Genomic DNA, 93,388 nt, shown 5'->3' with positions numbered 1-93,388 from the left:
TAAAAACGAAGAAAAAGGCCGCCACGAAATTCCACGGCGGCTGGGACGTCGCCTGGGAGAGGTCTGGACCCCACTTACCGTTGACAGCTACGTTGGGGCGCGGGCTATTGACAGCCGCCGCGGGACCGTGGTAGTATCCTTCGTAAATCTGTGACAAGTGCATATCGCCCATCCCACCGGACGGGGGCGTCCGGCGGGCTCTTATCCAGAGAGGTGGAGGGAACTGGCCCGATGAAACCCGGCAACCCAGGGTGCGGAAGCGCCTGAAGGTGCCAATTCCACCGGCGGCGTGCCGCCGGAAGATAAGAGAGCGGGCCGTTTCCGAAGGCCGGTGTGCCGGTGCGATTTCAGGCCGCTCCCTTATCGGGAGCGGCCTTCTTGAATAGACGCAGAAGCAGATGCAGTCGGGAGGGAGACGCGGATGCCCTATGCACTGGGAGGCACCGGTTTTGTCGGTTTCGTGGCCCTGATCAGGTGGGGGCTGCATCAGAACTGGCCGCTGGCGATCATCACCGGGCTGCTCTGGGCGGTCGCCCTGGGGTCGCTGATGCAGGCCGCCCGCGACCGGCGGTTCGCCGGCGTCAGAATGAGCGGCTATTTCGTGGCTTCCGTGGCCCTGACCACCGCCGCGGCGCAGCTCGGGGTGAGCGCCCTGGATCTGCCCGCGGCGGAAGAGCGGCTTGCCGCAGGCTTGATGGTTCTGGGGGTGGGGTTTGCCGGGGTTACCCTGGGTATGCTGGGCGCGGTGATTCCGGGAAGACGGCAGGACTAAGGAGGTGTGGGGTTGGCCGCGATACCGGTTTCCACGCTGCTTACGTGCCGGCTGTACGCACAGGTTGCGACGCCTTCGGATCCGCTGGTGCTGGAGAGCGGCCGGGTCCTGAAGTCGGTGACCCTCTGTTATGAGGTGTTCGGCCGCCTCAGCCCGGAGCGGGACAACGCCATCCTCGTCTGCCACGCCCTGACGGGCGACAGTCACGTGGCCGGGCGGTACCGGGCAGATGATCCGAAACCTGGCTGGTGGGACGACGCCGTGGGGCCGGGCAAGGCGCTTGACACCGACCGCTACTGCGTGATCTGCAGCAACGTGATCGGCGGCTGTCAGGGCTCCACGGGCCCCAGTTCGGCCAACCCCGATACGGGACGCCCCTACGGGCTGGACTTTCCCATCGTCACCCCGCGGGACATGGTGCGGGCCCAGGCCCGCCTGCTGGACCAGCTCGGCATTCGCCGGCTCGTGGCGGTGATCGGCGGTTCGCTCGGGGCGATGCAGGCTCTGGAATGGGCGGCGACTTACCCCAACCGGATGCAGGGCGTCATCTCCATCGGCGGGGCGGGCCGGCTCCACCCGCAGGCCATCGCCTTCAACGAGGTGCAGCGCCAGGCCATCCTGAACGACCCTGACTTCCGGGGCGGGCAGTACTACGGCACGCCCGGGCCGGTGCGGGGCCTGGCCATTGCCCGCATGCTGGGGATGATCACCTACCGATCCGACGAGTCGATGTGGGCCCAGTTCGGACGCGACGTGCGCGGCCCGGGGAACGCCCTGCAGCGCGGCTTCGACGTCACCTTCCAGGTGGAGTCGTACCTCCACTACCAGGGGCAGAAGCTGGTGGAGCGGTTTGACGCCAACTCTTACCTTTACCTTACAAGGGCCATGGACCTGATGGACCTGGGCCGCGGGCGAGGCTCCTACGAGGCCGCCCATGGGCTGATCAAGGCGAGGGTGTTGGCCGTGGGCATCCGGTCCGACCTGCTCTTCCCGTCCTACCTGCAACAGGAGACGGTGCGGCTCGTGCGGGCGGCCGGCGGGCACGCCGAGTACCTGGAGATGGACTCTCCCTGGGGGCACGACGCCTTCCTCGTGGATTTCCCGCTCATCGCCGAGCCCATCCGCCGGTTCCTGGACTCGCTGGAGAGGACGGACGGCGCATAGACGAGGTTGCCCCAGAGGTGTATAATTGTGCACGTTATTCCTCCAACTAGTGCAGAGGAGGTGGGCCAATGGACGATTCGGGGAAAACCGACAAACGGGTTCGGATGATCGGGACCGCAGCGCGCGCAGCCCACCTCTGGGGTAAGCGACCCCGCGTACGCACTACTGTATGGAGGAGGAGAGGGCGCTCTTGGGTATTGTGGTGCAGAAGTACGGCGGTTCGTCGGTGGCTACCGCCGAGAAGTACCGTCGCGTAGCCAGGCGCATCGCATGGAAGAAGCAGCAGGGTTACGACGTCGTGGTTGTGGTGAGCGCCCCGGGTGACATGACCGATGAGCTGATCGAGCGGGCGAGCCTGATCACGCAGCGCCCCTCGCCGCGGGAGATGGACGTGCTGCTCTCCACGGGCGAGCAGATCTCCATCGCACTGCTCACCATGGCGCTGCACGAACTGGGTGTGCCGGCCATCTCGCTCACCGGGCCCCAGGCCGGCTTCCAGACCGACGATCACCACCGGGCCGCGCGGATCCTGAAGATCGACACGTCTCGGGTGCGGAAGGAGCTGACGGAGGGCAAGGTGGTCATCGTGGCCGGCTTCCAGGGCCTTGACGAGCACGGCGACATCACCACGCTGGGGCGCGGCGGCTCCGACGCCTCGGCCATCGCCCTGGCGGCCTACCTGGAGGCGGAGGCCTGTCAGATCTTCACCGACGTCGACGGCATCTACTCCGCCGACCCGCGGCTGGTCCCGACGGCCGGCCGCCTCGACGAGATTACCTACGACGAGATCCTGGAGTTGGCCGCGGCCGGCGCACAGGTGATGCAGCTCCGGTCGGTGGAACTGGCCAAGCAGTACGGGGTGGAGTTCGAAGTACTCAGCTCGCTCGCCCCGCTGCCCGACGAGGGCGGTGAGGAGCGGGGGACGAAGGTGGTGGCACAGTTGAGCCCGAACAGCGCGCGGATCGTCTCGGGCGTTGCCGTGGACACGAAGGTCGCACACATCACGCTGCTGGGCCTGCCCGACCGGCCGGGCGTGGCCTACCGGGCTTTCAAGGCGCTGGGCGACGCCCGCATCAACCTCGACATGATCGTCCAGTCGGCGGGGACCGGCTGCGGCAACGGCCCTACCGCAGACATCTCCTTCACCTGTGCCCGCGACGACCTGGACGCGGCGCTGGAGGTGTGCAACAGCCTGCTGCCGGAGTTCCCGGGCGCCCGGGTGATCTACGACACCGACGTGGCCAAGGTCTCGATCGTCGGCTCCGGGGTCGCCTCCAACTACGGCGTGGCCGCGAAGATGTTCGAGGCCCTGGCCGAAAAGGGCATCAACATCGAGCTGATCACCGGCTCCGAGATCAAGATCTCGTGTCTGGTGCGCGCCGATCGGGCCATGGAGGCCGTGCAGGCTGTGCACGACAAGTTCCAGCTGGGCAAGCTCGCGCCGGTCGTGAAGTAGGAACGGGCCATAAACAGGAGCACATCGAACCGCGGCGGACCTCCGACCAGGGGGTCCGCCGCTTTGCGCGCAGGGGGAGGACCTGGTCGCTCCCTGGGCGGGACACGTCCAGATCCCGATATGTTGATCGCACCCGGGAGAGGACATGGCGCTTGCGCGCCGAAGAAACATAATTGCGCCACGTTGGTCCCCTGAACCGGTGGCCTCATGCTGGCGAGTGAGGAGGAGATCGGTATGGCTGAGTTGCTCACGCCCCAGAGCCTCTTGGAGATGATGGAGGGGAACCGGCGCCTCACGCTGCGCGTGGTGGAGGCGTTCCCGGAGGAGAAGCTGTTCCACTTCAAGCCGGCCGAACCCCTGCGGCCCTTCAGCGAGATGGTGGTTGAGCTGCTGGAGATCGAGGAGGGCTACGTGCGGGGCATCGCCACCGGCGAGTGGGTGCTCGAGCCGGAGAAGTATAAGGGCATCACCACGAAGCAGGCGCTGCTCGAGGCCTGCCAGGCTGTGCGGCAGCGCACCCGGGAGCTGTGGCCGAAGATCACGACCGAGCGCCTGCTGGCGGAGGAGGTCGACGGCTTCTTCGGTAACCAGCCGCAGACCAACCTGAGCCGGCTCATCTACGCCCTGGAGAACGAGATCCACCACCGGGGGCAGGGGTACATTTACCTGCGTATCCTGGGCATCGAGCCGCCGCCCTTCTACGTGCGGTAACATGTGCGGGCCGACCGGATCACCGGTCGGCCCGTCTTGTCACCCTACCGGAACGCCCGGACCGCCTCGGCCAGAACCTCGGCCCCGAGGGCGATCTCCTCCAGTGCCGTGAACTCCGCCGGGTTGTGGCTGAGGCCGTCCTTGCTGGGCACGAAGAGCATGGCGGCGGGGGCCACGCGGGCGACGTACATCGCGTCGTGGCCGGCCCTGCTGGGCATGGCCAGGAAGGGGATTCCCTTGCGCTCGCATGCCTGGGAGAGGTACTCCACCATGTGGGGGTCGAGGGTGACCGGCTCCTCCTCGGAAAGGGTCTCGACCTCGATGGGGAGGGCGCGGCGGGCCGACACCTCGGCCACGAGCTTCCGGAAGCCGCCCGTGACCCGGCCGATGCTCTCCTTGTCGATGCCGCGGATGTCGATGCCGAGTTCCACCTCACCCGGGATCACGTTGATGGAGACCGGCTTCACGCTGAAGACCGTGGCGGTGGCCACCACCGCGTCGCCCACCTCTTTGGCGATCCGTTCCAGGCCCAGCACGAGCTCGGCCGCGGCAACCAGGCCGTCTTTCCGCCGGCCCATCAGGGTGGAGCCGGAATGGGAGGCGAGGCCGCGGACGAACACCTTGTACCGGGACGGCGCGGCAATGTGGGTGACGACCCCCACCGGCTTGCTGGCGAGGAGCAGCTCGGGCCCCTGCTCGATGTGCATCTCGAAGAATCCGGCGATGGGGCCGAAGTCGCACGGGCCGCCCACCAGGTCGTACCCCGCATTCTCCTGAAGCGCCTGGCCGAAGGTGATGCCGTCCCGGTCCGTATACGCCATCAGCTCGTCCGCGGGGATGACGCCGGCCAGCCCCTTCGAGCCCAGGGTCGCGCGGCCCCAGCGGGAGGACTCCTCCGCGGTGAAGTTGACCACACCCACCGGAACGGGGGGCAGATGGCCGTCCTCCTTCAGGGCGCGCACCACCTCCAGGGCGGCGACCACGCCCACCACGCCGTCGAACCGGCCGCCGTTCGGGACGCTGTCGAGATGCGAGCCCAGGAGCAGGGCGGGCCGATCCCAATCCCCCAGGATGGCGGCGATGTTCCCAAAGCGGTCAATGCGCACCTGCATTCCTTCGGCGCGGCAGAGGTCGATCAGGTGGGCACGCGCCGCCCGGTCCGCCGGTGTCAGGGCCAGACGGGTGACGGCTGTAAGACCGGAGCGGCCAAACTGGGCGAAAGCGTTCAAGTCCCGCTCAATGCGGGCGGGCTTAATGGGCACGGGAGACCCCTCCTCACGGGTGGGATAGAGAGGCGGGGCCCTGCGGATCGCCCGCAGGACCCCGTCGCATCTGGCGGTTCGGTTTCGGTGCCCTGCAACTAGATGCCCTGCAACAGGAAAGCGACGATGCTGGCGAGGATCATGCCCGGGGCGTTCCGCTTGGCAACCTCGATCGGGTTGACCTTTGCGATACCGGCCACGATGATCGCAGCGCCGGCCACGGGGCTCATGGACCGGCCGAGGGAGCCGGCCAGCGAAGCCAGCATGCCCAGCTTGGGAATGGTGAGGCCGAAGTTGGCCGCAAACGGGGTCACGGCCTGGTTGAAGGCCAGCGTGGCGGCGTCGCCGGAGCCGCTCAGGATGGCGACGAGCATCGGACCCCACGTGCCGGCGGCGCCGATGGCGCCCTTGGCACCGGTGGCGGCGTTCAGGAGCAGATCGATCAGCCCGACCTGGCTGAGGCCGGCGGCGAAGACGCCGGCGGCGATGATGATGCCGATGATGTCGCCGTACGCCTTGCCCATGCCGTCGAAGAAGCTCTTGGAGACTTCCGCCGGGTTAGTGCGGGTTACCAGCAGGGCGAGGATCGTACCGATGACCATGCAGGCGGGGACCGTCAGGCCCCAGTCCTTCATCGCCGGGACCGTGGCGCCCAGGACGAGCAGAACCAGCGGCACGATCGGGACCAGCGCGTAGAGCGGGTTGACCTGGAAATTGGAGGCGTTGTCATCGACCTCGGCCTGGTAGCCCCGGTCTTCCTTCCGGATGATCGCCAGGACAGCCAGCATGACCGCGCCGATCAGGCCGCAGATCACGGTAGTCACCGTGACGGACTGAATCGCCTCGACCACCGAGATCCCCGCCATGTCGGCGACCATGACGGCGTGGGAGCTGCCGGGGCTCAGCACGGAGCCGAACGTGCCGGCGAGAACGGCGGCGGCGGCCACGGCCGGATGGATGCCGGCCGCCATGAGAACGGGGATCAGGACGGCGCCGACGGCAGCGCTACAACCGGCAGCGCTGGGGAGGGCGATGTTGATCAGGAAGGTGGCCATGGTCGTCGCGGGGATCAGGATCGGGCGGAGCTTGGCCACACCCTTGGCGACCAGGTGCACCAGGTGCAGGTCGCACTTGGTGAGCTTCATGACGTAGGCAAAGCCCATCACGGAGCAGATCGCACTGATCAGGCCTGCGTTGGTCATGGAGCTCTGGAACTGGGCGAACGCCTTCATCGGCTGCAGAGAGATGATAGCCATCAAGAGGCCCGCGGTGAAGAGAACCAGCCGTGTCTCGTAGCGCTTCAGGATCGCATAGATGGTCAGAGCAACGATCAGGACACCAATCCATGGCAACATGCGCGACCACGCTCCTTGCGGGGAGTGTATAGGGAATCAGCGGGCCGTCACCGAACCGCCGCGATCACCCATCCTTTCAAGCTGACGCGTACTCCTGGATCAGCGCGAACACCACGTCCACAGCGCGCTCCAGTTCCGCAACCTCGATGCTCTCGTTCAGGCTGTGGGCGCCGCGGTAGCCGGTGCCCAGATTGCAGGCGGGAATGCCCTTCGTATTGAAGATGTTGGCGTCGCTGCCGCCGCCGGTGGCCCGCAGGGACGGGCTCAGGCCCGCACGGCGGATGGCGGCGGAGGCACGCTGCAGCACCACGTGGTCGGGCTTCAGGTTCACGGGCCCGTAGGCGAACTGGATGTCTGCCTCCACCCGGGCGCCGAACTCGGCCGCGGTGCGCTCGAAGACCTCGGTCATGTGCCGGATCTGGGCCTCCATCTTCTCGGTCACCAGCGAGCGCACGTCGCCCTTCATCTCGAAGGTCTCCATGACAACGTTGGTGGCCTTGCCGCCCTGGGCCAGTCCGAGGTTGGCCGTGGTCTCCTCGTCGATGCGGCCCAGCTTCATGCGGGTGAGGGCGTGGGCGGCCACCACCAGGGCGTTGATGCCCTTTTCGGGTTCCACGCCACCGTGCGCCGCCTTGCCGATGACCCGGTAGGTCACCTTCGTCTGGGCCGGCGCCTGGTTGATGATCGAACCCACCGGCGTGGAGGAGTCGATGATGTACGCCTCGCGGGCGGTCAGCAGGGAGAAGTCCAGGTTCTTGGAGCCGTTCAGGCCGCCCTCCTCCGCGATGGTGAAAACCACCTCGATGTCGGGCATGGGCACGCCCTCATCGATCGCGCGCTGGATGCCTTCCAGGATGGCGGTGAGGCCCGCGGCGTCGTCGGCCCCCAGGATGGTGGTCCCGTCGCTGGTGATCACGCCGTCCTTGATCTGGGGCTTGATGCCGGTGCCCGGGGACACCCGGTCCATGTGGGCGCAGAGGAGAAGCGGTGCGGAACCGCTGGTGCCCTTCCGCCTGGCGATGAGATTGCCCGTCTCACCGCCGATGCGCTCTCCGGCGTCGTCCCGCTGCACGCTGAAGCCCATCGCCTCCAGCCTGCTCTGGAGCAGGTCGGCCATGCGCCCCTCGCGCTTGGTCTGCGTATCGGTGGTGACGAGGGTCAGGAACGTGTCGAGAATGCGCGAACGCTCGGTCACTGCAGATCACCTCTTGCGGGTTGCCCGCCCGGAGTCAGGAGTCGGCGGGCCGCCCGAAGTATGCTGGTAAGTGTACCAGCGGGTCTTATGGACCCGAAATCGTGCATCGGGAATTGGTATGCTGGGCCAGTATACCCGATTTCAGATATTGCATACCTGGTGCATTACAAGAGTGCGCACCACTGCTTCCCGTCGCGGAACATAGTCCTTGTTGAGGGTGAGGAACTAGCCAAGTTCCCGAAGCAAATGGGCGCACATGGGGGAGGCATGGCGGTGAGGAGGGGGCATAGCCCCCTTCCTCACACAGCCGTGAACCGGACTTCGCTACGCTGGTGGTCCTAGCCCCGTGCGAGGCGCAGGACCGTGCGCACCATGACCTCGACGCCGATGGGCAGGGCCCGCTCGTCGAAATCGAAGCGGGAGTCGTGGTGCGGGGCCGCGATCTCTGTGCCGATCATCATGTAAGCAGCCTTGCCGCCCCGCCGCTGCACCCGGTCCATCATCCAGGCGAAGTCCTCACTGCCGCCCAGGTCACCCGTGGGCAGGATCTTCGTCACTCCCGGGGTCTCCCCGGCCGCCTCGCCGATGATTTCGGCGAGCTCGGGGTCGCTGGTGCCGCCGGCGGCGCTGCCCATCGGCTTCAGCTCTACCTTCACGTCGTACATGGCGGCTGCGGCCCGGATGATCCGCTCGGCCTGCTCCTTCATGTAGGCGTCTATCTCGGTAGTTTCGCCGCGGGTCTCCAGTTTCATGAGCGCAGTGGCTGGGATGATGTTCCGGCCCGAACCGGCCTGCAGGAAGCCCACGTTGATGCGAGAGGCGCCGCCGGCGTGCCGGGAGATGGCATGCAGGTTCAGGGCCGCGGTGGCGGCGGCCAGCAGGGCGTTCCGGCCCTTCTCGGGTGCGGCGCCCGCGTGCGAGGGCACGCCGGTGAAGAGCGCATCGAACTTCGAGGTGGCCAGGAAGCCCGAGCCCCCCGTGATGATCGTGCCCACCTCCCGGGCCTGGAAACCCAGGTGGGCCCCGAGGAGGAAGTCCACGTCGTCGCAGACGCCGGCCTCCACCATGGCCCGGGCGCCCCGCACGCCCTCCTCGGCGGGCTGGAAGATCAGCTTGATGGTGCCCCGCAGCTGGGGCTTCAGTTCGGCGAGGAGCGCAGCCACCCCGAGGCCCATGGAGACGTGGCCGTCGTGACCGCAGCCGTGCATCGCCCCGGCGTTCTGGGAGGCGAAGCCCTCACGGTTCGGCCGGTGATCAGGATCAGCGGATTCGGTGCTGTCGAGCGCGTCCATGTCGAAGCGGAGTGCGACGGTGGGACCCTCGCCGCAGCGCAGGATGCCCACAACGCCGGTATATCCGCCCGCCATCTTGCGGGCGATCCCGGGATTCGCACCCTGGGCGATGGCCCGCTCCAGGTGTCGGTCGAGTTCGGCCTGCGAGGGCAGGCCCGCCATGTGGGCGGGGTCGTGCACTTCAGGTCCGTAGTTCACTTCGTAGCCCAGGGAGGTCAGCCGTTCCACTACCAGGCTGGCCGTTCGGAACTCTGTCCAGCCGCTCTCGGCGTGGGCGTGGAGGTCCCGGCGGGTCTGAACCAGTTCGGGCGTGAGCTGCCTGACGCGAGTCGAGAGATCCAAGTGCGACACCTCCTGAAGTCCAGTGTCCTACAAATGGCGCTGATCCGGTACTGTCCATGAGGAGAATGTGCGGGTGACGAAATTGGTCATGGTACTTCTGGTCAATGGTTGCGCGAAATCAAGCCGAACTATCCAGTGCGGATCAGTCCGACCGCACACCCCACCTGGCGCGCACACCACCAATTGGACCAGGCGCCGCCTGAGGCCGGCCTTGCGTCAGGGTGGTAACTTATGCGACAATATAGTGGAATTAGGGGGTGGGATGTATGAAGGAACAGATCACCCGTACTGAGGTACACAGCCCATCGGGACGCCCGTACTTCATCGAGGTGTCCGATGCGGGTTATGTCGCCGTGTACGACGGCCAGGGGCGCCGGATGCTCCGCGTGAACCTCAAGGGCATCAGCGCCAAGGCGATGGTCCGCCGCATCCGGGAGAACATCGAGACTGGCGCGCCGGCGTACCTCGCCGGCTGGCCGCCCAAAGACGTGGACCGGATTCTGACGGAGTACGCCATCGCGTGCGAGCGATGAGCGATCGGCATATACGGGGAGTTAAGCAGTACGGGGCGTCGCCGCAGGCGGCACCCCGTACGCCGCTCCTTGCCAAGGATTCCCCATTCCGGTACAATCACTACGGTAAGTTCTGGGACTGCCTACGTACCAAAAGGGGAGGAATACATCGTCCATGGAGCGCAGCTTTGTCATGGTCAAACCGGATGGTGTCCAGCGGGGTCTGGTGGGCGAGGTGATCAGCCGGCTCGAGCGCCGCGGGCTGAAGCTGGTGGCGGCGAAGCTGATGCGGGTCTCCCGGGAACTGGCCGAAGAGCACTACGCCGCCCTGCGTGACAAGCCGTTCTTCCCGAGCCTGATCGAGTTCATCACCTCGGGGCCCGTGATGGCCATGGTCTGGGAAGGGCCGAACGCCATCGCCACCATCCGCAAGACCATGGGTGCCACCAACCCGGCGAACGCCGAGCCGGGCACCATCCGTGCCGATTTTGCCTGCGATGTCTCCTACAACGTCGTTCACGGTTCGGACGGCCCCGAGAGCGCCGAACGGGAGATCAAACTCTGGTTCGGCGACGTGGAGCCCTCCTGGGAGCGGGACATCGACCGCTGGGTCTTCCCGCAGCGCTGACGGACGCGCACAAGGGCGCTGGTGTTGGCCCGGGCAACCACCAGCGCCGCATGGTATGTCCTGCTCCCTGGGGGCCTACTTTGTGGTTTTGGGGCCCCGCCGGCCGGGGATGATCAGCACCTGGCCCGGCGTGAGCTGGTACGGCTCCTGCAGCTTGTTGGCCCTGGCGATGGCCCCCGGCGAGGTGCCGAACTTGCGGGCCAGCCGCCAGAGGCTGTCGCCCCGCCTGACCGTGTAGATGGTCTGGCTCTCCCGGGGGAGGAGGGAGCAGGGGACGTAGACGTCCACGAAACCGTCTTTGGTTGCGGTGACCACCTCGCCCTGCGAGGTCGGTCGGGCCGCCACCAGGCCGCCCACGTAGAGGCGGCCCAGCTCTTCCAGCCGACTCTCCCGCCCCACGGCCATCACCTGGTAGAGGTACATCGTCTGCGCCCCCGAGGCGCCGGCGACCACCTCCGCCTGGCCGTCGTCGTTCACGTCGTCCAGGCTGATGGAGCGGAAGTAGGCGTTGGGGTAGAGCAGGGTCTGGCAGACGGCCGTGAGCCCGTCGGGAGTCAGGGCGTAGAGGAGGACGTTGTCGCGCGTGCCTACGGCCACCGTGCCGGGTCCGTCGGGATCGATCTGGCCCGCCGCAAGCGAGAGGGCGTCCTTGGGCAGGCTTACCTCCGCCAGGAGCGCATAGGTATCGCCGGTCCAGTGGTAGACCTTGAGCTCCCGGCCGGCACAGGCGACGATCTCGGGGACGCCGTCCAGGTCCAGGTCACCCGTGGTCACCAGGAGAAGGCGCCCCAGGCCGCCGCCGCGCCACCGTCGGTGGTACTGGTTCTCCATTCCTCCCTTGTCCTGTGGTCCTTGCTCCGCCATCCGAGCCCCACCTCGCGTACAGCAATAGGGGCTCCTGGATGCTTCAGCCCCTGTAACACCAGCTTATGTCACCAGTAAGGGAGGCGTGCGTCGCATGACCGAGAAGAAGGTTCGCCTCGCCATCATCGGCGGCACGGGGGTGTACGACCCCCGCATCCTGGAGGACATCAGGGAGGAGGTCGTCACCACCCCTTACGGGCAGGCCATGGTGCGGATCGGCACCTACCAGGGTGAGCCGGTGGCCTTCATGGCGCGCCACGGCGTGAATCATTCGGTGCCGCCCCATCTCATCAACTACCGGGCCAACATCTACGCGCTGAAGATGCTCGGGGTGGAGCGGGTGATCGCCACCACGGCCGTGGGTTCCTGCAACCGGAACATGAAGCCCGGCGACTTCGTGGTGGTCGACCAGTTCCTTGACTTCACCAAGAGCCGGGTCTGCACGTTCTTCGAGGGCGGCGATTCCGGGGTGGTCCACACCGACGTCACCGAACCGTACTGCCCCGAACTGCGGCAGGTGCTGATCGATGCTGCCCGTGAGGTAGGCATCTCCGCCCATCCGACCGGCACCTACGTGTGCACCGAGGGCCCCCGCTTCGAGACGGCGGCCGAGATCCGCATGTTTGCGCAGCTCGGGGGCGACGTGGTGGGCATGACCAACGTGCCCGAGTGCGTGCTGGCCCGGGAGGCGGGCCTCTGCTACGCGACCGTCTCGATGGTGACCAACTTCGGCGCCGGCATCTCGCCCACGCCCCTCACCCACGAGGAGGTGCTCGAGGTGATGGCCGCCAACAGTGAGAACCTGAAGAAGCTGCTCTTTACCACCCTGAAGCAGATTCCGGTGGCGCGGGGCTGCGCCTGCGGCCACAATACGGCCCTGAAAGTGTAGGGGGTGACGGCGTGCAGAGCAAGGTCTCCGTATCGACCCTGCGCGACCCCGGCCTGGCGCCTGGCGGCCACCAGAAGATCGACTGGGTCCGGGCGCACATGCCGATCCTGAACCAGCTCGAGAAGGAGCTGGGCGCGACCCGACCGTTCGCCGGCCAGCGGGTGGCCATGTCGATCCACCTGGAGGCGAAGACCGCCTACATGGCGCTGGTTTTCGCCGCGGCCGGGGCGGAGGTCTTCCTCACCGGCTCTAACCCGCTTTCCACGCAGGACGACGTGGCCGCGGCCGCAGCCGAGCGGGGCGTGGTTGTGCACGCCTGGCGGGGGGCGACGAACGCGGAATACCGGGAGCACTTGATCAAGACGCTGGAGGCCGCCCGTCCCACGCTGCTGCTGGACGACGGCGGCGACCTGACGTACCTCCTGCACACCGACTGCGCCCACCTGGGCGAGCAGCTCATCGGCGGCTCGGAGGAGACCTCGACGGGGGTGCAGCGGCTCCGGGCGATGGAGGCCGACGGGGTGCTGCGCTTCCCGATGGTGGCCGTGAACAACGCCCGCATGAAGCACCTCTTCGACAACCGCTACGGTACCGGCCAGTCCACGTTGGAGTCGATCATGCGCAACACGAACCTCTCCATCGCCGGCAAGCGGGTGGTGGTGGCCGGGTATGGCTGGTGCGGCAAGGGCGTCGCCATGCGGGCCAAGGGGCTCGGGGCGCGCGTGATCGTCTGCGAGGTCGACCCGGTGCTGGCCAACGAGGCCCTGATGGACGGGTTCGATGTCATGCCGATGGCCCGGGCCGCCGCCCTGGGCGACATCTTCATCACGGTCACCGGCTGTGAGAAGGTGATTCGGCGTGAGCACTTCGAGGTGATGCGCGACGGCGCCATCCTGGCCAACGCCGGCCACTTCGACGTGGAGGTCTGGAAACCCGACCTGGAGGCGTGGGGCGGGAAGCCCGTCCGGGTGCGCCCCAACGTGGACGCCTACACCGGTCCGGACGGCCGCCGGCTCTACCTCATCGGCGAGGGCCGGCTGGCGAACCTGGCGGCGGGTGACGGCCACCCGGCCGAGGTCATGGACCTCTCCTTCGGGGTCCAGATCCTGACCCACCTCTGGCTCCTGCAGAACCGGGGCAGGCTGGAGAACAAGGTCATCCCGGTGCCGCCGGAGATCGACACCCGTGTGGCGGAGACGCGGCTGCGGGCGCTGGGGGTCGAGATCGACCGGCTCACCCCCGAGCAAGAGCAGTACATCCGGTCCTGGCGGGTGTAGCTCATGGCCCAGCTGTTCGTGCCCCTGCAGGGGGCGTTCGGGCGCGTGGCGGGCTCCGGCGTGAACACGTGGGGCGAGTCGCTGGAGCGGCCCCACTGGCAGGGCGCCGAAATCGGGCTCTGCGACACGCTGCCAGATGTGCTCGGGGCCGTGGCAGAGGCCGAGTACTACGAGTGGGTGATCGGCGTCCACCACCCGGCCTACCGGGAGGGGGGACCGGTCTGGTGCCGCTTCCTCGACCCGGACCCGGCCGTGCGGGCCGAGGCCCTGGAGGTGGCGTACAGCGCCGCCCAGGCCGCCCACCGGCTCGGCGCCCGGTACATCCTGTTCCACTTTCCCTGGCCTGCGCTGCAGATGCCGGGGGTGGACTACGCTGCCCTGGGCTGGGCCTTCAAGGATGCCACGCCGGTCCCTGTGGATGCCTGGCCCGCCGAGGCGGCGCTCTACGACTGGAGCCGCCGCTGCTTCGAACGTTTCGCCGAGATCCAGGAGCAGGACCGCATCCGGGTGGTGCTGGAGATCGACGGGCCGAACCCGTACTTCTTCGATGGCGAGCTCTACAGCAAGCTGTTCGGCGAGTACCCCGACCTCTCGCTCTGCATCGACACCGGCCGCCTGGGGATCCTCGCGCACACCCACGGGCAGGACCCTGTGGCCCTCGCCCGGCGCTGGCTCCCCTGGGCCCGGCACCTGCACCTGCACACCTCATGTTGGGACGAAAACGACCGCTTTCACACCCACCTGCCCACCACCGGCGACCACACCGCCGACCGCTGGCCGCAGGTGACCCCGGCGGCCGACATCGCCCGGATGGTGGTGGAGGCGCACCCCCGGGCAATCGTGGTGCTGGAGCACGACCCGCGTGCCGTGTCGCCGGAGGAACTCGACGCCTGCCACGCCTGGGCGGCGGAACTGGCGGCGGAGGAGTCTGACACGCCCGGGCGGGCGGAGGGTGGCCCCTGACCTGCCACCCGAGGCTCTGGGCACCGCATCGGCGGCAACGCATCACCGCCCCGCTTCGGTCTGCGCACCGAGGCGGGGCGGTTTTCACCGACAAGGGCGGGATGCGGGTTCGCCTCGGACAGAGCGGGGTCGACGCCGACCCCGGGCAACGACCGCCGAAATAGGGGGCAAAATTTCCCTGCATTTTCCGGCGAGCAGGGGGCTCGCATTCCCACTGTCCGCGTCCCGAAACTCTCCCCGGGCGGGCGGGTTCGGCAGGTTTCGACGCATTTGTCGGCGAGTTCGACGGCGATCGACAGGCCGCGTCTGGTCCTACTGGCGGTGAGATGGGCTGAGAAGCCAGATAGGGGGAAGGTTTTCCCGCTATCCGCCCGAAAATATGGTGCCCATTTTCCCTGGATATTTCTGGGGCCAGCGCCAAGACCGCGTCGACGTGGCTCCGTCCGCAGCGTGGGACGGGGGTGCCTGCATCGAGGGGGTCAGAGCCAGCCCTGCCGTTGCACGGCGTCACGAGACTGCCATAACCCTGTCTGCAAGGCCTTGCGGCGAACGGTGGTCGCTGCGCAAAACCGCATGTCCCTGTCCGGATGTTTCCTGCTGCATGGGAAAACCGGCCCTCAGGTCCGCTCTGCGGACGCCTGAGGGCCGGTTGGCATCAAGCTCAAGAGCCACTGCCGAGCGCAGTGGCCCCGGCACGGCACGAGAAAGAGCACTCGGGGAAGCCTAACAGCCACGCCCGCCCAGGCGCTCCTGGAGGGTGGCGATGAGTTCGGCGCTCTGTTCCTTCCAGGGGCGGTCGTCGCGGAAGGTGACGGGCTCGCAGACCGTGATGGTCCGCGCCTTGGTGTCGATGTAGAGGGGCACGAAGGGAATGTGCCTGCCCGTGGCCCGGTGGTAGAACCGGTCGAGGCCGAGGAAGCCCTCGTAGAGTTCGGAGATCTCCGCGTCGGTGCTGGCGTAGTCCTTGTCGGGGAAGATCAGCAGGCGCTCGCCCTGGACGAGCGCGTCGGTGCTTTCCCGGAAGGTCTTGCGCACGTGGGCCGAGCCCCGGTAGACGGGGATGCACCGGGCCGAGCGGTAGAGCCACGAGAGCCCGTAAGAGGCGAACCACGCCGCCAGCGTGGCCTTCCAGCGGGGCCAGCCGTAGCGTGCGCCGAACGTGATCTCCCGGAGGTGGTCGTAACAGGCCCTGCGGTCGCCGAAGACGGCCAGGCCCCACGTGCGGACCGGGACGGGGAGCCAGAGCAGGTTGAGCACGATCCCGTAGATGTCCGCGTGGCGGCAGAGGTAGACGGCGGGCGCTACCAACCGCTCCGGGTGGACGACGCGGTAGCGCGGGGTGACGAGGCGCACCACCGCCCTGCAGAAACGAACAAGCGGTCCGTAGCCGTGCATTGTGCGTTCCCTCGATTCAGTGCTCACCCTTGAAGAGCCAGCGGGGGTGGATCTGGTACCCGATTATGGCGAGGACAATGTCTGCGACCAGCTTGACCCATACGGCGGTCCAGCCGGTGGCGCTGTGGATGGCGAGCACCACCAGGTAGGAGGCCAGCATCTGGCCGGCGATCAGCAGGTAGTACTTGGCGGTGGCGTCGGTCATGTTCCGCTCGGTGCGCACCCGGAAAAGCCAGTGGAGGAGGAGGCGGGTGAGGGAGCCCACGGCGGCGCTGACGATGCTGGCGGCGAAGATGCGCCCAGCCGGGCCGGCCCCCCGGAGCCACACCAGGTCTGTCCACGCGAACGCCGCCAGAGCCGCCACCGCCGAAAGGGCACCCGCCAGGGAGTAGGTGCCCAGATGGCTGATGAGTACCTTGAAGATCGGCCACGAGTCGCGCAGCGTGCGGTAGTGCGTTCCCGCGTTCTTGTCGAAGTACAGCGTCTGAATCGGCATCTCCGCCATGGGGATGCCCTGCTTCATGGCCTGGACCAGGCAATTGGTCTCGTACTCGAAGCGGTCGCCGGCCACCTCGGTCGCCCAGCGCCAGAGGCTTGCCGGCAGTGCCCGCAGGCCCGTCTGGGTGTCGCGGAGGTAACGGCCGTAAAGCAGATGAAAAGCGCCGCTGGTCAATCGGTTGCCGAAGCGGCTCCGGGCGGGCACGATCTTCTGGTTGAAGTCCCGAATCCCCAGCACGTAGGCGTCGGGGTGTTCTGCGGAAGCCCTGGCCATGCCGCACACGTCCTCCACCGCGTGCTGGCCGTCCGCATCGACCATGATCACGCGGCAGTACACTTCCTGCCAGCCCTGTTGCAGGCAGTGGCGCAGGGCGGTCTTCAGGGCAGCCCCCTTGCCGCGGTTCACCTCATGGCGCAGCACCACACATTCCCGCAGTTCGGCCAGGCTGGCAAAGATGCCGGCGGAGGCCGGGCTACTGCCGTCATCCACAACCACAATGCGCTGGAACCCGCGCTCCCGCAGGGCCTGCACGTACTTCACCAGGGCCGGCGGGGGCTCCAGGGCCGGTATGATGATGATGCTGCTTGCGTTGTGGAGACTGGCTGCTTCGGCACAGTTCAAGTGGTGTTCACGCTCCCGTATGGTTCGGGCTTCCGGTCCTTGCCGAATAAAGCCTGTGGAGGTTATTAGTTCGCAACGGCCTGCGGGCGTTCCTGCTGCCCCGCCTCCGACCGGCCGCTTCTCCCCCACAGCATCCCCCGCTTTTCCTCCCAGGGTGCGCCCGCAGGTCGCCCTTGCCCCGCCTGACGCGGGTCGGGTACACTAGACCTGACATTGGGCGGGACTTCCAACTGTTCCTACCCGCACTCCACCACGAGGAGGAGAGCTTGATGGAGCGGCTTCTGATCGAGGGCGGCACCGTGCTCACCATGGCGGGCCCGGAGGCCGTCTATGCGGACGGCGCGGTGCTGGTCGAGGACGGGCGCATCGTCTACGCCGGCCCCAGGAGAGGGGCGCCCGAGGTGAAGGGCGCACGCCGCCTGGACGCGACGGGCCAGATCGTGATGCCCGGCATCGTCAACACGCACTGCCACGCCGCAATGACCCTCCTGCGGGGCTACGCTGACGACATGCGGCTGATGGAGTGGCTGCAGACCAAGATCTGGCCGGCCGAGGCCAAGATGACGGCCGAAGACGTGTACTGGGGAACGGCCCTCGCCGCCTACGAGATGCTCTCCGGTGGCATCACGACCTTCCTCGACATGTACTTCCCCGCCGATCCGGTGGCCCGCGCCATTCAGGACACCGGCATCCGGGGCATCGTGGCCCGCGGGATCATCGCCGTCGGGGGGCCGTCCGAGGCGCTCTCGCGGCTCGAGGAGAGCCGGGAGGCCTTCCACCGGTGGAACGGCAAGGCGAACGGCCGCATCACGTTCATGGTGGGCCCCCACGCGCCCTACACCTGCCCGCCCGACACCCTCGTGGCCTGCGCCGAGCTGGCCGATGAGCTGGGCATCGGCATCCACATCCACCTCTCCGAGACCGCCGGCGAGGTGGAGGAGGCCCGGAGGCAGTGGGGCAAGACCCCCATCCGGCACGTGTACGACCTCGGACTCATGCGGGGACGCCACGTGGTCGCCGCACACTGCGTCCACGCCACCGATGACGACATCGCCATCCTCGCCGAGACCGGCACCGGCGTCTGTCACTGCCCTGTGTCGAACCTGAAGCTGGCGTCCGGCCGCACGCCCGTCAGCAAGATGCGCCGGCAGGGCGTGGCCGTCGGTTTCGGCACCGATGGCGCCTCCTCGGAGAACATGCTGCACATCCTGGGCTCGGAGATGCGCATCGGCGCGATACAGGCGAAGGAACTGGAGGGAGACCCCGCCGTCTTCACCGCCTACGACGCCGTCTCCATGGCCACCATCGAGGCAGCCCGGGTGCTGGGGATGGACGCCGAAATCGGCTCGCTGGAGCCGGGCAAGCGGGCGGACATCGTCCTCATCGACACCGAGCGGCCGCACCTCACGCCGAACCACGACCTCTACGGTCTCATCGCCTATTCGGCCCTGCCCAGCGATGTGACCACGACCATCGTGGACGGCCAGATCGTCTACGAGAGGGGCCGGCTCATGCGGATGGACGGGCGGGAGATCATGGCCAGGGCCCGCGAAGCGGCGGCCCGCATCGTCAAGCCGTAGCGCCGGCTCGCCCGCGACGGGCGCACGCAGCGTCAGGGGCCGTCCCGGAGGCGCATTCTGCCTTCGGGACGGCCCCTTCGCGACATATTGCGCGCCAGAGCCGGAATCGGGGAAAGGAGAGAAACATATTCGACAAGTCTGTACAAATATCCAGGTTCCTGTTATCATCGACTCGGCGAACCTGACTCTGGACGCGGCTGCGGCATTCGCCGGCACGGCCAGGCCCCGCGGGGGGTGCAGCTTCGGTGACGACTGCGATCCTGTCGCTTCAGCGCGTGCGCAAGGCGTTCGGCGGGCGGGCGGTCCTGAGCGACGTCTCCCTGACCGTCCAACCGGGGGAGAGGGTGGGCTGCTGGGCCACAACGGCGCCGGCAAGAGCACTCTCCTGCGGGTGGCGACCGGCCTCCTGCCTTTCGAGAGCGGGCAGGTGGCCGTGGCCGGGCACCCGCTGCCGGTCCGGCACCGCGAGGCGAAGCGGCTGGTCGGCTACCTGCCGGATGTGCCGCCGCTCTACGAGGCGCTGACGCCGGTTGAGTATCTGGAGTACGTCGCGGCGCTCTGGCGGATTCCCGCGCCCGTCGCCCGGGAGCGCGCGGCCGCCTAATGCGCCAGAAGGTGGGGCTCATCTCTGTCTTCCTGCGTGAGCCCCCGTTGCTGCTCCTGGACGAGCCCTTCTCCGGCCTTGATGCCGAGGCGTGCGCGCTCACCATCCGGCTCCTGCGGAACCTGGGCCGGGACCGCGCCCTCCTCGTGGCGACCCACGACGTGGCGTTGGTGGAGCAGGTGGTCGGGCGGGCGGTGGTGCTGCGGGAGGGCCGCGTGGTGGCCGACTTTGCGGTGCGGCCCGGCAGCCTCGTCCGGGACCTGGAGCAAGCGGTGCACCGTCCGGCGGAGGCGGGCCTGTGATGGGCGCGGCGCGGGTCGTTTGCCGGCAGCACCTGCGGTCCCGCTGGTGGCTGGGGCACGGCCACCCCCGGCGTCGCCTGCGGACGGCACTCGGGCTGGTCGGGGCGGTGCTCCTCCACAGCGCCGTGCTGCTCGGTTGGCGCCCCGCGGCGGATGATGCCGGCGCCCTCGCGGGGCTTCTCGGCTCAGCCGCAGCGGCATATGCCCTCGCGAGGGGGGCGCGCGGCTGCCTGCAGCTGCTGGACTCCCCCGCGGACGGGTACGTGCGCACGCTGGCTCCCGTGCCCCGCTGGCCGTCCTGGCCGGAACCCTCCTCGGGACGTGGCTGTATGCGGCGGGGGAGATGCTCTCCTTGCTGTCCGCGGGAATTCTGGGGCTGGCACTGGCGGGGCGGACGGCGGCACTGGTGGGCTACATCGCACTGCCGCTCCTGGGGCTGCCCACCGCTGCCCTCGGCCACGCGGCGGCGGCGTTGGCCCTGCGCTGCCTTGGGCAGGGCCTCACCCGCCTGGCGGTGAGGGGCCTCCAGTACGCTGCGCCTGCGGCGCCCCTCCTGGCCTCGACGGCCGGGTTCCGCCTGGAGGGGTGGTTTGGCTGGTGGGCGGCCTCGGGCCCGGCCGCGGCGGTGGGAACGGCGGCGTCCCTCGCGCTGGGCCCCTGCTGGTGGGATTGGCGGCGCTGGCCACCCCGGCGCACGCGGGCGCGGCGCCGGGGGAAGGCGGCCCCGGGGGGAGCGCCCTGAATCCCAACGGCTTCCGGGCCCTGGTGCGCAAGGAACTGCGGCTCATCACCCGGGACCCGCGCAGCTGGGGGAGGCTCCTGGGCGGCCCCATCGCCACCGGGGCCGTGTTCCTCGGCATCGTGTACCTCAACCCGCTGCTTGCGGAACCCCTGTGGGCGTCTGTCATCCTCGGCGTGTTCGGCGCCGGGATCGTGGGCCTGATGAGCGACGTGATCACGCGCGGCGAGGAAGAGCGGCTGTCCCTGCTTCGCCTCAGTCCCACGCCCCTGAATCGCCTGGTCACGGCCAAGGCCCTCCTCGCCCTGCCGCTCGTGCTGCCCATGGCGGTGGGCGGCGGCCTGGTCCTGGTGCGGGAGGGCGTGGCCCAGGCGGCGGTGGTCATGGCCGCGGGAGTCGCCACCGGGACGTTTACCATTTGGTTCAACGTGAAGGACCGGCTCCGGACGTTTACGACCCCGAGCAGCGTCTGGACCTACGTGACCGCCTGCCTCTGGTTCCTGGTCGTCCTGCTGGCGTGTGCGGGCGTGCTGAGCTACGCGCAGATCGGGCCGATGGTCGGCGTGATCACCTTCCTGTTCGCCTGCGTACCCGCCGCGGGAGAGCTGTTCATCCTCGGCCGGATGCGCTGGTGATCCGGCTGGCGGCCCGTTTTCCGCCACCACGAGAGGGGGAGATGTGGTGAACCGTACGCCCCTGCCCTGGCTGCGCTACCTGGCGCTGCTCGCGCCGCTCGGGTTGCTCTTCCTCCGGAACCCCGCCTTCGGTGCCTTCTTTGCCTTCGGCGCCTTCAGCAGCTGGGGCAGTGAAAAGGCCTGGCTCCGGGCACTCTCTTACCTGGGCTTCCTCGGCTTCCTTGGCGTGATCGGGTCCTTGCTGTAGCGACGCGTCCCTGCTCACCCGGGCGGGCGGGGCGCACCTGCCGCCGGCCGTCCGGCGGAGCCGCGTGGGTGCGGAAAAGCCCCGCCTGACACCGGGGCCGTCGCCGGGAAGTCGGGGGCGCCTGGCAGGAGCATCCGCCTGCCTGCCGAACACAGACGGCAGAGGTGAGAGCGATGGAATACCGCAATCTGGGCCGGAGCGGCCTCAAGGTCTCGCAGATGGCGCTGGGAACCAACTCCTTCGGCACCCGCAGCGACGAGGCGACGTCCATCCGCATCGTGCACGCCGCCCTGGACGCGGGCATCAACCTCATCGACACCGCCGACATGTACGGCCAGGGCGAGTCCGAGCGGATGATCGGCCTTGCGCTCAAGGACCGCCGCTCCCGGGCCATCATCGCCACCAAGTGCTGGTACCCCACCGGCGACGGTCCCAACGACCGGGGCACATCCCGGAAGCACATCATGGACGCGGTGGACGCCTCGCTCCGACGCCTGCAGACCGACTACATCGACCTCTACCAGGTGCACCGCTGGGATCCGGAAACCCCGATTGAGGAGACGATGCGCGCCCTGGAGGACCTGGTCCGGTCGGGCAAGGTGCGCTACATCGGCTGCTCGAACTTCGCCGCCTGGCAGATCGTGAAGGCCAACGCCGTGGCCGACCGCCACGGCTGGGCCCGGTTCATCTCCAACCAGCCCGAGTACTCCCCGGTGAACCGGCAGATCGAGCGGGAGGTGGTTCCCGCCTGCGAGGCCGAAGGGGTGGGGCAGATCGTCTACTTCCCGCTCGCCGGCGGGCTCTTCACCGGCAAGTACCGCAGGGGCGAGGCGCCGCCCGCGGGCTCAAGGGCCGCGACCCAGGGGTCACGGTTCGTCGAGCGCTGGTTCACCGATGCCAACTTCGACCTGGTCGAGGCCATGGAGCGCCTGGCCGCCGAGGCCGGCGTCACGCTGGCCCAGCTCACCCTGGCATGGGTGATGTCCCGCCCGGGCATCACCGCCGCCATCGTGGGCGCCAGCCGGCCGGAGCAGGTGCTGCAGAACGTGAGCGCCTGCGACGTGAGGCTCGCACCGGAGGTGCTGCAGAAGGTAACCGAGCTCTCCGAGCCGTTTGCCCGCTAGGCACCGGGAACCTTCCGGCTCACACGGCACTCAGGCGCACCAGTCGGGCGGATCCGGTCGGCGCGTCTGCGCGCGGGCACGGGCTTGCCCGCCTTGCCGGCGGGGGTCCGGGGACGCCGGGTCATTCCGCCCGCAGGCGGTTGAAGAGCGCGGCAAAGAGGATCGTGGCAAAGAGCAGGCCGCTGAGGCTCGTGAGCATGGCCAGCAGCTTCCCGAGGGGAGTGCCGGGCAGCACATCGCCGTACCCACCCGACGCAAAGGTGAGCAGGGTGAAGTAGGCCACGTCCAGCGCGGTCGCAGGCAGGTCGCGCCAGGCAAAGGTGTCCGGGAAGGCCAGCTGGGCCGAGAGGTTGAGCAATACCAGGTTGATCAGCGTGTTGAGGAGCCAGCGGGCCGTGGTGCGCACCTGCGCCACCGGCCCGGTGCGCGCGATCGGCAGGTAGAGCAGGTGGTAGACCCCGGTGTAGCTCTCCCACAGCCCCACGCCGGCGGCGGTCGCCGCCAGGGCCGACGCCAGCGGCTCCCCGCTCAGCAGCACCAGCATCAGCAGGCCCAGAAGCGCCATGACGGCCGGGCGCACGAGGGTATGGGTCAGCCGGTCCTCCCGGTCGGCCCCCAGCCAGACGGCCGCCGCCACCATCCCCCCGACCGCCGCGGCCAGCACGAGATGACGCATCGCCACTCCTCCGATCGCCGGACGGGTCAACCTGTCCTCCCTGTTCCATACGCCTGACCACCCTCGGTTCATGCCGCGTGTACTAGCCCCCCCGCCCGCTGAATATGCCAGTGGGGACGGGGGGGTTACGGATGGTCACGATCGACGGGCGGCGTGCAGCCGCCGCATACTTGCAGCCTCTGTTGCTGGGCGTCGGAATGGCCCTGCTGGTCGGCCTTCTGACGGCGGGCGACCTGGCGCGCCTCCACGGTGCGGGCGGGGCGAGTGTGGCCAGGGTGGCGGACATGCCGGCGGCGGGGGGGACGGAGGGCCGGCTGCTCCCGCTCACCCAGAGCGCCGCCATGGACGGGTTCGCCGTCTGGTCTCCCGACGGTCGGCAGATCGCCTTCATGCGTGACGGGCAGATCCTGCTCGTCCAGGCCGGGGGTGGGACGGCCCGGGTCCTCACGAGCCATCCGGCCGCCTGGGACGCCGGGCCAGTCTGGCGGCCCGACGGACGCGCCCTCGCGTTCGTGCGCCTTTCGACCCGGGACAACCGGGCGCAGGTGATGGAGCTCTCGCTGGGCCCCGGCGGCGAGCCCACCGGGCCGCCGCGGGAACTGGTCCGCGAGGCCGGGGCCATCGGCTACCTGGCCTGGGATCCCCGGGGTGAGTCGCTGTACTACACCACCAACAACCGCATCGTGCGGGTCGGAACAGGGGGCGGCCGCACGGAAGTCTTCCGGGCGCCCGAGGGCTGGGACCTGATCTCCGGCGGGCTGGCGGTGAGCCCTGACGCCCGCTGGCTCCTCTTCGGCGGCGGGCCGCAGCAGCCGGGGGGCGTCGAGTACAATCTCTACCGGATCCCCGCCCGAGGCGGGCAGCCGGAGCAGTTGACCACCGGAGGGGGCATCATGCCCGGCCTGCACCCGGGCGGCCAGCTGGTGGCCTACCGCAACCCGCGGGGCGCAAGCGGCATCTACCTGCTGAACCTCGTCACCGGGTCTGCGGAGCGGCTGCTGGCGGATGAACCCCGCGCGATGTACTTCCACCCGCAGTTCTCGCCGGACGGCAGGCGCCTCCTGGTCTCCCGCCTTATCCTGGCGCCCCGGAGGGAGCGGGCGGGAGGTGGATTCACGTCGAACATCTACATGTACACCCTGGAGTGACGCCGGTGCGCCCTTTCGCCTCCCGTCTGTGCCCTATCCGGCGGCGTGCCCGGAGTGGAGGGAAACCCCAGGCGTGGGCGAAGATTAACCTTCGGGAGGTGTCGCAACGATGGTCAACGTGTACGACCATGCCCACGGCCTGGCGCGGGCCCTGAAGGAGTGCCAGGAGTACCGCATGTTCAAAGAAGCCCGGGAGAAACTCAAGGCGAAGCCCTCCGCGGAGAAGATGGTGGCAGACTTCCACAAGCGCCAGATGGAGCTGCAGGCCCAGGTGCTCCAGGGCCAGGAGCTGACCGAGGAGCAGAAGCAGGGGCTGGAGCGGCTGCAAGAGGTGCTGATGCAGGACATGGACATCCGCGACTACCTGCTGGCGGAGCAGCGGCTCATGCGGCTGCTGAACGACGTTTCCAAGATCATCAGCGACGCCGTCGACGTCGAATTGCCGATCGCGAAGTAGCTTCGTTGCCCTGTGCCGGTGTGCGGTACCGCGTCAGACGAGCGGCACCACCTGGCCCTCGGTGAACACCGGCAGGATGTTCAGCGTGCCCAGCTGGGCGCAGAACAGCAGGTCTTCGCCCAGGCCGAGCTTCACGAGGTTCTGGCCGTGCGCCGAGAGGTGGAGCAGGTCGCCCAGGCGTCCATCGTACTTCCGGAAGAGCTCGCGGGCGACCAGGCCCAGGTCGTTGGTCTCCACCGGCGCCTCCGGCCCGGCCAGGAACTCCAGGATCGCGCCGGCGCAGGCGGTATCCTCCAGCGAGAACTGGTCTTGTGTGCCGGCACAGCAGATGGCCACGTCCCGCTCCAGCCGGGCCAGCTCGCGAGCCACTGCGGGGGCGTTGAGCAGGCAGGCAATGTAGACCCGGTCTGCCCCTGCCGCCCGCCGGATGGCCCGCGTGCCGTTGGTGGTGGTGAAGAGGATCGGCCGTCCCTTCACCCGCGCCTCGGTGTACTCGAGGGGTGAGTTGCCGCAGTGGAAGCCCGGGATGAGTACCGCCTTTCGCTCCCCGCCCAGGAGGAAGTGGCGGTCGGGGTTGTCGGCGGCCACCTGGAAAGCCTCCTCCGGCGTGAGGATGGGCACGACCGTGTCGGCCCCGTTGGCCAGTGCGGTGCAGATGGTGGTGGTGGCCCGGAGCACGTCGATCACTACCGCGACCCGGCCGGCCAGCTCCTCGGCGGGCGGGATGTTGACCACGGTGGGGTACACGTCAACACGCATCGATGATAGCCCCCTGGAGATGGTTTGTTTAACCACTTCATTATAGCACCAGCCTACCGGCGGGACCAGTTGCGGGTGGTCCGGTGTTAGTCCCCGGCCAGGCGCATAAGCATGGCGGGGGAGGTGTCTGCCATGCCGCGCTGGGCCCGCTTCCTCGCGTGTACCGTCACCGGCGGGGCGCTCGCCCTCGGGGGGGTGCTGCTGGCGGCGTACCTCACGGAGCAGGCGCCGCACTTCTGGTCCGGATTCGTGGCCTTTGCCGCAACCCGGGCCTTCCGGGGGCTGGTCCTCCTTTTCGGGGTCATCGCGGCGGTGGTGGTGCTGGTCACCCGGGCGCTGGTGAACCTCTGCGGGCTGCCCGAGGCCGTTGCCGGCTTCCTGGCCGGATCGGCGCTGGCCCTCTGCTACACCGCTGCGCTCACCGCCAGCCACCTGCAGGTCTGGGGCGGGTGGGTCGGCGTGTCGGCGCGCCTCTGGCCCGGGGCGGCCTGGTTCGGGCTGCCCTTCGCCCTGGCCGGCGCGCTGGTCGGGTGGCTCTGGGAACGGCTGGACTAGTCGCACGAGGGGGCGGCGGAGGAGATAGGACCCGCGGACTCGAACCTAGCAGAGTCAGGAACGCACACAGAAAGGGGGACAGCCCGCATGGGGCTGCGCTCCTTCGTCGCAATCGACATCGAGACCACGGGAACCGCGCCTGACCGTGACCGCGTGATCGAAGTCGCAGCCGTGCGCTTCGATGACGGCGTCGAGACGGCCTCGCTCTCGCACCTCATCGACCCCGGCTGCCCGGTGCCCCGGCGGATCCAGAACCTGACGGGGATCCACCCCGGCATGCTCGCCGGCAAGCCCCGCTTCGAGGCGGTGCTGCCGGAGCTGGCCGAACTGGTGGGCGACCTGCCGCTGGTGGCGCACAACGCACCCTTCGACATGGCGTTCCTGCAGGCGGAGTTCGCCCGCGCAGGCCGGAACCTCTCCAACTGGAGCTACGACACGGCCGAACTGGCCCGTGTCGTGCTGCCGCGCGCCAAGAATCACCGGCTCGCCACCCTGGCCGAGCTCCTGCACCTGCCGCTCACGCACCACCACCGGGCCGAGGACGACGCCCGCGCCTGCGGGCACCTCTTCCTGGCCCTCCTGGACCGGCTCGGGCAGGCGGACGTGGGCCTGCTCCGCCTCGTACTGGCCATCGGCGAACCGGCCGGGTGGTCGCTGGCGCCGCTTTTCCGGGCTGAGCTGGACGCGCGCAAGGCCCGGGGCGAGCAGCCGCGCCCGATCACGGAGTGGATCCGGCCCTATCCGGGGCTGCTTCACCGCTCCGAAGAGGAGCCCGACCTGGGCGAGCCCGTCCCTATCGACCCGGAGCAGGTCCGGGCGGTGCTGGGGGCCGGCGGCCCCGTGAGCCAGGCGTTCCCCGCCTACGAGGAGCGCCCGCAGCAACTGGAGATGGCTGAGGCCGTCGCCCGGGCGATGAACGACGGCGTGCACCTGCTGATGGAGGCCGGCACCGGCACCGGCAAGTCGCTGGCCTATCTGGTTCCGGCCTTTGCATGGGCCAGGGCCAACGGCGAGAAGGTGGCGATCTCCACCCACACCATCACGCTGCAGGAACAGCTCTGGGAGAAAGACATCCCGTTCCTGCAGGAGGCCCTGGCCGGCACTCCGCTTGCCGGCGTCGAGGCCGCCCTGGTGAAGGGGCGCAGCAACTATATCTGCCTGCGCAAGTGGGAGGAAGCCGCCCTGGGAGCAGACTTCCTGACGAGCCCCGAGGAGCGGCGGTTCCACATCCGGCTTGCGGGCTGGCTGGCCGAGACGGAGACCGGCGACCGGTCGGAGCTGAACCTGGTGGGCGACGAGGAGCGCTTCTGGCGGGTGGTCCAGTCGGAGACCGAGACCTGCCTCGGTCCCAAGTGCAAGTGGTTCCGCCACCACTGCTTCGCCTTCCGGGCCCGGCGCCGGGCCCGGGACGCCCAGGTGCTGGTGCTGAACCACGCGCTGCTCTTCGCGGACATGGCCACCGGCAACCAGATCCTGCCGCCGTTCCGGCAGCTGATCATCGACGAGGCGCATCACCTGGAGGCCGTGGCGACCCAGAACCTGGGCGTCAACCTGGAGAACTGGGACGTCCTCGGCGCGTTGCTCTATCTCTCCCGCTCCCCGGGCCACGGGCTGCTGGCGCAACTCCGGCGCAGGCTGCCCCGCGGCCGCAGCCTCCCCGCCCGGCCGCCCGTGGGGCTGCCGAGCGAGGACATGCTCGACAAGCTCACCGAGTTGACCGCGCGCTCCCGGGAGGCGGCCGACGAGCTTTTCCGGCTCTGCGCCCAGTTGGTGGAGGCCCGGGGCGGCGCCGATGAGGAGGGGAGCGCACGCGCCCTCAGGCTCACCGCAGCCCTGCGGACGGGTCCGCTCTGGAAGGCCCTCGACCAGGCGCGGGCGAACGCCGTGCAGCGGCTGCGCACGCTCGCCACGGGGCTTACGGCCCTGGCCGAGGCCGTGGAGGGGCTGGAGCCGCCCCTGGACGACGCAGATGCCATACTCGTTGACATTCTGAAACAGAATGGTATTCTAATGCAAAGCGCACAGGCGATCGACGACGTGCTCCTGGACCCCGAGGAAGGCGTGGTCACCTGGGTTGAGTCGGCCCAGCGGGGCGACCGGGTGCGGGTGGCGCTGCGCTCGGCGCCGATCAACGTGGGCGACCTGCTCCGGGGCGACCTGTTCGGGCGGCTGCGCTCGGTAGTCATGACGTCGGCCACCCTGACGGTGGGGGGCTCCTTCGCCCACCTGAAGCAGCGGCTGGGGCTCTCGGCGCTGCCGCCGGACCGGGTGCGCGAGGGGATGCTCACGTCTCCCTTCGCCTACCGGGAACAGGCGCTGCTGCTGATTCCCGAAGACCTGCCGAGCCCGAAGGAGGGCGGCGACTTCACGCGGGCCGCGGCGGACTTCCTGAGGCGGTTCCTGCCCCGGGCCGGCGGGCGGACGCTGGTCCTCTTCACCAGCCACCGGCAGCTCAGGGAGGTGTACGCCGAGCTGAAGGAGGAACTGGAGGGCGAGGGACTGCTTCTGCTCGGGCAGGGACTGGACGGCTCCCGCGGCCGGCTGGTCGCCGAGTTCCGGGCAGCCCAGAACACGGTGCTCTTCGGTTCGGCCTCCTTCTGGGAGGGCGTCGACATTCCCGGCGAGGGCCTCACGACGGTCATCATGGTGCGGCTTCCGTTCAACCCGCCCGACGACCCGGTGATGGAGGCCCGCATCGAGGACCTGGAGGCCCGGGGGCTGTCGAGCTTCGCACACCTCAGCCTGCCGCAGGCGGTCATCCGGTTCAAGCAGGGGTTCGGCCGGCTGATCCGAACTCGGAACGACCGGGGCGTCGTGATTGTGCTGGATACTCGCCTGTCACCGCGCGTGACCCGCTACGGTCTGCAGTTTCTCCGCTCCCTGCCCGGGCCTTCCGTGTATCGCGGCCCCACGGATGCGGTGCTGCAGCGTGCCATCGCCTGGCTCAATCTGGGTGACGAGGGCTGATCGCGGCACGGGGAGACTAGCGGAACGCAGACCCGGATCGCAGACTGAATCGCGGAGGGAAACGTGGAATGGCGCTGGTGCTCCTGACCAACGACGACGGAATCTTCGCGCCGGGCATCAACGCGCTGCGGGCGCGTATGGAAAAAGAACCAGACCTGGAGGTGTGGGCGGTAGCACCGGACCGGGAGCGCTCGGCCAGCGGCCATGCCATCACCATGTACCGGCCGCTCTTCCCCGTGCGGGTCGACATCCCGGGGGCGGCGGCGCCGTGCTATTCGGTGACCGGCACGCCGGCCGACGCCGCCAAGCTGGCCATCGAGGCCCTCATGCCGCGCAAACCCGACCTGGTGATCTCGGGCATCAACCGGGGCCCCAACCTGGGCACCGACATCTTCTACTCCGGGACTGTGGCTGCGGCGCTGGAGGGGCCGATCCTCGGGGTGCCAGCGATTGCCATCTCGCTGGATCTGCACGATGCACAGGCTGTGGAGGACTACGCGGTGGCCGCCGACTTCGCCGCCGGCCTGGCGCGGCGGGTGCTGGCCGACGGGCTGCCTCCCGGCACCCTGCTCAACGTGAATGTCCCCGCCCGACCCCGGGCTGAGATCAAGGGCGTGCGGATCACCAAGGTGGGCCGGCGCCTCTACCGCAACCAGTGGGTGCGGCGGGTGCACCCGCGGGGCCAGGAGTACTACTGGCTGGCCGGCGAGCTGGCCGAGGTGACCAACGACCGGGAGTCCGACGTGGCGGCCGTGGAGGCCGGCTACATCTCGGTGACGCCGGTCCAGCTGGACCTCACCCGTTACGACCAGATCGACCGCATCCGCGCCTGGGAAATTCCGTTCTGACCCCCATCTGTTCCTTTGGTTCATATTGATGTATTCTTAGGAGAGTACTACCCGCATGAGACGACCGATCATCGCCCGCGAGGCGTGGCCCTTCGTCATTGTTCTCTTCCTGATCGCCCTGGTCGCGCTGTGGCTTCACTGGGCCGTGGCGCTGGTTCCGGGGTTGCTGGCGCTTTTCGTGCTCTGGTTTTTCCGCGACCCGGAGCGGGCGGTCCCCGAGGGGGAGCGGTTGGTGGTCTCCCCCGCCGACGGCCGGGTAATGTTCGTGCGCGAGGTGGAGGAGCCCCGCTTCATGGGCGGAAAGGCCATTCTGGTTTCGATCTTCCTCTCGGTGTTCGACGTGCACATCAACCGGGCGCCCGTGGCCGGCGAGGTGCGCTACCGGGAGTACGTGCCGGGGCGCTTCCTGGCGGCCTGGGACGACTCGGTGGGCGAGGTGAACGAACGCGCCTACCTGGGGCTGGTCGCGGGGCCGCACCGGATCCTGGTCAGCCAGGTGGCGGGGCTGCTGGCCCGCCGCATCGTCACCTGGCCGAAGGTAGGCGCCCGCCTGGAGCGGGGCGAGCGGTTCGGCCTGATCCGCTTCGGCTCCTGTACGCAGGTCTGGCTGCCCCCGGGCAGCGAGATCCTGGTGCGGGCGGGGGACCGTGTGCTGGGCGGCAAGACGGTGATAGGGAGGCTACCGCAGTGAACGCGAGGTCATGGCAGCGAGACCCGCACCGGTGGCGCATCCGGGCTCTGCGGGGCGGCAGGTGGGTCAGGGAGCGGAGCCGCAAGGGGCTCTCCAGCCTGCCCCACATGTTCACGCTGGCGAACCTTTCCTGTGGCGTGGGCAGCCTGCTGCTCACCATGCAGGGCGAGTGGCGTCTTGCGTCCTTGATGGTACTGGGCTCGCTGGTGGCCGACGGCCTCGACGGCCGCCTGGCCCGGTGGCTGAAGTCCGACGGCCCGTTTGGCCGCGAACTGGACTCGCTGGCCGATGTTGTCTCTTTCGGCGTGGCGCCCGCCGTGTTGCTCCACCAGATGATGCTTCACGAGCTCGGCCTCGCGGGACTCGCCGTCACGCTGCTCTTCCCGCTGTGCGGTGCGCTGCGGCTGGCGCGGTTCAATATCGTATCCACCAGCGGCTATTTCATGGGCGTGCCCATCACGGCGGCCGGCACGCTCCTCTCCACGATGGCGTTCTACCTCCTGCAGGAGTCGACCACGAACCCGCCTCCGGCGGTGATTCCGACCGTCATGGTGCTGCTCTCGTACCTGATGACCTCCACGATTCCCTATCCGGACTTCAAGAAGCGCAACAAGGGGGCCGGCCTCCAGTTCTGGCCGGTGGTGGGCCCGGTGGCGGCCCTGGGGCTGCTGCTCTATGCCGCCGGCTGGAACCCCTGGGCCGTGATCCTGATGCCCCTCACGGCCTACGTGGTGCTGGGACCCTGGCTGGTCGTCCTGCGCAAGTGGGACGAGAAGGTGCAGCCCTGGCTCGCCGGGGTGACCCGCCGGTAGCCCCTGAGGATGCAGCTGTGAGCGCCCCGCCCTGCGGCGGGGCCTTTGCATGTCCCCCCGGCGGTGCCCATATATATGGGGCAAGCCGTCGGAAGGAGAGGATCGGCATGCGGGGAGCAGGGGGGAACGGCCCGGCTGTAGACCTGGCGGCGCTCTCCGCCGGGGTGGTGTGGGGCCTGCTCCTGCTGGTGGTCAGCGCGCTGCTGCTCGGGGTGCTCGACTTTCGCTTTCCACCGTCGCCGGAGGCGGAGGCCGGGCGGACGCTGGTGGTGCAGGGCGTGGCCGCGGCGTTGGCCGGACTCCGGGCCGCCCGGGCGGCCGGCCGGGGCGGCTTCCTGCACGGGCTCCTGGCCGGCGTGGCGGTGATGGCCGCGGCCATCGTGCTGGTGGGGATTTTCCGCGACCTGCCGCGCCTGGTGGGCATCGTACGCGGCCTCTTGATCGGGGCCGGAGCGGGGGCCGTGGCCGGTGTCGCGACGGTCAACCTGCGGCGCGGCTGAGGACGGGTTTACGAAAAGTGCGGGCGGGGCAGACTCATGGGTGAGAGACCCTCGAGAGGAGGATCGACCCATGAAGTCCCCCGCTCTCCTGGCAGCGCTGGCGCCGCTCCTGCTTCTGGCGCTGGTCCTTCCCGCCCGGGCGGTGGCTTACGAGCCAGCCCCGGAGAGCCGGCTGGTCCAGGCCGTCCAGGCGCGGGCCCTGCGCCGCGGCGACACCGGTCCCGAGGTGGCCGCACTGCAGGAGCTGCTGCGTTCCCGCGGGTTTGACCCAGGTCCCATCGATGGGATCTTCGGGCCGCTGACCGAGGCGGCGGTGCGCACAGCGCAACGCTACCACGGGCTGGAGGTGGACGGGCTGGCCGGGCGCCTGACCGTGGGGGCGCTGCGCGGGCAGGATGTGGCGGCCTCCAAACCGGACGCACCCGCGACCCGGCCTGCGGCGGCCGCCCCGGAAGGTGTGGCTTCCTCCAGTTCCGTGGCGGCCGGACCTGCCGGCGGTGCGGTGATCCGCCCCGCTGCGGCGACCGCGGCCGGGGAATCGTCCCCGTCGGAGGAGTCGGCCCTGGTCATCTACCAGGCTCACGCCGAGCCCCTGGCGGGTGCCGCACGCCCTGCGGCGGCCCGGACGCGAACGGTGGCGCTCACGTTCCACCACCTGCCGGAAAGGGGGAAGCTGGATGCGCTTCTGGATACCCTGGCCGACGCAGGGGCCCAGGCCACGTTCTTCGTCACGGCGGAGGAGGCGGCAGCCCGAGCGGCGGACCTGCGTCGCCTGCGCGCGGCGGGGCACGGGATCGGCAGCCTCGGTTACCGGGAGGTGGACATGCGCGGTCTGAGCCCTGAGGTGGCCCGCACCCAGCTACAGATGGCCCGGGAAGTGCTCCGGGTTGCCGCGGGAATCGAGCCGACGCTGTTCCGGCCGCCGCTGGGCAGCTTCAACCGGGCCCTGGCCCGCCTGGCCGAGGAGGAGGGGATGCGGCTGATCCTCTGGACCAACCCGACGTTCGCCATGCCGGGCGTCGAGCCCGAACGTCTGGCCGAACTGGTCAGCGACCGTCTCTATCCGGGTGCGGTGGTGATGCTGCCGCTGGACGAACCGTCGGGCGTTGCCGCGGTAACCCCGCTGCTGGAACGGATCGGCGCCAAGGGCTACCGGGTTGCGCCGGTGGAGGAGGCGACGCGGTCGACCGGTATCGACAGGTAACGACATGCTTGTCGACCGATTTCTGGCAGCGCTGGGAGGAATGGCCGCGTTCGGGGTCTAAATATTGGGGCAGCAGTCTGAATGGCAGGAGGCAACGGCTATGACTGAAGCTGCTACCCCTGGCCCCGCACGGGAGCGTGGTACCGGGTTGCTCACCGACCTGGCGGCCCTTCCCTGGGAGCGGCGCCCGCCGGCGGGCTGGGCGGTCGTCGCACTGCTGCTGCTGACCGGTCGTGTGGGCTCGGCCGTCGTCCGCCTCCGGCACCTGGCCGCCGCCCACCCGGACCGGCACGACCTGTCGGCCCGCCTCGGCGTCCTGCTCGTGCAGTGCCCGCGCCTTGCGCAGGGTGAGAGCGAGGCCGTGGAGTGCCTCGCACCTGCGGTGAAGCGCTACCACGAGCACGCGATGCTTCGCCGGTGGCTGGCGGAAGCCCTGGCGCGGGCGGGAATGGCCGACGCGGCCCACGCCCACCTCGACGCCGGCCTGCGGCTCAATCCCGACCTGCCGGAGCTGTGTGTGGCGAAGGGGCGCCTTCTGCTGAACCAGGGGCGCCCGGAGGACGCCCTGGTTTTCATCGACGGCGCCCTGGCAGGGCGGCCGCGCAGCGGCGCGCTCTGGAACCTGAGGGGCCTCTGCCTGCAGGAACTGGGGCGGCTGGAGGAAGCGACGCAGGCCTACCGCAAGGCCGCGCACTTCCTGCGTTCCGACGGTGCGGTATGGGCGAATCTCGGGCTGGCGCTGCAGAAAACCGGCGAGACAGCGGAGGCCCTGCGCGCCCTGCTGCGAGCGGTGCGGCTGCGGCCGTCGGATCCGACGCTGCTCAACAACGTCGGCTTCTCCCTGCTGCGAGCCGGCCGTACCCGGGAGGCGATTGAGTCGTACCGTCTGGCCAGCGCGCTGGACCCCGAGTCGCCGCTCACGCTGGGCAACCTCGCCGCCGCCCTCGTGGAGGGCGGGATGGTCGCGGAGGCCATGAGCCTGCTGGACACCGCCCTGCAGAAGGCCCCGGGCGATCCCACGCTCCTCAACAACAAGGGCCTGCTCCTGATGAAGACCGGGCGGTTCCGCGAGGCACTGGCCTGCTTCGACGAGGCCCTCCAGCGGGCCCCGGACGACGCGGCCGCGCTGGCGAACCAGGCCGCGTGCTACTTCGCACTGGGCCGCTACGAGCAGGCGCTGAACTCCTACCGGCTCGCCCGGGCCACCGATCCAAACAATCGACAGCACCTCTGGTCCATCGGCGCTTGCCTGGAGCGCCTGGGCCGGGCCGACGAGGCCTTGCAGACTTACAACCAGGCGTTGGGCGCCTGACGCGGAACAGGCCGGCTTCCGCCGGCCTGTTCGTTCTATGTCATCGGCGGGAGGCGCGCTCCCCCGCCTGGTGGCGCCCCGCTACCTGAGGGTAGCGGAGCCGTCTGCCAGGGCCTGCTCGGCGTACTTGAGCATCACCTTCACCATGCGTCCGCCGATGCGGCCGCCGATGTGGCCACAGGCGCGTGAGCTCATCTGGGGCCAGCCGTGCTGCACGATCTCGTCGGAGAGGCCGGCCTGACGGGCGACCTCCCACTTGAAGCGGTCCAGGAGCTCATGCGGTAAAAGGCGATCGGTGGGCCTGCTCAATGAGGCCACCTCCTTCGCTTTTACGCCCATAGCGTGTGCGGGCCACGGCCGCATTATGTCTAGCAATCCACGGCAGCGCCGGCGCACCCCGAACGAGTAGAGAGCCGCGAAACAAGGACGTTGACCTGTCGAGAATTGTCACATTCGAGGGAGCGCCTTCTGCCCACTGAAGGAGCAAGGAATAGCTTTGTCGAAACCCTACCATGTTTTGTGCCACGGTGTGTAAGGCCTTGGCACGAAAGGAGGTCCTGACGGGTGTCGGCACACCCCCTGCTCACCTTTGACATCGGCACGCGGAAGGTGGCCGGCCTGGTCACCACGCAGGGGCCGAAGGGCCTCAAGATCCTGGCGGCGGAAGTGATGGAGCACGCCGAGCGCACGATGCTCGACGGGCAGATTCACGACGTCGTGGCGGTGGCCGAGGTCGTCGCGCGCGTGAAGGCCAGGCTGGAGAAGCGGGTCCGCCTGTCGCTACGGGAGGTGGCCGTCGCCGCGGCAGGACGCGCCTTGCGCACCGTACGGGGGCACGCGGTGCGGCAGCTCTCGGGTCTGACGGAGCTCACCGCGGAGGAGGTCTTCAGCCTGGAGCTGGAGGCCGTCCAGGCGGCGCAGACGGGCCTCAGCGAGGTGCTGCGGGAGGGTGAGAGCCCGCAGGACTACCACTACGTGGGCCACTCGGTCACACGCTGCCTGCTGGACGGCTTCCCGCTCGTGAGCCTGGTGGGTCAACGGGGCACCGTGGCGGAGGTGGACGTGATCGCCACGTTCCTGCCCCGGGGCGTGGTCGACTCGCTCCTTGCGGTGCTGGACCAGTGCGACCTCGAAATGACGGCCCTCACGCTGGAGCCCATCGCCGCCCTGGCGGTGGCGGTACCGCCCTCGATGCGCCACCTGAACCTGGCGCTGGTGGACATCGGCGCCGGCACATCTGACATCGCACTCACGGCCAAGGGCGCCGTGCTCGCGTACGACATGGTGCCCATCGCCGGCGACGAAATTACAGAGGCGCTCTCCGAGGCCTACCTGCTGGACTTCAAGGTGGGCGAGCGGGTGAAGCGGCAGATCAGTACAGCGGATTCCGTCGAGTTCACCGACATCCTCGGCCACACGCGGCGGGAGAGCCGCGACGCCCTGATTGCAGCCCTGCAGCCGGCCGCGCACCGGCTGGCGGCCGAGGTTTCCCGCCGCATCCTCGCCCTGAACGGCGGCCGGCCGCCCCAGGCCGTCCTGCTGGTGGGCGGGGGTTCCATGACGCCCGGGCTGGCGGAACTCCTGGCGGCCGAGGTGGGGCTGCCCGCCGAGCGGGTGGCCGTGCGGGGGCGCGACGCGATCCAGGGCGTGGAAGGGGCGCGGAGCTTGCTGAAGGGCCCCGACGCGATTACCCCGATCGGGATCGCCGTGGCCGCCCGGGATCATTCGACACTGGGGTTCACCTACGTGTACGTGAACGGCCGCGGCGTTCGGCTGTTCCGCCCCACCCGGCGCACGGTGGCCGACGCACTGCTGGCGGCGGGCGTCTCGATTCGCGACCTGCAGGGCGCCATCGGCAAGGGGCTGACGGTAAAGGTCAACGGCGAGCTGCGCATGGTGCCCGGCACCTTCGGGCGGCCGGCACGCATCCGCGTGAACGGCGAGGCGGCCGGGCTGGACACGCCCGTGCAGCACCAGGACCGCATCGAGGTGGAACCCGGCACGCCGGGGCAGCCCGGGCGGGCCACGGTTGCGGAGGTGGCCCCGGAGGCCGGCTGCCGGATGGAGCTCACCGTAAACGGCGAGCTGGTGACGCTGGCGCCGCTGATCACCGTGAACGGCCAGCCGGCGGAGCCGGACCGGGAGCTCAGGGACAACGACGTCGTGCAGGTGCAGCCCCTGCGCACGGTGGCGGATGCCCTGGCGCGCCTGGGCGTCGATGCCGCGTCGACACGGGAAACGATTTCGTATACACTGAATGGCAAACGCTGCGCCATTGAATGGCCGCGATACGTGGTGGCGCACAACGGGCACGCGCCCGGCCCGTCCGTGCTGGAGGAGCCGCTGGCGCCGGGTGACCGGCTGACCGTGCAGGAGCGGCCGCCCCTCACGGCGGGCGAACTGGCCGGGCGGGTCGCCGGCGGCGACGGAGTGCGCGTGCGGGTGAACGGCCGCGAGCACCATCTGCCGGCGCGGAGTGTCACCGTGCGCTGCAATGGCCGGGTGGCCGCCCCGGGCGACCCCCTGCGCGCCGGCGACGAGGTCACGGTCACCGTCGTGGACGAGCCGCCGATCTTCGCAAACCTGCTGGTGGCCGCGGGCATCACCTCTGCGCCGGAGCCCGGCACGCACCAGCTCATCATGCGGCTTAACGGGCGGGACGCGGAGTTCATCACACCCCTGGCAGATGGAGATGAAGCGGAGATTCGTTGGATATGAGGGCTTTGCAGGCGCCGAGCGCAATAGAGTTAGAGGGAGTGCCAACCCACAGGAGGTGATCGCGCGGTGAACCTGGAACGCCTGGGCTCCATCACTTCGGAGCTGTCCTCCAGCCTGCTGAAGTCGATCGTCGTGCCCCAGGCTGGACTGCGCGGCTGGTTGGCGCGCCATCGCTCGGCGGCGCAGCGGGCGAAGAACGGGCGCCCCGACGGGCGGCCCGAGAGCGAACTCGACGTGTCGCTGGCGGAGTACCCGGTGGGTCCGGTCATCCTGGTGGGGGAAGCCCCCGTGCCCGACGAGGCGGTGGTGGCCGCGCTGCACCTGGCCGGCGGGCGTTCGGCCCGGGTGGCGGTGGTGCCGGCAGCGGCCAGCGGGGATCCGGCGGAGGCCGCGGCCGCGGCGGCACGGCCGTTCACTCGGTTTGGCATGAAGCGGGTGGAGCCGTTCCTGCTGGACTCCCGCGAGAAGGCCGCCGACCCGGAGTGGGTGGCGCAGCTCCGGGAGTACGATGCGATCGTCCTCTGCGGCGACAGCCCTGCCCGCGGGCTGCACGTGCTGCAGGCCACGGCGGCGGGCGCTCTGCTTCGGGAGCACGTGCAGGGAGGGAAGCTCCTGGTGGGCATGGGCGGGGCCGCCGCACTGCTTGGCAGCCGGGTGTTCCCGCACCCGTCGGAGCAGGGCGTGACGGTGGGCCTGGGCATCCTGCCCGCCCTGCTGATCGACACCAGCCTGGGCAGCGCCCAGCGGTTCAGCCGGCTGGCCGGCGCCATGACGGCCCCTGAGGCGGCCGCAATGCTGGGGATCGGGCTGGAGGCCGGAACCGCACTCCTGGTCGCCGACGGCGAGGCCAGGGTGGTCGGCGAGGCGACCGTGACGGTGCTGGATCCCTGGGAGCGCACCACGTCGCCCGAAGCCCGCCACGACGCCCTGAAGGTTCACCTGCTCACCGATGGCTACCGGCTGCACTTCCGCACCCGGAGGGCCCTGCCGCCGGAGCGGCAGGAGGAGTCCAACTCGTGACGCGACGCGTGGGACCACCGAAGTCGACGGTGGTCCTTTTTTCGCGCATGGCGGGAACCTTTCGCCCGCCTTGTTTGTCCTGTGGGTGGCGGCCGCCAGCTGAACCCGTGGAGGTGAACGGATGCTGACCCAGGAGGAGTTTCTGCACTTGCTGCAGGAGCACGAGGGCCGGCTGTACCGCATCGCCCTGGCCATCACCGGGCGCGATGCCGACGCCTGGGACGCCCTCCAGGACGCCGTGGAGTCGGCGGTGCGCAGCCTGCCGGAGCTGCAGGGCGGGGCGCAGGCGTTCCCGGGCTGGATGCGGCGCATCGTGGTGAACGGGCGATCAACGTGGTGCGGCTGCGCAACCGGCTCGTGCCGGTGGACCCGACGGCGGCGCCGGAGCCCGACCCGCTGCCGCCACCCGAGGCGTCCATCGTCGCCCGGGAGATCTGGGGGCTCATGGAGGAACTGGACGCGGGCCAGCGGCAGGTAGTGGTGCTGCGGTACTTGGCCGACCTGCGCCTGGAGGAGATCGCCCTGCGGCTGGACCTGCCCGTGGGCACGGTGAAGTCCCGGCTGCACAGGGCCTTGGGGCGCCTCCGTGGGAAGTCCAGATCGACTGGGATCCAGAAGCCGCCGCCAAACCGATCTGGGTGGTCGGGGCCATGAGCTATACGGGGCACCTGGTGACAGGCAGCGTTCAAGATAACCCGTACGATGAGAACAGCTACATCCTCGTGCCCGTGGCGGATCTGGTCGTACCGCCCGAACGGGAGAGCAGGCGAACGGACAGCTCTCCGTACTCACGGACATTCAGCAGTGCAGAAAGCTATGGACTGATCGCACGCTATTCCTTTGACGGGAGCGGTATATCCTCCGTGGGGCGCGTGACCATCCGGTACACGTACCTGGGATTACCTCTAACGGCGCAGAGGCACTTTGAAGTTGACGAGTAGGCGGTGCAGACGCGGCTGGCCAGGGTGCGTCGCGCCGGTTCCGGTGGCCTGCACAACAGGACGGGTCGCTCATGGTACGACCGGCGGGGTTGCCTGTACGGGAGCCTGACCGGGTCGGCCGCCGTCCGCACCAGTCGGCCCCGCGCACGCCCCCCTCTTGGCTACTTCACATAACATATATTATCGGACGTTATCTCTGTGACGGCCGGGCTCCGGGTTGGGCGGTTCCTCCCACTCTCCCGGCGTCCAGACCGGCGTTATACGCTTGGCGCAACCGACGTTCTTACAGACTGGAACGGCGATGTCGGCGGCAGAGTTTGCGGCCGGGTGGAGTTCACCGGAGCAATCCAAGGCTTACATCCTGTTGGCCTCATCGCTTTGACACGGTACAGGAGAGCCTGCCCGTTTACAGTCGGCTACGACCGGCAGCTCCGGCAAACGGCACCGCGGCGCGCCTTGTGGCCGCGGATGAGCCAGGGAGACCGCAGGCCGGCCACCTCCGCCAGGCGGGGGCAGCCGGCCTGTCTGTGCAGGCGCCGCTGCTCAGCCGCGGTCGCCCCGCACACGCTCCACCGGTTCCTCCTGCGGGTCCGTCAGGGAGCCGTCGTCGCAGCCCGGGTGCAGGTGTACCACCACCTGGAGCCGCGGCCCGAAGTTGATGCGGCGGGTGATGAACCCCTCCTCCAGAATCGCCTTCCGACAACGTGTGCAGGTCAGCTTTCCCTCCTGCCGCAGGCGTTCCGCCGCCGCCCTGAGCTCGTCTTCCGACGGGTCGATCAGCACCGGCCGGTCCGACCGCAGCGCGTCAGCCAAGAGCCGCTCCATCTCGTCGCTCAAGCCACACACCCCCGGTTTCGGCGGGACTCGTGTCCGGACTAATCATTCCTACGCCGGGAGGTCGGGCCTTCATGCAGCGCCGCCAGTACCTTGCGCTGCACGGTGGGCATCGGGAAGCCGTCCACCTCGCTGCGCGACGCCCATCGGACGTCCGCTGACTCCCGGATCTCGTGACCGGGCGCGAGCCCCGCCCGGTAGCACCGGACATGCCACGCCACATGGGAGAACACGTGGGTGACGTCCGTCAGGTGCTCCCCCACCACCACTTCTACCCCGAATCGGTTCCAGAAAATGGCGCGGAGAGTCTCCTCTGCGTCGGCACCGGCGGGGACGTCGTCTCCCGGCAGTTCCCACAGCCCGCCCAGCAGTCCGCCGGGCGGCCGGCGCACCATCAGCAGGCGGCCCTGGTGCTCCACCACGGCCGCCACCCGCTCCACGGGCCGGGGGGCGCGGGCCTTGCCCTTTACCGGCAGTTCGCCCACCCTGCCGGCTTTCCAGCCCTCGCAGCCCTCCCGGAGCGGGCAGAGCAGGCACTTCGGGCTCTTCGGGGTGCAGATGGTGGCCCCGAGGTCCATCAGGGCCTGGTTGAAGTCGCCGGCCTGCCCCTCGGGCATCATCTCCTGAACCAGTTCCGTGATTACCCGCCGGGTCGAGGGCAGCGAGATGTCGGCGGCGATGTTGTAGAGGCGGGCGATCACCCGCAGGACGTTGCCGTCCACCGCCGGCACCGGGCGGTTGAAGGCGATGGAGAGGATGGCCCCGGCGGTATAGGGCCCCACCCCCTTCAGCCTGGCAAGGGCGTCAGGGTCGTCGGGTACCGCCCCGCCGTAGCGGGCCACCACCTCTTGCACGGCCTCCTGCAGGTTGCGGGCGCGCACATAATAGCCCAGCCCCTCCCAGGCCTTCAGCACCTGCTCCTGCGGTGCCGACGCCAGCGCCTCAGGCGTGGGGAACTGGGCGATCCACCGTTCGAAATAGGGGATAACCGTTTCCACACGGGTTTGCTGCAGCATCACCTCGGAGACCCAGATGTGGTACGGGTCCCGGGTGCGGCGCCACGGCAGGTCACGGCCGTGGGTCCTGTACCAGTCCAGCAGGCGGCCGGCCAGCTCTGCCGCGCGCCCCTGCTCCGGCGCTCCGTTCCGCCCAGCCGGCTGCCGATCGTACTCGGATGTCTGCAAGGGCACCATCGATCCTTTCTGCGCAAGCGTGTGGCCAACGCTCGGCAGAATTCGCCCTGGAACTCGGGTGCTCCTGCAAGACCGGCGCTCCTGCCGATCCGCACACCGACCCCTCCGCCCAGGCGGGTGGTCTGCCTGCATGCTCGCCTGCAGGAAGGGCTTGATTCCGGTGCGACGCTCCGATCACGGCTGCCCCTGCTGCTGACCTTGCGGCTGGCCCTGCTGGGCCCATCCCGGGCCGCACTGCCCCTGTTCTTGCTGCTGCCCGTTGCCCTGACCGCCCGGGCCGCTCCCCTGACCGTCGACGCCGCCGTACCCACCGTTCTGGCCGGGGTTCTGCCCCTGGCTGTGCTGCGGCCAGCCACCCTGGCCATCCCGGCCTGCGGCCTGCCCGTCGCCGCCTGGGCTGTTGGCCTGCTGGACGGCACCTCCGCCCAGGCCGCCGTCCTGTCCGGCCGCCTGCCCCTGCCCCTGGTGCAGCCACCCAGCCTGGCCGCCCCCTGCGCCACTCTGCCAGTTTCCGCCGCCTTGGCCCGGGTGCTGGCCAGAGCCCTGCTGTCCCTGGCCCTCCTGCGCCCCGCCCTGCTGCCGGCGCGCCTGACCCACCAGGGAGTTGTACTGGCTCAAGTACTTGAGGCGCGACTCGAGGATCATCACATGTCGCTCCATGTCCTCGGCCATCTGCTTGAACACCTGGTGGGCCTTCTCGTCCTCCGACTGGGACGCGAAGAGCAGGTAGTTGCCCTTTGCCGCCTGCGCCATGGCGATCGCCCGTTCCAGGTCTCCGTGTACCGTCATGCCCGCATCCTCCTCGAACCGCCGACCGTCAACCAAAAGGAGAGGGTTGTCCCTTCCCCGACCTCCGTCGCAGTTGGCTGCGGCTTGCTGCCACGCGTCGGCGCTAGTCTTTGCACCTGGAAAGGGAGGTATGCGAGATGGTGATCCAACGCGAAGATGGTCAACTCTGTCTCACGACGCAGGTGGAACACGCGCGCCTTGCGGCCGAGCTGGTGGATCACTGGGGCGGTCCGTTTGCCCCGGTGGAGCCGGCGGACGCCGTGCGCCTGGCGGCGGAACTGCACGACGGAGGCTGGGCGGAGGTCGACGCGGCGCCGCGGGTCAACCCGCAGACGCAGCGCCCATATTCCTTCCTCGACATCCCCCAGGACGTGCACGTGGCGGCCCACTCCCGCACGGTGCAGCGGGCGCGGGCGGCCCATCCGTACGCCGGCCTCCTCACCTCCCTGCACAGCACGGGCCTCTACCGGAACCGGTACGGCCACCTGCCGCACATCCCCCAGCGCCCAGTCGATCCCGCCTCTCGCGCGGCGGTCGACCGCTTCCTGGCCGAGCAGGATGAACTGCAGGCCGAACTGCTCCGCAGCCTTCAGCCCGACCCCCGGGTGCTCTGGACGCACTACCGCTGGTTTCAGCTCTGGGACACGCTTTCGCTCTACAGCTGCATGCTGAGTCCCGGAGACGTGCGCCGCGAACTGCTCTGTCGGGTGCCGCTCCGGCCAGGAGGCGATGAGGTCGACCTCTACCTCGTGGGTGCGGGCGAGGCTACGTTCCAGGTACAGCCCTGGCCCTTCCGCGACCCGCGCATCGAGCTGACGTGGGCGGTGCGCCGCGTGCCGGACCGGCCCTACGGCAGCGACGCGGAACTCCAGACGGCGTGGCGGCGGGCGCCGGTGCAGCGCCGGCGGGTCACGCTCGTCGCGTGATCGTCTCACCGGCCTTCCCGCGGTCCGACGGGGCCGCCTCCCGCGAGCCTGAGTCCGGCTGGCGGGAGGCTGAGCTGGCGCCTGTGCCCCGGCGTGGCCGCGGGGTCAAGAGGCGACGAGCCTGCCCCACAGGCGGGTCGGGCCGGCGCGTCTCGCGGCTGGCGGCTAGACGCCGGCGTACGAATGCAGGCCCACGATCAGGAGGTTCACCCCCACCAGGGTGAACAGGACGACGCCGAAACCCAGCACGGCCAGCCACGCGGACCAGCGCCCCTCCCATCCCCACGTGATGCGGAAGTGCAGGTAGGCGGAGTAGACGCACCAGGCGATGAAAGCCCAGGTCTCCTTCGGGTCCCAGCCCCAGTACCGGGTCCAGGCCTGCTTCGCCCAGATCATGGCGAAGATCAGGCCGCCCAGGGTGAAAATCGGGTAGCCGATGGCCACGGCCCGGTAGCTGATTTCATCCAGGAGCTCCAGGTCTCCGCTCACCCGCAGGGCCAGGGCGTCGCCGATGCGCCCGCGGGTGATGAAGAGGCGCACCGCCGCGTAGAGCAGGCTGCCCCCGACCAGTGCGTACAGCAGGGTGTTCAGATGTTTCCCTTTCCACATGCCGGAGACCACGACCAGAGGCAGCGGAATGCCCCAGAACGTGCCCTTCTCCCCCACCTCGGCCCCAACCGGCCCGATGATGGGCGGCAGATGGTAAGTGGCGCCCACGAACTGCCACTCCGCCCCCAGGAGGCGGAACACCGCCGCCAGCAGGAAGAACGCGACCATCACCAGGATGAGGTAGAAGACGCCCTCCAGCAGGCGAACGCCCAGGACCTCTTCCCACTTGTGTTTGGCCTGCTGTGCAGACAGGGGCACAGCCGCCACCCCGACCGCACCGCCGGCCGCAATCATCCCCGGTGCGGCGCCCCCGCCCGCGGCCGTGGTCTCCGCGGTGGCGGCTGCCTGTTCCGCCGCCCGGGCCTGCGCCAGTTCAATGCCCCTGAGCCGCAGAAGGTAGAGCAGGGCGGCGACGAACGCTACGGCGAAGAAGCCCTCACCCAGCGCCGCCAGGCTGACGTGCAGCGGCAGCCAGATCGTGTTGAGCGCCGGGATCAGCGGCGTGACCTCGCGCGGAAAGACATAGGAGTAGGCCAGCAGAAACAGGGTCACCGGCGTGGCGAGGGCACCCACCACGTACATGCGGTAGATGCGGTGCAGAACGAGATAGGCCACCATGCTGGAGAACGCCATGAAGCCGATGAACTCGTACATGTTGGAGGTGGGCCAGAAGCCGGACCCCTGCCAGCGGGCCAGGATGGCCAGGCCGTGCAGGGTTACGCCCACCACGTTGGCGACCGTACCCCAGCCTGCGGTGTGCTGGAACTTCGTTCCCCTGGAGAGTTGCCGGCCGATCGTGCCAGCACCGTAGAGGACGAACGCCAGGAGGTACGCCGCAAACGCGCCGAACAGGAGCCACTGAGCCACCTCGATCAGGAACTCGTTAGGCAGTGTCATACCGCTCCATCCCCTCCCCACGGGATGTACCGAACAGGCGCCGCAGCTCGCGCTTCAGGGCAAAGCGATTCTTGTGTGCACGAGCCCCAATGAGGACCCCACCCTCCTCGGCACGTACCCAGACCTGCCAGTGATAGATGAAGAACGACATGATCATGCCGATGAACACGATGGCCAGGCCGGCGTACATGTATGGCACCGTTCTGTCCTGTTGGATTCTCAGCGCCGTGTACCGGCGGATGTCCACCCGCTCCACGTCCAGGTAGTACGGGCCAAAGTTGACCACGCCGATGTTGCCTGCGATGGAGAGGCCCATCCGGCCGAGCACGTGCCCCGTGTCCGCCGTGACCACCTCGGCGATGAGCACCGGGTTGCGCACTTCGTACGAGGCGTTGGCAGGCTCCTGGGTGACCGGGTCAACCGTAAAGTCGTGCAGGTACGTGCGCACCGCCAGCTTCAGGTTCGTGCCCTCGATGGGGTACTCGGGCTGCGGGTCCCGCAGGTCGAGGGGAACGGTGGCCACCACCTGGCCGGTCTCTTCGTGGACGAGCCGCAGGTGGGCGACCCCCGGCTCCTCCCGCCACGAGACCTGGTAGATTTCCCAGCCGTCGTAGGCGAGCGGGTGGTTGACCTCGATCGTCTGCCTGAGGACCTCCTGCCCGTCGGCGATGATGGAGGCGTCAGTGGCGTAACGGGACGGCGTTCCGTTCTCGTAGAACTCGATGGTGAACTTGTGGTTGGTGATGGCGAAGTTCGTGCCGGGCACCTTCACCGTCTGCCCGTCCGGAATCCACACGTCTTCCGCCTTGTTCCACCCGGGCAGCGCGTTGGCGAAGGCGGCGAAGCAGATCACCAACAGGCCGATGTGCAGGACGTAGGGGCCGTACCGGCCCAGGCGCCCCTTCTCGGCGTACAGGCATTCCCGGTCCCGGTAGATGCGGTAGCCGGCCTTCCTGAGCCTCGCCTCCACCTCTGCCAGGGCGTGGGGCGTCTCCAGCACCACCTGCTGCTTGCGCAAGAAGTGGGGCAGCTTCCACACCTGCGGCCGGGTGAGCATCCGGTGCAGGGGCACGAGCCGGTGCAGCGAGCAGATGACGAGGCTCACGACCAGCATCAGGACGAGGGCCACGAACCACACCGACGTGAAGGTGTGGGTCAGCCCCAGCCGCAGGAAGAGGCTGCCCCAGAACTCGCCGTAGCGCGCGGGGTAGTAGAGCTCAGGCGGACGCCAGTCCGGGTAGGTTCCTTCCTGCTCGATCAGTGAACCCAGCGCCGCCGCAGCGGCGAGGGCCACGATGATCCAGGCGGCCACCTTCGTGGAGGCGAAAAACTCCCACGTGCGGTCCAGAAGCAGCGTCCACTGGTTGGGCCCAGCGGGCGGCCGCACGGGTTCCCGGTCCCCCAGAGCCAGTCTGCAGTGAGGACAGAAATGCGCCCCCTCCGGCACTGGCTTCAGGCAGGCAGGACAGTGGGTCGCAGTGACAGCGGCCAGTGCAACACTCCCCCTCGATTGCCCGGGAGGACCTCCGCCCTCCCCCCCACTTGGAACAACGGTCTAGAAGCCCGTGAAGCCGGTGACCTCGATCAGCCAGGCCGAGAGCCGTTCCATGCCCCCGGTGGCCAGCAGAACCCCCATCAGCACCATGACGGCGCCGCCCGCGCGCTCGATGAGCAGCGAGTACCGGGCCAGCCGGCGCACGGAACCCAGAGCATAGGCCATCGCCACGAACGGCAGGGCGAAGCCCACCGAGTAGGCCAGGAGCAGCAGCCCGCCGTACCCCGGGTGGGTCGCGGCCAGCGCCAGCACCGCCCCCAGGATCGGGCCGATGCAGGGCGTCCAGCCGGCCGCGAAGGTGAGGCCCACCAGCGCCGAGCCGAGGTACCCTTCAGGGCGGCTGACCAGTTGCCGCCGCGTGTCCCGCATCAGGAACGGCACGCGCAGCACGCCCATCAGCGTGAGGCCCATGAGGACGATGAAGATGCCTCCCACCACCGGCAGCCAGGAGCGGCTGCTGTAGAAGAAGGAACCCAGGGCGCTGGCGGTGAGCCCCAGCGCCACGTAGATCACCGAAAACCCGGCAAAGAAGGCCAGGCTGTGCTTCAGCACCCGGGCCCGCACGGCGCGGGTGCCGGCGGCCAGTTCATCCACCGAGACGCCCGTGAGGTAGCTGAGGAACGAAGGGTAGATCGGCAGGACGCACGGCGAGATGAAGGAGAGCACGCCGGCGCCAAAGACGACCAGCAGGTTCGGCGAAGCCATGGGCATCGACTCCCGTCAGCGGGCCATCAGGCGTGCGACTTCCGCTTCGATTTGGATCAGCGACATCTGATACTGGTATACCCCGCGGATGACGCCCTCGCGGTCGATAAAGAACGTCGCGGGAATGGGCACGATGCGGTAGGCGCGCTGGGCGCTCTCGTCGGTGTCGATCAGGATGGGGAGGTCGATCCCCAGCCTCTCGGCGAAATCCCGCACGGCCACCCGCGACTCGCCGACGTTCACCGCGTAGAACTGCAGGCCCTGCGCCTTGTACTTGTCATAGACCGCCTGGAAGTCGGGCATCTCCTTGCGGCACGGCGGGCACCAGGTGGCCCAGAAGTTGATCACGACGGGCTGCCCCGCCAGGTCGGAGAGCCGCACCGCCTCGCCGTCCAGGGAGACGGCCTCGAAATCCGGTGCGGGCATGCCCACCTGGGGCACCGTGTCGGCCCCGGTCCGCGGGACCAGCAACACGAGCAGCAGCGCAGCGGCCATCAGGCCCAGGGAGAGGCCGGAAACCCAGCGCTTCCACGCGGGCAGCCGCCCGACCGCCGCATTCTTGTGCGCGGCCGCCGTGAAGCGCGTGTCCCACCCGCAGTGGTGGCAGTACCGCCCGCCCTGCACGAGCGCCGTGCCGCACTCGGGACAGACCACGGTGCATCCCCCCGTCCCCGTTCCGGTCCTCTTGCACCTGCAGGACCTGGCTGGATAGTGATAGACTCACGTAAACTTGCAGGCTCGGTTCATTATAACAAAGAATTCGGCACTCCGGTCAATCCCGTCTCCGGCTGAGCGGGTGAATATGGAAAGGTCTACACCCTCAGGTGTAGACCCGATTCGCATTCCTTTGCGCCCTACCAGCCGGCAGCCCGACGCTCCGAGCGGTAGTGCCGTGCGTACAGCTGGTTCCAGGCCCGCAGTTCGGGAAAGAGCCGGTCCACGGCCAGGGAGATCTCCAGCATGGGCAAGCCGCCCCGTTCCTCCACGGGGGTGCGGGCCGCCTCCGCCAGCAATCGCCCCACCTGTCGGCTGAGGTTCCGGAGCCCTTCCTCGTCGCGGAAGTCGCCCGCCGCCGCTGCGCGCAGCACCTGCGCATGGCGCCGGCGCAACCGGAGCAACCGTTCGTACAGCTCAAGGGGCAGCTTCCCTTCGAAGCTCTGCACCACCACTGCCATTCGCCTTCCCCCTTCAGCGCCCGGCCGGTTCAGTGGGAACGAACAGGACCTGTCCCGGGTGGATCTCGGCCGACGGCAGGCCGTTCAGCCGCCGGATCAGGTAGACCACTTCCCGAACATCGCGGTCGCCTGCGTAGGCGGTGGCGATACCCCACAGCGTGTCTCCCTGAACCACGGTGTAGTGGACGCCTGCCGGCGGTTCATGCGCGCCCGTGTGGACGAGCCGGGGGAACAGCAGTACGGCAGCGGCCAGCGTGAGCGTGAACAGCACCGCCAGCGTCCGCGCCCGGCGCACGGCCTTCGGAGTGCGCCGCCGCACCCTCCGATACCGGGGTTGCAGGGCAATCGCAGCCATGGAGAACCCTCCCTCACCCGAACAGATCGCCGGTAGTCCCGGAACCTGTGTTCGCATACAGCGTATCACGAATGGATGTTCTGGTCAACCCCTTGCGCGCATTTTTTCGAACAGGTGTTTGCAGACGGCCCGCCATGTGGTACAATCTAGCCAACCGGACCGTGTGCCGGAACGACAGGGCGGGGCCATGCATGTGAATCCGCGGTCCCGGCCCCGGTTCAGGAGGTGTCGCTGCATGCCGGAAGCCTTGACGGAGCGACAGCGCCAGATCCTGCAGTTCATCAAGGATGAGATTCGCACCAAGGGCTATCCGCCGTCGGTAAGGGAGATTGGCGAGGCCCTGGGTCTCAGCTCCAGTTCCACCGTCCACGGGCACATGACCCGGCTGGAGGAGAAGGGCTATATCCGCCGCGATCCCACGAAGCCCCGGGCGATCGAGGTGCTGGACGGGAGCACCACCCAGCTTCGCCGCACCATCGCGGTCCCCGTGGTGGGCCGCGTCACGGCCGGGCAGCCCATCCTGGCCCAGGAGAACATTGAAGAACACTTCCCGCTGCCGGCCGATTTCGTGCGGGCAGACGAGTCGGAGCTCTTCTTCCTGACGGTTCAGGGCGACTCCATGGTGGAGGCAGGCATTCTGGACGGCGATCTGGTGCTGGTCAAGCGCCAGCAGCACGCCAACAACGGCGATATCGTCGTTGCGCTGATCGAAGACGAGGCCACGGTCAAGCGCTTCTTCAAGGAGCAGGACCACATCCGGCTGCAGCCCGAGAATCGGTTCATGGACCCGATCATCGTGCCCGACTGTCAGGTGCTCGGCAAGGTGGTCGGCCTGGTTCGGCGGATGGACTAACGCGCCGGAATGGCTCTACGGAGTGGGAAGCAAATCGGCCCGGTGGGAGCGTCGGCTTCCACCCGGGCCCTGTTTTTGCCTCTCGGTCTGTTCGGATGGGTGCCTGCCCCGGGGCGGCTCCCGCAGCACGGCCGCAGACCCGGGCCGTGCGGGTCGCCCCCTGCGCTACACGAGTACTTTGAAGACGAAGGCCCCCGTCAGCCCAAGTGCCACCACCAGGTTGACGACCACCGAGCCCAGCACTCCCACGAGGCCGCCCACGCCGGCCCGCAACGCCTCCCGGCCCGAGCGGCCGGCTGCCAGTTCGAACAGGGCGGCGCCGAGGAAGGGCCCCAGCACGAGGCCCAGGGGCATGAAGAAGAGGCCCACCAGCGACCCGATCACGGCACCCCAGGCGCCGGCCCGGCCCGAGCCGAAGCGCCTGGCCCCCCACGCCCGTGCGTAGTGCTCGGCCACCTGCGTGGCCACCACCACCGCCAGGGCCACGATCAGAAAGCCCGGGGTCATCGCCTGGAACCCCTCCACCACCCCGTAGACCAGCATGGCCAGGAAGATCAGGGGCAGCCCGGGGAGGGCAGGGATGAGCGTGCCCGCGATCCCGACCAGCATCACCGCCAGTGCGATGAAGAAGGCGATCCACTGAAAGCCCACCCGACCACTCCTTCCGCAAGGCGCACCAGGTGCCTACACCTTAAGGACGCCCGCGGCAGCCAGTTCGTTCGCAGCGCGCAGGGCCGCAAGCATCACGTGCTCGCGCGTCAGCCCGCCCTGGAAGTAGGCGACGTATGGCGGCCGCATCGGCCCGTCGGCGGAGAGTTCGATGGACGATCCCTGCACGAAGGTGCCGGCCGCCATGATCACCGGGTCGCTGTAGCCGGGCATGGCCCACGGCTCGGGCCGCACGTGGGCGTCCACCGGGCTGGCCTTCTGCACTGCCTGGCAGAAGGCCTCCAGCCCCTCGGGCGAGCCGAGCTCCACCGCCTGCACCAGGTCGGAACGGGGCTCGTCGAAGGCGGGCCGCACGGCAAAGCCCAGGTGGGCGAAGAAGGCTGCCGTGAACTGCGCGCCCCGCAGGGCCTCGCCCGTCACGTGCGGGGCGAGGAAGAGCCCCTGGAAGAGCAGCCGGTTGGCCCCCGCGTTGGCCCCGACCTCGGGGCCGATGCCCGGAGCGAATAGCTGCGCCGCGGCCCGCTCCACCAGGTCGGCCCGGCCCACGATGTAACCGCCGGTGGGGGCGATGCCGCCGCCGGGGTTCTTGATGAGCGAGCCACAGGTGAGGTCCGCTCCCACGTGGGGCGGCTCCTGCGCCTCGACGAACTCGCCATAGCAGTTGTCCACCAGTACCGTCACGTCCGGGTTGGCTTCCTTGGCCACGCGGATGATCGCCCCGATCTCGGCCACGGTGAGGGGCGCCCGGAGCGAGTAGCCCCGGGAGCGCTGGATCAGGAGGCAGCGTGCGTCGGGCCGTCGGACCGCCCGTGCGACCCCTTCCAGGTCCACGGTGAGGTCGGGCCTGAGGGGCACTTCCTCGTAGCGCACGCCCCACTCAGTGAGGCAGCCGGGGGCGCCGTGGATTACCTGCCGCAGGGTGTCGTAGGGGGCGCCCGCAGCGGCGATCAGCCGGTCGCCCGGCCGCAGGACGGCGAACAGGCCCGTGGCGATGGTGTGGGTGCCCGAGGCGAACTGGATGCGCACCAGTCCGGCCTCGGCGCCGAACGCCCGGGCGAAGACCTCGTCCAGCTTCTCCCGGCCGATGTCGTTATAGCCGTAACCCGTGGAGGCGGCGAAGTGGACCTCGGAGACGCCTGCTTCCTGGAAGGCGGACAGCACCCGGGCCTGGTTGCGCAGCACCAGGTCGTCCACCTGCGCCCACAGGGGCCGGACGCGCTCGAGGGCGGCGGAGGCCGCTGCCGCAATAGATGCCGGACAGTCGGGCAAGAGTTGCTCCCAAATGTTCAACTAACATACCCTCCAATATTCGTCATCACGACGCACCGAGCCTATTCTACCTTTTGTCTCCCGGCGCGAAAAGGGCAGCGCCCAGGAGAGGAGTATCCCCCCGGGCCGACCGCCCCAGAACGGCGCCCTACCGCCGCTTCGGCCGAACCACCAGCAGCCAGTAGACCAGGCTCGACATCGGGAAGTGGACCAGACCCAGCAGGCCCCAGAACCAGGCTCGCGCCCCCCGCCGGCGGCTGTCCAGGAAGAGGCAGACCCCCTGGGTGCCCAGAAGGAGGGCGATCAGCACCCAGGCCCACCAGCGAAGCTGTGCGGCCTCATTCATGACGGGTCCTCCTCCCATCCGCCTGCCACAGCGCAGCCCCGGCCGCCAGCGCCACGGCCATCGCTCCCTGGGCTGCGAGGTAGTAGAGCGGGAACCGCGCCAGCGCCCACAGCCCGGCGGCGACGATCAGCGCCGCCGCAGCCAGGAAGCGCAGGAGGTCCCGCTGCAGCGCCTGCCGCTGGGCCCGCTGCACGTCGCCGACCAGCAGCAGGAGCGCACCCAGCTCGGGCGGGCTCTCCCGGTCCACCGGCCCGGCGAGGCCGTCGAGGCTCTCTCGCAGCGCCCTCTCCCACGCCTCCTCCGCCTGATTGCCGTCATGCCCCATCCTGCTCCAGCCCCTTTCGCAAGGCTCGCACGGCGTTGAAGATGCGCGACTTCACCGTGCCCACCGGGATGTCCATCCACTCGGCAATCTCCTCGTAGGTGTAGCCGTAGTAGTGCTTCAGCACCACGCAGAGCGCAACCTCCCGGGGCAGGGCCTGCAGTGCGGCCACGACGCTCTGCACCTCGGGCGCCGGCTCCTGCCGCCCGTGCAGACCCTCCTCCGCCGCCCGCTCCGTCAGCCTTCGCTCCCGCTTCTGCCGCCTGAGCCAGTCCAGGTACTGGCGGGTGGCGATGCTGCAAAGCCATGTGCTGAACGCGGCGCGCCCCTGGAACTGGCCGATGCGCTCGATCGCCCGGATCATGGTCTCCTGGGTGAGGTCCTCGGCGAGGTTGCGGTCAAAGGTGATGGTGACGAGGTACTTCTTCACCGGCAGGTAGTGCTGCTGCAGCAGGCGGGCGAGGGCGACCTGGTCGCCGCGCTGCGCCTGCCGGATGAGCTCGGGGTCGTCCATGGGCCATCACCTGCCGGTCTGGGGAAGTTGAGCCGTCTTCAGCGGACCTGGCTCTCGAAGAGCTGGTTCCGGTTCAGGTGGCGGAGCACCTGCCAGAGCAGCACGAGGTCGACGGCGGCCACCACCAGTCCCACCAGGGTCACCACCAAGCCGCTCATCACGAGCACGCCGGTCGCCTGCCCCACCACCAGGAGCAACACGGGCAGCACCACCATGCCGCCCATCTGGTAGGCGGCCTGGAAGGTGGCCACCCGCGCGCTCACAAACACGTTGATCAGGACGGCCATCAGGGCCACGGCGGGGCTCACCAGGAGCATCAGCGGCAGCCAGTTGAGCTGCGGAAAGAAGATCCGGTGGAAGAGCGGCCACGCGGCCACGTTGAGCGCCAGGGCGCAGAGGCCGAAGGTGCCCAGCGACAGCGCCATCGCCGGCCCGAACGCCGCCAGCACCTTGCCTGCGAACAGCGACAGCACGTCCACCGGGGCGAAGAGCAGCGCCTCCAGCGTGCCCCGCTCCTTCTCCCCGGCGAAGGAGTCGGCGGAGATGACCGAGGCGGCCATCAGCGGGATCATCAGGAAGAACGGGGCCAGCATGTAGTTGGCCGTGAGGTAGATCAGCTTCTGGTCCAGCCCGGTGAGGGATGTGAGCACGGCCCCCAGCTCGCCGGCCGGGAGCTTCTCCGCCCACTGCAGCATGGTCGCCGCGTCCCCAGGCGATAGCTTGTCCACCCCGAAGCGGAAGGCCAGGACCAGCCCCAGGGGGAGGCCAATCCCCAAGAGCAGCGGCACGATCAGCATCGGCAGCCACACCTGCAGGTTGGCGGTGATGGCGCGGACATCCTTCCGGGCGATGGCGACCACAGCCCTCCTATTCATGCGCCGTACCCTCCCTGATCTTGAAGTAGAGCGCCTCCAGGTCGCGGTGCACCGGCACCGCACTGTAGACGGCCGCTTCCTGGGCGAGGCGGCGCAGCAGGAGCGGCACGTCGCCCCGACCGGGCAGGGTGAAGGCGATGCGCCCCGGCCCGACCTGCCGCGCCGGGATGCCGTGGTAGTGACTCTCCCCGAGCGTGAGGTCCGTCTCCACCTCGAGGGTGACGGTGGGGAAGTACCGGGCCTCCAGCTCGGCGAGGGTGCCGTGCTCCACCACCCTGCCCCCCTGGAGGAACAAGTAGCGGTGGCAGACCTGCTCCAGCTGGCTGAGCAGGTGGGAGCAGATCATCACGGTGGTACCTTCCCGCGCGTTCAGCTCCCGGATGTAGCCGAGGACCATCCGGATGCCCTCCGGGTCGAGGCCGTTGGTGGGCTCGTCCAGGAAGAGCACCCGGGGCCGGTGCAGCAGTGCCCTGGCAAGCCCCAGGCGCTTCCTCATGCCCGTGGAGTAGGTGCCCACCCTGTGGTCGCCCGCATCCGCCAGGCCGAACTGCTCCAACAGGGCGTCGACCCGCCCGGGTTCACCCACCCCGTACAGGTCGGCGAAGAACTGCAGGTTCTGCCGGCCGGTGAGGTTCGGATAAAGCCCCGCCGACTCGGTGAGCACCCCGGCCATGCGGCGCACCGCCTCGCCGTCGCACCGCGGGTCGTAACCGCCCACGGAGATGATGCCGGCATCGGGGTTGATCACGCCGGTGAGCAGGCGCACGGTGGTCGTCTTGCCCGAGCCGTTGGGGCCGATGAAGCCCACAATCTCGCCCTGGCCGACGGCCAGGCTGAGGTCGGTAAGCACCCGCCGCCCGCCGAAGGCCTTTGCAACATGCTGCATTTCGAGGAAAGGTCCTCTGTTCATCTGCATCACCTGCCGGTCCGACGCCTGCGGGGGGCGAAAAGTTCACTGGCAGAAGGGAAAACGTGCATCAGGGCTGCCGCACTCCGGAAAGCTCAGGTTGCGGAACACAGAACCGGCCCCTCCCATGGCGGGAAGGGCCGGCAACGTGCACCGTGCTAGAAGACGATGGCCTGCATGATGAAGCCAAAGACCACACTGAGCACCATGGCGATCAGACCGGGGATCATGAAGCTGTGGTTCAGCACGTACTTGCCGATGCGGGTGGTGCCCGTGGAGTCGAAGTTGATGGCGGCGATGATCGGGCCGTAGTTCGGCAGGAAGAAGTAGCCGTTCACGGCGGGGAACATGGCCGCCAGGAAGGGCACCGGGATACCCAGGGCGAGGCCCAGCGGCATGATCGCCCGGGTGGTCGCGGCCTGGGAGTTGACCAGCACCGAGAAGAAGAACAGCACGACGGCCAGGAGCCACGGGGCGGACTGGACGACGGTGCCCAGCTGCTCGGTGATCACGGCCTGATTGCCGTTGAACCAGGTGTCGCCGGCCCAGGCGATGCCGAAGATGCAGATCAGGGCGTTGGCGCCGGCCTGGAAGACCGAACCCTTCACGATCTGGCCGGGATCGCACTTGCAGACCCACAGGATGACCGTGGCGGCCACCAGCATCACGATACAGATGGCGTGCCACATCTGCAGGGACGAGCCGCTGGCGAAGGTCGGCCGCAGCGACGGGACGGCGCCCAGAACGACGATCAGTACGGCGGCGACCAGGAAGATGATAACCGAAGGAATGGCGCCGGGCTCGGGCTTGTACGCCTTGAGCTCCTCGAGGGACTTCGGCCGAACCGGCGGAATCAGGCCCTCCTTGACACGCCGCTGGTACTCGGGATCGTCCTCCAGCTCCTTGCCCATGAAGTTACAGATGAAAGCCGTAATCATGCAGGCGAGGAAGGTGGACGGGGCGGTGATCAGCATCAGCTTGGGCAGCGTCATGCCCATGCTCTCGGTCAGACCCAGCATGGCCACCATGGCCGCCGAGATCGGGCCGCCGGTGATCGCGAACTGCGAGGCGATAACCGAGATCGAGAGCGGACGCTCCGGGCGGATCTTGGTTTCACGGGCCACCTCAGCGATAACCGGCAGCACGGAGTAGGCCACGTGGCCGGTACCGGCGAAGAACGTGAACGTGTAGGTCACGATGGGGCCGAGGAACGTGATGTACTTCGGGTTGCTCCGCAGGAGCCGTTCGGCCAGCTTGACCAGGTAGTCCAGGCCGCCTGCCGCCTGCATGGCGGCCGCGGCGCAGACGACTGCCAGGATCATGAGCATGACGTCGATCGGGGGCGAAGTCGGTTCCAGCTTGAAAACGAAGACGAGTACAGCGAGGCCGACGCCGCTGGCCAGGCCGATGCCGGCGCTGCCAAGGCGGACACCCAGGAACAGGAAGACTAGTACGACGAGTAGTTGAACCCAAACCAAGAAGAAGTGCACCTCCCTGCAGAAGTTCTGGTTCGAGCATACTTGAGTGAATCACATAGTCGCCATCCGCCTTGGGTGCCCGCTTCTGAAAGCACCGAATAGCTTACAGCGTTTAGTCCCTTCGGCCAGGATGGAGACAAGCCGGGGCGCCGAAGTGAGGGGCTCTTCCTCTCGAAAGGCAGAGTTGCGCCTCACCTGCGGCTGGCCGAACCGAAACAATAGCGGCGCCGCGGTCGATGCGGCGCCCGTTTTGCAGGGGTGCGCGGTCCTGCACCGTCTTGGCACTCGGCTGCCGGCCATAGCCAGGGACTACGACCAAGGCGCCCGGCCCGAATCGCCCGATGGACCACACCACCGGCACCAAGCCACCAGCAGATGGGCAAACCGTGGCCTGACAGGCCCCTTGGCACCTTCGGGTTTCCCTGCCGCCGCCGACAGGCGCGCAAAAGGCGGGGGCTGACCCCGCCGCCTCCTCAGATGTCGATCGGCTCCGTACCCACGGCCGCAACGCGGTAGCTGAACTGCCCGCCGGGGGCATCGATCACGACCCGCTCGTTCACACGCTTCATCAGCAGCGCGAGCCCGAGCGGTGAGAGACAGGAGATGTAGCCCTTGGCCGGATCCCCTTCAGCGGGCCCCACCACCACGTACACGGCCTCGGTGCCGTCGCTCTCGTCCACCAGCGTGACCGGGATGTCCATCAGCACGACGTCCAGCCCGCCCTCGGCCTGCTGCTCCTCGAGCCGGTCGAGCAGCTGCGTGGCCGCCTCGACGTAGCGGCGCAGGAGCGGTCGGACGCTGTATGCTTTGCCGGCGCTACCCGGGCTGGAGAAGTACTCCTCCATCTCGGTGTTGAGGAGTTCGTCCAGCACGCGCAGGCGGCTGGCCACCCGCGCGCGAATTCGCTCTGCTTCCGAAGGTGGCCTGGCGCGAACCACGATCTCACAACCTTTCCCGCGAGAATTGAACGCCCTCCCCGGCGCAGGCACGCACGCGTAACCACTCCGCCCTGGGAACGGAGTGGCAACCTATCCTGCCAATAGTATACCACACCCCCCGGCCTTTGTATTGGCTAGGACCAAGCTTCTAGTTCTCGCCTCTCGCTCCACTTTTCGGAATCGCCGCTGCCCCGCATGATGATCGCCGCGCGGGCTGCGTATGCTTGCCAAGAGGGGGAGAGCGATGGCCAGATGGAGACGGCCGCAGCGCTACGCGGAAATCAGCGGATGGCTGCGGGCGGGCGAGATCACCCCCGCCGACGCCCTGCAGATGGCGATGGAGCTCAGGCGGCAGCGCGCGGGCGCGGCTGCGGAGGCCAAAGCCAGGGCGGAGAGCGAAGAGGAGCGGCGGCGCCGGGTGCAGGCGGTGGTGGCCGAGTTGGAGGGGCTGGTGGGCCTCGGCCAGGTGAAGCAGCTGGTCCGGGAACTCCAGGCCTACGTGACGATCCAGCTCAAGCGGGCTCGCGCCGGTCTGGCCAGCGAGCCCACCAGCCTGCACATGATCTTCACCGGCAACCCGGGCACGGGCAAGACCACGGTGGCGCGGCTCCTCGGCCGGCTGTTCAAGGAGATGGGCGTTCTGCCCAAGGGGCACCTGGTCGAGGTGGAGCGGGCCGACCTGGTGGGAGAGTACATCGGCCATACGGCGCAGCGGACCCGGGACGTGGTGCGGCGGGCGCTGGGTGGCGTGCTCTTCATCGACGAGGCGTACAGTCTGGCCCGGGGCGGCGAGCGCGACTTCGGAAAAGAGGCCATCGACCACCTCGTGCGGGCCATGGAGGAACACAGGGGCGAACTGATCCTCATCCTGGCCGGCTACCCCGAAGAGATGGCCTGGTTTCTGCGCCAGAACCCGGGTCTGCGCTCCCGCTTCGCGCTGATGCTCCACTTCCCCGACTACACGCCGGAGGAGCTCCTGGCCATCGCCGACCTGATGCTGCGCCGCCGCGACTACCAGCTCGCCCCCGACGCCCGTGCTGCGCTGCGCCAGATCCTGCGCGGGGGCGGGTGGCTGACGGCGGGCGAGCAGGGCAACGCCCGGGCAGTGCGCAACCTGACGGAGCGGGCCATCCGCTGTCAGGCGCTGCGACTGGTGCAGAAGCCCGACCCCACCCGCGACGAGTTGATGACCATCACCCGCGCAGATCTGGAGGAGGCCGTCGCCGGGATGGTGGCCCAGGCGCGGGCGGGCCTGCGCCTCTAGGAAAACCAGAGGGGGTCGCCCCGAGGGCGGCCCCGCTCAGTCGCTTTCCGGTTCCTGCGCCGCACCGCCGGCCATCAGCTGTGCGATGGTCACCGGCAGCGGGCGCACCGGCTGAATCGTGGACAGCGCGTGCTTGTAGACCAGTTGAACCTTTCCCTCGAACTCCACCGCCACCGTGAAGTTGTCGAAGCCGCGGATGTACCCCTTCAACTGGTACCCGTTCACCAGGAACACCGTAACCGGGATGTTCTCCTTGCGCACCAGGTTGAGGAAGCTGTCCTGGAGGTTACCCTGCACCTTGCTCACTGAATCCGCCCCTTCCTCTCTCTACAGGGCCACTTCACCTTCACCAGTCTGACGATCTCTTCAAACGCCCGGTCGCGGGCCTCGGGGGTCGTCACGTCCAGCCAGATCAGGCGGCGCTCCCGCCGGAACCAGGTGAACTGGCGCTTGGCAAAGCGGCGGGTGTTCCGCTTGATCAGCGCCACCGCCTCCGGCCAGGTCAGGAGCCCGCGCAGGTAGAGCACGAGCTCCCGGTATCCCAGGGCCGACATTGGCTTCAGGTGCGGCGGGTAGCGCGTCAGGAGGCGCCGGACCTCCTCCACCCAGCCGGCGGCAAGCATCGCGTCGACCCGCTGGTCGATCCGGGCGTAAAGCTGTTGCCGGTTCATCGTCAGCCCGACCATGAGGTCGTCGTACCGGGGCTCTGACTGCGCCGCGGTCTGCGTGGCCGAGATGGGCACGCCCGTCAGGTAGTAGACCTCCAGCGCCCGCACAATACGGAAGATGTCGTGGGGATGGAGCCTGGCGGCCGAGACGGGGTCCACCTCGGCGAGCCGGGCGTGCAGATAGCCGGGCCCTCGCTCGGCCTCCTCCCGACGCAGCCGGGCGCGCAGCTCCGGGTCGGGGTCGAGTTCGGTGAAGGTGTAGTCCTCCACCACCGCCCGCACATACAGCCCGGTGCCGCCTACCAGCATCGGCAGGTGGCCGCGGTCGTAGATCTCCCGCACCAGGCGGTCGACCCGGGCCTGAAACTCAGCCACCGAGAAGTCCTCGTCGGGATTCTTGATGTCGATCAGGTGGTGGGGAATGCCGCCCATCTCCTCGGGCCGGATCTTCGCCGTGCCCACGTCCATGCCCCGGTAGACCTGCATCGAGTCGCCGGAGATAATCTCCGCCCCCACCGCCCGGGCCACCCGCACCGAGAGTTCGGTCTTGCCCACCGCGGTGGGGCCCACCAACACCAGAAGTGGCAGTTTCACCGCTTGAACCTCTTCTCCAGTTCCGCCACCGGGACGCAGATGATCGTCGGCCGCCCGTGGGGGCAGGTGGCCGGCGACTCGCAGGCTGCCAGGTCGCTGAGCAGCGCAGCCACGTCCTCGGGCTGAAGTGCGTCGCGCGCCTTGATGGCCGCCTTGCAGGCCGCCATGGCGGCCACGACCCGCCGGCGCCGTTCCGTGACGGGCGTGCCGGGGGCCACCCGCTCCTCCTGCAGGCGGTCCAGGAAGTCGGAGACGAGTCGGGCGACGTGGTCCGGCCCCAGCCCCGCGGGCACGCTCTGGATGAGCAGCGTGTTGCCGCCGAAAGGCTCGGCCTGGAAGCCGCTCTCGGCGAAGATGGCGGCGTTCTCCAACCACATGGCCATCTGGGCCGGCGTCAGGTCCAGGGTGATGGGGAAAAGCAGCGGCTGCGAGGCCGGCGTCTCCTCCTCCGCCGCCCGGTAGAGCCGCTCAAAGAAGATGCGCTCGTGTGCGGCGTGCTGATCGATCAGGTAGAGTCCCTCGGGCCCGTCGCAGGCGATGTACGTCCGGTGGACCTGCCCAAGGGGCCGGAGGGCCCGGATCAGGCCGGCCGGGTCGGTGGGATGCGGCACCAGATCGGTGGGCGGCAGCTCCGCCTGCGCCACCCCGGCCGCCGCGCCGGTCTCCTCCGCCGCCCGCCCCGCCAGGAACGCCTGCAGCCCGCCGGCGGGCAGCTGTCCCAGCGGCTCGACCGGCCTGGGGTCAGCGTGCCTCGGGGCAGCCGACGCCCGCCCCTCTGTCGCCCCCGTTCCTCCCGACGATGCAGGAGACGCCCCATAGGGCATGGCGGCCTCCCTGGTGCTAGTCTGCACGCCGGGCTGCCCGGCAGATACCTGCCAGGGCGGGGGGGCGGCCCGGCCTCCCCCCTCTCCGGGGCGGTGGGCGCCAGGGGGCAGCCACCCTCGCTGCAGGGCGGCCTTCTCCCCCGCCCGGTCGGGCACCCGCACCTCGCCGTCGGGCGTCACCTCGGTGCCGGGAATCAGGAGCGCCGCACCGAGGCCCTCGCGCGCGGCCCGGTACACCGCCGCCCGCACCTCCCGGTCGCGCTGGAAGCGCACCTCCGCCTTGGTGGGGTGCACGTTCACGTCCACCTCCCGGGGCTCTACCTCGATGAAGAGGATGCACACCGGGTAGCGGTTGTTTGGCAGCAGGTGGGCGTAGGCCTCCTCCAGGGCGTAGCGGGCGCCGATGGTGCGCACGGCGCGCCGGTTGACGAAGAAATACTGGTGGTTCCGTCCGGCCCGCGCAATGGTCGGCCGCCCGACGTAGCCCCAGACTCGGGCGGCGTCGTCCTGGTACTCGACCGGGATCAGCTCCCTGGCGATTTGGCGCCCCAGCAGGGTGGTGATGGCGGCCATCAGGTCGCCCGTGCCGGGGGTGGCGAACACCTGGGCGGCGCCGCTGTGAAAGCGGAAGGCCACGTCGGGGTTGGCGAGGGCCAGCCGCGTGAGCATGTCGCCGATCTGGCTCATCTCGGTGGCGTTGGCTTTCAGGTACTTGAGCCGCGCCGGCACGTTGTAGAACAGGTTCTGCACCGTCACCCGCGTGCCGGGGGGACAGCCGCACTCTCCCTCTGCGACGACGCGGCCGCCCTCGACGAGGATGCGGTACCCGGCCAGCTGGTCGTGGGGCCGGGTGATCAGTTCGAGGTGGGCCACGGCCGCGATGGAGGGCAGCGCCTCACCGCGGAAGCCCATGGTGGTGATGGCTGCGAGGTCGTCTGCGCTCCGGATCTTGGAAGTGGCGTGCCGCTGCAGGGCCAGCCGGGCGTCTTCGGGCAGCATGCCCGTGCCGTCGTCGGTGACCCGCACCAGGTCCCGCCCGCCGCCGCTCACCTCGACCACGATCCGCCTGGCGCCGGCGTCCAGGGAGTTCTCGACCAACTCCTTGACCACGCTGGCCGGCCGCTCGACCACCTCGCCGGCGGCGATCTGGTTGGCGGTGCGCTCGTCGAGCAGGTGGATCTTTGCCATCGGGTCACCTCCCTCCCGGGCCTGGCCGTCCCGGTCACAGTTCGGCGGCGCCCTCCACGCCGGAGGCCGCCGCCGCTGGGCTTACTTCTTCTTCTTCGGTTCCTTGGGCTTGCCGTACAGCTTCTCCGTCTCGGCCTGAATCTGCTCCTGCAGCCGCTGGACCCTCTTCATCTTCTCCATGATGGCCTTCTGGCGGAAACCGCCGACAGCGGCCATCTGGTACATCGCCAGCGAATCCTTGGCGGCCGCGAGCGAAAGCTCATGGAGCGTCTTGGCCCGCGGTGGAACCTTGAGCTTGTTCATGTCGGCGATGAGCGCCTCGTAGGTGGAGATGATCTCCCTGAGCGGTTTGCGCAGGAGCACCGGGTTCATGTTGGGGTTCTGGCCGAGGGCCTGAGCCTGCTGCGCTTTCTCCTGCAGCTTGTGCTTATCGTAGAGCCGTTTGAGATCCAGTGCATACTTGCGAACCTTGAACCAGGGTGTCTGCCAGAGAATGGCGTAGCCAAGTGCGAGTGCGGCCAGGACGATGAGAAGCCATTGCCACCAGGTAAACACGCGATAGTTCACTCCTCCAGGGGATCTCCCCACCCAGACATTGTGGCATGTCTCGCCTTCCGAGGCAAGCGTTTCCGCCGACCGATTTTCCCAGGCGTGCGCCTTCACGGCGGACTGGGCGGCAGGGGGCAGACCCGCGGGTGGGAGCCGCTCTCGCAGGTGCGCCGGCGCGTTCTGGGCGTGCTGCCGCGGTACGTGGACCGGGAGCACGTAATCGTCGTCTGCCACCGCACCGTGGTGGCGGCGGTCGCCGGTCGCTCTGTGGCCTGGCGTACCCGTTCCCGCCCCGGCGCACGTGAAGGCCAGGCAGCTTTTCCCCCGGGGCCGGAAGACCTCCTCCGAACCCGGGTCGGTGCGCCGAATCTGTCCGTCCCCAAAACGCGCAAGGGCCGGGGCCCGCACCTGCCCCGGTCTTCTCATCTCAGTGCGGCGTTTCGATGTTGAGGCGGCGCCCGTCCCGGCCCGCGTCGGGATTGCGTTTCGGCGCCCGGATTTCCAGCAGGCCGTGCCGGAAGGTGGCCCGCGCCTGATCGCTGTCCACGGGCACCGGGAAGCTGACGGTGCGGCTGAAACTGCCGTAGAAGCGTTCTGAGCGGAACGTTCCGCCCTGCCGCTCTACCTCCTCGGCCCTCCGCTGGCCCCGGATGGTCACCCCCTGGTCGGTGACTCTCACCTCCACGTCCTCGGGATCGATGCCGGCCAGTTCACAGCGCACCACCACGTCGCCGCCCTGCTCCACCACTTCGACGGGGAACGCGTTCACCGCACTGCCGAAGGTCATCGCCGTGCCGAACGCGGGGTCGGCGAAGAACCGGTCCAGTGGGGTGCGTATGCGCTCCCACTCACGCAGGGGATTCCACGGAATGAGATCCACGTGATGCCCTCCTCCACAGCTTGGTCTTCGGCGCCGCCGCACCGCGGGCGACGCCCGCCAAGAGGTCAGTATGTCCCGGGGCTGGCATGCTGATGCCGTGGTACAGCGGGGGCCGCGTGCAGGGCCAGACTCCGGCCCTGAGCGCTTTGTGGCAGTGGTTTCCTGGCCCATCGCAGGATACTGCTAACGTGTGCAGAATATTCTTTCCCATCGTCCGAAGGAGGTTGAGACCATGATTCCCGAGGCTCACGCCTGTGCCGAGCAGCTCGCCTTTACGCTCCGGGCCGTGAAGAACGCCATCCGGGGGCTCAGCCCCGAGCAGCTGGCCTTCGTTCCACCGGGACTGGCCAACAGCATCGCCACCCTGGCGGTGCACATGGCGGCCGTCGAGGTGTACGTCGGAGAAGTCATGGCAGGCCGCCGGGCACCTGACGGCCTGCGCAGCGCAGTCCTCCTGCACCGCTACACGCCCGAGCCGGGACAACCGCTCGCCGCGGCAGACCCGGGCGAGACCGTCGACTCGCTGTCGGAGAAGCTCGACCGCGCGCGGGCCTTCCTCCTGGGAGTACTGGGCGGGCTGACTCCAGATGACCTGGAGCGCAGCGTGACCGCAGCGGCGCGCCCCACCCGTGTCAGCTTCTTCATGGGGATGCTGCCCTTCCACATGGCCTCCCACCACGGGCAGATCATGATCATCAAGCGGTTCCTGCAGCCGGTCGCGTAGTCCAGCACTCCCCGGCGGCCGCAGGGGGGAGCCCGTTGCGGCATCTACCACTCGGGCGGATGCGGCCTGCGCGTGGTGGCCTTCCGGGAACGCTGCTCCTGGGGGGCCAGGCGTTCCCGGTGGGCTTCGTCCGCGAACTGGGCCACGCACCGGCCTGCTGGTGTACACCAGAGCGCTTCTGCGCCCGCGGCGCAACGCCGACGCATGATGAGAAGCCCCCCGGGCTGCCTCCGGGGGGCTTCCGCCGTCACTACCGGCTCTCCTTCGCCTTGGCCTGCAGCTGGTAGAGCGTGTTCAGCGCCTCGATGGGCGTGAGCGCCATCACGTTCAGCGACAGGAGCTCCTCCACGACCGGGTCCTTCTTCGGCTCGAAGAACATGAGCTGCACCGGCGGCTGACGCCGGAGCTTCTGTGCAGCCTGCTCCCGCCGCTTCTTCCGCTCGCCCTCCTGCTGCTCTAGCGTGGCCAGAATCTCCCGGGCCCGCTCCACCACCGAGGAGGGCAACCCGGCCAGGCGGCCCACCTGGATGCCGTAGGAGCGGTCCGCCCCGCCCCGCACCAGCTTCCGGAGGAAGATGATCTCCTCCCCCTTCTCCATCACGGCGACGGAGTAGTTCTTCACCCCCGGCAGCATGCCCTCGAGTTCGCACAGTTCGTGGTAGTGCGTGGCGAAGAGCGTGCGGCAGCCGATGTTCTGATGGATGTACTCGGTGATTGCCCAGGCAATGGAGAGCCCGTCAAAGGTGGCCGTGCCCCGGCCCACCTCGTCCAGCACCACCAGGGATCGCTCCGTGGCGGCATGCAGGATGTTGGCCACCTCCGTCATCTCCACCATGAAGGTGGACTGGCCGGTGGCCAGGTCGTCGGACGCCCCGACGCGGGTGAAGACCCGGTCCACCAGGCCGATGTGCGCCGACTCCGCCGGCACGAAGGAGCCCGCCTGGGCCAGGATCACCGCCAGGGCCGCCTGGCGCATCACGGTGGACTTGCCGCCCATGTTGGGCCCGGTGATGAGCAGGAGGCGGTTCTCGCTGGTGTCGAGGTAGAGGTCGTTGGGGACGAAAGAGCCCTCCGGCATCACCCGCTCCAGCACCGGGTGGCGGGAGTTCTTCAGCTCCAGCACGGTGGAGCTGTCCATGAGCGGCCGGCAGTAGCCGTAGAGGCTGGCCACCTCGGCGAAGGAGGCCAGGACGTCCAGCTCCGCCACCGCACGCGCCGACTGCTGGATGCGGCTCACCTCCGCCGCGACCTGCTGCCGGATCTCCACGAACAGCTCGTACTCCAGCTCCATGAGCCGCTCGTCGGCGTGGAGCACCTTCTCCTCCAGTTCCTTCAGCTCGGGGGTGATGAACCGCTCCTCGTTGGCCAGCGTCTGCTTGCGGATGTAGTCGGCAGGCACCATCGCCAGGTTGGCGCGCGTCACCGACAGGTAGTAGCCGAAGACCTTGTTGTAACCGATCTTCAGCGACTTGATGCCCGTCCGCTCCCGTTCCTTCGCCTCCATCTGGGCGATCCAGGCCTTGCCGTCGCGGGCAATGCGGCGCAGCTCGTCCACCTCGGGGTGGTAGCCGTCCTTCAGGATGCCGCCCTCCGTGAGCGCCACGGGCGGGTCGTCGGCGATGGCCTGCTCGATCAGGTCGCGCACGTCGTCCAGCATGTCCAGCTGGTCGCGCAGCTGCACCAGACGCGGCGCGGTGACGTCCTCCAGGATCACGCGGATGGAGGGCAGCGCCACCAGCGACGCCTTGAGCGCCACCAAGTCCCGGGCCGACGCGGTGCCCAGCGCCACGCGCCCGGCCAGCCGCTCCAGGTCGTGCACCTCCTGCAGCATGGCCCTGAGGTCGGCCCGCATCACCGGCAGGTTCACCAGTTCGGCCACCGCCGCATGGCGCGCCTGGATCTGGGCCAGGTCCCGAAGCGGCCGCTCAATCCAGCTTTTCAGCATGCGCGCCCCCATGGCGGTGACGGTCTTGTCCACCACCCACAGGAGGGTGTTGCGGCGCCCCCCGTCCCGCAGCGACCGGGTGAGCTCCAGGTTCCGGCGGGTGGCCGGGTCGAGCACCATATAGTCGCCGGGGTAGTAGACGTTGAGCCCGCTGATGTGGACCAGGCTCGATCTGTGCATCTCCTCCACGTAGGCGAGGGCGGCGCCGGCCGCGCAGGTGGCCAGCTCCAGGTGCTCGCAGCCGAACCCCACCAGGTTCACGGTGCCGAAGTGCTGGGTGAGCTGGCGGTAGGCGGCCTGATGGAGGAAGTGGCGCTTGTCATACGGCGAGATGGCGATCCCTGACGCCTTCAGCGGCCCCGTCACGGTCGGTTCCTCGGCCAGGTCGGGTTCCAGGATGACCTCCCGCGGCTCCAGCCGGCCGATCTCCTCCAGCAGCTGCCGCAGGCTGTCGGCGCCGTTCAGCTGCGCCGCGGCGAACTCGCCGGTGGACAGGTCCACCACGGCCAGACCGAAGCCGGCCTTGGACCAGGCGATGGCGGCCAGGAAGTTGTTGGCCTTCTCGGGCAACAGGCGCGGCTCCACCAGTGTACCGGGGGTGACTACCCGTGTGACGTCACGCTTCACGAGCCCCCGGGCCTTCTTGGGGTCCTCCAGCTGATCGCAGATGGCCACCTTGTAGCCCTTCTCGATCAGGCGGGCGATGTAGCCCTCGGCCGCGTGGTAGGGGATGCCGGCCATGGGCACCCGGCCCAGTTCCTTGCCCGCGTCGCGCCCGGTGAGCACCAGGTCCAGTTCCCGGGCCGCCACCTCCGCATCGTCCATGAAGGTTTCGTAGAAGTCGCCCAGCCGGTAGAACAGGATGCAGTCCGGGTACTGCTCCTTGATCCGCAGGTACTGGGCGAACATGGGTGTTGCCTGCGCTGCGTCCACTTTGCCGCAAATCCTCCTCGTCCGCACAGGTTGACCCTCTGGGTCGCACGGTGACTCCGGCAAGTGTTCGGCAGGAGGGTCCTCCGTACCTGCTGATTGAAGTCAGGGGCTGTCCCAAAGTCACCCAGATGACTCCCGGGAGAGCCCGCACGGAGCGTAGCTCCCACCAGCCGTACAGCGGCCGTCTCCAGCCGGTTCAGGCTCCCAAACGGTCACCCTCAAGACCTGCCCCACGTGTCGGCGGGCCCACCCCGCCCGTCGGGAATACTAAGTTCCAGCAGTTCCCCTCCCAGGGGTACAGCTGCTCTCTGACAGTCGGTGCCCTCCAGACCCGCACACCAGGGCTCTCAACGACACCCGCCCCCTGGCCGTTGGCAGCCACTGGCCAGGGGGCGGACCATATCCACTATGCGCCGCAGCCGCAGCCGCCGCCCGAGCCGCAGGAGCCGCCCCGGCCCCGGGGCGCCTTCGTTCCTGTGATCGGATACGTGACCACGGCGTTGATGCGATCCAGGAAGGCGTCCAGGGCCACCCGGGCGTTCCAGTAGGCCTGGATCGTCGGGTGGGCGTTGAACCGCTCCTCCACCTTCAGAAACGCCTCCACGAGCCGCTGCTGCTCCTCCGGCGGCTTGCCCCGCGAGAGCTTCACCGCGCGCTTCGCCGCCTCATACTCCCGGATGAGCGTCACGGCCTCGGGGTCGGCCAGCACGGCGTCCTCGGTCCGCCGGTACTCCTGCACCTCCGGTGATTCGGCGATGGCCTCAGACAGTTCCCGCGCGAGCAGCCACACATTCTTGCGTGTCGTCACCGACACGGTGTATCCCTCCACATTTCCACGCTAGGCCAGGACGATCGGGCTCTCCACCCGCTCGCCTTCCAGCGTCCACGTGCCCGCCGCGGTGATCCGCACCGGCACGATCTGCCCCCTGAGCGACGCGTCACCGGGGAAGGTGACCAGGATGTTGCCCCGGGTGCGCCCGAAGACCACATCGGGCTTGCCCTTGTCGAGCCCCTCCACGAGAACGTCGTACACCTTGCCGATCCGCGCCTCGTTCTTCGCCCGGCCGACGCGGTTCTGCACCTCCATCAGCCGCTGCAGGCGCTCCTTCTTCTCGGCCACGCTGAGCCGGTCTTCCATCTTCGCGGCGGGCGTGCCGGCCCGCTCGGAGTACATGAACATGAAGGCGGCGTCGAACTGAACCTCCTCCACGAGGCTGAGGGTCTCCCGGAACTCCTCCTCCGTCTCGCCCGGGAAGCCCACGATGATGTCGGTGGTGATCACGGCCTCGGGAATCAGTTCCCGCACCCACTGGATGAGCCTCAGGTACTGCTTCCGGTTGTACGACCGCTTCATCCGGCGCAGCACCGAGTCGGAGCCCGACTGCACCGGCAGGTGGAACCACTCGCAGACCTTCTCGGCCCGGGCAATCTGCTCCACCATCTTGCGGGTGAAGTCCTTGGGGTGGTTGGTGGTGAAGCGGATGCGCTCGATGCCGGGGCTGTTCCGGTCGATGAGCTCGATCAGGTCGCCGAAGTCGAAGGCGCCCTCGCCGTGACGGCCGTAGAGGTCCTTGCCGTAAGCGTTCACGTTCTGGCCGAGGAGGGTGATCTCCTTGTACCCCTGCCGCGCCAGTTCCTGCACCTCGGCCAGGATTACCTCACGGGGCCGGCTGCGCTCCTTGCCCCGGGTGGTGGGCACAATGCAGTAGGTGCAGTGCTTGTCGCACCCGTACATGATGGTGACCCAGGCCTTCAGGTCCCCCTCCCGCGCCACAGGCAGGGCGTCGGGGAAATCGTCACCCATCGACTCCCACACGTCCACCACGGTCTCCCGCTCGTTGCGGGCCCGCTCCACCAGCTCGGGCAGCCGGTGGATGTTGTGCGTGCCGAAGATGAGGTCGAGGTGCGGGAACTTGCGGAGCATGCGCTCCACCTCGCCCTCCACCTGGGGCACGCAGCCGCACACGCCGATGATCAGGTCGGGGTTGGTGTACTTCAGGGGCTTGAGCTGGCCGATGCGGCCAAAGGCGTGCTCCACCGCCGACTCGCGCACGGCGCAGGTGTTGAAGAGCAGCAGGTCGGCGTCCTCGGGCCCCTGGGCCTTCACGTAGCCCATCTGGGCGAGGATGCCGTACATGATCTCCGTATCATGCTCGTTCATCTGGCAGCCGTAGGTCTCGATGTGCACCCGCGGCTCGGGCTTGCCGTGAATGCGCCGCCCGGCCTCGGGGTCGATCTGCATCCGGCCCACGTGGCCCGGCTCCAGGTGGTCGAAGCCGCCCGAGGTCAGGTCTTCCGCGGCGCCGGACGGGGCCAGCGGCAGCTCCTCCAGGGTGCCTTCCTTCATCATCTGCTCGACCCGCTCCAACATCGCGTTGGGGTCGTCTACCCTATGGTCCTTCAGCGTCATGTATGGTCTCCCCCTTTGGGGCGGTGATCGACAAAATGTGCATCTAGTGTAGTGTACCACAAGTCGCCCCTGCCCAAAAGAGAGTCCCCGGGTCCTGGGAACACCAAGAGGCCCGGCGGTGGTCGCCGGGCGGAGGCAGTACCCCGAGCCCTGATGGGGGCGTCGAGAAATGTGCAAGGAGGGTATTCCACATGGCAGAGCATCGACTCGAACTCGCCACCTTTGCCGGGGGCTGCTTCTGGTGCATGGTGAGCCCCTTCGAGGAGCAGCCCGGCATCCACAAGGTGGTCTCCGGCTACACCGGCGGCCACAAGGAGAACCCCACCTACGAGGAAGTCTGCTCAGGCACCACCGGCCACTTCGAGGCCGTGCAGATCACCTTCGACCCCGCGGTCTTCCCCTACGAGCGGCTGCTGGAGATCTTCTGGCGCCAGATCGACCCCACCGACCCCGGCGGGCAGTTCCACGACCGGGGCCCCCAGTACCGGACGGCCATCTTCTACCACAACGAGGAGCAGCGGCGCCTCGCCGAGGCGTCGAAGGCCGCCCTGGAGCAGAGCGGCCGCTTTGACAAGCCCATCGCAACGCTCATCCTGCCCGCCGGCCCCTTCTACCCGGCCGAGGAGTACCACCAGGACTTCCACCGCAAAAACCCCGTGCACTACCAGCGGTACCGCATCGCCTCGGGGCGAGACGCCTTCATCCGCAGGCACTGGCGCGACCAGAGGCGCGACGCCGAGCTGCGCCGCCAGTTGACGCCGCTGCAGTACGAGGTCACGCAGAACAGCGCCACCGAGCCGCCCTTCACCGGGGAGTACTGGGACCACTTCGAGGAGGGCATCTACGTCGACGTGGTCTCGGGCGAGCCGCTCTTCAGCTCGAAGGACAAGTTCGACGCCGGCTGCGGCTGGCCCAGCTTCACACGGCCCCTGGTGCCCGAGAACATCGTGGAGCTGCCCGACCTCAGCCACGGCATGGTCCGCACCGAGGTCCGCAGCAAGCACGGGGACTCGCACCTGGGCCACGTCTTCCCCGACGGCCCGGCGCCCACCGGGCTGCGCTACTGCATCAACTCGGCGGCTCTCCGGTTCATCCCGAAAGAAGACCTTGAGAAGGAGGGCTACGGCGAGTTTCGCAAGCTCTTCGACTAGCGGAAGGCAGGGGCCGGCTCGGGGACCGCGGGCACCGGCCAGGCCTCGCCCCGCGCCCGCAGGTTCAGGGCGACGTGGGACGCGAACTCGTAGACCAGCATGGCGGCGAGCAAGGCCGTGACCTGGACCGGGTCGTAGCTGGGAAGCACCTCCACCACGTCGAAGCCGACGTAGTTCAGGCCGGTAAGGCTGCGAACCATTTCAAGAGTCTCATACGACGTGAAGCCGCCCACCTCCGGCGTGCCCGTGCCGGGAGCGAAGGCAGGGTCGACGAAGTCGATGTCGAACGAGAGGTAGCAGGGGCGATCGCCAATCCGCTCCTTCACCTGGGCCACCACCGCGGCGACGCCCCGCTGGCGCAGCTCGCGCATCGTGATCAGGTTGTAGCCGAGGTCGAGGCTGGCCGCCAGATCGCCGGGGTGGTTCAGGCTGCCCCGGATGCCGATCTGAAATACCCGGGACGGTTCCACCAGGCCTTCTTCCGCCGCCCGGATGAAGGGCGAGCCGTGCCAGTACTTCTCGCCGTAGTACGTGTCCCAGGTGTCGGTGTGGCTGTCCAAGTGGATCACGGCCAGCCGCCCGTGCGCCTTGGCGGCGGCGCGGAGCGCGGCCAGGGTGACGGAGTGGTCACCCCCGAGGCCGATGGGCACCATCCCCTGCCGCAGCACGTCCGCCACCGCCGCCTCGATGATCTGATAGCTGCGCTGGATCGAGTGCGGAATGACGGAAAGGTCGCCGATGTCGATGGCGTGGGTCTCCTCGAAAGGGTAGAGCCCCTGCACCGGGTTATACGGGAAGAGCAGCATCGAGGCCTGCCGGATCGCCTGCGGGCCGAACCGGGCGCCGACCCGGAAGGACGCGGCCGTATCGAAAGGCATGCCGAGGATGGCCAGGCGGGCGCCGTCCCGCTTCGAGGGCAGGCGCATGAAGCTGCCCGTGGTGCAGAACTCGGGCTTCACGTCGGGCGAAAGCGGGTATTGCACGGAGATCGACTCCTCTTGCAGGCTTGGGGCGCCGGTGCGCCTCAAGCCTAATCTGCCCCGCGGGAGCGCGCCGCGGCAGCTTCCGTCGCCGCCAATTCCGGGCAGCAGGACAGGACCTTGAGCGGGCTGGCGCGGGTTCTACTGGAAGCGGCTCTAAGCATACTCCGGTTGGTCGGATTATACAATATGTGAATATGAGTTCCTGAGGAGGTGCGCCGCCCATGGTCGCTGACTGCCGCTGGGACGTGCTCATCGTGGGCGCCGGGATGGCAGGACTCGCCACCGCCATCTGGGCCCGCCGACTGGGTCTGGAAGCGCTGGTGCTGGAGCAGGAGCCCCGGGCCGGCGGGCAGCTCTCCGCCATCGGCGGGCGCATCGTCGACTACCCGGGCCTGGACCTGCCGGACGGGACCGCCCTCACCGAGCGGCTCCTACGCCAGGCCGCAGAGGCGGGGGCGAGGGTCGAGCTGAACCGCCCCGTACTCGCCCTCTCCGCCGCCGACCGAAGCTGTACGACCCCGGACGGCCTGGTGGCCGGCCGCGCGCTCGTGATCGCCACCGGACTCCACCCTCGCCGGCTCGGCGTGGAGGGCGAGGAGGCGATCTACAGGCAGGGCTGGGTGCGGCGCCCGTCCCATGACCGCGCCTGGTTCCGGGGCCGGCGCGTGGCCGTGATCGGCGGGGGCGATCGGGCCCTGGAGAACGCCGGACTGCTGCTGCCCGTGGCCGCTCGGGTCCACCTGCTCACCCGCGGGCCACTCCGGGCCCGCCGCGACCTGGCCAGGCCTGTACTCGCCAGCGACAAGGTGGTGCACCACCAGGGGGTGACCGTGACGCGCTTCCGCCCCGGGCCGGACGCGGTGCTTCTGGACGTGGCGGGGCCGGACGGCCAGTGGGCGCTCGAAGTCGACGCCGTCTGCATCTACATCGGCAACGCGCCCAACACCCGGCTCGTGGAGGGGCAGCTTCAGCTCGATCCCGAGGGTTACATCGTCACCGACCGCCACGGGCGGACCTCCGTGCCGGGCGTCTATGCGGCCGGCGACGTCTGCACGCCGCCCGCCTATCAGAGCCTGGCCAACGCCGCCGGGCAGGCCATGGTGGTGGCCAAACACATCGCCCTCCATTCGTGACCGCAGCGTGCGCGCCGGGGCCCCCTCCGCCGTCCGGACGGGGCCCCCTGACCACCTGCCGGGCACCCGGTATCGTCGCAGCCAGCTGGCTTTCCGCCGTGGCCCCGCTTCTGGCCAGGGGCTGCAGGAACCCGGCCGGACAGGTCGCCTCGTGCAGGGCCGCTTCAACGGGTCAGCCGCTCCCGGAGCCGCGCGGCCGAGCCGTCGAAGGGGAAGCGCCGCTCCTCCACCAGCCGGATGAGCTCGGCCAGGCCTTCGCGGGCCAGGGCGACCACCTCGTCGGAGTAGCCCCAGGCCCGCCGGTGCTCCTCGAACTCCTCCTCGTCCTCCACCCGGTAGGAGAGGTCTGGCGCCACGATGAGGTCGAGGTCCAGGTCGACCACTGCCATCACGCCGCCGCTCACCGTGGCCGACATGACCACGTTGCAGTAGTACTGCCGGAAGGAGCCGTCGGCGTTCCAGTTGGCGCTGACGTGGTACGGCCGCTTCGTGAAGAAGAACTCGATCGCTTCAGTGGGGACCGGGTAGTTCACAATCCCCCGGCTCGGGTGGGTGAGCGGCCGCCCGTACGGGCCGTGCGCGATCACGAGGTCCGGCCGCTGTTCCAACAGCCGGACGGGGTAGCTGTAGTGCTTCACGCCGCCGTACTTGTACATTTGCACTTGAAGCTCTTGCATGCGCACCCTCCCTGTGTGTGCGGACGGTGGCACCACAAGGCCAGGGCCGCTCGCACAAGACGCCGGACTCTGCCCGGGCCGCCTACCCAGAACCGCCGCCGGCGGCGGACCGGGAGGCCGCGCACGGCCGTGCGGTGCGGGATACGATGCCCAGGCGGCCACCCTACCCGGATGTTCCGCCTCGGGTGGTCGCCCGCCAGAAGCGCCACAGGGCGTATCCAGCCGTGCCCCAGGTGAGCAGCCGCCCGACTGCCACGAACACCCCGGTCACCACGTTAAGCCTGAGGACCACTCCCAGCGGAGCCGACCGCATCACCAGCCCGAAGACCCCGCTCCAGATGGCCGCAGCGATCTAGAGTGCACCCCAGGCGACCAGCAGCTTGAGGCCCGGGTCCCGGTTGCGGCGAACCAGCGCAACTCCGCACACCACCAGCACGAGACCCACCAGCGGGTCGATGAACGGGAACACGTCGTAGATCCTGGACGGGACCTCTGCGATTGCCATGGCTGCCCCTCTCCCGGGCACAGGCCCCGCGTCAGGGCCCACAGGGTCGTGCTGCCAGCTCGCGCTGGACCGCACTGCCCATCGGAGAGCCCACCCCCGCACCGTTTTTCTCATCTTTTCAATTGTAGCGCAACGGCTGGTCCCGGGCAACAGCCCCGGGGAAGGCAGACAAGAAGAAAGCGCCCGGTGCGTGTGCACCGGACGCTCGGACTGCTCCGCTCCTTAGCGGCGGGGACCGCGCTCCGGACGAGGCTGAGCCTCGTTCACGGTGAGCTGCCGGCCGGCCCACTCGGCGCCGTTCAGGGCGTCGATGACGGCCTGCGCCTGGTCGGCCGGAACCTCGACAAAGCCGAAGCCACGGCTGCGGCCGGTTTCCCGATCGGTGGCGATCCGGGCACCGAGCACCTCAGCGTGCTGCGAAACGGCGTTCTGCAGGTCCTCAGGGGTAACCGCCCAGGGGAGGTTGCCGAAGTACAGGGTCTTCGTCATTCGCATTCTCTCTCCCATCCATTCGGAGATATTTTGGATTCGCGTTCGGGAGGGAGACGCGAGGAATTCGCCCTTAACCCGGCAAACCAGCGCACCGCTCACCAAGCCGTGAATCAATGACAGGGTACGCCATTCGCGGGCAGATTGCAACCCTGATTTTCGTTATCGATGCGGGTCGCCCCAGCGGCTCCTCCGAATCGGCTTGCCCGGGCTCCCTGCCTGCGTGTCCAGTTCGGCCCCGATCTCGAAATTGGCCCTGGCGTCAGCGTCGCGCCAGTTGCCGCGCCGCTGGGCGAGAATTCGCCGCAACCCCTGCCCGGCCTTTAGTTTGCCGATCTTGTTCCCCGGCATATGCACACCTCCTCGCAGCCTAGTCTTCCCGCGCGCGGGGGCGCATACTGCCGGCCAGACCGGCACGATCACGAGGCCCGTACGATTGACACCCGGTAGCGCCGCTCCAGCAGTTCGAGGAAGGCGTTCACGGCCGCGCTGCGCCGCTCGCCGCGCCGCAGAATCACCGACGTCGTCCGGCTGGACCGCGGCAGGCCCGGAACGGTGAGCGGCACCAGACGGCCCGAGTCCAGCTCCCGCTGCACCGCAGAGACCGGCTCGATGGCCACACCGAAGCCCAGCGCCACCATCGTCTTGATGGCCTCGTGGTTGTCAAACTCCATCACGAAGTTGGGCTGGATGCCCATCTCCTCGAGGATCTGGTCGATGGTCATGCGGAAGCGGGCTCCGCGCACGTAGCCGATGAACGGCAGGCGCGCCAGATCGCTGTCGGCCAGCACGGGCGGCAGGTTGGCGGCAAAACCGGGGCTGGCCACCACCACCAGCGGGTCCTCGAAGAGCGGCACCGCCAGAATGCGCTCGTGAATCTGCGGCGTGGTGGTGAGCCCCACGTCCACCTCGCCGTGGAGCAGCATCGCCACCGTCTCCCGGTTGTTGCCCGTGCGCACGTTGATCTTCACCTTCGGGTGCTCCCGCACGAACTCCGCCAGCAGGTCCGGCAGCGTGAACAGGCCGATCGTGTGTACGCAGCCCACCGTCACGCTGCCGCTGCCCGGCGACCGCAGTTCCCGCACCGCGGCCTCGCACTGCTGGACGAGGTGGAGCACCTGCCGTGCGTAGTCGTAGACCAGCTCGCCGGCCGGGGTGAGGTGCACCTGTTTCCCCTGCCGTGTGAACAACTGGACCTGCAGGTAGTCTTCCAGGGCGCCGACCTGTTTCGTCACGGAGGGCTGCGTGAGGTTCTGGACCTGCGCAGCCCGGGTGAAGGAGCCTTCCTCCACCACGCGGCAGAAGGTGATCAGGTGCTGGAGCAGCATGCGGTTCCCCCCTCGGCAAGCGGCCGGACACGGCCGGACGTTGACGACAGAATGCCAAAAAGGAATGGGAAGGCTCTCGTTGACTTCCCACTCATTATAGGTGAGGGCGGCATGCGCGTGAAGCCCTCGCTCGTCCGCGACGCGGGCGTGTGACCCCTTGACGGCTAGGGGCGCGTCTTCCCGGCGTCTTCCGCGCAGCACTCGCGGAGCAGTCGGGCGGCACGGGCCACGGCCTCGGGTTCCGGTGGAACCGGGCCGTAGCGGGCCTGGTTGTAGACGGCCGTCACCGCCGCACTGGCCTCGCCGGCGGAGGGCTCCGCCGCGGCCAGGGCGACTTGATAGGTGTTCGGGGTCTCCGCCGGCCGGCGCGGCCGCCCGCGCTGTGCACCCCAGGCCTGGAGCTGGCGGAAGAGGGCCCGCGGGCTCCCCGGAGGCACCGCTTCCTCCGCCGGACCGGTCTCTCCCGCCCGTGGGGCGGACCGGCGGCGGAACAGGGCCAGCAGATCCTGGCGGAGTGAAGACCAGAAACCGAGGCTCACCCGCTCTTCGTCCGCCTCCATGGACCGCCTGCGGACAGCGGTCAGCCGGTACAGCCACACCGCCACCACCGCCAGCGCAGCCAGCAACGCGATCGCCTGCAGCAGCGGACCGAGGTCCAGGGCAGGCCCCCGCTCCGGCACCGGGTCCGGCGGGATGATCTCCACTTCCCCTTCGCCCTGCTGCTCCGGAGGCTCGTACCCGGTCATGAGCCGGGCCAGGAGAGCGACCAACGGGGCGATGAGGTACCCCACGATCCGCGCCAGGAACAGCACGACGGCCACGACCAGGTTGTACAGCGGTGCCAGCAGCCTCCCGGCGAAGCTGACAACCGCGTCCAGCCGGTCCACCGTGAGGAACTGTGACGCCACCGCCGTCACGGCGACAAGGGCCACGACGAACCAGGTCACCGCCGGCGAGGCGGGCGTGCCGACCGTCTTCGCGCCCGGCCCCCCTTCCGCCGGCGCCCGCTCCCGCAGGAGCGCCAGCAGGGTCAGCCCTGCGGCGAAGAGCGCCACCACCGACCAGAACAAGAGCAGGTGCACGGCGCTCTCACGCCCCCTGCCCACGGCCAGCAGCAGGATGATGCCGGCGAGCTGCAGGATGAGGACGGGTCCCACCCGGTCGGACACGGGGCCGTAAGCGAGCCCCTCGATGGCCAGGCGGGCGCTGCGGAACCACAGGTACACGGCCACCGGAATAAACGCCACGGCGGGGTTGGCGGCCAGCAGCCCCGCCCGCTGCGCACCGGGCAGCAGGGCATAGGCGGCAAGGTAGGCGAGCGCCGTGCCCGCCAGCAGTCCCACCACCCGCATCCAGCGCCGGTCGCCCTGCTGGACCGACTGCCAGACCGCAGCGGTGAGGAAGACAGCCAGCGGCAGCCACAGGCCAGGCACGGCGGCCAACCACGCCGGGTCGTCAGCGGCCGCGTAGAGGAGCAGCAGCCAGGGGGTCACCGCCGCCACCTCCACCACGCCGGCCAGCAGCCAGGGGAGCCAGGTGCCGCTACTGCGCCAGAACCGCGCCATGAAGACCCTCCTCCCCACCCACCCGGTAGACGGTCACGCCCGGCAAATCCGGTAAGGCGACCGGTTCGGGCGCGGTCACCACCAGCGTCACGGGCCGGCCGGACCGCTGCGCCCGCATCACGGCCGCCGCCAGGTCGCTCCCCACCTGCCGGGTGATCACCACCAGCGACGTGCCGTAGGGCAGGGCCGGAACCTCCAGCGTCATCAGGTCCCAGAGCGGCTGCGGCGAGCCGGTCTGCAGCCGGGCCAGACCCTCCAGCCCCTGCACCAGCACGTCCGCGCCCCTGGCCGGGGGCAGGCGCAGGCTGAAGCCCCACTGGTAGACCGGGCCGTTGGCGTAGAGGCCCACCGGCACCCCGTGCTCGTCGGCCCAGCCCAGGATGGAGGCGGCGAGCGTTACCCCCGCCTCCAGCGAGTCGGCGTCGTCGCCCTCCCAGAAATGGTCATAAGACCACATGTTGAGGAAGACTGCCAGCCCCAGGTTGCTGGACGGGTCCAACAGCCGCACCTGCAGCCGTCCCGAGGCCGCGGTCGCCTTCCAGTGAACCTGGTTGAGGGGGTCACCGGGGCGGTAGTCCCGCACCCCGGCGAACCGGAGCGGATCGGCGAACAGCCGGTCGCGGGAGGCAAGGTCGCCGAAGGGGCGGCGCGCCGGCAGCCCCACCTGCTCCAGCGGCAGCACCCGCGGGTAGACCAGCAGCAGGTCCGACGGGCCCACCTCCTGCTGCCGGGAGGTGAAGCCGAAGGGATCGCCGGTACGGAGTACGGCCGGCCCCAGGCGGTAAGCCCCCCGGCGGGTCGCCCGCACCGTGAGGCGACGCTCGACCCGCTGGTACGGCCCCAGGGCAAAGCGCAGCAGCAGCCGGTGGCGCGCCAGCGTCTGAAACCGCATCCGCTCCGACTCGACCGCCAGCGCGACGGGGAACGACTCCTCCACTTCCACCACCGGGAGGGGCAACGGTTTCCGGTTCGTCACCGCATACGTGAGGGTGAGGCTCTCCCCGGCGAAGCAGCGGCCCTGGTCGAAGCGGCGCTCCACCGTGAGCCGGCTGAGGCCGTACCGGTCCCAGAGCTGCACGAGCCCTTCGGTGAGGGCGACCAGGGCGGCCATGAGCAATAGGAGGCCGCTCTTCAGCCAGAGCGCCCCCACGAGCAGACCGAGGGCGGCCGCCAAGACCCAGCCGGCGCGCTCGCCCAGACGCACCTACACCACCCCCTTCGGCACGGCCTCGGCCGGAACCGGCACGCTCGCCAGGACTTCGTCCATCACCTCGGCGGCTCCTCGTCCCCGGAGACGCAGCTGTGGGGAGGCCACCACCCGGTGGGTCAGCACCGGGCGGGCCAGGTACTGCACGTCGTCGGGCAGGACGTACTCGCGGCCCCGGACGGCCGCCAGCGCCTGGGCGGCGCGCATGAGGGCGAGCGACCCCCGGGGGCTCACACCCAACTCGACCCCCGCGGCGCTGCGGGTGGCCCGCACCAGGTCCACGATATACTGCTGCACCGGCCGCGCGACGTACACCTTCGGCACGGCCTGCTGCAGCGCCACTACGTCCTGGGCGGAGGCGACAGGCTGCAGCTCCTGGAAGGGGTCGGCGCTGCGGAAGCGCTCCAGCATGGCCAGCTCCTCCTCGGCCGTGGGGTAGCCCGAGGGCAGCTTCAGCAGAAAACGGTCCAGCTGGGCCTCCGGCAGCGGGAAGGTGCCCTCCTGCTCCACCGGGTTCTGCGTGGCCAGCACCAGGAAGGGCCGGGGCAGCGGGTGCGTGACCCCGTCCACGGTCACCTGCCGTTCCTCCATGCACTCCAGCAGGGCCGACTGGGTCCGCGGCGTGGCCCGGTTGATCTCGTCGGCCAGGAGCACCTGGGCGAAGACCGGCCCGGGCCGGAACTCAAACTCGCCCCGCTGCTGGTTGAAGTAAGAGACTCCCGTCACGTCCGACGGGAGCAGGTCGGGGGTGAACTGGATGCGGCGGAAGGAGGCATCCAGCGAACGCGCCAGCGACTTCGCCAGCATGGTCTTCCCTGTTCCCGGCACATCCTCGATGAGCACGTGTCCACCGGCGGCGAGGGCCACCAACAGGAGCTCGATCACCTCGCCCTTCCCCACCATCACCCTCTCGACGTTGGCCCGGATGCGTGCCGCCAGGCCCATCTCTGCCATCTGTTCCACGTTACGGCCTCCCGTCCACAACAACTGCCGTGTTCCACGGGTCCCACGTTCTACTGAACTGACGTTTCAGTGGGATGAAACGTTCAGCGGAAGTAAAGACTACCCATGCGCTGGGAACAGCGCCCTAAGCCTTCACTTCGCCTGAGCCACTTGGTACAATGGTGCCAGAAGGATCGCACGGGAGGTGGAGCTCGTGACCGAGAAGCGCAAGCCGATCCGGAACGGCGGCTCCGTCCTGAGCCTGAGGGAGGCGGTCCCGCCGGGATGGCGGGAGGAACCGCCGGCCTTCGCCGGCGACCCCGTGTTTGACTGGGAGTCGAAGCCTGAGCCACCTCAGCCCGATCGCGAAATCCGCTTTGACGTTTCACGGCGTAAGCGTCCGCAGACATAAGGGACGAGCGCCCCCGGTTTTCCGGGGGCGCTCGTCCGCGCCTTGGGGCGCCGCGGCCGGACGCTAACCCAGCGAGACGTCATTCTGTCGCCGCAGCGACTCCTCCAGGCGCACGATCCGGATGTTGCGCTCCAGTACCGCCCGGGCGAAGCGGGCGCTCTGCCGCTGGAGGCGGCCGTTCTCCGCCTCCAGGCGGGCAATCAGGGCGCGGTTTTCCCGCTCCTTGGCGGCCAGTAGATTCATCAGAATCCGGCGGCTCGTCCGGAGCCCCCGCACTCGCTCCTCCAGCAGGCGCATACGGTCGCGCAGGGCCTGCGTCTCGTCGTAGCTCACGTTCGCCCTCCCCTGGCGCGGTGTGCTCCAGGGTAGTTTACCCCACCGGTGGCGCAATTATGCCAGGGCGCCTCCCGCCCGCTGGTACCAGGCCGACAGCGCCTTGAGCTTTTCCACCACCTCGAGGCTCACGTTCACGCTGCCGGGCAGCACCGTCCGGGTTCCCCTGGGCCCGTGGCTATCGGTGCCGCCGGTCACCAACAGGCCTGCCTCACGCCCCCAGCGGGCGTAGTGAGCGCGCTGCCGGTCGTCGTGATCTGTGTGGTAGGCCTCGATGCCCATGATGCCCGCCGCGATCGCCTCGTGCACCCAGCGGTCGTCGCCGATGAGGCCGGGGTGCGCCAGCACCGGCACCCCGCCGGCCCGCCTCACTGCGGCGATGGCCTCGGCCGGCTCCAGCTTCGGGCGGGGAACGTAAGCCGGGCGCCCCCGGTCCAGGAAGCGTTCGAAGGCCTCCTTCAGCGACCCGACCGCGCCGATCTCCACCAGTTCGGCGGCGACGTGCGGCCGGCCCACCGACTCGCCTCCCCGCTCCAGAATCCGCTCCAGGGAGACCTCCCGGAGCCCCAGTTCGTGCAGCTTCGCCACCACCTGGGCCACCCGGTTCCGGCGGCCGCCCCGCATGCGCCGAAGCAGTTCCGCCATCCCCGGCTCGTCCGGGTCCAAGTAGTAGCCCAGGATGTGCACCTCGATCTTCCCGACCTCGGTGGAGAGCTCCACGCCGGGGACGAACTCGATCCCGGCCTCCTGTGCGGCGGCCCTGGCCTCCGCCCAGCCCCCAATGCTGTCGTGGTCGGTGATGGCCACGGCGGCCAGCCCCTGGGCGGCTGCCCAGCGCACCTGCTCGGCGGGGCTGAGGGTGCCGTCGGAGACCGTCGTGTGGTTGTGCAGGTCCGCCCGTCCGGCGGGCGGCGGCATGGGGATGTGCTCCATGCTAGTGCGAACCCTCCGCAAACCGCCGCGCCGCCTCGACGAAGGTACGCGTGCCGGCGCCCGTCGCCCCCTCGTCCTCGTACTCGTCGCCGGGGCTCTTCCAGGCCAGGGCCGCGATGTCCATGTGCACGCACGGGGTGTTGCCCACGTGCCGCATCAGGAAAAGGCCCCCCGCCACCGTGCCCGCCGCCCGGTTCCGGGTGCCGTTGATCATGTCGGCGATGGGCGACTTCAGGAGGTCGTAGTACTCCTCGTCGTGGGGCAGACGCCAGCCGCGCTCGCCGGCCGCCTCGGCCGCCTCGTAAACCTCGTCCTCCCACGCGTCGTCGTTGGCCACGAGGCCGAAGCGGATCGGGCCCAGTGCGATGTTCGCGGCACCAGTGAGGGTTGAGGCCGTAATGATCTTCTGGCAGCCGTTCCTGGCGGCGTAGGCCAGACCGTCGGCGAGGATCAGGCGGCCCTCGGCGTCAGTGGAGCGGATCTCCACCGTCTTGCCCGACAGGCCCGCGATCACGTCGCCGGGCTTGTACGAGCCGCCGTCGGGCATGTTGTCGGTGGCCGGGATCACGCCCATCACGTCGGCCCGGATCTTCAGCCGGGCGATCGCCCGCAGCGCGCCGATCACCGCGGCGGCGCCGCCCATGTCCATCTTCATGTTCCACATGCCGTCGGTGGGCTTGATGGAGATGCCGCCGGAGTCGAAGGTGAGCCCCTTGCCCACCAGCCCGAGCCAGGGACCCTGGCCGCCGGCGCCCTTGTACCGCATCACGATGAACCGCGGCTCCTCCCGCGACCCCTGGTTGACCGCCAGCAGCAGGCCCAGGCCCAGCTCCTCACAGCCTTTCCTGTCGTAGACTGTCACTTCGATGCCGCACTCGCGGCACATCAGAACGGCCCGCTCGGCCAGCATGGTCGCCGTCATGTGGTTGCCCGGAGTCCAGGCGAGGCCGCGGGCGAGGTTGACGCCCTCGGCCACGGCGCGGCCCCACTCGACGCCGGCGGCGACCTCATCCCCGCCGAGAATCTGCACGGCCTCGACCTCGGGCTGCTCCTTGCGCTCGGTCTTCCAGCTGGGCAACCGGTACAGGCCGTGCAGGACGCCCTCCGTGATGAACCGGGCGGCCTCGGCGGGCGCCAGCGCCACCGACTGCGGCTGGGCGAAGGCGATGCTCCGGCCACCGCTGCGCCGGGCGGCCCGCGCCCCGATGCCCGCCGCACGCCTCAGGCTTCGATTGGTCACCTTCTCCGCCTTGCCCAACCCCAGGAGCAGCACCTTGCGCGCCGGCAGCTTCCCGGCGGTATAGAGCAGGACGGTTTCGCCCATCTCGCCCTTGAAGTCCGCACCCACCACCTGAGCGCACAGGCCATCCAGCGCCTCGTTCACCTCGGCCGGCGCCGGCGTCCCCTCGGTGAGGGGCAGGATCAGTACGTCGACAGCGATCTCGGTCAGAGCCTGGTTCGATACTGCTACCTTCACGATGCGCTGCCTCCTTGCAGTCGAATTCCGCGCCACGCAGACGGGCGGCTAGCCGAGCACTTGCCGGAACACCCGGAGGTAGTTGCCGCCGAGCACCTTGGCCATGTCCTCCTCCCGGTAACCCCGGCGGAGCAACTCGGCGGTGAGTTCCGGCAGGCGGGTGACGTCCTCCAGCCCTGGCGGCATGTCGGCACCGTCGAAATCGGAGCCGAGCCCGACGTGGTCGGCGTTGCCGAGCAGCTGGCAGACGTGGTCGATGTGATCGGCCACCGTCGTGAGCGAGGCCTTCTCCTTCCCCATGAAGCTGGCGACGAAGGAGACGCCGAACACCCCGCCGTGGCTGGCCAGGGCCTTGATCTGCTCATCGGTGAGGTTCCGGGGGTGCTCGTGCAGTGCGTGGCAGTTGCCGTGCGTGAAGAGCACCGGGTCCTCAGACAGCTCCAGCACGTCAAAGAAGCCCCGCGGCGTGATGTGGGCCAGGTCGATCAGCATGCCCAGCCGGTTCATCTCGCGCACGACCTCCCGCCCGAAGCGGGTGAGACCTCCGCCCGATTCGGGTTCGCCCACGCCCTCGGCCACCTCATTCCGATGGTTCCACACCAGGCCCATCATGCGCACACCGAGCCGGTAGTAGTTGCGCAGGAGCGCCAGGGACCCCTGAATGCCCTCGGCCCCCTCGATGTTGAGCAGCACCGCCAGTCCGCCGTCTTCGTGGGCGGCCGTGATGTCCTCTGCCCGCAGGGCCAGCCGCACGCCTTCACCGGCGGCAATCTGCCGCAGCAGCCCGTCGATGGCCTCGCCCACCCGCCGGGCAGCCACCGGGTAGTACACCGGATCGATCCAGGCCGCCTGAACGGTGCAGGTCAACCCGCCCTCCCGTGCCCGGGGCCAGTCGATGTGGCCCTTGTCCGAGCGCTGGATCAGCGTGCGCTGGCCGCCGAGCACTGCAAGCACCGAATCCGCATGCCCGTCGATCACCGGGCAGCGCTTGTGCAGCGCCACCGCCTCTCTCAGAAAGTCCATTTTGCCGTGCTCCCTCCTGCGTAGCGTGCCCGTAGGAGTGTTTCCATCTGGCAGGGCGAATCCCTTTTTCCGGGAGCAAAATTCGCCGCGCAAGGGTGCACCCTCCCGGAAGTACAGAAGACCGCCCGACCCTGACGGGCCGGGCGGTGTATGTTCCAACGCCTTTCCGCTCCACCCTCCGCTGAGAACCTACCGCGGCTCCACGATCAACTTGATGGCCGTCCGCTCCTCGCCATCGATCTTGAGATCGGTGAACGCCGGGATGCAGATCAGATCGACACCGCTGGGGGCAACGAACCCGCGGGCGATTGCCACCGCCTTGACCGCCTGGTTGAGCGCTCCTGCACCAATTGCCTGGATCTCGGCGGAGCCACGCTCGCGCAGGCAACCTGCGAGAGCGCCCGCCACCGCGTTCGGGCTCGACTTCGCCGATACCTTCAGCACTTCCATAACCAATGTCCCCTCCACTGGCATTTGGTGGTTGATGAGTTGCTAATATCCTACCATCTTCCAAAGAGACTAGCAAGTGGTTCTGTCGCCACTTCTCTCTCGAAGATGCGCCGGATGTCCGTGGCCCGACCGGTCCGATCGTCCACCTCCAGCAGTACCGCACACAGCACCGCCGGCCCTTTCGCCGCCTCCAGCCGCACGGGCAGCTGTGTCAGGAACCGCTCCAAAGCCAGCTCGCGCTCGGCCCCGATCACAGAGACCCACGGGCCGCACATGCCCACGTCGGTGATGTAGGCGGTGCCGCCGGGCAGGACGACCTCATCAGCGGTTTGGACATGCGTGTGTGTCCCGATGACCGCGCTCACCTGGCCGTCCAGGAACCACCCCATTGCCTGCTTCTCGGACGTGGCGTCGGCATGACAGTCGACAACGATGATCGGCGTGCTCTGCCTGAGGCGCTCCACCTCCCCCTCCACGGCCCGAAATGGATCCTCCAGAAGCTGCGGGGAGTACACCCGCCCCTGCACCTGCACCACGGCCAGGGCCGGGCGGCCCTCCCGCCGAACGACGTAGGATCCGCCTCCCGGCGTGCCCGGCGGGTAGTTGAGCGGGCGGATCAGCCGCGGCTCCTCATCAATATATGTGGCGATTTCCCGTTTATCCCAGGCGTGGTTGCCCAGGGTGATCACGTCCACCCCCAGGGCGAACAGCTCGCGGCAGATCTGGGCCGTAATGCCCTTGCCGCCGGCTGCGTTCTCCCCGTTGACGATCACCGCGTCGGCGCCCGTTTCCTTCACCAGCGGGCCTATACGCCGTGCCAACACCTCCCGTCCGACTCGTCCGTACACGTCGCCGAAAAACAGAATTCGCAAGGCGAGCGCCCCCAGTCCACATCCCGGCCAACCGGTCATGATAGTTTATTATACCTGACCGGGCGGTGCCCGGGCTCGGACCGTTCGGTTTCGTGCGCTCACCCATCAATACGTAGGAAGTGGCGCAAAAGTTCGCAACTTCGCCTGCCCAGTTCGGAACGCGCAGGGGGCCGGCGGACTCCCGCATGGGGTCCGCCGGCCCCCCGGCCGTAACGCCGCTCACTTCTCGAAAATGAGCAGCCTGCCATTCTCCCGGATGGCGATGAGGTTGGGCGGCTGCCGCCGGCCGCTGACCGAGGCCATGACCTCCTCGATCAGCTCGTCCTGCGCCATCAGTTCCTCCTCGCCGAAGTACTCAAGGGGCTCCGCGAGCACCCGGTTCGCGAAGACGTTGCGCACGACCTCCACCACGGCGTAGAGTTCCTCCGGGGTAAGGCTCTGCACGTCGCGCCCCACCACAACGGTGCTCAGTTCCCCGAACGTCGACCGGGTCACCTCCACCAGGGTGGCGACCCGCTGGTGGATCAGGTGGTAGACCTCGAGCGATTCCCGGATACGGGCCTCGGCAGCGGCGAACTCGTCGTCCTCCAGAGGACCCTTCACGAGGAAGGAAAGCCGCAGGGCCTGGTGCACCGGATCGTACCGCACCGCAGCGATTTCGGGGTAGCGAATGGCGTAGCTCACCAGCAACTGGATGGTGCGAGCCGAAGGCTCCTCGCCCCTGCGCATGTTCAACCCGTCATGCCTCCTTCGCGCGGCCAGCGTCGCTTCCTGGGCCGTACCGCCAAGGCAAGGAGGCGCCGACGACTCCGGCGAGCGTCGACGCCCCTTCCGCTCCCTATTATTGAGACGTTGCGCGCACGCAAAAGGTTCGGAAGCCCGCTTACCGGGCGTACTCCACGGCGCGCGTCTCCCGCACGACCACGACCCGGATCTGACCCGGATACTCCAGCTCGTCCTCGATCTTGCGGGCAATCTCCTTCGTCAGCTTCATGGCGGCGTAGTCGTCGATCCGGTCGGGTTTCACCATCACGCGGATCTCGCGACCGGCCTGGATCGCGTAGGACTTCTCGACGCCGTCGAAGCTGTCGGCCAGGGCCTCGAGCTTCTCCAGCCGCTTGATGTACGCCTCCAGCGTCTCCCGCCGGGCGCCAGGCCGCGCCGCCGAGATGGCGTCGGCCGCCGTGACCAGGTGCGCCTCCACCGACCGGGGCTCCACGTCGCCGTGGTGGCACTCCATGGCGTGGATCACGTCCGGGTGCTCCTTGTACCGGCGCAGCAGGCTGACCCCGATGGCCACGTGCGACCCCTCGATCTCGTGGTCGACGGCCTTGCCGATGTCATGCAGCAGGCCGGCCCGCTTGGCCACCTCCACGTTCACGCCCAGCTCGGCGGCCATCACGCCCGCCAGGTGGGCGACCTCGATGGAGTGCTTCAGGACGTTCTGGCCGTACGACGTGCGGAAAGCCAGTCGCCCGAGGAGCTTCACCAGCTCGGGGTGGAGGTTGTGGATCCCCAGCTCGAAGCAGGCAGACTCGCCCTCCTCACGGATGCGGGCCTCGACCTCCTTCTGCGCCTTCTCCACCATCTCCTCGATCCGGGCCGGGTGGATGCGCCCGTCCTGAATCAGCTTCTGCAGCGCAATCCGGGCCACCTCGCGCCGCACCGGGTCAAATCCCGAGAGCACGACGGCCTCGGGCGTGTCGTCGATAATGAGGTCAATGCCGGTCAGGGTCTCCAGGGTGCGGATGTTCCGGCCCTCGCGGCCGATGATCCGCCCCTTCATCTCGTCGTTGGGAAGGTTCACCACCGAGACGGTGAGCTCGGAGCTGTGATCGGCGGCCACCCGCTGCACGGCGATGGCCACCAGCTCACGGGCCTTCTTCTCGGCCGTCTCCTTGGCCTCCGACTCGATCTCGCGCATCAGGCGGGCCGCATCGGTCCTGGCCTCCTGCTCCACCTGCTCCAGGAACAGGCGCCGGGCCTCCTCCTGCGTCAGCTGCGAGATGCGCTCCAGTTCTGCCATGCGCTTCTCGACCAGTTCCTGGGCCGCCTGGTTCTTCCGGTCGAGCTCCCGCTCCTTGCGGCTCAGCGCCTCTTCCTTGCGCTCCAGCTGCTCGACCTTGCGGTCCAGGGTCTCTTCTTTCTGCAGAACGCGCCGCTCCAGCCGCTGGATCTCGGCACGCCGCTCCTTGATCTCGCGCTCGGCATCGGTCCGGAGCCGGTGAACCTCTTCCTTCGCCTCGAGGATCGCTTCCTTCTTCTTCGCCTCAGCCTCCCGCAGGGCCTCGTCCAGGATGTGGCGGGCCCTGGCCTCGGCGGAGTTCAGCTTCAACCGGGCCTCGCGCTGGTACCACAGGTAGCCGGCGTAGGCGCCGATGCCACCGCCGATCACCAGCGCAACGATGCCTACAAGGACATAGCTAATCACGTTCACCTCCTGTCTCGCCTGGTGACGAAAAGGTCACAGCCAGAATGAGAATCAAAAAACGGACCCAGCAGCGGTCCGTACTCTGTGCTCGCCATATGTGTGCACACGCCGACCCGTACAGTCGGCCTGCGGGCTGTCGACCAGATCGGTTTTTGCTTGCAATGACAAACCCTAAGGAACAGGCGTACCCTAGGGGACAGTTCTATCGCAAAACACGGGTCCAAGTCCCGTGACGATCCTACTGGTCTGGGTGACAACACCCACGTATGTCACAACCAAATGGCTGGCACAAAGAGGGCGGACCTCCCTATATCATAAGACGGTCCTCACTTTCTGTCAAGGTTAAGAGAATTACGCATTCAGGGGTGCACTAGTCCGCCTCCCGTAATGCCAGCAGGAGCCAGGTGGCCAGGCCAAGGCTGCCCCGGCCGTCGCTCAGGGCCTGCCCGGCCCCGAGCACGTACGGGCCCAGGTCGAAGTGCCAGGTGGTGTTCACCTGCAGCAGCAGCCGAGCGGTCGCGCCGTAACGGGGGCGTTGCTCCCGCGCCAGTTCCGCCAGCAACCGGAAGGTGACGACGCACTCCTCGTAGACGCGCGCAAGCGTACGGGCGAGGCCGCGCCGCGTCCGGTCCTCCAGCCCCATGCTGGAGAGCTTCAGGTCCAGCTGCTCGTAGAGCAGGTGCCAGTGGCGGTACCGCCCGTCCAGCTTCGCCTGCTCCTCGGGAGGACGCTCCTCCGCCACCAGCGACGCGTCCGCTGCCTCCTCCCGGGCGGCGAGGTCCTCCTGCTCCAGGTCCAGGCCGTCCAGCAGCCGGTTCAGCGTAGGCGCCGTCGTCCGGGTCCATTCCTCTGCCTGGTGCGCCCAGCGGAGCAACGCCAGGCCATGGCGCCGGAAGGCCGGGCGGTCTCCATCGCCCGATTCGAGGAGCCCCTCGACCAGCTTCACCAGGTCGGCGCAGAGCATCTGCAGGCCCGCCAGGTCGTACGCGGGCAGGAAGGCCGCGTCGGGGTCGATTCCCGCCTGGCCGAGCCGCTGCCACAGGTTCAGCCCGGCAGAGGCGGCGGATGGCGTACGGTGGATGCGCGCCTCGGTCTCTTCCCACCAGTCCATGGCAATCCTCCCCGGCGGGGCCCGGCCGGGTCAGACCTGCCGCAGCCGGGCTCCCACCTCTTCGAGCAGATAATCGATGGCCTCCCGCAGCTCGGCGGCATCGGCCTCCCGGGTGCTGATCTCGGGCACGGTGCCCCGGTGCAGGTAGACCGTGATCAGCGAGCCCTTCGGCAGCTGGAAGCACCACATCGGGTGCCCGTGCTCCCCCTGGTGGGCGCTCGGCACGCCCAGCATGGCCCGCACGATGAGGCGTGCGGTGCGCTCGCGCCCACGGATGAGCTGCTGCCAGTCAGACCGCCGGTAATCCAGGGGCCGGCACTGGCCCAGGTGGTTGCCGAACACCTTGGTGTGGATGAAAGTCTGAAGGGTATATGCCAAACCGAAACCTCCTCGTGAGCCCCCGCGCGGCGGGGGAACATGCGGAAAGCCGAGGGGGCGTAACGCCCCCCCGGCGTGCGCTGCTGCACTTAGCGAATGGCAAGCTCCGTCTCGGTATCGAACAGGTGGACCTTATCCGCATCCACCCCGAGATCGATGGTATCGCCGGAGCGGAAGCGCAGGTGGGGCTCGACGCGTGCGGTGAGCTGGTTCTCACCCGAGGTGAGATACAGGTAGATCTCAGAGCCCAGCGGCTCCACCACGTCGATGCGGGACGGGATGCGCGCCCCGTCGTGGACGGCGAGGAACTCGGGGTCGGCGTGAATGTTCTCCGGGCGGATGCCCAGGATCATGTCCTTCCCGCCGTAACCCTTGGCCGCGGCCGCCAGCTTCTCCGGCAGGGTGAGCTGGAAGGTGCCGCCGTCAAAGACCGTGGCGTCGGCGGAGAGCCGGCCCTTCAGGAAGTTCATCGTCGGGGAGCCGATGAAGCCGGCCACGAACAGGTTGGCAGGCTGGTCGTACAGCTCCTGCGGCGGCGCCACCTGCTGGATCACGCCGTCCTTCATCACGACGATGCGGTCGCCCATGGTCATGGCCTCGACCTGGTCGTGGGTGACGTAGATGGTCGTGGTCTGCAGCCGCTGATGCAGCTTGGCCAGCTCCGTGCGCATCGAGGCGCGTAGCTTGGCGTCCAGGTTGGAGAGCGGCTCGTCCATCAGGAAGACGGCCGGGTTGCGGACGATGGCCCGCCCGAGGGCGACGCGCTGCCGCTGACCACCGGACAGCTCCTTGGGCTTACGGCCGAGCAGGTTGGAAAGGCCGAGAATCTCGGCAGCTTCCTTGACCCGCTTGTCGATGTCGGCCTTGGAGAACTTCCGCAGCTTGAGGCCAAAGGCCATGTTCTCGTAGACGTTCATGTGCGGGTACAGTGCGTAGTTCTGGAAGACCATTGCGATGTCGCGATCCTTGGGTGCAACGTGGTTCACGAGGCGGTCTCCGATGTAGATCTCGCCCTCGGTGATTTCCTCGAGGCCAGCGATCATGCGGAGCGTGGTGGACTTGCCGCAACCGGAGGGTCCGACGAACACGATGAACTCCTTATCCTTGATCTCGAGGTTGAAGTCCTTGACGACCTTGACATCACCGAAGCTCTTGTACACGTGGTGGAGACTGACCTTGGCCATGCTGGAACTTCACTCCTTTGGCCCCTTGAGCCCTGGTGTATTGGAGGCGGGGCGGTCCCGACTCGCTGGCAACGCCCGCGGGCGTTGTAGCCAAACATAGTATAACGCATTACACAAACATATCGTACCGTGAAAAGCCTCAAATTGAAAGCCTTATTTTATGCACCAGATGAACTGCTCAGCCCGTCCCTCCACGGAATGTCCCCCGTGGCACCGACGCACAACCCTTCACATGGAAGCAATTCGGGGCCAGCCGCACATTTCCTCTCTCAGGAGAGCACCTCATCGCCGTTTGCGCGCGCCTTTTGCCGCGGGCGGCTTCCCGCCCGGGCGCAATCGCGCGGCGTGGTACAGCGCCTTCACCTCCGCGTCGGTGAGATAGCGCCACTCCCCCACCGGAAGGTCGCCGAGCTGGAGCGGGCCCAGCGCCGTGCGCCTCAGGTGGATCACCTCGTGGCCGACGGCCGCACACATGCGCCGCACCTGCCGGTTGCGCCCCTCATGGATGCGGATCAGCAGCGTGGCGCTGTTGGGGGCGCGCACTTCCAGCACCCTGACCTCTGCCGGCGCCGTGGGCCCGTCGTCCAGTTCGACGCCATGCTGCAGCTGCTTGATCTTGCCCGGCCCGGGCACGCCGCGCACCTTGGCGATGTAAGTCTTCTTCACCTGCTTGGCCGGGTGCATGAGCGCGTTGGCCAGGTCGCCGTCATTGGTGAGCAGCACGAGCCCTTCGGTGTCGTAGTCGAGGCGGCCGACGGGGTACACCCGCTCCGCCACCTGATCGTCGAGGAGGTCGATCACCTTGGGCCGGCCCTGCGGGTCGAAGAGGGTGGTGACGTAGCCCTTGGGCTTGTTCACCAGCACGTAGACCTTCTCCTCGGGCGCACCCAGCGGCCGGCCGTCCACCTCGATCACGTCCCGGCCGGGCACCACCTTGGTGCCGAGCTCGGTGACCACCCGGCCGTTCACCGTCACCCGGCCCGCCCGGATCAGCTCCTCGCTGTGGCGCCGGGAGGCGACTCCCGCCCGCGCCATGACCTTCTGCAGCCGCTCCGCTACCTCGGCCTCCGCCGGCGTGAGCGAGAATGCGCCGGTAGCCGGCTCCTTCCGCCCACCGGTCTTGCGGGCCGGCCGCGCGGAGGGACCCGCGTGCCGTCGCCGGAACCGGCCCCGCTCCAGGCTGGCGCGGAGTTGCTCGTCCACCGACGTGAACCCGCCGCTGCCGCCTGCGCCGAACCGCGCGCGGGCCGGGCCCTTCGCCGGGCCCTTGGCCGGGCCCCGGGGCCGGGCGGACTTCCGGGGTTGGTCTGCCATCGGTTACACCTCACCATCATGTCCTGTGGTTCATAGGATGGGGTACTGCGCCAGGAGGGGGCCGCCGGCCCGCCGTCCCCAGGGGGTGTCGCGCACGGTGAAAATCGGCCTGGAACTCGTTGCGCACCGGCCGGTCGAGGTGCGCCTGGGCACGTTCTTCGAAACCTGGATCGCCACCGCCGGCGGCTGCGCCCGCCGCAGCCTCGGGCGGGACGAATACCACCTGCGCCTGGCCATCGCCCCGGGCGGGCGGCTCGCTGCCACTGGCCGCACGCACATCTGCCAGGTAGACCTGGAAGCGGCGGGCCTGGGGCCCAACGGTGCCCGCCAGGCCCTGCTCGCTCCGGTGCCGTGGCCGGGGGACCAGGTGCTCTGGGGCATCCGCACCAACTGCTTCCTCGACCCGGCCGACCTGCGGGCATCCGCGCGGGCCCGCCTCCTCACCGAGGGCGGGCGCGTCCGGGAGTTCGACTTCGCCGACGACCGCGTCGACCTCCAGGTGGTCGCACCGGGCCGGTACCTGATCGACGTCACCCGCCTTTTGGCCGAATGAGCAAAGAACAGGCTGCGCCGGGCAGCCTGCTCCCTGGCCTCTGCGGATGCCTACTCGGCGATGCGGGCGATGACCTCGACCTCCGTCGCGGTGTCCATGGGCAGTTCCGAGACGCCCACGGCCGACCGGGCATGCAGACCCCGCTCGCCGAAGACCTGCTGGTACAGCTCCGAAGCGCCGTTGGCCACCGCAGGCTGGCCGGTGAAGCCGTCGGCGCTGTTGACGAACACGACCACCTTCACGATCTGGGCCACCTTGTCCAGCGAGCCCACCGCCGCCTTCAGAACCGCGAGGGTGTTGATGGCGCAGAGGCGCGCTGCCTGATAGCCCTCCTCGGGCGTCAGGTCCCGGCCGACCTTGCCCTTGTACTTGAGTTGCCCGCCCTCCAGGGCGATCTGACCGCTGGTGAAGATCAGGTCGCCACTGCGGACGAACGGCACGTACGCAGCGACCGGCTTCGGCGCTTCCGGAATGTGGATCCCCAGTTCCTGTAACCGCGCTTCGATGCTCACGGGCAAGTGCCTCCTCCTGTGGGTCAATCCCCTCTACTTTTACCACAAGCCTACCCAAAAAACCAGTTGCATACATAGAGTGCTGCCAGGAACCCCACCAGATCCGAAGCCAGGCCCACGGCCGCACTGTAGCGCACCCGCCGGATCCCCACCGAACCGAAGTAGACCGTGAGCACGTAGAAGGTGGTGTCGGTGGAACCCTGCATGACCGAGGCCAGTCGGCCGACGAAGGAGTCGGGGCCGTGCGCCTTCAGGAGGTCTGCCGTCACGGCCAGCGACCCGGCGCCCGACAGGGGCCGGACGATCATGAGGGGAAGCACCTCCGGCGGGAAGCCGAGGCGGCCCGTGATGCCGCTGAGCGCCCCGGCGAGGAGCTCCATCGCCCCGGATTCCCGGAAAACGGAGAGCGCCACCAGCATGCCCACGAGGAAGGGGATGATCTTGACCGCGATCTGAAGCCCCTCCTCCGCTCCCTCGGTGAAGGCGTCGTAGACCGGCACCCGCCGGATCACCCCCCACAGCGGGATGAGGGCCAGCATTCCCGGAACCGCCCAGAGGGAGAGCGCACTGAGTACCGACATGGCCGCCTACCTCCCCCGGGTGCGCGCCAGACCGCGCACCACCGAGTCGAGCGCCACGGCGAAGACGCCGGCCACCACGGAGGCGACGATCGTGGCCGCCACGATCTCCGCCGGGTTCACGGAGCCGTACGTCGCCCGCAGGGCGATGATCGTGCCCGGCACCAGCGTGACCGAAGCCGTGTTGAGCGCCAGGAATGTGCACATCGCCTCCGAGGCGGTCTCCTTGTCCTCGTTGAGTTCCTGCAGCTCCTGCATCGCCTTCAGCCCGAAGGGCGTGGCTGCTGACCCCAGCCCCAGCATGTTGGCGGAGATGTTCATCACCATTGCCCCGATGGCCGGGTGGTCCGGCGGGACGCTGGGGAAGAGCCGGCTCACCAGGGGGCGAAGAAGCAGGGCCAGCGCCTCCATCAGGCCACTGCGCTCGGCGATTTTCATGATGCCCATCCAGAGCGCCATCAACCCGGAGAGCCCGATGACGGTCTCAATGGCCAGCTTGGCACCGCCAAAGGCCGCGTCGGTCACCTCCGCCGCCCGCCCGGTCGCAGCCGCCACGAGGACCCCCGCCACGATGAGGCCCGTCCAGACCACGTTCATCACGCTGCCGCCACCCCCTCGGGGGAGATGGATATGCCAGCGTGTCCAAATTCAGCCCACGTCCCTGCACGAAGCGGGGCGCCTTCCCCTGGGGAGGCGCCCCGCCTGGGTCTCTGCGCGACCAAGACTTTAACCATCCGTTCCACGACGAGGACGAAGAGCGTCACGTTGTGATGCGGGACGCCCCCGCCCGCCTTCGGCTCGCCCTTGCTGATTTCCGCTTCGGGGCAGGCGCTGCGGATGGTCGCCAGCGCCTCCTCCAACTGGGCGGACCCGACACCCACCAGGAAGGTCGTGTTGCCGGCCCTCAGAAAGCCGCCCGTGGAGGCGAGTTTCGTCACGCCGAATCCCTTCCGGGTGAGCGCATCCGTTACGACACCGGCGTGCTCGTCCCGGACCACGGCGACGATCATCTTCACTTCTCATCCCTCCCGAGCCAGCCGGATACGCCGCCGAGATCTCCTGCGTCCTTCTCTGGGCGCATTGTACCATCCTCCGCATAGCTCGTACACGGGGGACATACGGTGTTGGCGAGCGAGACAAGGGGTGATCCCGATGGAACGGAAAGTCCGTGCCCACTTCCACGTGGTGCGGGTGAACCGCTGGTGGGTGGCCGCGCTGCTCTTCGCCCTGCTGGCCGGGTTCGCACTGCCCCGGGAGGTGGCCCAGCGACCGGCGCAGAGCCGCGGCCCGCGCGTGGCCGAGGGGGTGACGTTCCTCGGGTTCGACTTCTCCGGCCTGAGCGAAGCGGAAGCCCGGGCGCGCCTGGAGGAACTGGCCACCGCCTATCGGGTGGTGCCCGTGAACGCGCGGCGGTATGGGTCGGACGACGGCACGCCGTACAGCGTCCCGGAGATGAACGGACTGGAACTCGACGTGGACCAGACGTGGCTCCGCCTGGCCGCGGCCCCGCCGAACACGGCCGTGCACCCGGCGGTGCGGGTGCGGCCGGCTTCAGGGCGCCTGGCCGACCTGCCCCCCGGCGCCATCCGCCAGGGAAACAGCGAAAAGCAGGCTGTCGTGCTC

General features: G+C 68.8%; 100 protein-coding genes, 1 pseudogene and 1 riboswitch. Of the genes and pseudogenes, 39 read left to right on the top strand and 62 right to left on the bottom strand.

The window, feature by feature from the left end; all coding sequences use genetic code 11:
• The first annotated feature begins 198 nt into the window (after window positions 1-198).
• Window positions 199-309: riboswitch (SAM riboswitch) on the top strand.
• A gap of 112 nt (window positions 310-421) precedes the next feature.
• The 4 genes from AB2385_RS03985 (at window position 422) to AB2385_RS03970 (ending at window position 4,103) form a co-directional block, all read left to right on the top strand.
• Entirely contained in the window at window positions 422-772 is a 351-nt protein-coding gene (locus tag AB2385_RS03985; protein WP_367653634.1) for a hypothetical protein, read from the top strand.
• 12 nt (window positions 773-784) lie between these two features.
• Window positions 785-1,936 (top strand): homoserine O-acetyltransferase, encoded by a 1,152-nt coding sequence (locus AB2385_RS03980; RefSeq protein ID WP_367653633.1) that lies wholly within the window; start codon window positions 785-787, stop codon window positions 1,934-1,936.
• Window positions 1,937-2,126: 190 nt separating this feature from the next.
• The gene (locus tag AB2385_RS03975; protein ID WP_367653631.1) at window positions 2,127-3,392 is read left to right on the top strand and encodes an aspartate kinase; all 1,266 of its coding nucleotides are present in this window, start codon (window positions 2,127-2,129) and stop codon (window positions 3,390-3,392) included.
• A gap of 234 nt (window positions 3,393-3,626) precedes the next feature.
• On the top strand, window positions 3,627-4,103 hold the full coding sequence (locus AB2385_RS03970) for a DinB family protein (protein ID WP_367653630.1): 477 nt from the start codon (window positions 3,627-3,629) through the stop codon (window positions 4,101-4,103).
• A 44-nt stretch (window positions 4,104-4,147) separates the two neighbouring features.
• On the opposite strand, the gene AB2385_RS03965 is transcribed toward AB2385_RS03970, so the two are convergent.
• From AB2385_RS03965 to AB2385_RS03950, 4 genes are all read right to left on the bottom strand, one after another.
• Window positions 4,148-5,365 (bottom strand): M20 family metallo-hydrolase, encoded by a 1,218-nt coding sequence (locus AB2385_RS03965; RefSeq protein WP_367653629.1) that lies wholly within the window; start codon window positions 5,363-5,365, stop codon window positions 4,148-4,150.
• Between the two features lie 98 nt (window positions 5,366-5,463).
• Entirely contained in the window at window positions 5,464-6,720 is a 1,257-nt protein-coding gene (gene dcuC / locus AB2385_RS03960) for a C4-dicarboxylate transporter DcuC (RefSeq protein ID WP_367653628.1), read from the bottom strand.
• 76 nt (window positions 6,721-6,796) lie between these two features.
• Window positions 6,797-7,915, bottom strand: coding sequence for a M20/M25/M40 family metallo-hydrolase (locus AB2385_RS03955; protein WP_367653627.1), 1,119 nt, complete (start codon window positions 7,913-7,915; stop codon window positions 6,797-6,799).
• A gap of 338 nt (window positions 7,916-8,253) precedes the next feature.
• Window positions 8,254-9,558: an amidohydrolase gene (locus tag AB2385_RS03950; RefSeq protein WP_367653626.1), complete on the bottom strand. Its 1,305-nt coding sequence runs from the start codon at window positions 9,556-9,558 to the stop codon at window positions 8,254-8,256.
• A 257-nt stretch (window positions 9,559-9,815) separates the two neighbouring features.
• On the opposite strand from AB2385_RS03950, the gene AB2385_RS03945 reads away from it, so the two are divergent.
• Both AB2385_RS03945 and ndk read left to right on the top strand, forming a co-directional pair.
• Complete coding sequence (locus tag AB2385_RS03945) at window positions 9,816-10,082, top strand: hypothetical protein (RefSeq protein WP_367653625.1); 267 nt, start codon at window positions 9,816-9,818, stop codon at window positions 10,080-10,082.
• A gap of 154 nt (window positions 10,083-10,236) precedes the next feature.
• Window positions 10,237-10,689 (top strand): nucleoside-diphosphate kinase, encoded by a 453-nt coding sequence (ndk, locus tag AB2385_RS03940; protein ID WP_367653624.1) that lies wholly within the window; start codon window positions 10,237-10,239, stop codon window positions 10,687-10,689.
• A gap of 75 nt (window positions 10,690-10,764) precedes the next feature.
• Here ndk and AB2385_RS03935 read toward each other — a convergent pair whose 3' ends face one another.
• Window positions 10,765-11,553 (bottom strand): LysM peptidoglycan-binding domain-containing protein, encoded by a 789-nt coding sequence (locus AB2385_RS03935; protein ID WP_367653623.1) that lies wholly within the window; start codon window positions 11,551-11,553, stop codon window positions 10,765-10,767.
• Between the two features lie 94 nt (window positions 11,554-11,647).
• Here AB2385_RS03935 and mtnP point away from each other — a divergent pair, with 94 nt between their 5' ends.
• Genes mtnP through AB2385_RS03920 form a run of 3 tightly spaced genes read left to right on the top strand, consistent with a single transcriptional unit; the run spans window position 11,648 to window position 14,682 of the window.
• Complete coding sequence (gene mtnP / locus AB2385_RS03930; protein WP_367653622.1) at window positions 11,648-12,442, top strand: S-methyl-5'-thioadenosine phosphorylase; 795 nt, start codon at window positions 11,648-11,650, stop codon at window positions 12,440-12,442.
• An 11-nt stretch (window positions 12,443-12,453) separates the two neighbouring features.
• Entirely contained in the window at window positions 12,454-13,719 is a 1,266-nt protein-coding gene (locus AB2385_RS03925) for an adenosylhomocysteinase (protein WP_367653621.1), read from the top strand.
• 3 nt (window positions 13,720-13,722) lie between these two features.
• Entirely contained in the window at window positions 13,723-14,682 is a 960-nt protein-coding gene (locus AB2385_RS03920) for a sugar phosphate isomerase/epimerase family protein (protein ID WP_367653620.1), read from the top strand.
• 723 nt (window positions 14,683-15,405) lie between these two features.
• Here AB2385_RS03920 and AB2385_RS03915 read toward each other — a convergent pair.
• Window positions 15,406-16,077, bottom strand: coding sequence for a hypothetical protein (locus AB2385_RS03915; protein WP_367653619.1), 672 nt, complete (start codon window positions 16,075-16,077; stop codon window positions 15,406-15,408).
• Between the two features lie 16 nt (window positions 16,078-16,093).
• Complete coding sequence (locus AB2385_RS03910) at window positions 16,094-17,197, bottom strand: glycosyltransferase (RefSeq protein ID WP_367653618.1); 1,104 nt, start codon at window positions 17,195-17,197, stop codon at window positions 16,094-16,096.
• A 269-nt stretch (window positions 17,198-17,466) separates the two neighbouring features.
• Here AB2385_RS03910 and AB2385_RS03905 point away from each other — a divergent pair, with 269 nt between their 5' ends.
• The 7 genes from AB2385_RS03905 (at window position 17,467) to AB2385_RS03875 (ending at window position 22,428) form a co-directional block, all read left to right on the top strand.
• Entirely contained in the window at window positions 17,467-18,777 is a 1,311-nt protein-coding gene (locus AB2385_RS03905) for an amidohydrolase (protein WP_367653617.1), read from the top strand.
• 127 nt (window positions 18,778-18,904) lie between these two features.
• Entirely contained in the window at window positions 18,905-19,381 is a 477-nt protein-coding gene (locus AB2385_RS03900) for an ATP-binding cassette domain-containing protein (protein WP_367653639.1), read from the top strand.
• Window positions 19,381-19,683 carry an AAA family ATPase gene (locus tag AB2385_RS03895; RefSeq protein ID WP_367653616.1) on the top strand — a complete coding sequence of 101 codons (303 nt, stop codon included), beginning with the start codon at window positions 19,381-19,383 and terminating at the stop codon, window positions 19,681-19,683. Before AB2385_RS03900 ends, AB2385_RS03895 begins: the two co-directional genes overlap by 1 nt.
• Window positions 19,684-20,035: 352 nt before the next feature.
• On the top strand, window positions 20,036-20,425 hold the full coding sequence (locus AB2385_RS03890) for a hypothetical protein (RefSeq protein WP_367653615.1): 390 nt from the start codon (window positions 20,036-20,038) through the stop codon (window positions 20,423-20,425).
• On the top strand, window positions 20,353-21,057 hold the full coding sequence (locus AB2385_RS03885; protein ID WP_367653614.1) for a hypothetical protein: 705 nt from the start codon (window positions 20,353-20,355) through the stop codon (window positions 21,055-21,057). The genes AB2385_RS03890 and AB2385_RS03885 overlap by 73 nt, the downstream gene beginning before the upstream one ends.
• 46 nt (window positions 21,058-21,103) lie before the next feature.
• Entirely contained in the window at window positions 21,104-21,304 is a 201-nt protein-coding gene (locus AB2385_RS03880) for a hypothetical protein (protein WP_367653613.1), read from the top strand.
• 173 nt (window positions 21,305-21,477) lie between these two features.
• Entirely contained in the window at window positions 21,478-22,428 is a 951-nt protein-coding gene (locus AB2385_RS03875) for an aldo/keto reductase (RefSeq protein ID WP_367653612.1), read from the top strand.
• 121 nt (window positions 22,429-22,549) lie between these two features.
• Here AB2385_RS03875 and AB2385_RS03870 read toward each other — a convergent pair whose 3' ends face one another.
• A complete protein-coding gene (locus AB2385_RS03870) occupies window positions 22,550-23,104 on the bottom strand; it encodes a potassium channel family protein (protein WP_367653611.1) in 555 nt (184 codons plus the stop codon).
• Between the two features lie 131 nt (window positions 23,105-23,235).
• Between AB2385_RS03870 and AB2385_RS03865 the strand changes: the two genes are divergently transcribed.
• Both AB2385_RS03865 and AB2385_RS03860 read left to right on the top strand, forming a co-directional pair.
• Window positions 23,236-24,252 (top strand): TolB family protein, encoded by a 1,017-nt coding sequence (locus AB2385_RS03865; RefSeq protein ID WP_367653610.1) that lies wholly within the window; start codon window positions 23,236-23,238, stop codon window positions 24,250-24,252.
• 109 nt (window positions 24,253-24,361) lie between these two features.
• The gene (locus AB2385_RS03860) at window positions 24,362-24,709 is read left to right on the top strand and encodes a YlbF family regulator (RefSeq protein ID WP_367653609.1); all 348 of its coding nucleotides are present in this window, start codon (window positions 24,362-24,364) and stop codon (window positions 24,707-24,709) included.
• A 33-nt stretch (window positions 24,710-24,742) separates the two neighbouring features.
• Here AB2385_RS03860 and AB2385_RS03855 read toward each other — a convergent pair whose 3' ends face one another.
• A complete protein-coding gene (locus AB2385_RS03855) occupies window positions 24,743-25,468 on the bottom strand; it encodes a 2-phosphosulfolactate phosphatase (RefSeq protein WP_367653608.1) in 726 nt (241 codons plus the stop codon).
• 132 nt (window positions 25,469-25,600) lie between these two features.
• On the opposite strand from AB2385_RS03855, the gene AB2385_RS03850 reads away from it, so the two are divergent.
• The 8 genes from AB2385_RS03850 to AB2385_RS03815 all read left to right on the top strand — a co-directional run bounded on the left by AB2385_RS03850 (window position 25,601) and on the right by AB2385_RS03815 (window position 34,357).
• Window positions 25,601-26,023, top strand: a complete 423-nt coding sequence (locus AB2385_RS03850) for a hypothetical protein (RefSeq protein ID WP_367653607.1) — start codon at window positions 25,601-25,603, stop codon at window positions 26,021-26,023.
• 87 nt (window positions 26,024-26,110) lie between these two features.
• Window positions 26,111-28,990 (top strand): helicase C-terminal domain-containing protein, encoded by a 2,880-nt coding sequence (locus tag AB2385_RS03845; protein ID WP_367653606.1) that lies wholly within the window; start codon window positions 26,111-26,113, stop codon window positions 28,988-28,990.
• A gap of 68 nt (window positions 28,991-29,058) precedes the next feature.
• On the top strand, window positions 29,059-29,838 hold the full coding sequence (gene surE, locus AB2385_RS03840) for a 5'/3'-nucleotidase SurE (RefSeq protein WP_367653605.1): 780 nt from the start codon (window positions 29,059-29,061) through the stop codon (window positions 29,836-29,838).
• A 55-nt stretch (window positions 29,839-29,893) separates the two neighbouring features.
• Window positions 29,894-30,529 carry a phosphatidylserine decarboxylase family protein gene (locus tag AB2385_RS03835; RefSeq protein ID WP_367653604.1) on the top strand — a complete coding sequence of 212 codons (636 nt, stop codon included), beginning with the start codon at window positions 29,894-29,896 and terminating at the stop codon, window positions 30,527-30,529.
• On the top strand, window positions 30,526-31,341 hold the full coding sequence (gene pssA, locus AB2385_RS03830) for a CDP-diacylglycerol--serine O-phosphatidyltransferase (RefSeq protein ID WP_367653603.1): 816 nt from the start codon (window positions 30,526-30,528) through the stop codon (window positions 31,339-31,341). The genes AB2385_RS03835 and pssA overlap by 4 nt, the downstream gene beginning before the upstream one ends.
• A 107-nt stretch (window positions 31,342-31,448) precedes the next feature.
• On the top strand, window positions 31,449-31,841 hold the full coding sequence (locus AB2385_RS03825; RefSeq protein ID WP_367653602.1) for a TIGR04086 family membrane protein: 393 nt from the start codon (window positions 31,449-31,451) through the stop codon (window positions 31,839-31,841).
• Between the two features lie 70 nt (window positions 31,842-31,911).
• Window positions 31,912-33,045 (top strand): polysaccharide deacetylase family protein, encoded by a 1,134-nt coding sequence (locus AB2385_RS03820; protein ID WP_367653601.1) that lies wholly within the window; start codon window positions 31,912-31,914, stop codon window positions 33,043-33,045.
• Between the two features lie 100 nt (window positions 33,046-33,145).
• Window positions 33,146-34,357, top strand: a complete 1,212-nt coding sequence (locus AB2385_RS03815; RefSeq protein WP_367653600.1) for a tetratricopeptide repeat protein — start codon at window positions 33,146-33,148, stop codon at window positions 34,355-34,357.
• Between the two features lie 81 nt (window positions 34,358-34,438).
• On the opposite strand, the gene AB2385_RS03810 is transcribed toward AB2385_RS03815, so the two are convergent.
• On the bottom strand, window positions 34,439-34,666 hold the full coding sequence (locus tag AB2385_RS03810; RefSeq protein ID WP_367653599.1) for a small, acid-soluble spore protein, alpha/beta type: 228 nt from the start codon (window positions 34,664-34,666) through the stop codon (window positions 34,439-34,441).
• 255 nt (window positions 34,667-34,921) lie between these two features.
• Between AB2385_RS03810 and AB2385_RS03805 the strand changes: the two genes are divergently transcribed.
• The 4 genes and pseudogenes from AB2385_RS03805 to AB2385_RS03790 all read left to right on the top strand — a co-directional run bounded on the left by AB2385_RS03805 (window position 34,922) and on the right by AB2385_RS03790 (window position 38,749).
• Window positions 34,922-37,075, top strand: a complete 2,154-nt coding sequence (locus AB2385_RS03805) for a cell division FtsA domain-containing protein (protein WP_367653598.1) — start codon at window positions 34,922-34,924, stop codon at window positions 37,073-37,075.
• Between the two features lie 66 nt (window positions 37,076-37,141).
• Window positions 37,142-38,095: a cyanophycinase gene (locus tag AB2385_RS03800; protein WP_367653597.1), complete on the top strand. Its 954-nt coding sequence runs from the start codon at window positions 37,142-37,144 to the stop codon at window positions 38,093-38,095.
• A 121-nt stretch (window positions 38,096-38,216) separates the two neighbouring features.
• Window positions 38,217-38,405 (top strand): annotated as a pseudogene (locus AB2385_RS03795) (RNA polymerase sigma factor); the annotation flags it as partial.
• 23 nt (window positions 38,406-38,428) lie between these two features.
• Entirely contained in the window at window positions 38,429-38,749 is a 321-nt protein-coding gene (locus AB2385_RS03790; protein ID WP_367653596.1) for an RNA polymerase sigma factor, read from the top strand.
• Window positions 38,750-39,579: 830 nt separating this feature from the next.
• Here AB2385_RS03790 and AB2385_RS03785 read toward each other — a convergent pair.
• The 3 genes from AB2385_RS03785 to AB2385_RS03775 all read right to left on the bottom strand — a co-directional run bounded on the left by AB2385_RS03785 (window position 39,580) and on the right by AB2385_RS03775 (window position 41,852).
• Window positions 39,580-39,873, bottom strand: a complete 294-nt coding sequence (locus AB2385_RS03785; protein WP_367653595.1) for a hypothetical protein — start codon at window positions 39,871-39,873, stop codon at window positions 39,580-39,582.
• A 38-nt stretch (window positions 39,874-39,911) separates the two neighbouring features.
• Window positions 39,912-41,054: an A/G-specific adenine glycosylase gene (mutY, locus tag AB2385_RS03780; RefSeq protein ID WP_367653594.1), complete on the bottom strand. Its 1,143-nt coding sequence runs from the start codon at window positions 41,052-41,054 to the stop codon at window positions 39,912-39,914.
• Between the two features lie 183 nt (window positions 41,055-41,237).
• Window positions 41,238-41,852 (bottom strand): DUF1657 domain-containing protein, encoded by a 615-nt coding sequence (locus AB2385_RS03775; protein WP_367653593.1) that lies wholly within the window; start codon window positions 41,850-41,852, stop codon window positions 41,238-41,240.
• 137 nt (window positions 41,853-41,989) lie between these two features.
• Here AB2385_RS03775 and AB2385_RS03770 point away from each other — a divergent pair, with 137 nt between their 5' ends.
• Entirely contained in the window at window positions 41,990-42,778 is a 789-nt protein-coding gene (locus AB2385_RS03770) for a DUF3891 family protein (RefSeq protein ID WP_367653592.1), read from the top strand.
• A 165-nt stretch (window positions 42,779-42,943) separates the two neighbouring features.
• On the opposite strand, the gene ccsA is transcribed toward AB2385_RS03770, so the two are convergent.
• The 6 genes from ccsA to AB2385_RS03740 all read right to left on the bottom strand — a co-directional run bounded on the left by ccsA (window position 42,944) and on the right by AB2385_RS03740 (window position 48,074).
• Window positions 42,944-44,284: a cytochrome c biogenesis protein CcsA gene (gene ccsA / locus AB2385_RS03765; RefSeq protein ID WP_367653591.1), complete on the bottom strand. Its 1,341-nt coding sequence runs from the start codon at window positions 44,282-44,284 to the stop codon at window positions 42,944-42,946.
• Window positions 44,271-45,671: a cytochrome c biogenesis protein ResB gene (locus AB2385_RS03760; protein ID WP_367653590.1), complete on the bottom strand. Its 1,401-nt coding sequence runs from the start codon at window positions 45,669-45,671 to the stop codon at window positions 44,271-44,273. The genes ccsA and AB2385_RS03760 overlap by 14 nt, the downstream gene beginning before the upstream one ends.
• 168 nt (window positions 45,672-45,839) lie before the next feature.
• Window positions 45,840-46,544 carry a cytochrome c biogenesis CcdA family protein gene (locus AB2385_RS03755; protein WP_367653589.1) on the bottom strand — a complete coding sequence of 235 codons (705 nt, stop codon included), beginning with the start codon at window positions 46,542-46,544 and terminating at the stop codon, window positions 45,840-45,842.
• Window positions 46,545-46,559: 15 nt separating this feature from the next.
• Entirely contained in the window at window positions 46,560-47,198 is a 639-nt protein-coding gene (locus AB2385_RS03750; RefSeq protein WP_367653588.1) for a redoxin domain-containing protein, read from the bottom strand.
• 200 nt (window positions 47,199-47,398) lie between these two features.
• The gene (locus tag AB2385_RS03745; protein WP_367653587.1) at window positions 47,399-47,719 is read right to left on the bottom strand and encodes a hypothetical protein; all 321 of its coding nucleotides are present in this window, start codon (window positions 47,717-47,719) and stop codon (window positions 47,399-47,401) included.
• A gap of 13 nt (window positions 47,720-47,732) precedes the next feature.
• On the bottom strand, window positions 47,733-48,074 hold the full coding sequence (locus AB2385_RS03740; RefSeq protein ID WP_367653586.1) for a LysM peptidoglycan-binding domain-containing protein: 342 nt from the start codon (window positions 48,072-48,074) through the stop codon (window positions 47,733-47,735).
• 235 nt (window positions 48,075-48,309) lie between these two features.
• Between AB2385_RS03740 and lexA the strand changes: the two genes are divergently transcribed.
• Entirely contained in the window at window positions 48,310-48,927 is a 618-nt protein-coding gene (lexA, locus tag AB2385_RS03735) for a transcriptional repressor LexA (protein WP_367653585.1), read from the top strand.
• Between the two features lie 165 nt (window positions 48,928-49,092).
• Here the strand turns inward: lexA and AB2385_RS03730 are convergent, their stop codons facing one another.
• The 9 genes from AB2385_RS03730 to AB2385_RS03690 all read right to left on the bottom strand — a co-directional run bounded on the left by AB2385_RS03730 (window position 49,093) and on the right by AB2385_RS03690 (window position 56,245).
• Window positions 49,093-49,578 carry a DUF456 domain-containing protein gene (locus AB2385_RS03730; RefSeq protein WP_367653584.1) on the bottom strand — a complete coding sequence of 162 codons (486 nt, stop codon included), beginning with the start codon at window positions 49,576-49,578 and terminating at the stop codon, window positions 49,093-49,095.
• A 33-nt stretch (window positions 49,579-49,611) separates the two neighbouring features.
• Entirely contained in the window at window positions 49,612-50,886 is a 1,275-nt protein-coding gene (locus AB2385_RS03725) for an aminotransferase class I/II-fold pyridoxal phosphate-dependent enzyme (protein ID WP_367653583.1), read from the bottom strand.
• Window positions 50,887-51,013: 127 nt separating this feature from the next.
• Window positions 51,014-51,211: a sigmaY antisigma factor component gene (locus AB2385_RS03720; RefSeq protein ID WP_367653582.1), complete on the bottom strand. Its 198-nt coding sequence runs from the start codon at window positions 51,209-51,211 to the stop codon at window positions 51,014-51,016.
• Window positions 51,204-51,536 carry a DUF5345 family protein gene (locus tag AB2385_RS03715; protein ID WP_367653581.1) on the bottom strand — a complete coding sequence of 111 codons (333 nt, stop codon included), beginning with the start codon at window positions 51,534-51,536 and terminating at the stop codon, window positions 51,204-51,206. The genes AB2385_RS03720 and AB2385_RS03715 overlap by 8 nt, the downstream gene beginning before the upstream one ends.
• The gene (gene sigY, locus AB2385_RS03710) at window positions 51,526-52,047 is read right to left on the bottom strand and encodes an RNA polymerase sigma factor SigY (RefSeq protein WP_367653580.1); all 522 of its coding nucleotides are present in this window, start codon (window positions 52,045-52,047) and stop codon (window positions 51,526-51,528) included. Before sigY ends, AB2385_RS03715 begins: the two co-directional genes overlap by 11 nt.
• Window positions 52,048-52,085: 38 nt before the next feature.
• Window positions 52,086-52,922 (bottom strand): ABC transporter permease, encoded by an 837-nt coding sequence (locus tag AB2385_RS03705; RefSeq protein ID WP_367653579.1) that lies wholly within the window; start codon window positions 52,920-52,922, stop codon window positions 52,086-52,088.
• Window positions 52,915-53,832 carry an ABC transporter ATP-binding protein gene (locus tag AB2385_RS03700; RefSeq protein ID WP_367653578.1) on the bottom strand — a complete coding sequence of 306 codons (918 nt, stop codon included), beginning with the start codon at window positions 53,830-53,832 and terminating at the stop codon, window positions 52,915-52,917. Before AB2385_RS03700 ends, AB2385_RS03705 begins: the two co-directional genes overlap by 8 nt.
• Window positions 53,833-53,987: 155 nt before the next feature.
• The gene (locus AB2385_RS03695) at window positions 53,988-55,307 is read right to left on the bottom strand and encodes an anaerobic C4-dicarboxylate transporter family protein (protein ID WP_367653577.1); all 1,320 of its coding nucleotides are present in this window, start codon (window positions 55,305-55,307) and stop codon (window positions 53,988-53,990) included.
• 473 nt (window positions 55,308-55,780) lie between these two features.
• Window positions 55,781-56,245 (bottom strand): GreA/GreB family elongation factor, encoded by a 465-nt coding sequence (locus tag AB2385_RS03690; RefSeq protein ID WP_367653576.1) that lies wholly within the window; start codon window positions 56,243-56,245, stop codon window positions 55,781-55,783.
• Between the two features lie 244 nt (window positions 56,246-56,489).
• Between AB2385_RS03690 and AB2385_RS03685 the strand changes: the two genes are divergently transcribed.
• Window positions 56,490-57,509, top strand: a complete 1,020-nt coding sequence (locus AB2385_RS03685; protein ID WP_367653575.1) for an AAA family ATPase — start codon at window positions 56,490-56,492, stop codon at window positions 57,507-57,509.
• A 36-nt stretch (window positions 57,510-57,545) separates the two neighbouring features.
• On the opposite strand, the gene hfq is transcribed toward AB2385_RS03685, so the two are convergent.
• The 5 genes from hfq to AB2385_RS03660 all read right to left on the bottom strand — a co-directional run bounded on the left by hfq (window position 57,546) and on the right by AB2385_RS03660 (window position 62,212).
• Window positions 57,546-57,815 (bottom strand): RNA chaperone Hfq, encoded by a 270-nt coding sequence (gene hfq / locus AB2385_RS03680; RefSeq protein WP_367653574.1) that lies wholly within the window; start codon window positions 57,813-57,815, stop codon window positions 57,546-57,548.
• On the bottom strand, window positions 57,812-58,771 hold the full coding sequence (gene miaA, locus AB2385_RS03675) for a tRNA (adenosine(37)-N6)-dimethylallyltransferase MiaA (RefSeq protein WP_367653573.1): 960 nt from the start codon (window positions 58,769-58,771) through the stop codon (window positions 57,812-57,814). Before miaA ends, hfq begins: the two co-directional genes overlap by 4 nt.
• A complete protein-coding gene (gene mutL, locus AB2385_RS03670; protein WP_367653572.1) occupies window positions 58,768-60,783 on the bottom strand; it encodes a DNA mismatch repair endonuclease MutL in 2,016 nt (671 codons plus the stop codon). Before mutL ends, miaA begins: the two co-directional genes overlap by 4 nt.
• Window positions 60,784-60,864: 81 nt before the next feature.
• Window positions 60,865-61,350 carry a hypothetical protein gene (locus AB2385_RS03665; RefSeq protein WP_367653571.1) on the bottom strand — a complete coding sequence of 162 codons (486 nt, stop codon included), beginning with the start codon at window positions 61,348-61,350 and terminating at the stop codon, window positions 60,865-60,867.
• Window positions 61,351-61,759: 409 nt separating this feature from the next.
• Complete coding sequence (locus AB2385_RS03660) at window positions 61,760-62,212, bottom strand: Hsp20/alpha crystallin family protein (RefSeq protein ID WP_367653570.1); 453 nt, start codon at window positions 62,210-62,212, stop codon at window positions 61,760-61,762.
• Window positions 62,213-62,444: 232 nt separating this feature from the next.
• Between AB2385_RS03660 and AB2385_RS03655 the strand changes: the two genes are divergently transcribed.
• The gene (locus AB2385_RS03655) at window positions 62,445-62,936 is read left to right on the top strand and encodes a DinB family protein (RefSeq protein WP_367653569.1); all 492 of its coding nucleotides are present in this window, start codon (window positions 62,445-62,447) and stop codon (window positions 62,934-62,936) included.
• Between the two features lie 250 nt (window positions 62,937-63,186).
• Here the strand turns inward: AB2385_RS03655 and mutS are convergent, their stop codons facing one another.
• The 3 genes from mutS to miaB all read right to left on the bottom strand — a co-directional run bounded on the left by mutS (window position 63,187) and on the right by miaB (window position 68,224).
• Window positions 63,187-65,790, bottom strand: coding sequence for a DNA mismatch repair protein MutS (gene mutS / locus AB2385_RS03650; protein WP_367653638.1), 2,604 nt, complete (start codon window positions 65,788-65,790; stop codon window positions 63,187-63,189).
• Between the two features lie 430 nt (window positions 65,791-66,220).
• A complete protein-coding gene (locus AB2385_RS03645) occupies window positions 66,221-66,628 on the bottom strand; it encodes a YlbF family regulator (RefSeq protein WP_367653568.1) in 408 nt (135 codons plus the stop codon).
• Between the two features lie 24 nt (window positions 66,629-66,652).
• Window positions 66,653-68,224 (bottom strand): tRNA (N6-isopentenyl adenosine(37)-C2)-methylthiotransferase MiaB, encoded by a 1,572-nt coding sequence (gene miaB / locus AB2385_RS03640; RefSeq protein WP_367653567.1) that lies wholly within the window; start codon window positions 68,222-68,224, stop codon window positions 66,653-66,655.
• 191 nt (window positions 68,225-68,415) lie between these two features.
• Here miaB and msrA point away from each other — a divergent pair, with 191 nt between their 5' ends.
• A complete protein-coding gene (gene msrA, locus AB2385_RS03635) occupies window positions 68,416-69,375 on the top strand; it encodes a peptide-methionine (S)-S-oxide reductase MsrA (RefSeq protein ID WP_367653566.1) in 960 nt (319 codons plus the stop codon).
• Here msrA and speB read toward each other — a convergent pair.
• Window positions 69,372-70,358, bottom strand: coding sequence for an agmatinase (gene speB, locus AB2385_RS03630; protein ID WP_367653565.1), 987 nt, complete (start codon window positions 70,356-70,358; stop codon window positions 69,372-69,374). The genes msrA and speB overlap by 4 nt on opposite strands.
• Before the next feature lie 221 nt (window positions 70,359-70,579).
• Between speB and AB2385_RS03625 the strand changes: the two genes are divergently transcribed.
• A complete protein-coding gene (locus tag AB2385_RS03625; protein WP_367653564.1) occupies window positions 70,580-71,491 on the top strand; it encodes an NAD(P)/FAD-dependent oxidoreductase in 912 nt (303 codons plus the stop codon).
• A 164-nt stretch (window positions 71,492-71,655) separates the two neighbouring features.
• Here the strand turns inward: AB2385_RS03625 and AB2385_RS03620 are convergent, their stop codons facing one another.
• From AB2385_RS03620 to AB2385_RS03580, 9 genes are all read right to left on the bottom strand, one after another.
• Window positions 71,656-72,168: a DUF402 domain-containing protein gene (locus tag AB2385_RS03620; protein WP_367653563.1), complete on the bottom strand. Its 513-nt coding sequence runs from the start codon at window positions 72,166-72,168 to the stop codon at window positions 71,656-71,658.
• A 163-nt stretch (window positions 72,169-72,331) separates the two neighbouring features.
• Window positions 72,332-72,484, bottom strand: coding sequence for a hypothetical protein (locus AB2385_RS03615; protein WP_367653562.1), 153 nt, complete (start codon window positions 72,482-72,484; stop codon window positions 72,332-72,334).
• Window positions 72,485-72,520: 36 nt separating this feature from the next.
• Window positions 72,521-72,673, bottom strand: a complete 153-nt coding sequence (locus tag AB2385_RS03610; RefSeq protein WP_367653561.1) for a hypothetical protein — start codon at window positions 72,671-72,673, stop codon at window positions 72,521-72,523.
• Window positions 72,674-72,895: 222 nt separating this feature from the next.
• Window positions 72,896-73,162 carry an RNA-binding protein gene (locus AB2385_RS03605; RefSeq protein ID WP_043713838.1) on the bottom strand — a complete coding sequence of 89 codons (267 nt, stop codon included), beginning with the start codon at window positions 73,160-73,162 and terminating at the stop codon, window positions 72,896-72,898.
• Window positions 73,163-73,324: 162 nt separating this feature from the next.
• Window positions 73,325-73,513, bottom strand: a complete 189-nt coding sequence (locus AB2385_RS03600) for a hypothetical protein (protein WP_367653560.1) — start codon at window positions 73,511-73,513, stop codon at window positions 73,325-73,327.
• A 68-nt stretch (window positions 73,514-73,581) separates the two neighbouring features.
• Window positions 73,582-74,490, bottom strand: coding sequence for a LysR family transcriptional regulator (locus tag AB2385_RS03595; protein WP_367653559.1), 909 nt, complete (start codon window positions 74,488-74,490; stop codon window positions 73,582-73,584).
• A gap of 164 nt (window positions 74,491-74,654) precedes the next feature.
• The gene (locus AB2385_RS03590) at window positions 74,655-76,055 is read right to left on the bottom strand and encodes a DUF4129 domain-containing protein (RefSeq protein ID WP_367653558.1); all 1,401 of its coding nucleotides are present in this window, start codon (window positions 76,053-76,055) and stop codon (window positions 74,655-74,657) included.
• Window positions 76,033-77,259, bottom strand: a complete 1,227-nt coding sequence (locus tag AB2385_RS03585) for a DUF58 domain-containing protein (protein ID WP_367653557.1) — start codon at window positions 77,257-77,259, stop codon at window positions 76,033-76,035. Before AB2385_RS03585 ends, AB2385_RS03590 begins: the two co-directional genes overlap by 23 nt.
• On the bottom strand, window positions 77,260-78,216 hold the full coding sequence (locus AB2385_RS03580) for an AAA family ATPase (protein WP_367653637.1): 957 nt from the start codon (window positions 78,214-78,216) through the stop codon (window positions 77,260-77,262).
• A gap of 202 nt (window positions 78,217-78,418) precedes the next feature.
• Here AB2385_RS03580 and AB2385_RS03575 point away from each other — a divergent pair, with 202 nt between their 5' ends.
• Entirely contained in the window at window positions 78,419-78,616 is a 198-nt protein-coding gene (locus AB2385_RS03575; protein WP_367653556.1) for a hypothetical protein, read from the top strand.
• Between the two features lie 63 nt (window positions 78,617-78,679).
• On the opposite strand, the gene AB2385_RS03570 is transcribed toward AB2385_RS03575, so the two are convergent.
• From AB2385_RS03570 to AB2385_RS03515, 12 genes are all read right to left on the bottom strand, one after another.
• Window positions 78,680-78,949: a translation initiation factor 2 gene (locus AB2385_RS03570; protein WP_367653555.1), complete on the bottom strand. Its 270-nt coding sequence runs from the start codon at window positions 78,947-78,949 to the stop codon at window positions 78,680-78,682.
• A gap of 57 nt (window positions 78,950-79,006) precedes the next feature.
• The gene (locus AB2385_RS03565; protein ID WP_367653554.1) at window positions 79,007-79,882 is read right to left on the bottom strand and encodes a PHP domain-containing protein; all 876 of its coding nucleotides are present in this window, start codon (window positions 79,880-79,882) and stop codon (window positions 79,007-79,009) included.
• Between the two features lies 1 nt (window position 79,883).
• A complete protein-coding gene (locus AB2385_RS03560; RefSeq protein ID WP_367653553.1) occupies window positions 79,884-81,359 on the bottom strand; it encodes a M17 family metallopeptidase in 1,476 nt (491 codons plus the stop codon).
• A gap of 48 nt (window positions 81,360-81,407) precedes the next feature.
• A complete protein-coding gene (locus AB2385_RS03555) occupies window positions 81,408-82,382 on the bottom strand; it encodes a dipeptidase (protein WP_367653552.1) in 975 nt (324 codons plus the stop codon).
• A 189-nt stretch (window positions 82,383-82,571) separates the two neighbouring features.
• Window positions 82,572-82,832 carry a stage V sporulation protein S gene (locus tag AB2385_RS03550; protein ID WP_043713843.1) on the bottom strand — a complete coding sequence of 87 codons (261 nt, stop codon included), beginning with the start codon at window positions 82,830-82,832 and terminating at the stop codon, window positions 82,572-82,574.
• Between the two features lie 50 nt (window positions 82,833-82,882).
• Window positions 82,883-83,704: a TIGR00282 family metallophosphoesterase gene (locus AB2385_RS03545; protein WP_367653551.1), complete on the bottom strand. Its 822-nt coding sequence runs from the start codon at window positions 83,702-83,704 to the stop codon at window positions 82,883-82,885.
• A gap of 219 nt (window positions 83,705-83,923) precedes the next feature.
• Window positions 83,924-84,439 carry a hypothetical protein gene (locus tag AB2385_RS03540; RefSeq protein WP_367653550.1) on the bottom strand — a complete coding sequence of 172 codons (516 nt, stop codon included), beginning with the start codon at window positions 84,437-84,439 and terminating at the stop codon, window positions 83,924-83,926.
• Between the two features lie 148 nt (window positions 84,440-84,587).
• A complete protein-coding gene (gene rny, locus AB2385_RS03535) occupies window positions 84,588-86,141 on the bottom strand; it encodes a ribonuclease Y (protein ID WP_367653549.1) in 1,554 nt (517 codons plus the stop codon).
• A 364-nt stretch (window positions 86,142-86,505) separates the two neighbouring features.
• The gene (locus AB2385_RS03530) at window positions 86,506-87,246 is read right to left on the bottom strand and encodes a hypothetical protein (RefSeq protein WP_367653548.1); all 741 of its coding nucleotides are present in this window, start codon (window positions 87,244-87,246) and stop codon (window positions 86,506-86,508) included.
• A gap of 30 nt (window positions 87,247-87,276) precedes the next feature.
• A complete protein-coding gene (locus AB2385_RS03525) occupies window positions 87,277-87,624 on the bottom strand; it encodes a hypothetical protein (RefSeq protein ID WP_367653547.1) in 348 nt (115 codons plus the stop codon).
• A gap of 89 nt (window positions 87,625-87,713) precedes the next feature.
• Window positions 87,714-88,808 carry an ABC transporter ATP-binding protein gene (locus AB2385_RS03520; protein ID WP_367653546.1) on the bottom strand — a complete coding sequence of 365 codons (1,095 nt, stop codon included), beginning with the start codon at window positions 88,806-88,808 and terminating at the stop codon, window positions 87,714-87,716.
• Window positions 88,809-89,090: 282 nt separating this feature from the next.
• The gene (locus AB2385_RS03515) at window positions 89,091-90,122 is read right to left on the bottom strand and encodes a pseudouridine synthase (protein ID WP_367653545.1); all 1,032 of its coding nucleotides are present in this window, start codon (window positions 90,120-90,122) and stop codon (window positions 89,091-89,093) included.
• A 97-nt stretch (window positions 90,123-90,219) separates the two neighbouring features.
• On the opposite strand from AB2385_RS03515, the gene AB2385_RS03510 reads away from it, so the two are divergent.
• Complete coding sequence (locus tag AB2385_RS03510) at window positions 90,220-90,675, top strand: hypothetical protein (protein ID WP_367653544.1); 456 nt, start codon at window positions 90,220-90,222, stop codon at window positions 90,673-90,675.
• Window positions 90,676-90,725: 50 nt separating this feature from the next.
• On the opposite strand, the gene AB2385_RS03505 is transcribed toward AB2385_RS03510, so the two are convergent.
• The 4 genes from AB2385_RS03505 to AB2385_RS03490 are packed head-to-tail and all read right to left on the bottom strand — an operon-like array spanning window position 90,726 to window position 92,775.
• A complete protein-coding gene (locus AB2385_RS03505; protein ID WP_367653543.1) occupies window positions 90,726-91,187 on the bottom strand; it encodes a RidA family protein in 462 nt (153 codons plus the stop codon).
• A 50-nt stretch (window positions 91,188-91,237) separates the two neighbouring features.
• Window positions 91,238-91,768 (bottom strand): spore maturation protein, encoded by a 531-nt coding sequence (locus tag AB2385_RS03500; protein ID WP_367653542.1) that lies wholly within the window; start codon window positions 91,766-91,768, stop codon window positions 91,238-91,240.
• Between the two features lie 6 nt (window positions 91,769-91,774).
• Window positions 91,775-92,362, bottom strand: a complete 588-nt coding sequence (locus tag AB2385_RS03495; protein WP_367653636.1) for a nucleoside recognition domain-containing protein — start codon at window positions 92,360-92,362, stop codon at window positions 91,775-91,777.
• Window positions 92,362-92,775 (bottom strand): cyclic-di-AMP receptor, encoded by a 414-nt coding sequence (locus tag AB2385_RS03490; RefSeq protein ID WP_367653635.1) that lies wholly within the window; start codon window positions 92,773-92,775, stop codon window positions 92,362-92,364. The genes AB2385_RS03495 and AB2385_RS03490 overlap by 1 nt, the downstream gene beginning before the upstream one ends.
• A gap of 142 nt (window positions 92,776-92,917) precedes the next feature.
• Here AB2385_RS03490 and AB2385_RS03485 point away from each other — a divergent pair.
• Window positions 92,918-93,388: hypothetical protein (locus tag AB2385_RS03485; RefSeq protein ID WP_367653541.1), on the top strand; the 471-nt coding region annotated here is incomplete at its 3' end.

The organism is Symbiobacterium sp. (genome assembly GCF_040797425.1).
Classification (GTDB): Bacteria; Bacillota; Sulfobacillia; order Symbiobacteriales; family Symbiobacteriaceae; genus Symbiobacterium.
The sequence above is the reverse complement of the archived record's forward strand: the minus strand, read 5'-3'. Positions and strand labels throughout refer to the sequence as shown.

Excerpts from the sequence above, each read along its gene's own strand:
- AB2385_RS03985 (WP_367653634.1), top strand. The coding sequence starts at position 422 with ATGCCCTATGCACTGGGAGGCACCGGTTTTGTCGGTTTCGTGGCCCTG.
- AB2385_RS03970 (WP_367653630.1), top strand. The coding sequence starts at position 3,627 with ATGGCTGAGTTGCTCACGCCCCAGAGCCTCTTGGAGATGATGGAGGGG.
- dcuC (WP_367653628.1), bottom strand. The coding sequence starts at position 6,720 with ATGTTGCCATGGATTGGTGTCCTGATCGTTGCTCTGACCATCTATGCG.
- AB2385_RS03945 (WP_367653625.1), top strand. The coding sequence starts at position 9,816 with ATGAAGGAACAGATCACCCGTACTGAGGTACACAGCCCATCGGGACGC.
- ndk (WP_367653624.1), top strand. The coding sequence starts at position 10,237 with ATGGAGCGCAGCTTTGTCATGGTCAAACCGGATGGTGTCCAGCGGGGT.
- AB2385_RS03935 (WP_367653623.1), bottom strand. The coding sequence starts at position 11,553 with ATGGCGGAGCAAGGACCACAGGACAAGGGAGGAATGGAGAACCAGTAC.
- mtnP (WP_367653622.1), top strand. The coding sequence starts at position 11,648 with ATGACCGAGAAGAAGGTTCGCCTCGCCATCATCGGCGGCACGGGGGTG.
- AB2385_RS03920 (WP_367653620.1), top strand. The coding sequence starts at position 13,723 with ATGGCCCAGCTGTTCGTGCCCCTGCAGGGGGCGTTCGGGCGCGTGGCG.
- AB2385_RS03915 (WP_367653619.1), bottom strand. The coding sequence starts at position 16,077 with ATGCACGGCTACGGACCGCTTGTTCGTTTCTGCAGGGCGGTGGTGCGC.
- AB2385_RS03905 (WP_367653617.1), top strand. The coding sequence starts at position 17,467 with ATGGAGCGGCTTCTGATCGAGGGCGGCACCGTGCTCACCATGGCGGGC.
- AB2385_RS03895 (WP_367653616.1), top strand. The coding sequence starts at position 19,381 with ATGCGCCAGAAGGTGGGGCTCATCTCTGTCTTCCTGCGTGAGCCCCCG.
- AB2385_RS03875 (WP_367653612.1), top strand. The coding sequence starts at position 21,478 with ATGGAATACCGCAATCTGGGCCGGAGCGGCCTCAAGGTCTCGCAGATG.
- AB2385_RS03870 (WP_367653611.1), bottom strand. The coding sequence starts at position 23,104 with ATGCGTCATCTCGTGCTGGCCGCGGCGGTCGGGGGGATGGTGGCGGCG.
- AB2385_RS03865 (WP_367653610.1), top strand. The coding sequence starts at position 23,236 with ATGGTCACGATCGACGGGCGGCGTGCAGCCGCCGCATACTTGCAGCCT.
- AB2385_RS03860 (WP_367653609.1), top strand. The coding sequence starts at position 24,362 with ATGGTCAACGTGTACGACCATGCCCACGGCCTGGCGCGGGCCCTGAAG.
- AB2385_RS03855 (WP_367653608.1), bottom strand. The coding sequence starts at position 25,468 with ATGCGTGTTGACGTGTACCCCACCGTGGTCAACATCCCGCCCGCCGAG.
- AB2385_RS03850 (WP_367653607.1), top strand. The coding sequence starts at position 25,601 with ATGCCGCGCTGGGCCCGCTTCCTCGCGTGTACCGTCACCGGCGGGGCG.
- AB2385_RS03845 (WP_367653606.1), top strand. The coding sequence starts at position 26,111 with ATGGGGCTGCGCTCCTTCGTCGCAATCGACATCGAGACCACGGGAACC.
- surE (WP_367653605.1), top strand. The coding sequence starts at position 29,059 with ATGGCGCTGGTGCTCCTGACCAACGACGACGGAATCTTCGCGCCGGGC.
- AB2385_RS03835 (WP_367653604.1), top strand. The coding sequence starts at position 29,894 with ATGAGACGACCGATCATCGCCCGCGAGGCGTGGCCCTTCGTCATTGTT.
- AB2385_RS03825 (WP_367653602.1), top strand. The coding sequence starts at position 31,449 with ATGCGGGGAGCAGGGGGGAACGGCCCGGCTGTAGACCTGGCGGCGCTC.
- AB2385_RS03820 (WP_367653601.1), top strand. The coding sequence starts at position 31,912 with ATGAAGTCCCCCGCTCTCCTGGCAGCGCTGGCGCCGCTCCTGCTTCTG.
- AB2385_RS03815 (WP_367653600.1), top strand. The coding sequence starts at position 33,146 with ATGACTGAAGCTGCTACCCCTGGCCCCGCACGGGAGCGTGGTACCGGG.
- AB2385_RS03775 (WP_367653593.1), bottom strand. The coding sequence starts at position 41,852 with ATGACGGTACACGGAGACCTGGAACGGGCGATCGCCATGGCGCAGGCG.
- AB2385_RS03770 (WP_367653592.1), top strand. The coding sequence starts at position 41,990 with ATGGTGATCCAACGCGAAGATGGTCAACTCTGTCTCACGACGCAGGTG.
- ccsA (WP_367653591.1), bottom strand. The coding sequence starts at position 44,284 with ATGACACTGCCTAACGAGTTCCTGATCGAGGTGGCTCAGTGGCTCCTG.
- AB2385_RS03755 (WP_367653589.1), bottom strand. The coding sequence starts at position 46,544 with ATGGCTTCGCCGAACCTGCTGGTCGTCTTTGGCGCCGGCGTGCTCTCC.
- AB2385_RS03745 (WP_367653587.1), bottom strand. The coding sequence starts at position 47,719 with ATGGCAGTGGTGGTGCAGAGCTTCGAAGGGAAGCTGCCCCTTGAGCTG.
- AB2385_RS03740 (WP_367653586.1), bottom strand. The coding sequence starts at position 48,074 with ATGGCTGCGATTGCCCTGCAACCCCGGTATCGGAGGGTGCGGCGGCGC.
- lexA (WP_367653585.1), top strand. The coding sequence starts at position 48,310 with ATGCCGGAAGCCTTGACGGAGCGACAGCGCCAGATCCTGCAGTTCATC.
- AB2385_RS03720 (WP_367653582.1), bottom strand. The coding sequence starts at position 51,211 with ATGAATGAGGCCGCACAGCTTCGCTGGTGGGCCTGGGTGCTGATCGCC.
- AB2385_RS03715 (WP_367653581.1), bottom strand. The coding sequence starts at position 51,536 with ATGGGGCATGACGGCAATCAGGCGGAGGAGGCGTGGGAGAGGGCGCTG.
- sigY (WP_367653580.1), bottom strand. The coding sequence starts at position 52,047 with ATGGACGACCCCGAGCTCATCCGGCAGGCGCAGCGCGGCGACCAGGTC.
- AB2385_RS03705 (WP_367653579.1), bottom strand. The coding sequence starts at position 52,922 with ATGAATAGGAGGGCTGTGGTCGCCATCGCCCGGAAGGATGTCCGCGCC.
- AB2385_RS03700 (WP_367653578.1), bottom strand. The coding sequence starts at position 53,832 with ATGAACAGAGGACCTTTCCTCGAAATGCAGCATGTTGCAAAGGCCTTC.
- AB2385_RS03685 (WP_367653575.1), top strand. The coding sequence starts at position 56,490 with ATGGCCAGATGGAGACGGCCGCAGCGCTACGCGGAAATCAGCGGATGG.
- mutL (WP_367653572.1), bottom strand. The coding sequence starts at position 60,783 with ATGGCAAAGATCCACCTGCTCGACGAGCGCACCGCCAACCAGATCGCC.
- AB2385_RS03655 (WP_367653569.1), top strand. The coding sequence starts at position 62,445 with ATGATTCCCGAGGCTCACGCCTGTGCCGAGCAGCTCGCCTTTACGCTC.
- mutS (WP_367653638.1), bottom strand. The coding sequence starts at position 65,790 with ATGTTCGCCCAGTACCTGCGGATCAAGGAGCAGTACCCGGACTGCATC.
- miaB (WP_367653567.1), bottom strand. The coding sequence starts at position 68,224 with ATGACGCTGAAGGACCATAGGGTAGACGACCCCAACGCGATGTTGGAG.
- msrA (WP_367653566.1), top strand. The coding sequence starts at position 68,416 with ATGGCAGAGCATCGACTCGAACTCGCCACCTTTGCCGGGGGCTGCTTC.
- AB2385_RS03625 (WP_367653564.1), top strand. The coding sequence starts at position 70,580 with ATGGTCGCTGACTGCCGCTGGGACGTGCTCATCGTGGGCGCCGGGATG.
- AB2385_RS03620 (WP_367653563.1), bottom strand. The coding sequence starts at position 72,168 with ATGCAAGAGCTTCAAGTGCAAATGTACAAGTACGGCGGCGTGAAGCAC.
- AB2385_RS03610 (WP_367653561.1), bottom strand. The coding sequence starts at position 72,673 with ATGGCAATCGCAGAGGTCCCGTCCAGGATCTACGACGTGTTCCCGTTC.
- AB2385_RS03605 (WP_043713838.1), bottom strand. The coding sequence starts at position 73,162 with ATGACGAAGACCCTGTACTTCGGCAACCTCCCCTGGGCGGTTACCCCT.
- AB2385_RS03600 (WP_367653560.1), bottom strand. The coding sequence starts at position 73,513 with ATGCCGGGGAACAAGATCGGCAAACTAAAGGCCGGGCAGGGGTTGCGG.
- AB2385_RS03595 (WP_367653559.1), bottom strand. The coding sequence starts at position 74,490 with ATGCTGCTCCAGCACCTGATCACCTTCTGCCGCGTGGTGGAGGAAGGC.
- AB2385_RS03590 (WP_367653558.1), bottom strand. The coding sequence starts at position 76,055 with ATGGCGCGGTTCTGGCGCAGTAGCGGCACCTGGCTCCCCTGGCTGCTG.
- AB2385_RS03580 (WP_367653637.1), bottom strand. The coding sequence starts at position 78,216 with ATGGCAGAGATGGGCCTGGCGGCACGCATCCGGGCCAACGTCGAGAGG.
- AB2385_RS03565 (WP_367653554.1), bottom strand. The coding sequence starts at position 79,882 with ATGGAGCACATCCCCATGCCGCCGCCCGCCGGACGGGCGGACCTGCAC.
- AB2385_RS03555 (WP_367653552.1), bottom strand. The coding sequence starts at position 82,382 with ATGGACTTTCTGAGAGAGGCGGTGGCGCTGCACAAGCGCTGCCCGGTG.
- AB2385_RS03550 (WP_043713843.1), bottom strand. The coding sequence starts at position 82,832 with ATGGAAGTGCTGAAGGTATCGGCGAAGTCGAGCCCGAACGCGGTGGCG.
- AB2385_RS03530 (WP_367653548.1), bottom strand. The coding sequence starts at position 87,246 with ATGGACTGGTGGGAAGAGACCGAGGCGCGCATCCACCGTACGCCATCC.
- AB2385_RS03520 (WP_367653546.1), bottom strand. The coding sequence starts at position 88,808 with ATGGCCAAGGTCAGTCTCCACCACGTGTACAAGAGCTTCGGTGATGTC.
- AB2385_RS03515 (WP_367653545.1), bottom strand. The coding sequence starts at position 90,122 with ATGGCAGACCAACCCCGGAAGTCCGCCCGGCCCCGGGGCCCGGCCAAG.
- AB2385_RS03500 (WP_367653542.1), bottom strand. The coding sequence starts at position 91,768 with ATGTCGGTACTCAGTGCGCTCTCCCTCTGGGCGGTTCCGGGAATGCTG.
- AB2385_RS03495 (WP_367653636.1), bottom strand. The coding sequence starts at position 92,362 with ATGAACGTGGTCTGGACGGGCCTCATCGTGGCGGGGGTCCTCGTGGCG.
- AB2385_RS03490 (WP_367653635.1), bottom strand. The coding sequence starts at position 92,775 with ATGATCGTCGCCGTGGTCCGGGACGAGCACGCCGGTGTCGTAACGGAT.